Here is a 115343-nt window from a genome sequence, read left to right as displayed (position 1 = left end):
GCCGTCAACTGGAAGTGTCCCAGATGATTGGTAGCGAATTGGGTATCGTAACCACGCGCGTCGTGTACCTGCGGCGGTCCCATAATGCCGGCATTATTGATCAGAATGTCCAGCGGCCGTCCAGAATCCTGAAACCGCTGCGCGAAGGCGTCGATGGAAGCGGGATCGATCAGATCCAGCTCCTCCAGCTCCACTCTCGGAATACCCGATAATGAAGCACGGGCTTTCTCTGGCGTGCGGGCGGGGACAATGACCGTCGCGCCTGCTTCTGCCAAAGCGCGGGTTGTCTCAAGACCGATGCCGGAATATCCGCCGGTTACGATGGCGGTTTTGCCCGTCAAATCACGTCCGCCAAGCGCCTCGCGTGCTGTTGTTTGCGGCCCAAAGCCCGAAGGAATCGGTGCCTGAGGTGTTATTGTATCTATGTTGTCCGTTTGCATATTCAATCTCCTCCTCATTTCAATGATGCTTAATCTTGTCCAAAAAAAGTGGTTTAGCTGCGTTCATTATTCCCGAAACAGTGTATATTTCAGTCATTGGCGACTCGATTTTTATTTTTTTCTCCTACAATAGGCTGCAGCACAGAAACGATCGAGACTGGTCATGCCGTATTCCCATCCCTTGTCCTCCTCTCTGCCCATTGCCTATTCGGCTAAGCAACTGAAGCTTATTCCTTGGAGTATACTCCATGTCAAGCGATTTTCTTTTTCTTTTAAATAATGCTGCCGCCTTAAAATGCTCCCTTCCGGGAGCGGGAATAGGCTCCGGACGAAAAAAATACCCGGATCCTGTCAATCCGGGCCATTCTCCGATTTAACTATTTTTAAGAAGCAGCTGCCGGCAAGCTGTGAAGTATTCAGAACTTCAGTCATGCCTCTGTCCGCCGCTAATGTAAAATCACCTTGTCGCAAGTCCGCATCGTGGTCAATCGATTGTGATAACTTCCCGTTAAGGCAAAGGGGATGCTTCGCCTGTCAATGCTGCAGATGAAGTGCTTGAGCCACCTGCACCCTTCCGGAGAAAAATGTCGCGCCATTGCCCATATCGGCAACGCGGTCCGGCGTCAGCGCGTTGACGAGCGCCTTGCCGCCTGCGGCATCGGACCAGAGTCCCTGACTGACAACGACTCCAGGCAGAACATCGCTGCCAACCGCCGCCGCAAGCTCACAGCTTCCCCGTCCATTCCATACCCGTATCGTGTCTCCATCCCGGATACCGCGTGCTTCGGCATCCAGGATATTCATATAAAGCCGCGGCGCTTTTTCCATCCGTATATGCTTGTCGTTCCCGGCGAATGTCGAGTTGAGAAAATTGTGATTGGCCGTCGGTATGAACAGCAGTGGATGCGGACCGTCGTCAACCAGCGGCACGTAGGTCGGCAGAGCCGGATACCCGCTGCGCTGCATCGCTTTGGAATACAGCTCGATACGGCCGCTTGGTGTATGCAGTTTGTCCTGGAGGACCGGCTTCACGTCGGCCTTGGCGAACTGGCTCGCCGTCAGGCCTTCCAGCGTAATTCCCCGCAGGCGGGGATTGCCCGGAGCGTCCAGCGCCTGTTCGATCATATCCTTCTCGGTATCGCGCAGCGGCTGCTCGTCGAAGCCCATCGCCTGCGCCAGCAGCCTGAATACCTCGACATTGGACTTGCTTTCCCCGCATGGCTCTATGACCGGCTGCTGCAGCTGCACATAATGATGCCAATACGATGTATAAAGATCGGTATTTTCGAATGACGAGGTCGCAGGCAGCACGATATCGGCGAACTTCGCCGTCTCGGTCAGAAACAGATCGTGAACCACAGTAAACAAATCCTCGCGCGCCAGCCCTTCCCTTACTTTATTCGCTTCGGGGGCGACAATCGCCGGATTGGAGTTATACACGTAGAGCGAGCGGATCGGCCGGTCCGGCTCCAGCAGGGCGCTGCCCAGCAGATTCATATTGATTCGCCGGGTGTTCTTGCGGCTCAGACCGGGACGCTCCAGGGCGGATTTGTTCAGGCTCAGATAACCGCCGTTGCCTTTTATCGCGCCGCCGCCTTTGACCAGCCACTGCCCCGTGAGCGCAGGCAGACAGGCGATCGCGCGGGTGGTCATGCCCCCGTTATCGTGATGCTGTGGTCCGTTTCCGATCCGGATAAACGACGGTGTCGTGCTGCCGTACAGCCGCGCAAGCTTATAGATGTCATCCACAGGCACGCCCGTAATGGCGGATACGACGTCCGGCGGATACTGACGGACATGCTCGCGCAGCTCCTCATGTCCGACCGTATACTGTTGAAGAAAATTCTCGTCCGTCAGCCCCTCCGCAAACAAAATAAACATAATTCCCAGCGCCAGCGCCGCATCCGTGCCGGGTATAACGGGAATGAACCAGTCAGCCCACTTCGCCGTCCGGTTCCGGTGAACATCGATAACGATGATTTGCGCCCCCTGCTTGCGCGCCTTCTCGGCGATCGTAACCTGGTGCATATTCGTGCTGACCGCGTTGATGCCCCACATGATATGAAGCTTGGCATGAACCGTTTCCTCCGGATCCGTGCCGTAGCTGCCGCCCATCGTGTAGCGGTAGCCCTCTGAGCCAGCCGCTTCGCATATGGAATAAATGAGCCGGCTGGCTCCCAGGCGGTTGAAGAACCTCCGCCCCATTCCTTCGGTGCCTATTCTGCCCATATTGCCGTAGAAGCTGTAAGGCAGAATCGACTCTGCTCCCTCACCGGAAGCAGCAAGTGTCTTCCACCGGGAGGCGATGGTCTCCAGAGCCTCCTCCCAGCTGATGCGCCGGAACTGCCCGGAGCCCTTGGTCCCCGTCCGCAGCAGCGGATGCTGCAGGCGGTTAGGATCGTAGATCCGCTCTGTCATATTGCGCACTTTGTTGCAAATGGCCCCTTGTGTGACAGGATGGGACGGGTCACCGTCTATTTTTACGATTTTCCCAGACTCCTTGCGGACCAGCAGGCCGCATTGATCCGGGCAATCAAGCGGACATACGGAAGGGAAAACCCCGTTCGGTTGATCAATAAACGAAGACTTCATAGCGATGACTGCTCCTTTCGGCGAGGCGGGAGATTGATGTTTTATCGTTTAATGATAGCACAAACGGGAAGAAATGCCTGCTGCATAATGATTAGCGGGATCAATTCACGCATTCTCATTGGCAGTCGCCGTTCAAAGCAAGCCGCTCCTCGCAGGTTTAAAAGGGTTTGAACACCATCAGCATAATCGAGATGAAAACGGCCAGATTCGCAATTCCTTCCAACCAGGCGGAGCGCCTGCGGCTCCGCCGGTACTCGTCCGGCAGCGCATCTCCTTGCGACAGCTGCAGCAGCGCAAGCTGCTCTTTGATGCCGGATGGAAGCAGGACTGCCAGAATGACCAGAATGACGAAGAAGATGGCTATCGAGACCACATACCACATCTGGTGGAACAGATAGGTTTGCAGGAAGCCGAGTGCCAGACCGGTCAGAAGCAGCAGCGTCCCGCCGGCTTTCGGGAGGATCGCCATCTTCTCCAGCAGCGCCAATCCGAACCTGGCCTGCCCTGCCGTGCGGACGCTGCTCATGATTAATGGATAACCGATAACGGCGCAGATAGCTGTCACGGCTGAGATAATATGGATGAACAACAGATAAGTATACATGGGAATGCCTCCTAATATGATGGTGTGTCCTGTCAATCCTTACGAAAGGGGCTGCCCGGTACGCCGGTCATACCTCCCAGCAAGACCGGCTGCCTGCTGAAGCATGGCTTCCCGCAAGGACGCTGCGCACCGCGGCGTTGAAGCTGAATGGATTTGGATGAGCGCTTACGATTAATGTGTTCTTGGATTAACCACATTAATAATTTTTTATTATCATCGTTCAATTATCTAACTGTGTTATTTTTTGCGAAAAGAAAAGGGGAGCTACCCCCATGCCTTGATATATAATTCCACCATTCGTTCGACCAGCACCTCGGCGCGTTCCTTCCCGCCTTTCATGCGGCCCTGAATCGTCAGTGAAATCATGCCATGCAAATTGCTCCAAAATAAATCGACTTCACCGTCAAGATCATTCGTCTCGATGTTCAGACAGTCAGTAATGGCGTCGCGCAGCAGGAAAAATACCCGAACGGGTTCCTCGGGAGTTTCCCGCGTCCCAAACGAAACGCCTCCAAGGCCGTGCATGATTTCGTATAATTCGCGTTCCCGGAAAGCAAAAGCCCAGTACGCCTTGGCAATGGCGTACAGTGTTTGCTGCGGCGTTTCCTTGTTCTCCTCTTTAGCCTTCGCCAGATCGAGATAGAGCAAGTGAAATCCATCCTTCAGCAGCTGAAAAAGCAGCGCATCCTTGTTCTCGAAATACTCATAAATAGTCGGCGGACTGTATTCGATCCGCTCTGCTACCTTGCGTATCGTTATGCCCTGCCATCCCTCTTCGGAAGCGATCTCCCTCGTCGCAAAAATAATTCGCTGCCGAAGCTCCTGCTTATGCCGCTCACGGCGACTCAAATGGGTCAGCCTCCTTAAAATATTATTCTCATTCAGAAATATAACATCGTTAGATTTTCATGTCAATGAGTTGTATTTGATTTCTGTTTTCCCAGGCCTGGAATTGAAATTTTAATCACGGATATCCGTACTGCAGCCGCGGCCATGGCGATAGACAACAGGCATACCCCAAGAAAATGAAACAGGCTGTTCGCAATGAACAAATCCTCAAGGTTATCGGCTTGTATCGCTGCATGTACAAACACGATCGCATAAGGATGCAAAATATAAACCCACACCCGCCATTCCCGGAAGGCTTTGCTTGATCTCCCCTTCCATTTCCGCGCCCATTGAAATAAAAAATAAGCGGCTGGCAGAGCAAAAATATACATACCGTCCTGCCTGGGAATTCCCGCTGAATTCAGGAGGATTCCCTCGGCAAGCATGAATCCGAGCGATACCATAAACAAGCCGGCATTCTTCATTGCGCTCCCAGCCGGCTGTGGCCGCTTGGCTGCCCAAGCACCCAATACAAGATAAACAGGAGCGTAAAACAGCCCGTTGCGCGTATTGTCAAACAAAGCGAACATTCCATCATAGACTTGTGTAATTCCTTTATTGTCCACAATAAGTCCATAATAGCTCCCGCCAAGCAGCCCGAGGACATACAACAAGCCAGCCGCTGCAAGCAGCGCATTCATCGACATTCTCTTATACATGAAAAAGGTCATATATAACCCGACAAGCAAAGCCGGCAAATACCACAAATGATAAAAGGTGCCGTCAAATATAAGGTCCCTGATAAAGGAATACACGGTAAAATGAACGGTGAAATAACCAGTATATATGTTTAACGGAATATACAACAATATGGCAATCGCATATAGTATTCCAATTTTTTTCGAATAGCGAAACAGCTTTTTTTTATCCGCTGCGGGGTCGCCGGTCAGCTTGCGGAAGAAAAAGAATCCTGAGGTTATGAAAAACACAGGAACGGCTATACGCGTAAGGACACCGCTTATCAGAAAATCGGCATAGGGACTGTAGGTTTGCAGCGGGCCGGTATGATTGGCAACAACCAATATAGCAGCCAGAAATTTCAACCAATCCAGTCCGCTGAAATCCGGTTTGGAATTCATGGGTTCGTCCTCCTTATCCCTTATTCATCTATTGTTAGGATGTGGAATTGCATAGAGCGCTATTCAGCTTCCCTTGCCATGGACTGCAGTTTTTTCTTTGCACGATGCAGCTGCGACTTCACTGCGCTAACGGAAGTGTTCTGATAGGAAGCAAGCTGTTCATAGGTCATTCCATATTCATAGATAAGCAGTAGCGCATTCTGATGCTTTGGCTGCAAGGAGCAAAGCAATTGGCGGTCAATCTTCATCTCAATGGAGCGCTCCATCTCGTCTTCGGTAGCCCCGGCTAATAATTCAATATGTTCGTTGAAAATTTCCTGCCTTCTAAGTCTCTTTCGGTATAAGTCGATCGCTGTATTTCTGGAAATAACCTTGAGCCAGGCATCCTTCTTTGCTTTATCTTTGAAGGTATTGAAACGGCGGAAAACCTTGACGAAGGTTTCCTGAACCACATCCTGTGCCAGAAAATGGTCTCTTATTACCGAAAAAGCTGAATAATAGACTTGTTTATAGTACGTTTCATATAAAGTATTGAAAGTCTCGTCCACTGTCCTGTCTTTCATTATGACATCCTCCTATCCCTTCTTCCCCTTTAGAATAAGGAAAACTGTTTAAATCGAAATGGGGTTTAAAATTAAATTTTTATAAAACTTTTCATCAAGAAACGGCTTCTATGAATTGTCCGTCATCATGCTGAATGGAAAAAAGCAGCGCACGGGGTGGCTGCTTCTTGCTTCAATAATTGCTATTCGTTCAGATAGGTTGTTATCCGGTTCTGGATCAGCTTCGCCACTTCCTCCGCGGACTTCTGCCCGCCGAAGAAGGTCAGGCCCTCCTCGGAGACAATGGAAACCACTTTACCGTCAAGTACCGCGAAGTTATCCGCTGTATCTATGAGCTGCTTGAACTGGGTAAATTCTTCGTCCGATACCTGGACTGCTTTCCCGTCTGCCAGCTTGTATGTTCCGCTTTTGACTTGCTGCTGAATATCGTTTAATGTCTTCTCGTTAACCGATTTAAGAAGTGAAAATCCTTCCCGATCCTGCAGGGATTGCCCTTCTGCGGATAGCAGGAAGGCAATGAGCTTCCAAGCCTCCTCCTGGACCTGAGATTTGGCTTGTATCGCGAACTGGGACATGGGGATAATTCTCATTCCGCCTGATTGACCTTGGGCATGGGGCTTTTGCAGCAGCTTCGGACTTGAGAATAAGGCATGCGGACCATTGATCAAATCTGCGGGCGACTGCACGACAGTCGAGAAGAACATTTGCTTGCCGACTTCCGCCGGGCCCGCAGTCATGATTTTGTCATCGTACATTTTTTTTATTTGCTGCATCGTGTCCAGGAACACAGGAGAATCGAACATGGCCTTTTTCGCCGCGCTGTCAACGAATTCCGGGTAATGATCCACAACCATTTCCTGAAGGAGGACATCCGGCGGATAATCCGCGATCGCATAGCGGTTCGCGTTGCCGTTCTCCTGCTCCTTTTGAATAATCTGCTTCGCAATCTCTGTAAATTCATCCCAGGTCCAGTTCTTGTCGTCGACATTCGCGTTCTCCAGAACGCTCCCGTCGCCTACGAACGCCCGGAGGGAAAAACCCGAAGGGATGGCATATGTACCGCCATTCATCTTGATTGCATTCAAGATATTCATCTCCAAATCGCTCTTGTCAAGCGTCTTGTCTTGTTCCATGAGATCATCCATGTTCAGGAAAAGCTGTTTGCTCACGTATTCCTCGAAAGGCAGCCTGCTTATTTCGTAAATATCCGCGCCTTTTCCCGAAAGCAGCTCTGTATTCATCGTTTTTTGATATTTTTCATAATTGGCCGAGTCCACTTGCTCGCCTGCCTGCAGATAAGCCTTAATTTGCAAATCGATGTCCGGGTACTTCTCCTCAAACTTTTTCTCTAACGTCTCATAAAAGGGACTCGCTTGCTGGATAGACAACGTGACGACGGTTTTATCTTCTGTAGTCGCCGTCTTCTCATTGCCCGCTGTTTCGCCGCTGTCTCCGGAACTGCACGCGGTCGTTGTTATCGTCAATAGAATAAGTATGATGCACATCCACTTTCTCATTGTATGAATACCTCCTGTAATATGGTGCTTCATGCTTGACTACTGCAGACGGACACGGTTTCCGTCCTGCAGGGGCTCGCTGCTTTCCAGAATAATCCGGTCATCCTCATAGAGATTATCCGACTGAATCATCGTTTCCTTGCCATTCGTTTCACTGGACTGAATCTGGACCTTGCGGGCAACGAATACATTGCCCAGTGCGCCCCGCTGCTCTTCAATCTTATAAACAAAACTGCCGTCGCCTTCCCGGTGAACAGCTTCATTGGAAACGACAAGTCCTTGTTGACGGGAGGGCTTCCCGATTTTGATCTGCGCCTGTTCACCCCCTTTCAGCTTGGCATCAACGATCTTCACATGAAGAAGCTTCTGGTGGATCGTTAAGCTCTTGTCCGCTTCGGCACCGGACGAGTCCGCGGCCAGCGGCTCTGCATTCTTTATTTCCTCAATGATGCCATCGATCATGCGGCTCTGCTGCTCCTGTACGGAATGGACCTCGACCTTTAACTTCTCTCCGGCCGTAATTCCCAGACTGGTCAATAACGATGAATCCGCAGAAATATCCAATTGGTAGCCCTTGCTGTTGTTCGAGACAAGAATATCCGGTCCTGCCGTTGATGTTAATCCTTCTATGGCATTCACTTGCGTTATAATTCCGTCGAATGGAGCGGTGAGTTCCTGTTGACTTTCCAGATTCTCTCTAAGTGCGTTAATTTTGCGCTCCTGTGCCGCCAAATCCAGCTTAAGTGTTTCGATCTCGCGTCCGGCACTCCGGATCTTCACCGGGTCCCCGTCCTTGGCTGTTAAGATGAACTGATCCTGAACATTTTGCAGCCCGATTTTCTGCTTGTTTAAATTGGTTATTTCATCTTCCAATTCCCGTTCGGCAGATTTGCTGTCATAGGTAATCAGCTGCTGGCCTTTCTTCACATGATCCCCTGGTTTGACGAGAATCTCCTGGACTTTCCAGCCTGCGGGATTCAAGAGCCCGGCTTCAGCGAGCGGCCGCAGAATACCGCTGCCTTCGAGCGTAAATGCAATACTGCCATTGACCGGCTTCTCCGTTCTCACTTTCGGCAGAGTCAGCGATTGCAGCGTATTGCTGAAAAATGTAAAAAACATCAGCAGACCCAATAGAGCAATGGACATGACTTGAATCATCCGTTTGCGTCTGCGATCAGCCGCTTCTTTCTCCAGCTCCATTTCCCGTCTCCTTCCTGAAAGTTTTGCGCGAGACAAAACTATCATTTGATGCCGGACAATTGAATGCCCTCGATAAAATAGGTTTCCGCATACAGAAACAACAGCACCATCGGAGCCATATAGAGCACGGATGCGGCAAAAGCAATTCCCGGCTCGCCATTGAGTCTGGATAAATAGACGGAAAGCGGCTGCTTGAACGGATCGTCCAGAAATATAAGCGGCTGCTCCACCATATTCCAATAATCGACGAACAAGAGAACCACGAGCGCGGCAAGACCCGGTTTGACCATAGGGACGATGACCGTCCGGAATATCCGCAACTGGCCGGCACCGTCCATCTTGGCCGCTTCGATATAGGCATACGGAATATGCAGCATGAACTGGCGAAGCATAAACACGCCGAAGGCGGCGAAAATGCCGGGCAGGATTATGGCGTTTGAGCTGCCCAGCAATCCCAGCTTGTCAGCCATAATGTAATTCGGCACAAGTGTCACCTGGAACGGCATGAGCATCGTCAACAGATAGATCAGAAACAGCGTATCGCGGCCGCGAAATTTCAGCTTGGAGAGCGCATAGGCGGCAAGGGCCGCCACAAGGGTCTGCCCCGCAATGATCGGTACCACCAGCCACACCGAATTCCAGAACATCGCCAGATATCTGGGGCTGCTTATGAGTACCTTGCCGTACTGCTCCAGAGACACTTGATCCGGCAGCAATTTCAAATTTACAAAAGGAATAGCTTTTCCGGCAGCCGTCTCATTCATCTGCCCGATTGATCCATAGTCAATGTCAATTTCCTGTCCGGTCATGAGCGAATTGGTGAACGTAATCACAATGGGAAACAATAACAGGAGCGCTATGGAACCCATGACGAGCGTTAACGCACTTTTCTGCAATACTTTTGCAGCTGGCAATCGGACTTTCCTCCCTTCTATTCCATGAACTGCCGGTACCGGCGCTCGATTGCGAACAGGACCATGACGATCAGCAGGATGCAGCCGACCATCAAAGTCGCCGCCGCAGTCAGCTTCTGAATGTCCAGTGACATGAACATGTTGTTCATATAGTGCTGAAGCATGTATATACTGTCCTGCGGGTAATCCCCGGCGATCAAATACGTTTCACGGAATACTTTGAACGAGTTCATGATTGACATGATAATCACAAAGAACATCGTGGATGTCAGATAGACAAGCGTGATACTGCCAAACTGCCTTATACGGCCTGCCCCTTCAATTTGGGCGGTTTCGTAATAATCCTTCGGAATCTGCTGCAGTCCCGCCAGGAATAAAATCACGTTATAGCCAATGTTTTTCCATAAATAAACGGCTATGACGACATTTCGGGCCGCATCGGTCTTCATCCAATCCACGCGCTCAATTCCAAAATAGCTCAGCCAGGCGTTCAGGGAGCCGTTCCAGTCCAGCAGCATCTGCCAGACCAGAATGATCGAGGCGACCGGAACGACAAGCGGCAGCACATAGGCTGTCCGCAGCCATTTTCGCAGATATATATTTTGGTTGAGCAGCATCGCCAGCCCCAGCGACAGCGCAAGAATAAGCGGAACGCTGACCGCGCTAAAATAAAACGTATTGGATGCCGCCTTCCGGAAGGAATTGCTCGCCAGCAGCTCACGGTAATTATTCAATCCCGCATAATGACCGTCTACCGTACTGTCCATGAAAGAATAGAACACGCCCATAGCAAACGGAATCAGATAGAACAGCGCAAAGCCGACACCGCTCGGTGCGAGAAACAGCCATGCCGACATCGCATCCCTGCGAAGCCATCTCGCCATTTTGTTCATATTGAAATCATGCCAAAAACCCCACTTCATCATTTTCTTGTCCTCCTGCCCTTCATACGTTTAAGAATAGGGCAGACTGTTAAAGAAAGAAGTGGGGTAAAGGTTAAATTTTCATAAAATGGTTGGCATAGTAACTAATCGGTGATTTTAGTTGTATTGTGCTGCGGCAAACGGACTTCGAAGCAGGTACGGATTAAGCTGCTTTGAGCCGAAATGATGCCTTGATGCTGCGTGACGATATTCTTTGCAATGAACAAGCCAAGGCCTGTGCTTCCCTCATGGTGAGTCCGCGCTTCATCGCCGGTAAAAAACATATCGAAGATATGAGGCAGCTCTTGTGGAGGAATGGAATCACCATAATTAGCCACTTGAACCACTACATCCTCTGCCATAAGATTGCAATGAATATCGATAAATTGGCCATCCTTTCCATAACGGATGGCATTGGTCAGAAGATTCTCAAATACGCGCGCGAGCAGCTCCCCATCTCCCGAAACAGTCAAATGCGGAGTCACATTCAGTCGGGTGGTGAGATTATTTTTCTCAAAAACAGGGTATAATTCCTCATTTAATTGAATGATAAGCTCGCTCAGATCGATTGGCTTTTTATCAATGACCAGCTTGCCGTAATTCATTCGGGTGATTTCAAATAATTCGTCGATCAGTTTTTCCAAACGCTGGGACTTGTTAAAAGCAATGCTTGTGTAGTGTTTCATTTGCTCGGAAGTCAATTGATCATCCTGAAGAATGAAATCCAGATAACCTAGAACGGATGTCAGCGGCGTACGCAAATCATGAGCCAAATTCAAGACGAGCTGCTCCTTGCTATTTTCTGCAAAATCGCCTCTCTCCAGGGCCTGCTGCAATTTTTCGCTTGCCAGATTGATGTCCCGGGCTATATCCCCGAATTCATCTTTCGACGGAATATGGATACGATTGTTGAAATCTCCGCTAGCAAGCAGATTAATTCCGCTTGATATTTCGTGAAAATAGGCCGCATAGCGTTTGGTGAGTAGAAAGAAAAAATATATGGAGAGCGGAATAAATACGATCAGAAAAAAGTTTATATCTCCCATCTCTCTCATGAAGTACCGGACTTTAGTCAAGGGATTCTCGATTTTGGTCGTATAATAATAGAGCTGGAGCGCTTTATAGAGCGCATAAGTAATCGCAGCGGAAAGGATCATGCTTAACCCGAACAACTGGATCATTTTAAACCGGAAGCTTCGGATCATGTTAGCCATTGAATGTATATCCCACCCCCCAAACGGTTTTGATCAGTTTGTTTTTGTGCGTGTCCTCGCCAAGCTTTTTGCGCAGGGTACGAATATGTACCATGACTGTATTGCTGCCTTCATAGTAGGTTTCGCCCCACACCTGTTCAAAGATATTTTCCGAGCTGTAAACCTTCTTGGGGTAGCTGGCCAGCAGATACAAAATATCAAACTCTTTGGGAGTCAGTTCGACAGGCTTGCCATAGAGGGATACAGTGCGTTCCTCGGGATGGATGGTCAGCCCGCCCAGCTCCAAGACAACTTTATTCGATTGTGCTGCGTGATTGAACTGCGTGAACCGCCGGATCTGGGCATTCACACGGGCAACCAGTTCCATCGGATTGAACGGCTTGGTCACATAATCATCTGCTCCTCTTACCAGCCCCGCAATCTTATCGAGATCGCTCGCTTTGGCGCTTAAAAAAATAATGGGCAGATTGTGCTGCTCCCTAATTTGTCTCGTTACTTCATAACCATCCAGCTTAGGCATCATGATATCTAAAATAGCCAAGTCAATGGAATGCGATTGAATCGCGGTAATCGCTTCCTGTCCGTCAAATACTTTAATGCAGCGGTAACCTTCTTTTTCCAAATGCAGCTCAATCAGATCGGCGATCTCCGGCTCATCATCAGCTATCAGTATTGTGATCGACTTCATTCTTTCCACCTCTGTAAACATTAGTATGGCTATTATTGTAGCAGATTTATTCCTGGCGCGGCTTGCTTCCTATATGAATAGAGTCCTTTTGTGAAAACGCCTCAAGGGACTTCTGCTTGAAAAAAGCAAAAGTCCCCTTAAAGAATACAATGTTAGAGCCTTGAATTTCCGCGCGAGCTAAATGGGTCTATCTCCAGGCCGGATGACACTGGACGCAGCTGTTACAAGCTTAGCGCATAATTTGAAGGCCATGCAGCCAAGCAAGCCTCCGCTGGAATTGAGGATGAGATCATCGACGTCAAAGCTTCCAATAGCGAATAGGACCTGCGCGCTTTCCAGGCAAAGGCTTAAGCCTAGAGCAAGCAGGAACGCGCCTGTAAGCGAAAGCTTTTTGTTTGATAGTATGCCAAGAAAAACACCGAACGGCATGAATATGACGATATTCCCGACCAGGTTGATCAGATCGTGATCGGATAACACATAAATCGTCCGGGATATTTCATGAAATGGAATCAGATTGCCTTCATGCAATCTCCTGCTGATCAGATCAGGATTTTTCAGACTCATCTTGAGCTGCTGCCAGAGAAATGTCATGTCAACCACGCGAAACTTGAACAAGATGATTTTGAGTAATGCATACATATACACGGCAAGCAGTCCCAGTGTGAAAACATCGTTCAGCGTTCTCTTTTGTTTCATTTCCCATCCTCCCCTTCTCCCGGAATTTTGACCCCGTCAGGAATACAAGGTCACAATGACACCATCTATATTGTCGCCTGAAATCTCATAGCGCTCATTCGCCGGAATAGGAATGGTTGTGCTGCCGGAGACAGGATAGTAAGAAATTTGATAGCTTTGATGATCGATTGTCGTCGTGATAGTCTTCTGTTCTTTCAAGAAGTCCAAATATTCTTCCAGGACAAAATTTTTTTCCTTCATGATGGCGCTGTGCGGCAATCCAACATAGCGAAAATGCCAGGGCTCGTACAGAATGCCCGTGATTGCCGTTTTATCCTGCGGATAACGCAGGACAAAACCGTATTTCCATGCGTTTGCTTTCAACCACAATCCTTCAGGGGCCGAATTCATCTCCGCCTGCGTAGATCCGATATCAAGCGATAAACCCAGGTTATGTTCGCTGTAGCCTGCCGGAAGGGCATAGTCGGCACCCATTTGTTGATAGAGCTCTTCTTGTCTTTTTTCGTCCCGATAACCGCTGCTGATTAAAAAATGGTTAACCCCATCATTTTCGGCGAACTCCACCATGGTTGTAAATTTTTGCGCCAGGCTTGGCGACAGCTTAATGGTATTATCCAGCAAACCGAATCCGTTCAACAGTTCCTCATGCTGTGACAGATTGACCGCTTCGGCTGCTTCATCCCCGGACGGGACAGGATGGTCCTTATTGACAAGCAGCAAATTGCCTTTGTGAATCTGATCCTTTGCAACTTGAATGGTAAGCACATTCTTGACAGGAGTCGCCTCCGGAGCTTGATGGTCCTCTTCCGTTGACTTCTTGTCAATAACCTTCAGTTTGTGCTGGGCAAATCCAAAGTCCAGCAGCAAAAGTATAATAAGCCCAAAAATCCATTTCTTCATCATCCGTTTCCTCCTAACCCATCATCCACTTCAGGATAAAGAAAACTATTAAAAAAGAAATGGGGTTAAACTTAAAATTTTCATTAAACTTCTCGGCCGGCGGGGGTTCGGTCCCTGCATCACTTTCAATTTTTGCTATCTTATTACGGCTGTATTATCATAGGTTTGATGATTGCTTATAACTTACAGGAGGATGCAATAATCATGGGCAGAACCGCAACCGAAGTATACTGGGGAACTCTTGTACATCCTATTTTTCAAGACCGTCCGCTCTATCTGGCGGCGACGAGCCAGGGCTTATGCCTGATCACCCTGCCGAACGAATCATTCGATACACTAAGAGCATGGGTGGATAAAAAAATACCGGATGCTGTGCTGGTCGAAGATTCCGAACGGGTATCCGGGTACGTCCGCCAGCTGCAGGAATATCTCGAAGGGAGCCGGCAACAATTTACGCTCCCCTTCGACCTGCGCGGTACTGCATTCCAGGTCTCCGTCTGGCGGGCGTTAACCCAAATCCCTTACGGCCAAATCCGGAGCTATTCCGATATCGCCGAGACTGTCAGCAGTCCTAAAGCGGTTCGTGCGGTAGGTGCGGCGAATGGTGCCAATCCCATTCCCATCGTCATTCCATGCCATCGTGTCATCGGCAAAAATGCCGCGCTTACGGGTTTCAGGGGCGGCCTGCAGGTGAAAGAGGAATTGCTTCGGCTGGAGGGCTTTTATGACTATATCCACAAAGGACATGCACGCTTTCTCTTTTGACGGACAGGTTCGGGTGGGATGGCCGATGCAGGTCATGGTATGGAGAAGTCTTTTGGCTGCTGAATGGCTTGAGAGATTGCGGGCGTGTTACAATAAGTGGACGGATATTCAGATTTATTTCGAAGGTGGCTGCCGCTTTGCTCTATATGATTAAATTTCTGTACAGTTTTGTCCTTCCGCCCGGTTTATTTATTGTGGTCCTGCTGCTTCTCTGCTTCCGGATTTGGAAGCGGGACCGAAAGTCCGCAATCGTGCTGCTTTCCACTACACTTATATTGTATCTGCTTTCGACCGGCCTTGTTGGTGACGCCTTAATCCGTTCGCTGGAGAATCGTTATTCGCCTCCCGACCGGCTGCAAGGCGACGTTATTGTCGTACTCGGCGGAGGAGCGACAAGGGACACGCCGGATATCGACGGCCATGGGAACTTGTCCGGTTCGGCTGCCAACCGATTGCTGGCCGCGGCAAGACTGCATAATGAAACCGGACTTCCTATCATTTTCTCCGGTGGCCAGGTATTCAAGGACAGCGGCAATGAAGCGGATATCGCCAAACGCCAGCTCATCGGGCTAAACATACCTGCCAATCAAATCTCCATCGATAACCTTTCGTTAAATACCGAACAAAATGCCGCAAATGTCAAACTGATCCTGGATGAGCAGCATTTTGAGAATCCGGTTCTCGTTACCTCCGCTTTTCATATGGAAAGATCTGTCTTGAATTTCAAAAAATCCTCCATTGACGTCATCGCTTATCCTGTTGATTACTGGACCGCGCAGGAAGCGGCCATCTATGCGAATAAGCTGACGCCATCATCGGGAGGTCTCTCCAATACCGGCGTCGCATTAAAGGAATACCTGGGAATCGCTGCTTTAAGGTTCTGATCGTTGAGGCAAAATGAAAGAGAAATCCCCTTAAGCGATGCATGCCGTTGCTGTCAGCATGTCCTGCTCAAGGGGATTTTTTAGATTCATCGGGGCATTTAGAAAGCCATAGCCACAGCTCTGACGGGAGCTCCGCCGAAGCCCTGCAGCTTCAGAGGAAACGCGCATAAATACCAGCGTTCCTCGGTAAGAAGCTCCTCAGTCAGGTACAGCTCCTCAAGCGGCCAAATTTCATTTGACAACAATACCTCATGCGCAGGCCGCCCCTTACCTTCTCCCCAGCCTCCGATGCTGAGACCGTCAATACCGACTCCCTTGACGCCGCGAGATACGAGCCATTCGGCTCCCTCACCGCTAAGATAAGGCCACCGATGGTAATAATCTTCGTTATATCCACGCTTTAACCCCCAACCCGTGCAGAGAAGAACAATATCGCCTTCGCGGATGCGGTCGCTATAGAGCTCAAGATGACTGCTGCCGATTGGCGAATCGGCTTCAATGCCGAACAGGTTAATCGGTACCGCTTCACCCTGAAACTGTTCGACCGGAAACTGTTCAATCGTTTTTCCTTGCGGGTAGAAATGAAACGGTACATCAAGATGCGTGGCGGTATGTACATTCATATCCAGCCTTTCGGCTGTAAAGCCATCATTGGGACAAAGCGCTTCGTAATGGACCTCCACCATTCGGTAAGTCGGCCAGCCTGGACAGTTGTGATAGACTGGTTGGGATAAATCAACAACTTTCCTCGGGGTCGGCATTGGCATCTTTCAACCTCCTATTTGTACTTGAATATGATCAATATAAGCGCTTACAATACACAATAACAAGCTCAAAAAAATTATATCATACTACGAGAAATCCAACCGGAAAAAGAGAGCAATTGATAAAAAATGATCAATAGGTATTTTTGCTATGATATAAGAAACAGCCAATGGATATTCTGGCTTGGAATAATTCACAGCCATTGATCCTTGATGAAAGCTTTGTTCACGAAATTGAAAAGCTCAAAAACAGTTAACGGCAAGAACATATCCGTTGAGAGCGGAGTGAAAACCTGGCAGTTATTTTTACATCACGATCTTTTTGATGAACTGTGGTTATTCGTACATCCCGTAGTCGCTGCTCAAGGCGAAAGGCTGTTCGCGGATGCTGGAACAAGGTTCTCCCTGCACCTGAGCAGCACTAAAATATATAAGAATGGCGTTGTTGGGTTGCAGTACCAGAAGATATAAGGCTTTAAGAGCGGGGTCTGGCTGCCGCTCTTGACCGGTGAGGCACTTATAAACCGGCTATCCAATCGCATGCAGCGGAATGTTCACCATCGACATCGCCTGTTTCTTTTGTTCATCATTCACATGCGTGTAGATCATTGTCGTTTCAATGGATGAGTGTCCCAATAACTCTTTGACAACCCTGATATCGACCCCATTTCTAAGGAGCATCGTGGCAAAACTATGCCTTAATTTGTGGCATGAGAGTTTCATATCCGTCACTTTGGGATTCTTCTCTTTAAAGGCCGAGAAGGTTTGCCCCACAATTTTCTGGATCTGCCGTATGGAAAGCCTCTTCCCCTTTTGCGAAACAAAAAAAGCATCCTCCTTCGCGCTGTAAGGCGTGATTCTTTCCGCTTCTACCTCGATCAGATACGACAGCAAAACAGCAGGCACAGGGATTTCGTTCCATTTACGCCCTTTTCCGAATACTTCGATGGACTCCTTTCCTTTCTTGAAATCCTTGAGATTCAGCCGATGTACCTCGCCAACTCGAAGCCCGCAATAGCCCATCAGCAAAAAAATCGCAATATTCCTGCTTCGGTAACGCCCCCCAATATATTGGAGAGTCTCGACAAGCTCGTCTTCTTCGAGATACACGGGTTTCTTGTTTTTCTCCGTTTTTGATTTTTTCACCTCAAGAGCCGGATTGCGGTTAGCCATTTCGAAATCGATCAATGCCACATAAAAGGAGCGGATAGCCGATAATGTCCTGTTCCGTGTCCGGTCCCCGGTCGAATGCTGTTTGGCCACTAAAAATCCCACAACGTTCATTTTCCCCGCATCTTCTGCCGGAAGTCCTTCTAATGATTGAAGATAAGAATAGGCTTCTCTCAAATACTCTTTTTGCGTGGTATCCGTATAACCCGCCTGCTTCATCCATATAGAAAAACAATGAATCTGTTTCCCGTACATTTCTTCAAGCTCATAATCCCGCGGCAAATTTAATCCCCCTCTTAATCCCCCATGTAACCTCCGGTCCACAACATAAAGAATGTCCGCGGCGGCTTGTATATGTCTGTTTATTGGCTTCGATACATTCAAACACAGCATACTGTGTCCCCTCTTACGATTATAAAATCGTTTTAAACCGAAAGTGCGCCAAACATGTATTTTGCGCACTTATTATAGCATATATTTGTTCCCAAATGCGGTACAAAAAACATGGATTTGCCCTGAATCGTATGACCTCCGGATTATCACCGGCGTAAAACTTGACTAATAATTGTTTATAGTTATAATATAATGAACGGTCTGTCTTTTATGTGGCAACCAGCTTCAAACAGGAGGTGTTTACGATTAAAAAAGGTGAAAAATCAAAAAAACATATTATAGAACAATCCGCCATGTTGATGAACCAGCATGGATTTCTGGCTACTCCGCTTTCTGAAATTGTGGAAGCAACGGGAATGCAGAAAGGCGGAATCTATAACCACTTTAAAGACAAAGAGGAATTGGCTTTGCTTGCTTTTGATCAATGCTGCAGCGTGATTCAACAATATATAGAAGATGCGCTCCATTTGAAGACATCAGGGACGGACCGCATCATCGCCTTTATTGAAGCTTATAGTACATTTGGAGAGAACCCTACGATACCAGGGGGTTGTCCCATTATGAATGCAAGCATTGAAGCCGATGACGGACAATCCGTAAAACTGCTGGAAAGAGCGCAAGGCGCCATGCAGCATTTAATTCATTTCCTTAAGGATGAAATCACCGGCGGAATTGCGAACAAGGAATTCCGGGCTGATATAGACCCGCAAAAAACGGCAACTCTTATTATGAGTACTATTGAAGGCGGCATTCTTTTGAACAAATTATTTAACGACCGGTTTCATATTACAACGGTCCAAAATCATTTGAAGGATTATATAAAAAACGAGCTCAGCATAAATTGAAAATGGAGTTGCTGCAAATGATATATTACGATTCTACCCATGGACAGGTTTCCTGGAATGAAGAGCTTCAAGCAGTCGTCATGGAATGGAAAGGCTTTGCTCACGGCGAAGAGTTCCAAACGATTCTTATAAAGGGAATTGAATTATTGGAGCAGAAGAAAAGCGGCAAATTATTGATGGATTCCCGTAAAGGCTCCGCCATTAAAGCGGAGGATCAGGAGTGGGTCGCGCAGCAATTCGTGGCACGGGCTTATGGGGCTGGACTTCGATATCTCGCAATGCTTTTGCCTAAAAGCATGATTGCCAAGCTGAGTCTGGATCGAACAATAGATGGTCTGGGAGAGCTTCCGTATGAGCTTGTGAATTTCAGCGAGATGGAAGAAGCGGTTCAATGGCTGACCCAGCCGCATGCCAAATTTGTTTAGCATATCTATTCACCATTTCCCACTGCCCCATCGATATCCAATCGCCAGTTGTTACACTGCATGAAATTCCCTGGCGGGTATTCAAATTCGCACTGATGCATCAACGAAAAGCCGAGCTTCCGGCATACCGCGTTCGATGCCGGATTATTAACAGACGGGAACGCATGAATATACCTATGCTTATGTTCCTTGGCGGCACTGATAATGGCTTCTCTGACACCTGCCGTCGCTATACCTCTGCCTTGATAGGGCGGCAGAATGCTCCAGCCGATGTCATAGACGCTCTCTTCCTTCCACTTGCTGTCCCAGTACCCGACACTGCCGACAGCTTCAAGTTCTGGAAGCAAAACAATGCTGAACATCCGGCCTGTCCCTCGTCCGCCAATTTCAAGATACCGCTTGTGGCGAGAAAGGATCTGTTCGTCGGTTTCCGGACCTCCAAGATGTTCCATCATCTCCGGAGCATTAATAAGACGCAGCAAATCCAGATTGGAATCGGCCCAAGACTCTATCCGGACGAGTGATGGATTCATTTTCTCCGACATTTCTCTCACTCCTCTTATTTTGACTTCTGTTCCGGTCACATTCATGTCGCTCACCTATGTATTCAAGTTGTTACTTTTGCCTAATGATATCAAGAACATATGTTCCATGTCAATCAAGCCCCCTGATTTGGAGACTAATTATTTTGATTTCTTATTGCTTCAATTAAAAAAGGCACCGCATCGCTGCAAGCGCCCTTTCCTATTGCCACTTGTTTGAGTTTGTCATTCTTTATTAACCGCCAACGGCGTAGCGCAGCTGAACGACGCCATTGCCAAGCGGCTTGAAGTCCAGCAGCTCCACATCCTTGTACTGATAATGGTGTTGGTCTATCAAGAGGTTGAGCCCCTTTCCCTCAAGCACAGGCGCAAAATTGAATATGATCTCCCCAATAAGCCCTTGACCTAAAAATGCATTGTGCAGATCCGCGCCGCCCGCAAGGAGCGCAGTTTGGTAGCCCTTCTCCTGCAGGTAATCGAGTGCTTCCTGCGGGGACCCTACAACCTTGACACCGGGCAATTCATTCATGCTTGTTGAAACCACCACGATATCGATATCGGCAAAAGGACCGCCCCCTCCACCGCCGTTTCCACGCATGGCCTCGAACGTTCGGCGTCCGACGATGAAGTTGCCGGCAGCTATGGCTTGGGCCGCAAAATCGTCGAACGCTTCCTTTTTTGGCGGATGCTCGGCACTGGACTGGGCGTAGTTTCCATTGGCAGTCAATGCTGCCCAAAGAATTGTTTTCATAGTTAATTCCTCCCATTTTCATTCATAACATTGATAGTTTACAAAATTACACATTTATCAATTCCGGGGACGTTCTCTCAAGGACACTTCGAATCGAAGCCGCAACCCGATCCGGCCGGTCCTCCTGCACATAGTGCGAGGCATCAGTCAGGGATTCAGATATGTTCAATTTAAGAAATTTTTGCCATTTTGCCATTTCTTCAAGCGGAAAGCCGGCGCTGTCTTTCGTACCCCAGAGAATTTGTGCCGGTAAATCAGACAGCATTGACAGTCCCGATTCGATTTCCGCAAGCCACGACCGCGCTTTTCGTATCTGCCTTGGGAAAACCCATGTCGGCTTCCTTGATTCCGGAGTCGGAAACGGATCGGTATAGGCCTTTCTCAAGCTTTCCGTGATTTTTTCCGAATGGAAAATTCCGTGCGGAACAATCCTTTTGGCGAAGAAGTTCCGCCTTGTCTGCAGCCAGTATCCAATGGGCCATCCTCCCATCGCCAACGAGAAAATCTTCATCGCAGGCAGCGCCGCAGGCCAGGCCCAGGTATTCATGACAACGATGCCCCGCAGATTGTCCCGGTTCCGAACGGCATAATTCAATCCGATCGGTCCTCCCCAGTCCTGGACCACCAGAATCATATTTTTGAGATCCAAGAACCGGATTAATTCCATGACCGCATCGGAATGCTCCTGCGGCGTGAAGCCGTACCGCGAAGGCGCTTTGGACATACCCATTCCGGGGTAATCCGGAGCGATCAGGCGGCATTCTCTGCTGAGCTCCTTAATGACATTGCGATAGAGATAAGACCATGTAGGATTTCCGTGCAGGAGAAGAACTACCGGCCCTTGTCCTTCGTCAATATAATGAATGTGTCCGTCACGGTAAGGCAGCCAATGGTCCTTGAATGGGTATTCCGACGAATCCACTTCAAAAGGTCTTTTCATATGTATCGCCTCCAATCCCTGCTTGCTTCATTTTATTGAGGCTTCAATTTAATGTATCCCCCTGCAACAAGAGTAGTGGATTACGGAACATTTGAAAAGTAGTTACATTAAGGTGCAATAGTTTCACAAAATGAACGATAGAGAAACATTGACCAAGATGAACCAGCTGTCGCCGTTCTTAGGCGGTGCAGCAAGTTTCTTCCCTCAGACCTTATAGAAATGGATAAATGTGAAACTTATATATTCTATAAGGTTAAAAAAACCGCCAAATTGAATTGGCGGTTCCTCTATGTCTTACTATAATAAGACTTGCACAGACATTCATGTTTTCACTTCTTTCTTTTCTCTCCCCCATGGTATCTGAAAAAAATGCTGGAAGGCGTTTGAACGATAACTTTTTGCTCATCGGTCAGCAAATCCAGCAGCTCCTGCGGTCTTTCGAAAGCTCTCCACGAAATCATGGCAGGGGCATATTTATATAATACGGATCGGCGTTCATGCGAGCCCTGCCAAGGGAAGGTTCCATGAGTCAGCGCCTCCGTGAATATCAGTACATCCCCCGCTTTCTGCTCAATATGTACGGTGGCTCCGATATCCGAATAGTCCCTGTACGAGTCTGGCACGCGATAATTGGCTTTATGACTTCCGGGGATACAGCAGAATCCGCCGTCATCCGGTCCGATATCTGTCAAGGCGTAAGATACTACAGTCAGGCCGTTGAACATTTCTCCGTCTTTAAAAACATAAAACTGCCCCGGATCGTACGGGGCTCCTCCTCCGTGAAGTCCCAGAGGGGGATGGCCTTTCCGCTGGATAAGGGTATATTCGTGATCCAGCCGGTATTCCTGCTTCAGCAGCTCCGTTAGATATGGCATTATTTTGGGATCATCTATCAGATCGCGAAAATCGCTCTCTTCCCAGAGCATAAAGTTTTTCAGCCGCTCCTTACCCTGTTCCATATTCGCATCGATGGCGCTGTTTAACGAAGCAAGCTGCTCCTTGGTCAAAACATTCTTGACCACGATGTATCCCTGTACGTCAAATAAATATTTTTCTTTTTCATTCATCCTGATTCCCTCCGAATTCTTCTGATTTTTGGACATGCGCCTGGCTGCGTCCAATCAAAGAAAGGTATGAGCAGACGCAAGCAGCGTCTTACCCATACCAGATTTTATGCGTTTTCAATCGAAATAGACGGGCTTCCCGGTTTCTGCGGAAATATATACGGCTTCCAGGATGGCCGATACCACCATCGCCTCTTCCGGCTTAACAAGAGGCTCCGTATCATTTACGATACTGCTGATCCACTGCCTGGCTTCATACTCGAAATCAGTCAGTTTCTCTCCTCTGAAATGCTCCCTTACGTTCGGATCAACGTCTATGACATTTAAATATAAGCTGCCGTCCCTCTCGCCGTTAATACGCAGGCCGTCATTAAAATCAGCGCCGCCCTTGGTGCCGCATAAATACGAGCCGTCTGACTTGGCAATGTTCAGTGCCCAGCTGGTCTCAATCGCAACCACCGCGCCATTTTTGAATTTGACATAACCAAAGGCCGAATCCTCCACTTCAAACTGCTGCGGATCCCAGGAGCCCCATTCGTTGGCTGCGTTTTCTGTATCCTTTAATTTATGGAACACGCTTCCGACCACGCTCTGCGGTTCATAGTTGTTCATCAGCCAGAGGATAAGATCGAGCGAATGGGTTCCGATGTCGATCATTGGACCCCCGCCCTGTTTCTCCTTATCCAGAAAGACACCCCAGGTGGGAACGCCTCTGCGTCTGGTGGCAACCGCTTTGGCGTAATAGATTTCGCCCAGCTCATCGTTTTCAATCATTTTCTTGAGCAGCTGAGACCGCGCCTTGCTGCGGTTCTGATAGCCGACCGTCAGCTTTTTCCCGGTACGCAAATGAGCCTCGTACATCGCTTTCGCTTCGGCGCCGGTCTTCGCCATCGGTTTCTCGCACATGACATGCTTCCCCGCCTCCAGCGCATCGATTGAAATGACGGCATGCGAAATATTAGGCGTCAGCACATGGATCACTTCAATCTCTTTCATCGCGAGCAGCTCTTTGTAATCGGTAAACACCTTCGCTCCTGGAACGCCATACTTCTCCGCGCCTGCGCGGGCTCTTTCCTCGATCAGATCGCAGAACGCGACCATCTCCACATTGTCTACCTTGGCCAGGCTTGGCATATGCTTGCCATTAGCGATCATTCCGACTCCTATTATTCCTACTTTAACAGTCCGCATCCGATCAGATCCCTCCCGGCTGCTTGAATTCCACCGTTCTTTTCTCACTGTGCGCAATATAAGCCGTTTCCAGCAGTTCTGTCAGCTTCGTTCCATCCTCCAGCCCGAACGGCATCGGTTTATCGTGGAGAATCCCGTCCACCCACTGAATCAGCGGAAGCGGCTGCTCCGCTGGAAGCTTGCGGGGGGAAACCCACCCCTGCAGCGGAGAATCCGTATGCTTGGAGGCAAATCTGACATGATCACCGGAGATGATCAAGGTCCCTTCGGTACCGTACAGCTCGAATGCTGCCGGCGTCAGGTAGGTGACAAGACTTGTCTCCAGCAGCGCAACCGCATTATTCATAAATTCAACCGAGCATTGGGCATTATCTTCAACGGCGCGTCCTGTGAAATAATTAAACATGGAGGTGATGCGTTTCGGTCTGCCCAGAAGCCAGCTTGCCAGATACATCGGGTGGCAGCCGAGATCCATCATCGCTCCCCCGCCCGCCTGTTTCTCGTCGTACCAGTACTCGGGCAGCCAATTATTTAACGCGCCGTCGTGACCGTTGCGGATGCGCAGGAGTGTGACAGCGCCAAGCAGGCCATCGTCCACGAGCTGCTTGGCGAACAAATGATGCGGCCTTGTACGGGCGGGAAACGAGATACAGAACTTGACGCCCGCCCGCTGTACCGCGGCAGATATTTTATCGCACTCCGCAACGGTCAATGCCATCGATTTCTCCGTGAAGATATGCTTTCCCGCATGGGCGGCGGCAATCATCACTTCGGCATGCATGCTGGTAGGGGCATCGATGACGACGGCATCCACATCATCCCTCCGCAGCAGCGTATCCAGATCCGGCTCGAAATCAGCCCCCAGCTCCCCTGCCCAGGCACGTCCCCTGTCCTTGTTCTCATCCCATACCGACGTAATGGTGACGCTTCCATGAGACTGCAGATGTTTGGCGTAACCTTCGGCATGAACATGCCACTTGCTAATCATTGCGACATTAAGCATTTGTCATCCCTCCTTATCCGGACTATGAAACGGCAGTGCGGCGTATCCTCCGCCGAATGGCGCGTCAGGCCTTGTGTAATCCCCCATTAAGGCGCGGCGCATTGGCGTTGTTCTTGCCATGAATTCGCTGTTGTTCTCCATGCGGTCGGACGGCTTCACCCATGGCGGCGAATAGATGTAGTGCATGGTATAGCGGTCATAGTCCTCATTGTGCTCGTAGGTCCGGTGCCAGACAGCGTTATGAAACACAAGCACGGAACCGGCCGTCGCACAAATGACATGGCCGATCGGCGTATCCCCCTTCTGCTCGCGGATCGATGCGGGAAGCGGCACGGCGCTCCGGTGGCTGCCCGGAACCAGCTCCATATTTCCCATTCCCGGTTTGGTCTGATCGGTCAGCAGGTAAGAGGCTCTCAGCTGCAGCAGCGGAATCGGATGGCTTAACTGATTAAAGTTGTAGGCGCCCGATCCGTCCTGATGCCAGCCGCCCATGACGCCTCTCGCCGGCTGCCTCGTGTTCCAGCCGGATTGGACGATAAACTTGTCGCCGTATATGCCTCTGATCTTAGGCAGCACCGCCGCATGATCCATCAGTCCTTCGAGCGCCGGTTCCGTTTCATACCCGCGGCCGACCTGACCGAAGGCAGGCGTCCCGGCTGCTTTATGAACTCTCTCCGACGCCTCCAGGCATTGCCGGACCTCCTCCCTTGACAGCACATCGGGAATAATAAAATAGCCCCATGATTCAAATATAAATTTGTCATGATCCGTATAAGCCCCTGCGGACACAACCGGATTTAACATACCTCAGCCTCCTTTTCTCATTAGACGAAACGCGTAAGTTCTCAAGCAGCAAGCCGTTGTTCTACCTTTATTTTCTTCCTTTCTCCGCATCCTGGAAAGTGTAAATCCTTTAAACGGAGTACCACTCTTTTGCTAAGTCTATGCGTTGAATGGAATGTCATTACAGCTTCCATACCTTGGAGCGGTACTGGCTTGGCGTCATCCCATATTGATCTTTGAACACTCTCGTAAAATAACGGTAGTTATTGTATCCGATTTGTTCCCCGATCTGGATAATCGTAAGCTTGGTCCGCTCGAGAAGTCCCTGCGCTTTCTCCATACGGAGGCGGACCATGTAGTCGATAAAATTTTCCCCCACTTCCTGTTTGAACCTCGTACTGAAATAGGAAGAGCTGATTCCGGCATAATTCGCTACCTGCTGCAGGGATATATCCCGGTTCATATTGACTTGAATGTATTCAATTCCTTTGAAAACGGGACCGCGCTCCGTCTTGTCCATCTGGATCTCGTCCATTACATAGTGAATCATGTCAGACATCTTTGTTTTCAAATCCTCCAGCGTCTCCGTTTCTTCGAACTGCTGCGGCAGACCGCTGAGCCATTCACTGCTTGCATTCATGGATTTCAGTTCCGTCAGCTGCTTCGTCACATTCACCAGCAGCTCGCCCGTCGCCCATATAACGCCTTCCGCCGCCCCTCTTTGCTTGTGCAAAGCAAACCAATCCTCAAGCACCGCAGCAGCGACTCCGATTTCATTCTGCTTCAAGGCAAGAGCAAGACGCTTCTCGTATTCGAAGGGATAATTGCACTCTTCATTCCAACCAGCTAGTTCTCCTAAGCCGGTAATCGATGATTTCCCTTTGAAAAACTTATGATTCAGCGCTTTTTCCGCCTCGCGGAAAGAACGGGGCAGCGCATCCGGATTATCCGCTTGCGCACTGCCCCCTACCGAAATCGTCAGCTCGAATACGTTCAGGTACTGCCGCAGCGCCTCCTGGAAACGCTGCCCGATAAGCAGAGTCCATTCATCTGCGGTTATGCCCATAGAGCTTAACGGGATGATAAAGATAAATCGGTTATCGAACAAGGCAGATGAGAACAGGCAGTGATATTCCCGGGCAATCTCATTCAGAATGTTCATCACCATAAATTTGCACAGCTTCTGGTCCCGTACGGGGTGGTCTAGCAGAAACCGGGCATATTCATCGATTTCGGCAAGGATCGTAATACATGGGAAGGAAGAAGAAGCGAGATCCAATAGACGAACGCATTCCCTGTCCGAATCCGGATCAAATTGCAGCAAGGTTTGCTGCAGGCAGTGCTGAATGACCGCGCGTTCATTCTCTTTCTTCATGCTGTCTGCCTGCATCAGCTGGCTGCGTCGCATATGCTTTTCATCCAGACTCACCTTCAAGCTTTCAAATTCCAGGCATAGCTGCTCTTTGGTAATCGGTTTCAATAAATAGACCGCAACGCCCAGCTTGATGGCTTGCTGCGCGTATTCGAATTCGCCATACCCGCTTGAGATGACTACTTCGGTATCGAATCCGGCGTCGCGGATCCGGCTGACAAGCTCCATGCCGTCCATCCGCGGCATCCGAATATCTGTCATGATGGCGTCAATACGGCCGTCGGACTGCAATTTTTCCCATGCAGCCAATCCGTCCTCCACAACATCGACACAATGGAATCCGAAGCTTTCCCAATCCACTACTTTCGATAACCACTTACGAGTCGACCATTCGTCTTCAACCAGAAGCAGCCTGTACATCTGAATCCTCCTTTAACAAGGGAAGATAGAGCCTTACTTCCGTACCTTTCCCCACTGTGGATGTAAGGCTAAGTCCATAGGCCTGACCGAAATACATTTGAATCCGATTGTTGATATTTTTCAAGCCGATGCCCGAATCGGCACCATGATAGGAAATCCCTGCGCGAATACGCAATAATTGCGCCTCCGGTATCCCCGACCCATTATCCGTTATGGTAATTTCAACATTCCTGTCAATGACGTTCCCTTTTACACGTATAACACCTCCTTTGCCTCTGCTGCCAAGTCCATGCCGGATAGCGTTTTCCAGAATCGGCTGCAAAATGATTTTCAAGGTGTACATCCCATACAGGCGGGGATCAATCTCCCAGACAACCTCGAAGCATTGTCCAAAACGTATGCGATGAATTTCCAAATAACATTCGGCATGATGGATTTCATCCCGCCAGGCGATCACCCGGTTTCCTTTGGAAACCGAAATGCGAAATAAATCCGATAAAATGATGACCATGCGCACGGCAGTATCGCCTTCATCCAGCTCAATCTCATTTTTAATGGAGTCTAAAGTGTTATACAGAAAGTGGGGATTAATTTGCGTTTGCAAAAAATTCAATTCCAGTTCTTTAATTTTCAGCTTCTTCACGAAGTTTTCCTGGATTTGCTGGTCCAGCTGGCTGAGCATCATGTCAAAGCTTGTACTGATTACCCCGATTTCATCATTGCGCCGTTCCACGCTTTGCCTGTAGGTCACGCCTTTTCCTACGAGCAGCACCCTTTGATGTAACAGCCGCAGCCTCAGGGTGAGTCTTTGCGTAAAGAGGAAAGATAGCACAGTGAAGACAACCATGCTTATCCCGCCAACCATGAGCAGTATATTCCGCAGCTGAATGGCACTCCCGTTCAGCGAGCTTTGCGGCACGAGCAGAAAGCTGGTCAGCTGGTTCTCACCGACGCTCTTGTACCATAAGGAATAGTTCTTCTTATCGAGCGTCACCGCCAGCTCATTCCCTGCGTCCCCTCCGCTTCGGGTCAGACGGACGATCTCCTGCGGAGCCGGTTGGCCCATATAGGCCTCCGACGAGGAATGGTACATATATGTTCCTTGATTGCCTAGAATAAATACCTGATCCGGCGCATTTCCCGACCTTGCGTCCGCAGGTGTGGGAATGATGGAGGATAATTCAATAACCATCCGCAAATAACCAAGCTTTTGAAAGGATTTCAATGAGTAAATAGGCTTGATTAAAGCATAATTGTATTTCCCGTTCTTCTCGTCGTATTGCAGCATCCACACGTCGGAATCCTGCAAATAGCCGGCATCGACGGAGTCGAACAAGGATTGAATGGGCAGCCAGTATAAGCCGTCCGAGAGCTTTCCCGATTTAAGCGAGAAGAATTGGATCGACGAAATGTCGGAGGCGCGATAGGCGAAAATATATCGGATCGTTGTCTTGATTTCCTTGTTCATCATAAAAATGCCCTTTTGGACATAGGCATCTGGGTCCTCGAAAGCATTCTGCACGACCTCGGACAAGGTTAATTGATCCGCAATGCTCTCATAAAACTTCAGATTAAAGCTTACGGTCGTATTCAGCTGCTCCAATACCTTTCGGTAGGAATCCCCCACCTGTTTGTCCACCAGCTGATTGGCCTGGTTAAAGAAGACATAGCTGACTACCGTAATCGGGATCACGATGGTAACCAGACAAACGACCATCAGCTTATGATGAAATTTCATGTACATTCACCTGCACAATTCTTAGTAGGAGCATAACCTATCAATTCGATTCTCTGCCCGGTTCCCCTTCCAATAACGGATAAAAAAGAAGGAACAGCGGGAGCCGGATCATCCCGCCCCGCCATTCCGTCAACTGTCAGCCTGCTGTGTTATAGGCCCTGAATTTAATGGTCCCTGCTGCCACAGCATCATTCATCGCTTTCTCTATCTCATGAATGCCGGCTGCCTCCAATTGTTTTCTAGCCGCGTCGACAATACTGCGCGCTTCTTCTTCTGTCTTCGCATAGAAGGCTTGCTTGTTGACGTCCGCCAATTTATCGGCGATCGGCTTGATCTGTTCCCACTGCTGCTGCGATTGGGCAAATACCCCCGGGTCGTAGCCTTCTGCCAGCTCAACCCCGTTGGGACGCAAGGTCTTGGTGATTTCCTCCACCAGTTTCGTTCTTGGATCCACCTGATAGCCAAACTCTCCGCCAAGCTGGGAAAACATTCTTTTCGCTCCGGAGACATTGGCATACCCTGCATTGATCCCTTCATTGACAAGGGCATTGACCGGGTCCTCCTGCATCTTCGTGACCCATTCCGGCTTCGCGACAGGCTTGCCGTCCACCAAATCATAATGCACGCCTTCAACGCCGTAGTGTGTCAGCAGATAACCTTCGTCGGACATCAGGAAATCGAGAACCCGGGCAGCGGCATCGGGGTTTTTCGACTTCTTCGTAATCGCCACTACATCCGAGCCCTGCGATATCAATTGAGCTTTATACGGATCGCCGTTAATATCATTCAACGGTCCAAGCGTTTCCAGCTCCGCTTCCGGATGTGCATTGACAAAGCTGCGGGTTGCATCGTAAATGGCATAATAATGGGCGGACAGCACCCCATAGCGGCCCTGCGCCACCTTCTCCTGGGCAAGCGCATCGGACTGCACGAAGGCTTCCGGATCGATCAGACCGTCTTGAAGCAGCTTCTGCATATACAGAATATAATCCATTTGGCCCTGCGTCATGAAGGTGTACTGCGCTTTGCCCTCACTGTCGAAGGAGAAGCCGCCGGAGCTGCTGTAGAACATTTTATTAATGATATCAAGCGCCCATCCGCCGTGAAATGCGCCCATCGGGATGACAGATTGACCGTTCGACGTCAAGTTGGCATCCTTGATCGCTTTAAGATAGTTGTAGAGGTCGTCAGGCGTGTGAACAGACTGGGGATCAATATCGATTTGAGCGGCAATATCCTTGCGGACGTATTGGCCATACAGCCAGTCTCTCAGGTCCTCGGGCTTTGCAGCCATTTGGGAGTACAGCATATATGATTTTCCGTCGAAATTAGCAGGATCGAAATATCGGGCCCACATATGCGGAGGAACATTCTTTTCTTCGACTGTCGCGGCCAGGTTCGGGTACTTCTGCAGATACGGCGTCAGATCGACCAGTTGATTTTCCTTCGCAGCCTTGAGGATGGCTTCCATTTCCCCTCCGCCCGCCCAGGCAGGTCCCGTATAAATATCAGGCAAGTCCTGTGTTGCGAAGATCGTATTTACCTTCTCTATTTCGTTTTGCGTGACCTCGATGATTTTCAGCGTTACACCGGTCTTTTCTTTAATCACCTTCGCAACCGGATTGTTCTCCTCATCCTCGGGGGCTGTGTTCCCGCCGTTCCAATTGGTCAGCAGCGTCAGCGTGACATCTTCGAATTGATTTCCGTCATCCGGTGCGTTTTGATTCTCGCTTGCGGTAGAATTCGGCGGTGAATTTGTTGTGTTGTTCGTTGATGAATTGTTTGTACAGGCCGTCGAAGCAGCCAATAGCAGAGCAATCGCGAGCAGAGAGAAGCTTTTTCCGCGCTTCTTTTGTCCCTTCATCTTCTTTCCTCCTTCATCAACTGGAAATCTATGATAAAGCTCCCGGGTTAGGAGCGGTTACCCCTTGATCGATCCGAGCATCGCTCCCTTGACGAAATGCTTCTGGAAAAAGGGATAAATACATAAGATCGGCAGCGTTGCGGTTACGAGAATCGCCATCCGCAGCGATTCGGGAGTCGTTCTCAGCAGCTGCATGCTCATTTCTGTCGTACCGCCGCCAGAGTTGGTATTATTGCGGGTCGCATTGAGGAACGCCTCCGATTGCGTCAATAGATTCTGAAGCAGCGTCTGTACGGGAATCAGGTCTTTATTCGAGACAAAATAGGAGCCGGTGAACCAGTCATTCCAATGGAAAACACCGATAAATATCGAAACGACGGCAAGCACCGGTCCAGATAAGGGGACGATAATGCGCAGAAAAATCCGCAAATCCCCATAGCCGTCAATTTTGGCCGATTCTATCATTTCCTCGGGCAGCTGCTCCAGAAAAGTCCGCATAATGATAATGTGAAAAAAGTTGAACAGAAAAGGCAGGATGTACACCCAGAATGTATTGAACAGCCCCAATTTCTGCAGAACGATGAACAATGGGATAAAACCGGCGTTGAAGATGGTCGGAATAAAGATGAAAAAGGTGAAAAAGTTTCTTCCCGGGAGCTTCCCCCTGGACAGGGCGTATGCAGCCAGCATACATAAGCTGACATGCAGCAGGGTGCCAATGACTGTTCGAAGCAGCGTGATTTTATAGGCGTTCAGAAGCGCCGTATCCTTGAAAATTTCCCGGTAGTTCTCCAGGGTGAACTTCCTCGGCCAGAAATGAATGCCCCCCTGCATGGCGTCAATCCCTTCATTCAGCGAATAGGCCGCTATATATATGAACGGGTAGAGCGTACAGAAAGCAAACAAGCCAAGGAAGAAATAATTGAGCAGCGTAAACCATGACCATCTGATAACCATAAACAGCCCCCTCTAGAACAACGATGTTTCACTTACTTTTTTGCCGATCCGGTTTACCGTCAGAATGAGAATGAAGGCGATGATGCTTTGGAACAACCCGACTGCCGTCGCATAGCTGAGCCGTCCCTCGCGGAGCCCCGCCTGGATCACATACGTATCGAGCACGGTGCCGACCGCGGCAGTCGCGGGATTGCTCATCAGAAGCAGCTGCTCGTAGCCAGCCGTCATGAGCGTTCCGCATTCGAGGATAAACAAAATAATCGTAATGCTGCGAATCCCCGGCAGCGTTACATGCCACATCTGCCTGAACCGGCTTGCGCCGTCAATTTTGGCTGCTTCATACTGCTGCTGATCGATTCCCGCAATCGCCGCCAGATAAATAATCGAATTCCATCCGATCGATTTCCAGATATAAGAGGAAATGATCAGCGGGTAGAACCAATCCACGTTTCCCATAAAGAAGACAGGCTGGCTCCCGATCGAAGTGATCCATTCATTAACAGGACCACCGCTTGGCGTAAGCAGACGCTGCATCAGCGTAACGACAACAACCCATGAAATAAAATGAGGCAAATAGAAGATCGTCTGCACATAACGCTTGAACCACTGCTTGCGGACCTCATTGATCAGAACCGCAAGAATAATGGGAGCCGGAAATCCGATGATCACCTTCAATAAACTGATCACAACCGTGTTGCGGATAATATCCGCTGCCTGGTAATAATCGAAAAACTGTTCGAAGTATTTCAAACCGGCCCATGGGCTCCCAAGAATGCCGTCCGCGTAGTTGAACTCCTTGAACGCAAGCACCAGTCCAAATAACGGCGTATAGGAAAAAATAATGAACCAAACCAAAACGGGCAATAAAAACAAGTAAAATATGCGATGCTCCCAGATCCTCTTCCGTAAATAGGGCCAGTTTATCGAGTTAGCCGTGTGCGGCTGAGCTTCTCCCGGGACAGGCTTCATCTTATCGGCTCCCCTCCATTTGAGTATTCATTTTAGAATGTAAAGGCTTACATAAGATGATACGCCTCCTAAGACCCTTAGGAGAAGTCTAATTATTTTCAGTCAGGTACCATTATTTTCCGTTTATCAGATTATAATTGCTGGCTTCATTTGCCAAACCTCGAACCGGGGCACCGTTAGTCCGCTGCTTGCAGAGACCGTCAACCCGTCGCTGTCAGCCAAGGACGGATAAACGCGCGAGGTAAGACAAGCTTCATCCCCCGCAAATACTTCAATGACGGAATGGTCGACAAATAATCTCACGTCCAGGCGCCCGTTTTCCAGCTCGGGAAGCTTGCCTGTGATGCAGGATCTATGCGTTCCGGGAAACAGGCTTGATCGCGTCCGGTCGATCATGATAGACATTGCCGAAGGATCAATCACGATCCGGGTCTCTTCTTCTCCGCCGCTTGAACGCAAAACTGAAATCACGACAGGCTCCGTCACATTCGCCAAATCAAGCTCGGCATATGCCTCATAGGCTCGGGAACGAATCCCGGTGTCATAGGGCTCTGCATGTAAAGCCAACTCATGAAAGACCGAATGATCTCCACGCAGCGCGCTTAGCTCCGGAACGGGGGACATCGCAATTTTCCCATTGTCCTTCAGACGTACCACCCGCGGCAAGGCAAGCGCTCCTGCCCAATCCAGCTGCAAGGGGAAGTCTTCTCCTCTTGAGCCTTCGGGCATCCACCCAAGCAGGATTCTTCTTCCGGCAAGATCGGTGAAGCCGGTTGAGGCATAGAACCCTTCCCATCCGCCATGGTCTGCGTAACCGGTCGCATTTGGCTGCAGCTGCAGCTGCTCATTCACCGTGCCGGTAACATAGCGCACTTCGCCGGACGGGGAGTAGAAAAGAACATACCGGTTATCGAATTTGAATACATGCGGGCATTCCCAAATGGACTCGTCCCCTCTATGAAAGAAACCCGTAAATTCCCAGTCGTGCAGGTCGCTTGAGCGGTACAAGGCAGCACAGCCCTTCCCTTCATGAACACCGCCAAGCACCATCCGCCATCCGTCTGAGTCCCGCCACACATAGGGGTCACGCCACTCTTCGATCTTTACGTCCCCATGAATTATTCCCGCGAGCACGGGATTATTCCGGGATTTCTCCCAGGTTATCAAATCGCCGCTGCCGTGTGCCGTCCATTGTTCGGCTCCGGTTGTGGCATTACGCTCTCCGGTGCCGATGCTGGTGTAGAACAGCGTGACTTTCCCTTCTTCAACAACCGAGCACCCCGAATAGCAATGATATTCGCCGCGATCTATGGAGGGGGAAAGCGCCACGGGGAGGTATTCCCAGTTCACCAGATCCCTGCTCTTGGCATGCCCCCAATGGATGTTTCCCCACTCGGGCTTATCCGGATTATGCTGGTAGAACAGATGGTATTCCCCGTTGTGATGAAAAGGCCCGTTAGGGTCGTTCATCCAGTTCAATTTCGATGTAAAATGAAAGACCGGCCTATAAATATCCATGATATTGCCTCCTTTAAATGTGGCGGAACAATAAAATGATCATAGTATCATTTGCCAAGTATCCCTTTTCATTATGACTATTTTCTGAGCAAAATCACAGCATCAATTCCCAGGCAGGTCTGCATCAAGAAAAAACTGTTGCTGAAAGAATCTCTTTCATAAAAACCAAGCCACAAAAACAAGCACAAATCAAAAACTGCTGACAATAAAAGATGTAAGCCGGGAGACAAGCGTTCCAGCCACAACAATTCGGTATTGGGTTACTACACTAATTAAGGGCATTAAATAATTAATTAATGGCATTAAACAACAATTGAATTTTTGCATTAGAGCCCAGATAAGCAGTATTCTGCGCTTTATCAAAGCTGCATCCAGGTGGAAAACGGGCTGCTTTGATAATCAGATCCAGTAGTCCAACGTGATAAATATCCAGTGACACTTGAACAGATGACGAATTAAAAACACCACGAACATAAGAGTCCGTGGTGTGTGGGTTACTTCCGGGCCGCCATTATTGTTGCTGCATTTCTTCCAGCATGCGTTTCCGGGCAATTCGGGGATCGAGCTCAGGGATCAGGCAGTACGTTTCGTACAACTCATGCAACGTTATTTGATCGGGATTCTGACCTAATTCCGCCACGTCTGTTAACGCGTGACTGCTGCAGATTCGGATGTGCTACAATAACCATTGTTTTCAAACATTTACTGCTCTTATCCCAAGGACAAGTCAGTATAAGATCGGAAATCATATAAGTTTAGCTGGTCGGCGATCCATCCTTAATCTCAGCCTCTATGGTCTGCTTCATTACCTCAGCTCCGCGGTCTATACGCGCCCGGACTTCTGTAGCCCGCTCATCCGGCAAATAGTCGGTAATCCAGACAAGCCGGGTATGGCTGCTGCTTTCTGCAAAAGCCTGGAACGAAGCGTGATGATGCTTAAGCGGCATAGGTCCCTCGATTACTGCGTACGCCAGCCGACATGCTTCATCATCCACGGAAACGATGAGCTCGCGCACGACAGCCCCATTCGCAAAAGTAAGAATTCTGTTATCGCCATCCAGTTGTGTATCGACGGTGTAGCCAGGCACGAATCGCCGATGCACCGCGCCGACATCGCGTACCGCATCCCACACTTGCTCGAGTTTGGCCTCAATCATGATATCCTTCCGAATTGTCCCCATTTGCTTCACTCTCCTTATAATCATCTTATTTTTTGATTGATATCCAAGTCAATATAAAACCAAAAAAAAATTATTGGGGCTTAAATAACGAAACGGCCGAAACCACCACTTGATCCAAAACCTTCTCTAACTGCTCTCTCCGGGCCGCTGCCGCAGTCCCTTGCGCGGTAAGCTCCTGCTGCACCTGATCCAAATAACTCATCCCTTGAGATACAGACCCCCAAAACTGCACAGCCATCAGACTGGCGTCACCCTGCTGAATCGTGCCCTGCTCGATACCCTTATCAATGGCAAGAGTCATTGGATGCATGAAGTTTTTTATCCACTCGAATGGAGAAACTTCTCCTGGCGTGTACAAATGATGCACATCCAGACTGATACGCATGTAAAACCGTTGAGATACTGGATTCTCCAAAACCCGTTCGCAAACAATCTGCGCATAGTTCCTGAACAGCTCAAATGTAGAGCCCTCTTGCTCAAAGTAGGTCTTCGTAAACTGCCTGGACTCCTCCATCATGTATTCATACAGCTCGCGGAACAAAGCCTTTTTATTCATGAAATAATAGTAAACCAGACCATGCGCAAGTCCTGCTTGATCCGCTATATCCCCCATCTCTGACGCCAAGTAGCCTTTATCGACATAAACGCGGATAGCCGCCTGCAAAATTTCTTGTTTACGCTGCTTGCGGATGGCTTCATTCTGCTCTCTGGTACGTGGAGACATGTTATTATCCACCTTTTTCTTTGACTCTGATAGTAGTCAAAATTATAGAGAGCAGAATCTGTATTGTCAACCGATACCTGGACACTGCTCTATATTGCAACAACGTATCGGGACTTTCCCTCAACCGTAATACTTTTGGGGCACCCTTCTTCGCGACTTTAAACGAGTCTATAATATGTGACTAATCATTATGTCTAGCTGTTGAATATATGCCCTGCATTCTGCAGCACCAGTTTCGCCTTTACCAGGAAATGATCTTTGATCAATATGTAATCCGTGTTATAGGTTGAAATCGCAAAAATGCTTATCTCATTTTCCGCCAAGGGACGGGCCAACGAAGATAAGATACCCGTTAATCCGAAATCCAGCACTCCTTCTACCATGATGCATTTCCAATTATGCTCGATATCTGTCGGAGCGTCATGGGGGATATTGGAGGCAGGACATACAATAGAAAGCTCGTCATTTGTGCGTGTTATAGATAACAGTTCGCCGCTGCTTGCCCATGACGGAACCTCTTCTGTCGGAGGCAGTTTCACAATAGAAAAAAGAGTGTCCAGTATGGTCAGATTCATATTCCTTCTCCTCCTCCTTGCGTAAATTCAAGCTTATTCTATTTCGGATTATACTAGGCCCGACTCCCGGTCCGCAACTCACAATTAAAAAAGAGACTGACCTTACGGTACATGGCCCGGGTCAGTCTCCAGTCACACTGGTCTTATTGGGTTAAGGTGGCGCGAAGCTCCGTCGTCTTCTTGTTCCATGCTTCCGTTTCCGGAATAATATCGTTGATGTCGCGTTCGCCAAAAATAATTTCGTTCAAAATATTGTTCCAGTTGTATTCGCTCCATCCCGGAACGGTAGCGCCTGGCTGGATGACGGCGTTTTTCTGGGCGATTTTCACGGCTTCGATATTCTTATCCTGCCAGATAGGCGCTTGATCGTAATAAGCGGTCAGCTCGGGGTCGGCCACGGATGCGTTTGCTCCCTGATCGATCTTCCACTTCTGCGCTTCCATCGTGAATTGAAAGCTCAGCCATAGGAACGCTTCTTCCTTATGCTTCGAACCGGCCAGCAGCGAGAGCGGCCCGTAAATCGAATAACCAGGTTGACTGACTTCGCCGCGCGGGAACGGCAGTACATCCCAGTTGAACTTGGCGTTCTTTTTCAAATCCGGCAGCACCCAGTCTCCACCGATCGCGAAGCCGGTTTTGCCGTTAATAAATTCCCTCGTTACGTTGCCCGATGCGGTTGCGGCCGCGTCGCTTTGCATTGATCCATCCTTCGTAACGAACTCCTGGAGCCACTTCACATCATTCATCACGTCAGGCGTAGCCATCACGCTTTGCGTGAAATCCTCGTTCATATATTGCAGATTGGCCGCGTGGCCGTCCGCGATCGCTTTCGTGCTGAGCAGGCGCATCTGGATCTCGGGCTGCGTCGTGACGCCGTATTCGCCTGCGTCGGGATCTGTCAGCTTCTTGGCAATCTCGCGGAAGTCGTCATACGTCCAATCGTTCGGCGGCATATCCACCCCATGCTTGGCGAGCAGATCCTTATTTACCAGAACCCACATCGGCACATCGACCATCGGCACGGCCAGCTTCTTGTTGTTGAACGTCATGGTATCGAAAAAGCCCTGGGGCAGCGAAGCTTCCTGGAAAATCGGACTGCTGTCAATATACGGGGTCAAATCCTCAACCAGGCCATTCTGCTCGAATGTAATCAAATCCGCATCGATCTCCGTCACGTCCGCAGGCGTGCCCGCAGCTTCTTGCGCAGCGATGATTTCCATAATCGACTGTCCGTTGACCGGAACCTGCTCGATCGTGATCCACGGATATTTTTTATGGAACAGCTCGTACAATTCATTGTAAGTGCCGTCCTTCCAGGAAATGAACTTAATGGTGACGGGATCATGTTCCTCCGCCACGGCCGGCTCGTTATCCGCCCCGGTTGCGCTGTTTGTGCCGCTTGCGTTGTCAGGAGCCGCAGCATTGCCGTTCCCGCCGCTATTTCCCCCGGAGCAAGCCGTTATAATGATGGATAATATCAGGACGATACTGAGTATCCCTGCCGATTTGCGTTTGTTCTTCATTTCTTACATCCTCCCCAAAATGGTTTCGCTTGCATTCATCTTCAAACGAAAAGCCCAAGCCGGTTGACGGCCCTCATCATTTCATGTTGTTCGGGCATCACTCCCCTCGTTTGGATTCTCCTTGTATGCCTTCTATTCCACGATCCCGGTTCGTTCAATACCGGTAACGAACCAGCGCTGCAGGAACATGAAGATAATTATAGGCGGCAAAATGATCAGGAACGCCGCGGCCATTTTGGTTCCTTCCGTGACCGGATTATTGGTGCCGTTGGTGTTGCCCAGCAGCGAAGGATTCAGTACGTCCTCCAGATTGTCCAGGCGGATCGACAAAGGCGTGAATCCCTTCGCAAGAAACATCGACGGCTCGTAGTACATGTTCCAGTACCAGATGAATGAGAACAGAAACACGACGAGACAAGCGGACCCGGCCAGCGGCAGCATAATGCGGAAGAACAGGCGGAACGTCGACGCCCCGTCCAGCTTCGCGGCTTCCTCAAGACTCAGCGGCTGTGCCCGGAAGAACTGCCGGAAGATCAGGATGAATAGCGCACCCTTGAGGCCCTGCCCGAAGATCGCCGGAACAAGAAATACGAAGATCGAGTTGAGCAGACCGAGCTTGCTGAAAATGACGTACAGCGGAATGATGATAACCTGCGGCGGAATAAGAAAGGTCAGGATGACGAGCGCCGTAAAAAGTCCCTTGAACGGCACAGCCAGCCGCGCGAGTGCATAGCCGGTCATAGCGCAGATCAATACCTGCGCCAGCGAGCAGGACAGAGCGATCAAGGCTGTGTTTCTCAGCGCTTCTGGATACTGCAGGCCCTCCAGAGCCTTGGTAAGATTCTCCCAGGTCACCTGGCGCGGAATCCATTTGACGGTTGGATCGAGCAAGTCGCTGGTGTTTTTGAACATGGTGCTCACCATATAGAGAAGCGGCTGCAGATACAGATAAGCGACGATGGAGAGCAGGAAGAAGATGATCAGCTTGGCAAGCAGGCCGTCCGACAGATTTCGTCCCATGACCAGCATTTTGACCTTCTGGGTTTTGCGGTTCCAGACCAGCAGGCGCGTTTGTTTTCTCGCTTTCTCGATCCACAGTCCGGTATTATTCATAAGTTAGCCCTCCTCGTTTTCATGCTCCGGGCGAACAGCCACAGGACGATCGCGATCAGGACGAAGATGAACCCGAAATAGATCCAGGCCAGCGCGCTGGCATAACCGTAGCCGGTATCGATCTTGAACATGTTGTCCTTGATATGCTTGAGGACCGGATTCAGCGGAAATGTGAACAGGTCGATGATCGTGTACAGGACGTTCAGGCTGATGAACGGTACGCAGGCCGGCAGTGTAATCTTCCAGAAGCTGTCCCAGGGGGATGCTCCGTCAATCCGGACCGCCTCATAAATAGATGGCGAAATGGTCTGAAAGCCTGCGATAAAGATAAGAATTTGCACGCCTGAATACCAGAGGATCAGAAACACCCGGCTCAGAACGTCCATGACGGTCTTGGCAAACTCGGCGCCGATGTACTGCTGAACGAGCGGCTCCAGGTTGTATTGGTCGAGGAACGGGATTTCTCCCGCCCCTTGCGCGAACAGCTCGGACAGCACCTGGCCGGTCGCGAAGATAACGGGCAGGAAGAACAGCGCGCGGTACAGGAACCGCCCGGGAAATTTCTGGTTCAGCAGCACGGAGATCAGCAGCGCGAATATGACGATGATCGGAACCATCAGCAGCGTCTGCTGGAAGTAGGTAATCAGTTCAATCGGGAAGACATTATCCTTCAGGAAGGCGTCCCGGTAATTTTGCATGCCAAGCCAGTCATATTTGAACCCGCCGGGAACGACGGCGACTTTGTGAAAAGACATGAACAGCGACCAGCCGATCGGAATGGCGACAAACAGGCAGAAGCCGATGATCCACGGAAGCATGAACAGCAATCCCGTACCGTAAAGCTTCAAGTGATAGAGACGCGCATCCCTCTTGTTCGCTTTTACCTCGCTCATGCGCCTCCTCCCTTCTCGACCTCGAACGTTTTGGTTCCGTAATCGACGATTACTTGGGTTCCGTCTTCGTATGTTGTTGCGAACCGGCTCGCGGACAGCTTCTCATGACGGACGATCTTCTGCGCGAACACGCTGGCGAGCGAATCGAATTTGACGTACTCTTCGACGATCCGGCTCTCCCATTTGGCGAAGCTGCTGCTGTAGAGAAAATCCGCATCCGTGTTCTTCAGCTTGCGGGAATCGTCATGCGTGATGAAGAACGAGGGAACGGCCCCGTATTCGATCGCCTTCAGAAACTCCGTCTCCGCATCGTCCCGCAGATTGCCCTCCTCGAACGAGTACGGCACATAGCCGTGCAGCACGATCGGGTAGAACGGGACGGTTTCGTCGATCATGAAATCATAGCTGGAATCGTAGGGAAAATAATCGATGTAATCCGTTTGTCCGATCGTATACGCATTGCCCCGTGTGACGCCGGCCGAGCCGAGCGTCTTCCTGGTATAAGCCAGAAGACCGTCGTATACGTTCTTCGTGAACTCTCGCGTCAAGATCCCCGAAGGCTCATAATCGTTGAACACGATCTCGCCAAGCCCGTTGTAATGAATGCCGGATACACCGATTTTCTTCAGCTTGTCGATCGTGCTCACGGCATTTGCGACGGTCAGAACCGGCTTGCCCAAGTACCAGCCTTCATCGATGAATGCGGTACCGTCGATGGCCCGAACGGCGTAGTTCTTGCCAGATGTCGATGAGTGCTCATCGTACCAGACGAAGTCGTCCTGGAAGAAGACGTCGGTTCCCTCCCCCTTCATCTTCGACACGAATGCCTGAGCGGCGGACTCTCCGCCAAGCGCCGGTTCGACCGGAAAGCGCTTCTCCATGTTATAGTCGCCCTGGTTCTGCCAGCCGTAGAAAATGACTTTGGAATTCGCTACTCCCTTGCTGCGTAATCTGTCGACGATGTCCGACGCCTGGGGGAAAGTAGTCGCAGCCACATACTGCACCTGGCTGAAGGCGATCTGATAATTGCCGCCCATGATCTTCAAATACAGCGGAATGTGATCGACCGGCTTCAGCGTTTCCTTCAATCGGCCGGTTTCTGTCAGATAGTCGCGGTATGCGTTGGCCATGCCGGTGTAATCGGCGTCTTCCCCGCCCAGAAACCGGTATTCCAATTCGCGGTCCCGGTTGAGCAGCTGCTTCTGGACCGCTTTGGCGGGAGCGGCGAGCCGGCTCATCTGATACAGATATTCCTCGCGGTAGATCTGGCTGGAATAGATGTTGAAGAAGGACGATTTCAATCCGGGCGCCATGGCGGCTATATTGGCCGAATCGTCTCCTTCGGTCAGGACGGCGAGGAACGCGTGATCGCCCTTTTTCAGACCGAATACCGGATAAGCAATATCTTCCCGCCGTTCCCCGGCCCGGGTCCAATTGGCCGTATTCGTAATTTCCGATCCGTAAACCTCATGAATATAGCCTCTGGAGATATCTGCATGGTCGGTATCGAAACGGATGAGCCCTCCGGGGCCGTCGGGTACGAACAGATAGCCATCCTCATTCACCTCCGCCGCGCCAAAATATGGGAGCAGGTCGAGGGAGAAGACGGCGTACTCCCCGTCCTCCCGAATGCCGTCCGCCGGTACGCGCACTTTTAGCCCTTTGTCCGTCAATTCGTATTGAATGGCGAATCCAAGCTGCTTCTCCGGAAATGAGTAGGCGATTTGAAGTCCGGCACCGGTTCTGGTCATCACGGCTTGCTTGCCGGGGCTTTCTCCATTGAGCACTTCCCTGATCGTCTGATCCACCCCGCTTGTCTTGACATAGGTCAGGATGAATGTCGATTTGAGATTGGAGAGCAGCTGGCCCTTGACGGTTTCCTTGGTCAACTGCTGTCCGGTGGGATTGCTGGTCCATCGATAGCCGGTCCGGTTGTCGACCACGGCGATTTGCGTATTGTCCGGACGGACGTACAGCTCGTACTTGTCATTCTCCATTGCCAGTGCGAATCCGTCTGCCCCGACTGCCGGCTTCCACGCTTCTCCGTCGTACAGCGGTGCATGAACCGGCTCCGGCACGTCGATACCCGCGTCTGCAAATGTCTCCTCCGGGGACGGCCCTCCGCCGCGGGCCGGAATGACGATCAGCAGCAGCACAGCGGCAGCAAGCACGATCACGGATATCAGCTTTACCCGAAGGGATTGCCGCTTGATAACGTTATTGATAGAAACTCACCTCTTTGTAGAGCTGATAGAAGAAATCGTACAGGTTGAAGGACAGACCGAACACGATGAAGCCGAACAGCCAGATCGTGCCGATTGTAAATACGGTGACAGCCGTATTTTTGAGCGTTTCCAGGAAATCGAAATTATGAATGACCTGGGTCATGACGATGAACATCACCCCAAGCCACAGCACCATCGCCGAGTTCAGGGAGCCGATAATTACTTTCTCATCCAGCGTAACGATATTGGACAGAATCACGATTGGAATGGAGAAGAACAAGTAAGGCGCGAGCGCATAAGTGCTGCCTTGAATGACCTCCCTGAACCTCCCTTCTCCGTCCTTGACGCTGCATACGAGATAATTGGCGATAATCCAGGTCAGCCATGGAAGCACGAACAGGCCCAGCTCATTGCGCAGGTTGATCTCCATCAGATCGACGGGGTGGAACAGGAAGCCGGTCCCATAGATCGTCGCCAGCTTGACCCCGAATACCGCGACCAGAAGGAGGATGATAATCCACGGCGCGACACGCGCCTCCTTCAGCCGGTAGAAGCCCTGATAGGGATGAATCATGACATAACCGAAGTTCCGCAGATCGGCAAGCGGTCTGCTCCAGGCAGGAGGAAGCGGATGGCTGCGCATGAGCCTGCGGATTCCTTTCATGCCAAAATGGATCAACAGTCCCAGCCCGACCAGGCATAGGAACAGGACGACGAAGTGTTCCTGAAGCCATTCCAGCCGGATTTGCCAGAACGCTTTGGAATAACCGTCCGTATCGAATGCCGTCTTCATGAACTTCAGCGCTTCGCCGTCATTATTCTCATGCAGGTAAACCTTGCCGAGCCCCTGGAACGTGCCGTTGTACATATCATTACGGGCGTAGACCCGGTCCCAGTAAGGCTTGCTCTCTTCATATTTGCCATCCGTGTAGAGCACGAGCGCCTGGAGGACGTCGCTGCCGAATTCGGTGCGGACGTATTTGTGCACGGTCTTGGTCAGGCTGTCGGATATCCAAATTCCATTATGCGAATCGACGCCGATGCCTGTCGGATAACCGAGGACGCCGTACTGCTGCGTCTCCTTGTCGACGAGCCCGAACGCAAACAGCGCATTGCCGCTGCGGTCGTACAGATTGATGCGCTCCGAATCCAGATCGACATTGTACAGAAACCCGTCCTTGTCGACCGCCATATCCACAATGCCGTGGCCGTTCTCCAGTGTTTTGTTCTTGAAGGCGTCCACGCCCCCGGCATTCAGCTTGCGGATCGCTCCCTGGCCGAAGCCGGCCGCTGTTGACGTATAGATGAAGCCGTCGTCATCCAGCGAAATATTCGTAATCGGTCGGGGCAGGCTGGCCGTCTCCTTCGCCAGCTGCTCCTTGTTGAGAATCAGCTTCTTCAGCCAGTTAAGCAGCGTCTGCTGCGCCTTGTTGGCGCCGAAATAGCCCATGAACTCTCCATCGCTGTTCAGACGGACGAGACCTTGATAGGAGGAATTCAGCGCGATGTACATCACGCCGCGGCGGTCGACGACGAGCTTGTTCGGCACGAAGTGCTCGGAGCCCAGCAGAGCCGAATCCGGCTTCTTGTATTCGCGTTCGAACGCGCCGTTCGAATTGAACACCGCAATTCGCTGATTGCCGGCATCCGCCACATAAACAAGGCCCTCCGGGGTGACGAATACACCCTCGGGCGAGCTGAGCTGCCCGATCCCTTCCTCATCTCCAATCGTCCTCTCCAGCGAACCGTCATTGTTCAGCACGATGACCTGGCCCAGCTCCTTGTCGGCCACATACACCTTATCGTCCGCTGCCACATGCAGATCGACTGGCTCACCGAAGCGGGCGGAATAGGCATCGGCCGGCGTATAAATCGGCTGGATCCGGAACCACGAGGACTGGTTGCTGTCGAAGTAGCTGGTTATATAGGGAAGCCGGGCATACATGGTATCAGGCACGGCGAGCAAGGCCGTCGCTGCCACAAGCAGGCAAGCAATCCATTTCTTCATCGCTTCAGACTTCCTTTGCTGATGAAATTACTTGATTCCGGAATGAACCATCGTCTCCAGCACTCTCCGCTGGAAGAGCAGGAATATGAGCAGGTTCGGAATAAACATAAGCAGACCGGCAGCGGCGGCCATATTTTGACCGGCCACATTATTCTGGAGTCCGCTGAGCAGGCTGTTGACATAGAAAGCCAGCGTCCTCATCGCCTCTTTTTGCATGAACAAGGTCGATGTCTCCACATCTCCCCACACGCCCTGGAACGTGAAGATCGAGATGGTGGCGATGGCGGGCACGCAGAGCGGCAGCACGATCCGGATGAAAATGCCGAAGTGGCTGGCCCCGTCAATCTTGGCTGCCTCCACCAGATCGTTCGGAATCTGCGAGACGAAGCCGACCAGCATGAACACCGCGACCGGCGAAGCCAGAGCAGGCAGAACATGACCGAAATACGTATTGTTCAGCCCGATTCCATTGATGATGAGATATCGCGGAATTGCTACCGTCTCCGGCGCGAACATCAGCGACAGCGTAATGAGAGCCATGATCAGATGTTTGAAATGAAACTGGTATTTGGCGAGCACATACGCCGCCATTGTGCTGACGACGATGACGCTGATCAGCGTCAATGCCGCCACGACCATACTGTTGAACAGATAACGGGTAAACGGAACCGTCGCATTCGATGCGTGAAGAAACAGCGATTCGAAATTGCGAAACGTCGGATTCTGCACGAAAAACCGCGGCGGAAACAGAAAGAGCTCATTCTGCGGCTTGAAGGCATGGTTCAGGATAAAAATGATCGGCAGCGACATAAAGGCCGCAAGCGCGGTAAAGACGGTGACAAGAGTGATCTGAAACGGCGTCGTTCTGCGAAGTCTTCGAATCATCGTTTTATAGTTCCTCCTTCGATCCGAACAGCCGGTAAGCGAATCTCATGGCAAAATAGCTGACGATCAGCAGCATGACCGAAATAGACGAAGCATAGCCGAGCTGGAATCGAATGAATGCGTAATCGTCGATATGGTTGATGATGAGATGTCCCGCGTACTGGGGGGTGATCGCCATTCCCGTCAGCTGCGTGGAGATGCTGCCCGCTTTGAGCGTCGAGACGATCGTCATGACGGCGCTGAACAGCAGCTGCGGCTTCATGGAAGGAATGGTGATATAGAACACTTCCTGAAGCCGGTTCGAGATGCCATCGATGCGGCCCGCTTCGTACAGCTCCCGGTTTACCGTCTGCAGCCCGGCCAGCATCGCGAGAAAGCCGACGCTGAAGCTTACCCATAAGGAAACGACGATCATGATGATCATCAGGTACTTGGGATCCTGAAGCCAGACGATCGGCGCCTCGATCCACCCCATTTCAAGCAGAAACTGGTTGACGTAGCCGACGCGGTCGCCGCTGAAGGCGGCGATCCACACGACAGACAATGCCACGGCTCCGGCCATCGAAGGCGCGTAGAAGGCCAGCGTGTAGTAGTCCCTGATTTTGATCGGCAGCTGATGGATCAGCCAGGCGAACAGAAAGGCCAGCACATAACCGCCAGGACCGACGATCAGGGCAAACAAGAAGGTGTTCGGAAGCGCTTTGGTCAGGAAGATAATGTCCTGCGTAACTAGCCCGATGTAATTGTCGAAGCCGATGAAATGCAGCGATCCGAAGCCGTCATAGGAAGTGAAGCCGAGCGTCGCGGCCATCGCCACCGGAATAACGATGAACACGATGAAGCAGATCAGGAACGGAGCAAGGAACAGGTAGCAAAAGGCGTCGCGCCGGATGTCCATCCAGAAACGGTTCAAATTCAGCTTAATCGCCGAGGACCGCTGTGCCTTCATGCCGGGAGAAAGCTCTGTCTTCATGAGTCCGGTTCCTCCCATTCGTAAGGTTCGTGGATTTGCGGGACCTGCAGGTCCCTTCCGTTTATGCCGAAATCCTTCTGCCTGCTGTCCATTTCGCGCTGCAGCGACAGCTGCGCCTGCTCCAGGGACTCCACGGCGGGCATGCCGTCAAATACCGTGCGGTTCCAGGCGAATTCCATTTCCCTGCCAAGGAAGTAGTACCCCGGAACGTTAGGCATATTCTTAGCCCAGCGGGCTTGCTCCCGCAGCGCTTTCAAATCCTCGCCTGGCCAGTTCAGCGATTGCATCGCTTCGACATTCGCCGTGTTCCAGCGGAATTCGAGGCCGTAGAACGATTCAATGTCATTCGCGTACCGGGCCTGCACCTCGCCCGATGTCCACCATTTCAGAAATTCCCAGGCTGCGTCCTTCTGCGTGCTCTTCTTCATAATCATGGCGGCAGACACCCCTTGCGGCGACCATCTGGCAACCTCGCCATCCGCTTGTCTGATGCCCGGAAGGGGAGCGATTTTCCAATGGCCTGTAATCTCCGGAGCGGCTACGAGCAGCTGCACATACGTATTAAAATCCGAGACTCCGATCGGAATATCTCCATCGCGGAAATGCTGGAAGAAGGCCGGAATGTCGATCGGTAAATTGTATTTCGTGAACAGTTCCGTCCACATTTTGAATGCCTTCTGGCCGGCATCGCTCATCAAATCGGTCCTAAGCCCATTCGCAGCGTAGGGCTCGGCGCCGTTCTCGAAGAAGAGCGTCGAGAAATCGCCTTTCGGAAAATTCATCGTCATCCCGTTCTCCTGCAGCGTCGGCAGGATATCGAAGACATCATCCCACGTATCGGGAACCTTCAGGTGCAGATTCTCCAGAATGTCCGAGCGGTAGAACAGGATCTGGAAGTTCTGAACCTCGGGAACCCCGTACGTTCCGCCGTTATACGTGAGCGCGCGGCTGACTCCGGGGATGAACCGCTTGTTCACCTCTTCAAACCCCGGATACTTCGACAAGTCCTCCACCGCATCCCGCATCGCATAGTCGGCCGGTGTCGCTTCGCCGATTCCCAAGGCGACGTCAGGCACGTCCCCGGCAGCATTTCCCAGAATAAGCATGTTCGGATTCGGCATCAGGTTAATATTGACCTGGATGCCCGTCTTCGGCGTGAAATCCTGGTTGACCATCTCCTGCAGCAGATCGACGTAATCGCGTCCCCGCTGCACCCATACTGTCAATGCCCCGTCTTCATTGCTGCTGCTCAGATCGTAATCCATGTAGAAGGAACGGGCGAAGTCCGTTAGCGTGTAAGGAATTCTCGACAGTGTAGTCGGCACCTTCAGTCCGGTTCTGGTATCCGGCGTGCGCAGAACAAGATAATCAAGCAGCAGCGGCTGCTGGGTCAGCGTGGACATCCAATTGCCGATATTGCTCTGGATGGTCGCGAAATCGTTGATCTTGTTCGGGATTTCATTCACGTCCGCCAGCATCTTGTCCAGAAGGTCAACCGAGCCTTTGATCGCTTCCGACAAGTCGGAATTTCTGCCGTTCAAGCCGTTGATATATTCGCGGATATCGGATAACCGCTGGATGAACGCTTGTATTTTCGCGGCTGCATCAGGGTCGAATTTGACCATATCCCAGGTCCGTGTGGAATCCATATTGGCATCAAATGCCGATTTGCTGTAGTTACCGGTAATGAGCCGGATATGCTGATCGAAAGCCGCAATTTGCGACAGTGTGTCCTTCAGAGCCAATGTAATCGGCTGCAGCTCCGACGAATCCGCGATCATCCGGATCGTATGGGTTCCTTGTTCGAGATAAAACCGGAAAGGCTTGCCCTGCGAGTCTGCCAGCGTTGTAATTGCGAATTCCTTGTTGAAATCGAGGCCGAAGTGAAGCATTTCCTTGAATGGCGTCCTGCCGTCGATCTCGATCGTGCGATAAGCCTTGAAGCCGGGACGATAATTCTGAACATTTTTCAAATCAATCTCATAATAGCCGTCAGCCGGCACTGTCATCTCCCATTCGACCCACTCGCCAGGCACACGCCATCTCTGCCCGCCGAGCACATTGTAGGTGATCCGGCCTTTCGGATCCGGCGAAATATAAGGCTCTGACCAATGGTCCGTCTGGATCGTCAAGCCGGATTTCCGTTCGAACTGCTCAGCTTCGCTCAAGCCGTACCAGTTCTCCTGTGCGGCGGGGACCGGATGCGCCATTTCGTATTCCGCATAGGACGGGAGCGGCGTCTGAGCCTGGAACGTGATTGCGCGCAGCGCAATCGGTTCCCTCTCGCCAACCAGCCTCAGGGTGTGTTCCCCCTGCTCGAGCCGGTACAGGAGCGGTCTTGAGGATGCGGTATAATCCGACACGGCTTTGTTTGTCCATCCGATCAATTCAGTCTGCTGCGGGCGGATCTGCATGCCGGCCTCATTGCGGTCGTAAGGATACTTGGCGTCCTTCCAGTTTCGCTCCAGCTCGATGTGCTCCGATTCGAGAAAAGGAAAACGTCCGTCGATCTGTACCCCGCGGACTGCGGATGTATTGCCTCCGGCAAGCGGTTTGTAATCCAGATGAAGCTCGTACCATCCTGCCGTTGGGGCGTTGAACCTCCACTCCACCCAGCCTTCCGCACCGTTCCAATTCAGTATGGCGCCATCCGGCCCGTTCTCCGCTGCGAGCTTCGTTTCTGCAGCTGCAAGGGTATAAGCTGCCGGGTCAATCGCAATCGGCTGCAAGTCCAATGCTTCGGCGGGATGATTCATCATCTCCTTGACATAGGGCAGCTCCGCGCCGGCATCCTTGAACGCCATCAATTGGGAAGCGCTTACATTCGAAGCGTAGCTAACCGATTTCTTGCCCGAGAACCAGTGATACCCGCCGAATGCGATTGCCGCAACCAACAGCAGCCGGATGGCGATCCGGGTAAATCCCGGGATGCGGAAGATGCGTAAACCTCCGGATTGCCTCATCCCTCATCTCCTCCGGCCGCGAGGGAAATACCCGTATTTTCGTCGAAGAAGTGAACCTTGTTCATGTTAAAGCCGACAAGGAGCTTATCGCCCGGCCTGTATATGATCTCGGGGTCCGTGCGTGCAATGATCCTGGTTTCCCCGATCAAAGCATACACATAGGAATCCGCGCCTGTTGCTTCCATCATCTGCACGGTGGCAGGTACGAAGTCCCTGTCCTCTTCCCCATTCCCGTCACCGGAAAGCTCCGCCTTCAGGAAGGCGTTCTCCGGACGCACCCCGAGCACGACATTCTGTCCGGACCTCAGCCTGCCCCCGAAATCGGCATTGAACGTATCGGGGAGCAGCAGCTTCATCCGCTTGTTGGAGAAATAGAGCCGTCCCTCTTCGCGCAGCATCGTGCCGTCAATGAAGTTCATTTGCGGCGATCCGATGAAGCCGGCGACGAACAAGTTGGCCGGTTCGCTGTAAAGCTGCCTGGGCGGCGCAACCTGCTGGATAATCCCATCCTTCATGACGACGATCCGTGTACCCATCGTCATCGCCTCCACCTGGTCGTGGGTGACATAGACCATCGTCCGCTTGAGGTCGTTCTGCAGCTTGATGATTTCAGCGCGCGTCTGGGCTCTAAGCTTGGCATCCAGATTGGAGAGCGGCTCGTCCATCAGGAATACCTGCGGCTCCCGGGCGATCGCGCGGCCCAGCGCAACCCGCTGCTTTTGGCCGCCGGACAGCTGGCTTGGCTTGCGCTCCAGCAGATGCGATATCTCCAATATTTTGGCCACCCGGTTTACCCGCAGCTCAATTTCGTATTTCGCCGTTTTGCGCAGCTTCAGTCCAAGCGCGATATTCTCGAATACCGTCAGATTGGGGTACAAAGCGTAATTCTGAAACACCATCGCGATATCCCTGTCCTTGGGGGAAACATAATTAACGTATTTCCCGTCGATGTACAGCTCCCCGCTGCTGATTTCCTCGAGGCCTGCCAGCATGCGGAGCGTCGTCGATTTGCCGCAGCCTGAAGGCCCGACCAGCACGAGGAACTCCCCTTCCTCGATGGACAGGTGAAAATCGTTGACAGCCGGGCGTGATTCGCCTTTGTATCGCTTGAATACATGATGAAATGCAATACTGCCCACTTAAATTCACCTCTCTCCTATACTATTCTGCGGCTTGCCTGCATTCATGTTACCGTAACGGCGCACAGACAAGAATGAGTGAAACTTGGCTTTTGCAGTCTGAAATTGTCCTCTTCTTTAGAAGATCTGTTTGCAGGAAGAAACTTGCTGCACCTTCTTCTGGCGCTCAGGCATGTTTCTTCCTGAGAGTATAAGAAAGGTTTGGACTGAATTTAACTTAATACGGCAAAAAACCGTCCGGATCGGACGGTATGGATGCAAGGACAAGGCCGAGCATGAAAAAAGAAGGTTCTCGCATTTAAGCAACAGGTTCCGTTTGAAGGTATAATTGCTTAAATGAAAAAGACAAACCCGTATTGAATGGGTTTGTCCTTATTATTTCCGTTTTTCCATACAGAACCCTTTACGATAAGCTGCAGCTTTTGAAATTCCCCCCCTCGCTCATGTCAGGTTAATAGAGTGATCTATTAAAGCAGAAACTCTAATTGATAATCTCTTGGATCGTTTTCATAAAATTTCTTATTTATTTCTGCCGACTCTTTACAGCCAAGCGCAAAATAAAACGCAACGGTTTCCTCGGCAGAACCAGCACAAATAAATAGTTTATCTGCCTGCCACTCTCTCGCTATTTCTGCCACTATCAAGAATAACTTCTTACCAATTCCTTTATTTCTATGCTCTAATGAAATAAATAATTGGTCCAATAAAACGTATTTAAAATTTTCACCAAAGAACTCACGATTTATTGCTGCGAAACCTATTAATTTGCCGTTTTCATCAAAAGCACCAACGGCAACGCCTTCACTTAAAATAGTTGCTCTCAAGCGATTATAATGGTCATCGTAACCATTAGCCCAATCAGAATCTTGATAATTAATTTCGACTAACTGGCGTTTTCCATTCACTTCTCTCCATGCTTTTTTTATATATTGTGATGGATTCATATCATTGATTCGTTCACACTCTTCAATCACTATTTTTCTATACGTTACATTCAACCTATTGTTCCTCCAAAATGTTATTTCCCTATTACTTGATTAGTAGCGTTCTTAATCTCTATCCTGACACTCCCATTCGTAAATTCCGTTCATCCCTTGTTATCCAGATAAAATCCCTTCACGAGCTCGTCCATCACCCGATTCGTACGGGCCGCCGACTCCCCGGTGCTGGCGCAAACGCCCAATCCGAGCAAATCGTTAACCACCGTTTGAATAAGCGGCTGCTGGATGTGCTGCGGGGAATCGAACGGAAACTCCTCCGTTCCGCTTGCCGTGTCGAGCCGAATCGGCTCATGGCCGAATGTGGAGAAGCTCAGTCTGCCCTTCGAGCCGACAATCTCATTGCGATCCTCCCGTGCAAAAGCGGAAAAACACCAGATGCCCGTCCCGTGCACACCGTTCTCAAACCGGTATGTACCTGTGACGATATCCTCGATACCGGCAAACTTCCCCTGCTGATTGGATGCAATCCCCCTCGCTTCAGCGATGGGACCCAGCAAAAAATCAAGGATATCAAGCGTATGACTGGCCAAATCGAAAAAAAGCCCGCCGCCCGAAAGCTCCGGCTGCAGCCGCCATGGAAGCTCGCCGCCTTCCGTTTGCGGGGCGGGCTGGTATTGCACCGTTGCCGCATAACGAACGTCGCCGATCGCGCCTGCTTCCAGCAGCTCCTTGACTTTAAGAAAGCGCGGCAGCGACCGCCGGTAAAAAGCCACATACAGCGGCACCTGCGCTTCTCGGCAAGCCGCAATCATCGCGCTGCACTCGCTGGCGTTCAGCGCCATCGGCTTCTCCACATAAACCGGCTTGCCCGCCTTTGCCGCCGCGAGCGTGTACTCCAGATGCGAGCCGGGAGGCGTCGCGATATACACCGCATCGACCTCCGGATCGTCAATTAATTCCTGCGTATTCGTATACCAGCGAGGCACGCCATGCCTTCGGGCGTAGTCTTCCGCGAGCCCGGCATTTCGCCGCATGACAGCGACGAGCTCCGATCTTCCGGCTTTCTGGAAGCCAGGACCGCTCTTGATTTCTGTGACATTGCCGCATCCAATAATGCCAAAGCGTATCGTTTTCATGATAGCTGACACTCCCCGTTTCAAATTAAAATCGCTGCTCTATATTGTACCACGGTTAAAAGATTAAGCGCATACATATTCGGTTTCCTCCCATACTGTTAATAGGGCCAGAAACAGACCTCTTTTTCCATAATGTTATAAAGGTAATAGCAATCTTTTTTTGCTATGCTTGTAACTTGGAGGAGATGAATGTGAAGAGATTGGCCGTTACTATTCTGGCACTTATTATTGCCTTTTCTTGGAATGTGCGGGCTGAAGCCGCCCAAGCAGTCTTTACTGATATAAATAAGAGTTTCGCAAAAAACGATATCCTTTCCCTTTACAATAAACAAGTTATTAACGGAACAGGCGCCGGATTATTTGAGCCCTCCAAAACGGTCACCCGGGCAGAGTTCGTAAAGATGCTCGCAGGCGTGTTAGGCTTGGAGCAAGTACATAATTCGATCCCCGGCTTTGATGACGTCAAGAAATCGGCCTGGTTCTACGGATGGGTGTATGCTGCGAATAATCTAGGCCTCATTATTGGAAAGAGTGAAAAAAAGTTTGCTCCAAATGAAACGATAACAAGAGAAGAAGCGGCAGTTATTCTTGCAAGGGCAACCAGGCAGGCTCCCGTTTCACAAACAAATCCGTTCCTGGATGAAGCGTACGTATCGCCTTGGGCAGCCGATTCAGTGAACGAAATCATCCATGCAGGCATTATGGGGGGCGACGGCCAATACTTCCACCCCGGGCAAAGCTTGACCCGTGAAGAGGCTGCGGCCATTTTGAACCGGATTTTGGGCAAGCTCCGAACGGTCCCGCAAACATTTGCGCCTATTCAGATTGGATGGCAGTATATGGACAGTACGGCGGAATTTAAACAGCATGTTTTGGAAAGTACAATCAACGTTATTTCTCCAAGATGGTTTTTTATGGGAAAAGATGGCGCTCTGACCGTTTCCGTTGAACCGGAGCTTGTGGAATGGGCGCATGCGAAGCAGAAAAAGGTGTGGGCTCTTGTAGGGAACCGTTCGAATGCCGAGGTCCTCCATTTATTTTTAACCGTCTATAAAAGTTCAGTTATTACGCAGCTTGTCAATTACGCATCACAGTATAAATTGGACGGATTCAACCTTGATTTCGAAAACGTGGACCCGGACGACCGGGATTTGTTGAGCGCATTCGTCAAAGACCTGGGAACCCGCCTCCATTCGGCCGGGAAAGTGATATCCATCGACGTGCCGCCGGATTCAAATACGGACTGGAGCCAGCCCTTTGATAATGCGGCATTAAGCGCAAGCGCTGATTACCTGGTTCTTATGGATTATGAAGAGCATTGGGCAGGTTCGAGCGTGATGGGCTCGGTTGCCTCTCTCCCCTGGTTTATTCAAGGTGTGAAACAGATCAACAAAGAAATTTCAACTCCTTCCAAATTGATTGTCGGCATGCCATTATTCACGAGAGATTGGCGTATCGAGGCAGGAAAGGTTCTATCGGAGGATATCGAGCTTCCTGATCAGGAGCAGCTGCTCCCCATCTTCTCATCGCTGAAATGGGATCCATCAGTAGGACAATATACAGCGGTATACACGAATAATCATGTCATCCATAATATATGGCTCGAAGACAGCCGTTCTTTAACCTTGAAATATGTCCAGTCCTTGAATGAAAAAGCCGCCGGTTTCGCCTATTGGTATACCGGAGGTGCGACTGCGGACATTTGGGCAGCACTTCGGAACGCAATTCGCTTGAGCAAACTACGCTTCGTATCATAACGAGACGAAGAAAAAAGCCTCCCGGTCAAATGGGAGGCCCGCACCCTGAGTTGTCATCTCTTGATGACGAGAACGGAAGAATAGGAATTCGAAACGGACTTTTCTTCGCCATTATCTGCAAGGCAGCTGCCAGGGCTGCATATTCCATGATAGGTTCTTACCCTGCTTGCATCCACCGTATCAATCAGCCTCCCGCAATATTGACAAACAATACTTCCCAAGTTGATTTGACCAGGCTTTGACAGCATAACCGAAACCCTCCTTAAGTTTTGTTTGAACAACTTCCCTGCGCTTTGCACGCGGATTATGACGATTCCATTTCCGTTTCCTTTTTTTAACCTCCCAATAAGTTATATATAATACATATCATATAATTATATAATACACAATAAAAGATTTTTCAACTAAATATTTGTCTTATTTATAAATGTAGAACATCATATATTTTATTGTGTTCATGAGCATAATAGAACTGCAGGCTGGGCGCGTCGATTAATTTTTAATTTCTCAACAGCGCATAAGGGATTGTCTCCATGCCAAGAGACCGGTTTCGCATAACGCTCACAGAGGTAATACATCAGCAGATGCCGCTTTTAAAGAAAGTGTCTGTTTTATGATCAATATTTGAACATTTTTTGAACGCAAACGCTTTATTGGTGTTATAATAAGAAGAAAGCATACTTGCAAACTAACTAAATTGGGGAAGTGAATTAATATGTCGACAAAAACGGCAGTTGCTGAACGGCAGACAGCACGGGAAGGAAAATCTTTGTTCTTCGCGATGCATGTCGCCTCTTGGGTAGCCCTTTGCGTAGGTGTTGTCTTATGTCTGATTGATATCGGTCATTTCAGCGACAATAACATGCTGCTGATGATGGGTATCGGGTTTCTAGTGGGCAGCGTGTTCACGTACACGATCGGTACGGCCATGAACCTTGTTCACAAACGGAAATCCGAGGCGGAGAATGATTTGTAGACAGAACGCCCACGCCCCCTTACAGGCTGCTTCCATCAATGGAAGCAGCCTTTTTCCATTTCTTTTGGGTCCTGTGAGGATAAGATGACTATTATGCAGCCGTGTGCAGCGGTCCTTTTCGTACAGTTGGATTGAGGGTAAATTTTACATAAGTCTGAATTGCGTCGAAATGTTGAACGATTTATTACGGAAATTCGACGGTCTGATGACGCCTTTGTTAACAAGCGATACGCAGGAAAGAGAACATGTTATTATTTTCACAAGGGTTCAATTTTGTGATAATTATCCTGCCTGGGGGGAATCCTCGCTGATAGGATGGGTAAGATGGGAATGTAGGGAGATGAGAAAAGATGAATGTAGCGAAAGGTATTCGGCATCTTGCCGTGGTCGGCCTGTTAACCGTGAGCACAGTCATGGCTTCCGGCTGTACCAACATGGTCGTATTCGACCCGAAAGGCCCGATTGGCGAACAGCAGCGGGATTTGATCTACTTCGCAATGCTGCTCTGCCTCGTCATCGCGGTTCCGGTAATCGCAATTACAGCGTGGATCGTATGGCGTTACAGGGATAGGCCCGAGAGCAAAGCGTCCTATCAGCCAAAATGGGAGCACAGTACGAAGCTGGAGATTATCTGGTGGGGAATTCCCATTCTCGCAATCGCCCTGCTGGCGGTAGTGACCAGCATCTATACGCACAGGCTGGATCCCGCCAAGCCGCTGAAGTCGGATGCTGCGCCCATTACGGTGCAGGTTACCTCGCTGGACTGGAAATGGTTGTTCCAGTATCCGGAGCAGGGCATCGCGACTGTTAATACATTGGTTATTCCCGAAGATACGCCCGTCAAGTTCGAGCTGACGTCCGATGGACCGATGAACTCATTCTGGGTGCCTCAGCTTGGCGGGATGATTTATACCATGTCAGGCATGCAGACGACGCTGCATTTGCAGGCGGATGAGCCAGGCGAATATCTTGGGACGGGCGCTAATTTCACCGGACGCGAGTTTGCCAAGATGGCCTTCACGACCAAGGCCGTCAAACGCAGCGATTTCGATGTCTGGGTGACGGACGTCAAGGCAAAAGGCGGCGCGCTGACGGACGATTCCTACCAGCAGCTGGTTAAGCCGGGGACCTCCCCTGTTCTTACTTATGCCTCCGTATCCGACGGTCTGTTCCAGCGCATCGTACATAACTACTCGATGTCGCGCGGCGCAGAGGGAGGCCTTGGCCGCAAGGCGACGACGCTCAGCGAGCTGCATGCGGAAGAGGACGAAGGCGGACAGCTGGCGCCCGATCTGAACCCGCAGCCTGGAGCGAACGAAGGCATGGAGGACATGGATATGGATATGGGTATGAATATGGAGCACGAAGACGCCGATGCCGCAGGTACGGGTCATAACCACTAGAAAAGGGAGGCATCCACGCATATGTTCGAACAAATCAAAGACTTTCTGTCCTGGTTTTTCGTGACGGGCGATCCGCTTATATACGGAGCGGACGTCGCGATCGCCATGACGACCATCGCCATCGTGTTCGCATTAACGGTCTTTAAGAAATGGGGCTGGCTGTGGAGTGAATGGCTCACTACCGTCGACCATAAGAAGGTCGGCATCATGTATATCATCGCCTCCCTGCTGATGCTGTTCCGCGGCGGCGTCGACGCGCTGATGATGCGGACGCAGCTCGCCTTTCCGGACATGAAATTCCTGACGCCGGAGCATTATAATCAAGTGTTTACAACACATGGCGTCATCATGATTCTTTTCATGGCAATGCCCCTTATGTTCGGTTTGTTCAACATTGCAGTGCCGCTGCAGATCGGAGCGCGCGACGTTGCCTTTCCGTTCCTGAACTCGCTCAGCTTCTGGCTGTTCTTCATCGGCGCCATGCTGTTCAATATGTCGTTTATCATCGGAGGCTCGCCGGACGCAGGCTGGCTGTCGTATCCGCCGCTGTCGGAGATGACGGGAAGCCCCGGCGTCGGCCAGGACTTCTATATCTGGGGTATCCAGATTTCCGGTATCGGCTCGCTGATGACAGGCATCAACTTTGTCGTCACGATTATCAAAATGCGCGCTCCCGGCATGACCTGGTCGAAGGTGCCGATGTTTACGTGGTCCGTGCTCACGAGCAGCATCACGATCATCTTCGCCTTCCCGATTCTGACGATTACGCTGGCGCTGCTGTTTCTTGACCGCTTCCTCGGTGCCCACTTCTTCACCATGGACGGCGGCGGCAACGCCATGATGTATGTCAATCTGATCTGGATGTGGGGACATCCGGAGGTTTATATCGTTGTACTGCCGGCCTTCGGCATATTCTCGGAGATTGTCTCGACATTCTCCAAAAAGCGGCTGTTCGGCTATAAATCCATGGTATTCGCCATGATGAGCATCAGCCTGCTGTCATTCTTCACATGGCTTCATCATTTCTTCACGATGGGCTCCGGCGCGAACGTCAATACGTTCTTCGCCATCTCGACTATGATTATCGCGATTCCTACCGGTGTAAAAATCTTCAACTGGCTGTTTACGATGTACCGCGGCCGTCTCAGCTTCTCGACGCCGATGCTCTGGACTATCGCCTTCATACCGTGCTTCGTCATCGGCGGAATGACCGGGGTGCTCTTATCAGTCGCGCCGGCGGACTTTCAATTCCATAACAGCTACTTCCTGATCGCCCATTTCCATCAGGTGCTGATCGGCGGCGTCGCCTTCGGCTACTTCGCGGGCCTATATTACTGGTGGCCAAAAATGTTCGGCTTCAAGCTGAACGAGAAGCTTGGCAAATGGGCCTTCTGGATCTGGAATATCGGCTTCTACGTCTGCTTCATCCCGCAGTACTTCGTCGGTCTGGACGGCATGACGCGGCGCGTCAGCTCCTATGGCTGGGATACCGGCTGGTGGGGACTCAACTTCACATCGACAATCGGAGGCTTCCTGATGGGACTTGGCTTCCTGTTCCAGGTGTGGCAGATTGCCCACAGCATCAAGTTCATGGAGAAGGATACGACGGGCGATCCGTGGAACGGCCGCACACTGGAATGGTCGATTCCTTCACCAGCGCCGCTGTACAACTTCGCGGTGATCCCGGTCGTCACGGACCGCGAGCCCTGGTGGGAAGAGAAGGAGCGTCTGGCTGCCGGTCATGCGCCTCTTCCCAAGCCGCCGCTTGAGCCGATCCATTATCCCAAAAACTCGGCGATTCCGTTCATCCAGGCCGTCTGTTGGTTTCTTGTCGGCTTCGGCCTCGTGTTTCATTGGCTGTGGATCGCTATCCCGGGCTTCATCGGCGTCGTAGCTACGATGCTGGCACACTCGTTCAACTACAACACCGAGTATAATATTCCGGTGGACGAAATCAAACGCACAGAAGCTGCGGCTAGGAGGTCTTCCTGATGGCACACGCCGGCAATCATACTCAAGCACAGGTCCACTCGCATGCGGACGGCCATGACGGACACGTCAATCAGGAGGAGCTTCGCCAGTTCGGCTTCTGGATCTTCCTGATCACCGACTGCGTTCTGTTCGCTACGCTGTTTGCAACATATGTGGTGCTGCACGGCAATCACGCGGGTGGTCCCGGTCCGAAGGAAATATTCGAAATGCCAGGCATTATCGCCGAAACGTTTATCCTGCTGACCAGCAGCTTCACCAGCGGTCTGGCGGTGCTCGCAATGAACGCCGGCAGCCGCAAAGGTCTGATCGGCTGGCTGATCGTCACCGTGCTGCTGGGCGCAACTTTTATCGGACTTGAAGTGACCGAGTTTCTGAAGCTCATTCATGAAGGCCATACGATCAGCTCCAGCGCATTCTTCTCCAGCTTCTTCGTACTGGTCGGCACGCACGGCATTCACGTTACAGTCGGCATCGTCTGGATTACAGGCATCATGATTCAGCTCGCCCGCTACGGCATCACGCCCGTGACGCGGCGCAAGGTGAACATTACGAGCCTGTACTGGCATTTTCTCGATGTCGTCTGGATATTCGTCTTCACGATCGTTTATCTGATGGGGGTGATGTGACATGGCACAGCACAGCGGAGGCGCACACGACGCGCACGGCAGTCATGGACACGAAGGCGGTCATGGCTCGCTGAAGTCCTATACGATCGGCTTCCTCCTCTCCATCGTTCTGACGATCATCCCGCTTATGGTCGTGCTGAACGGATGGCTTGAAGGCACATCGGCACGGGTTCTGCTGATCGGAACAGCCATCCTGCAGTTTGCGGTCCAGCTCCTCTTCTTCATGCATCTGCGCGATGAGAAAGGGCCGCGCTACAACCTGATGACCCTGATCTTCGGCCTCGTCATTGTCATTACGATCGTTGCCGGTTCAGTCTGGATCATGACTAACAATAAAATGTATTAATCTGTGGCATGCAAATCCTCCCTGGACACGTTCCGCTTCGCGGCGTGTGTCCGGGGCTTTTTTTTGGCGGAACTTAAATAGGTTGTCCCAATTTGCCCCTCCCGAATCCTCCAAAACACTCCGGTCAAAGGGCACGGCATCTCCCCTTTCGTTTATTAAATGTGAGTTCAAATCTGCAGCGAACTATGGTACATTTGAAAAACAGCTTCAAAAAATGAACCGGGAGGAATTACTTATGATTAATCCGGCATGCTCCGGCTCCATAGAGCCCATCCTGAAGATTCTGGAAGGCAAATGGACGCTTCTCATTCTGCGCGATTTATTTAACGGCATTAAACGATTCGGGGAATTGCGGCGTTCGCTGCAGCCGATTAGTCCGAAAACGCTGACCGATCGATTGCGTCTGCTGGAGGAACAAGGAATCGTTACGCGTACCCTCTACCCTGGTGTGCCTTTGCATGTCGAATATGAGCTTACTGAACGCGGGCGGCGTCTCCAGCCTATTTTCGCTGCCATGTGGGAGTGGTCGCAGTTGGAAAATTCGTGCCCCGCAGAAGAGTTAAGCGGCAGCAGCATAACATAATCCCCGTCTGCGGTCAGACGGGAAGGACTCTTCTACTTGCCTGATATGGTGCTTATCATGCCCATGCATATCAGCAAGAAACGGATTCAAAATAAAAAGAGCTCCCTAGACATCCGTAACTTGCAAATTCAATATCCGCATACTTCCATCTTAATAAAAAAAAGCCGCGATGTAGTACGCGACTTTTAATCAGCTTCTGATTTTTCGGCAGCTTCTTACTTATAACTTTGCGCGATGGTCTCCAGGTATTCCTCGATCGGCACTGTGTTTCGAAGCGCCATCAGCCCGTTGCCTGCGTCACCGATCAGGGTGCGGAATTTCTTGCTCTCCCCCGTTGCCTGGGCAGCAATGGCGTCAACGATAACCTGAGGGTTGTCCAGCTGGCTGCTGTCCGCATTCTCCATTAAATTCTCGACCTTGGTCATCAAATCATCGTAAGCCGTAATGCTGGCATCTTTATTCCAGGTTATATTTTCTTTGAAATTATTTCCTTCCGAGCCGCCCTGCTCAATCAGTCTAAGCTCGATATTCAGAGGCTTCAGCTCGTAATACAGACCTTCCGTTAAGCCTTCCAGGGCAAACTTGGACATATTGTAAAGCGATCCGAGCGGTACGGCTGTCGTCACTCCCATGAAGGAGCTGATGTTGATAAACATGCCGCCGCCATTAGCTCTGAAATGAGGTAAAAATTTACGGATTACATTAATCGTTCCGCGCGTATTAACGGCAAATTGCCAGTCGATAGCATCCTCTTTGGCTAATTCCAGCGGGCCGTAAGTACCCATGCCGGCGTTATTTACAACGACATCGATTTTACCGAAGGCGGCAACCGCCTGTTCGACGGAAGCTGCAACCTGTTCAAGGTTTGTAACATCAAGCTTGAAGATTTTTATATTGCCATATTGGGTAAGTTCCGTTTCTTTCTCCGGTGTTCTCATTGTAGCTGCGACGTTCCAGCCCAGCTTGGCAAAATGAATGGCTGTTAATTTACCCAGGCCTGAACTTGTTCCCGTAATAAAGATTGTTTTATTCATTGTTATTCCTCCAAATTGTTTTTTTGATCCGACCTTAAATCGAACATTCATTCTAATCATGCTTCAAAATGTCCCTTAATGCATAACCAGCTGCCCGCCAACAACTGAACGTTCGTTCTAATCATATAGCATCACAAATAAAACGTCAATCCATTACGCTCCACTCACAATGGTTACCAATGGAGTAGTGGAATTACCTTGTAAAAAAAGCCAAACCCCGGTTGATTCCAAGGTTTGGCTGTAAGCATGACATTTAAACAAGAAGTGCGTCATGGCCGATGATGGCCTTCGGCTCCAAATATTCTTCGATGCCGAAAGTGCCATGCTCCCTGCCGATTCCGGATTGCTTGAACCCGCCGAAGGGCGCTTTGGGCTCGTCATGCAGGCCATTGACGGATATTCGTCCCGCGACGATCTGCTCGGCCACACGGTTTGCCCGCTCCAGACTGCCCGAGCTGACAAAGGCTTGCAGGCCGTAAGAGGTGTCATTCGCGATCTCAACCGCCTCCTCTTCGGTCTTGTAGGTCAGGATGACCAGAACCGGCCCGAACACTTCTTCCCGGGCAATGGCCATGTCGTTCGTTACATTGGCGAACACCGTCGGCTTGACGAAATATCCCCCTTCAAGCCCTTCCGGGCTTCCTTCCCCACCGGCTACCAATTCGGCTCCGGCTTCGATGGCCTGCCGGATATAACGCTGCACAGTGTCATACTGCTTCTGGTTTACCATTGGACCAATCAGAGACGTCTTGTCCGACAGATTGCCTACTTTTACGGCGTCGATCGCTGTTTTGATCAGCCGCTTCACTTCTTCCAGACGGGATTCCGGAACGATCAGGCGAGTGCCGGCCAGACAGGCCTGGCCGCTGTTGATGAATCCGGCGCTTACCGCGAGCGGAATCGCTTTGGTAAAATCGGCATCGTCCAAAATGACGTTAGGCGATTTGCCGCCCAGCTCCAGGGTCACTCTTTTCAATTGTTCCGCCGCACCTTTGGCGATCATTTTCCCGACCCGTGTAGAGCCTGTAAAGGCCATGACCGCTATATCCGGATTATGCGTCATTTCTTCGCCCACGACTTCTCCCCTGCCGTTCACAATGTTGATGACACCGGCCGGAATGCCGGCTTCATGAATGCATTCTGCGAATAACTGCGTCTGAATGGCGCTGAGCTCGCTTGGCTTCAAAACCACTGTACAGCCTGCCGCAAGGGCAGGGGCGAGCTTATTGGCAATATGAGTCGAATTCGCATTCCAGGGCGTAATCGCACCTACGACTCCAAGCGGCTCCATGTGTACCTTGGCTTTGCCCGCGAATCTTGTAAATTCATATTCCTCGGCAACCTCTTTCGTATGCAGAAAGGCATCAGCCGCGAGCTTGGTCAACATCGTGGCAACGGAAACCGGAGCGCCGTATTCCTCGATTGTTGCCTGCGTCAGCTGGTCGAATTTGTTCATCAATGCATCATGCAGCCGCTGCAGCATGTCGGTACGCTCTTTTACGGGTGTTTTGGAATAGGTTTTAAACGCCGCTTTGGCTGCCGCAATCGCGAGCCGGGTATCCTGGGCATTTCCCAAAACGACCTTGCCTATCACCTGCTTGTTAGCGGGATTAATGAGCTCCTGCTCCTCCGTACCCAGCGGTTTCACGAACTGGCCGTTGATATAGATCTGATCGATGATTTTCACGTCAAGTTTCCTCCCGGGAATATTATTTTGAAATATGCCGCCGATAACTTATCTATTATCTTCGGCACAAGCACAGCATAAACCTTAAAGTTAACTTTAAGTCAAGCAGTTAATTATTACCCTGTGCTTTCAGTCGGGTAGGAGGATCTTGACAAACCGCCGGATAATGCAGCAAATCAATCTATTTAGTTTGCTCGTTCATGATTCATCTCATGCGGAAGCAGCCCCGCCTGCCGCCTGCAAAAGGCGCGCTTTTTTCCAGCCCCCGTATCTGTAGTACAGGGCGGTCAACACCGTGGCGATGGCGAAGCTGATCGGGAAGCTCCACCACATCGCATCGAATCCATAGTGGCTGCCGAGGAAGGAAGCAAGCGGTATACGGACGATCAAGAGGGCGATGAAGGACACGATCAACGGCACGACTACCGAACCAGATGACCGGATAACCCCGGCCATGACGTTGAATACGCCGAATATTATAAAGGACCATAGTGTAATATTGTTGATATGCACACCGATATCGATGGCCTTGCCCTCCTGCGGCAAGAACAGGCCGAGCGCTTCACGGTTGAACAGATGCAGGCCAAGGACGAGCACTCCTGTCAGCAGCACGTTGAAGCCGACGCCTGACCACGTAATGCGTGAAACGCGGTCCCACCGTCCGGCCCCGATATTTTGCGAAGCCATCGAGGTGACCGCGCCTCCCACAGCCAGTGCAGGCATCTGGACATAGCTTGAGATCTGGTTGGCGATGCCGAAGGCCGCCGTCGCCTCGGAGCCGTAAGCGTTGACATAATGAATAAGAATCAGGTTGCTGAGCGACACCACCACCATGTTCAGTCCCATCGGCAGCCCCTTCTGGATAAGGGTCTTGATGACCAGCCAGTCCATGCGGAGCAGATGCAGATCATTCCGGGTCAGCCGCAGGAAGTATTTCTTCCCGTACAGATAGAGGACAAGCAGGACGAAGCTGATCGATTGGGCGATCAGCGTAGCCAGAGCCGAGCCCGCAATTCCGAGCTTGGGAAACGGGCCGAAGCCCTGGATCAGCAGCGGGTTAAGCGCGACATCAAGCACGGCGGACAGCAGCAGGAAATAAAAAGGCGTCTTGGAGTCGCCCGAGCCCCGCAGCACGGCCATGATGAGATTGAATCCGAACATGAACGGGACGCCGGCAAAAATAATGCGCGTATAGGATACCGCAAGCGTTTTGGCGTCCGCCGGAGTATTGAGCAGATCAAGAATGGCTGGCGAGAAAATCACGCCGATGGCTCCGATAATAATGGATAAGATCACGAAAAATACCGTGCTGGTGCCGACTACCTTCTTGGCGTCCTGAACCCGCTGGGCCCCCAGATTTTGTCCAACCAGAATGACTGCCGCCATGGAAATTCCGAATATGGCGCTGATCAGAAAAAACATGATGAGGTTGGCGTTGGACGTCGCGGCCAGTGCGGTTTCACCGAGAAACTTGCCGACCCAAACCGAATTAATGGAGCCGTTCAGCGCCTGAAGCACGTTGCCAAGTAAAATCGGCAGCGAAAAGACAAATAATGTTTTGGCGATTGGCCCTTCCGTAAGGCTGGGCCGGGCTGCTTTTTGCTGAGAGGATGTCATTGTGCGTTCGTCTCCTTATCCGTTCTTCTTGCGGCGCCAGGCGCCCTATTGGTTTATTGTACAACATTGGGCTGGACAAGTGGACATTAAGGTAAACAAAAAAAGCCGCAAATCTGCGACTTCTTAAGGATTCATGCCCCAGGACTTAGGAGAATTGGAGCGGGATATCTAAACTCCCGCAAGCTTTTTCCGGTCTGGAGCGTGCGGCGGCTCCTCCATCCATCCCCGCTCGATCAGCAAATCCATGCCATCCTTGCCAAATTTCAAAACCTCCAACAGAAGCTTGGAATACTCTACGGTCAAATCCGTTCTCGTTGCGGTCGACAGCGAACGCCCCAGGAAGGAAACGGCCGCTGAATTGGTCAATGTGATGATCCCCAATATCAACCGCTCGGAAAATGGCGAAACGGTCGATGTTGTGACATCCGTATTAACCATATTGTTTCCCAGTAGATCATCCTGGATCAAGATTTCATTTAAAAATTCAATATGCTTGTTGGCCAGCTTTTTCCCGCGCAATAAGTATTGCTTGATCTGGTCGTCTCGAATGATTTGCGAAAATCCCGTCAGCAGTATTACGGCATAATTATTTCGCTCGAGATTGAAGAAGATGTCGGAAATCTCCAACACATTTAACGGCCGTTTCGGCTTGAACCATTCTGTGAGCATACCTGGTTTATCATTCATGAAGCTCACATGTTCGGGATACGGAATGAAGGCTGGGCGATCGTAAATGCCTTTGGAGAGCATCAGATCCGTCGCTTTATTGAACATCTCCAATGAAAATTGCATCCAGTCCGAGAATAATGCGCGGACATCTTCGCGTGCAGCGCTGGTCGTATAGGCAGAATACGAAATTAAATCCATCCGGCTGACCGAATAAACATAACTAAGCGGGAAAAGGCCGAAGAACAAGGAAGGCGCGGACAAGTCCACATCATCATCGTTGTACCCTCTGGGGACCGGGAATTTTTCTTCTGTGAATATATGCGTGATGTTCTTCAGATGGGCCTGGTATCTTTTTAACGATTCTTCAAGTAATGAGCGAGCCTCTTTATCCTCCAGATATTTCGAAAAATATTGGGACAGGCAGATCGCCATGCTGCAGCTGATATAAGCAGACCACAGGGCGGCAATTTCCGAAGCAGTTAATCCGACCTTCTGTTTCGTGCGCATAGAACACGCTCCTCGGCAAGTTTTTCTTAATATGTGTCTCCTGCCGCTGCAATATGTGATCATCCTGTCTATAAGCTAATCCATATTTAATAACTTCTGTCAAAATACGAAGCTGATTGTGCGATGAATGAAACTTAAAAGATGTTCATCGTTTATATCCGTTTTCTTGCAGGATGCTCCCCCATTACTCTTAACCTTCTCGCCTTCATAACGTCAACTCTTCCCCGTTCTTTCCATATACATTTTTGGAGCGTACGAACTTGCGTTTCTCCACGAAATTTCCGAGCCTTGCCATCAGCATCGTTACGATGACGGTGAAGATGACCATTCCGTAGAAGCCGGCACCGATTCCGATTCCGACACCGCCGACGAACAATATCATGGCCGCAGAGGTCAGCCCCTTCACCTGCAGGCCATTTTTGAGAATGACGCCCGCGCCCAGGAATCCGAGACCGGACACAATCTGCGCGGCCAGACGCATGGGATCCATCATGGTCCGCAGATTGCCGGTGCTGTATTTCTCCACGCTGTATATGGATGTGAGCGTAATGAGCGTACTGGCGACGCAGACGTACATATAGGTTTTCAAGCCTGCCGGCTTGCTCTTCGACTCGCGGTCCCAGCCGATCAGAAATCCGAGCAGCGCGCTGAGCGACACCCGCACATACATCTCATAATGCTGAAACAGATGCATTTTGACGCTCACGAGCAAACTGTCCAACTAAAGCCCACTCCCTTCGTTTGCCGCATTATGTCGGAGCAGCCCTGCGCCGGCGTGTTCACCCCGAATTGCGGACGATATTCAGCGCAGGCACCGGATTGTTGCAGGTCATCAGCGTCGCGCCGCATTCCAGTGCATAACGGACCTGCTCCTCATCATCCGGGCAATAGCACCAGGCCAGCAGCCCCATTCCGCGGAATTGGCGCACAATATCCGGCGTCAACTGTTTCATGCTGATCCCTACCGCCCACATCTTGGAATAGGTTCCGCCGGGTCCGGCAACGAAATTGCTCATATTCTCACCCGGGAATCCCTGCGTTCTCAGTCCGTGACGATCATGGATATGAGCAATGACGTCCGCATCGAAGCTGGTGAATACACAGCGTTCCAGGTATCCGTGCTTCCCGAGCTCAACAATCGCAGCATCGGCAACCTCCCGGCTGTCTGCGGCAGGCTTGATCTCCACGTTCAGCAAAACATCCGGGTATCGCTTCAATAGCTCGCACAACGCGGTTAAAGTCGGAATCCGCAGTCCCGCGAATTCACCGCCGAACCACCCTCCCGCATCCAGCCGGCCCAGCTCCGCCATCGTAAAGTCACGCACACTTCCGGAGCCGTCGGTCGTGCGGTCTACGGTCTCATCGTGGACGATGACGACTTCCCTGTCCCGGGAGAACCGCAAATCGAACTCCAGCATATCGGCGCCAAGCTCCAGCGCCTTCGTGAAGGCCAGAAGCGTATTCTCCGGATAAGCGGACTTATAGCCGCGGTGTCCGGCAACGATAACCCTGGAATCATCCTGCAGACGTTCTATCATCCTGCATTCCTCCCTTATCTGCCAATTTTAAAAGTGATGCGGCGCGGCAAGCGTTATGCCTACGCCGCATCGGTTCCATCCATCCGTTACTGGGCGAGAATTCGCTCTGTTTCTTTCTTGAAGGTATCAAGCGTTGACGGAATATCTTTGCTGTCGTACATAATGGCTTCGATTGCAGAGAAAAATTCATGCATGATTTCCGGCCAGGCGACATCCTTGTTCGTATCGACGGCATATTGAAGCTGATCGTATGCCACCTTGCGGTTCGGCTCCTTGGACCATAGATCCTGGATCTCCTGGGATTCCGCCATCTTCTTCGTGAAAGGCAGATATCCGGAATCGAGAATAAACTGCAGACCGCCGTCCGGGTCATCCATCAGGTAACGGATAAATTCCCATGCCGCATCCTTATGCTTGGAGCCGGACAGCATGGAGACGTTGGCGCCTCCCGTCGGGCTGGCATACTTTTGATCCTGGGGCAGGAAAGCGGTCACATAATCAAAGTCGACTGTTTCCTTGAGGCTTCCAATCGTCCCTGTGGACTGGAACATCATGCCGACCTTGCCCTCCAGAAACATCTGGTTGACGATATTTCCGGAATCCTGCGCAGGCGGATAATACAGGGCGCCGGTAGTCTGGAGATCCTTCAAATATTGGAACACCTTGACGCCCACGCCATTGTCCATGAAACCAAGGGATGTGTTGTCATCATTGAAAAATTGGCCTTCCGCCTGAGAAATAAGAGCGATCGGGTACCAGGTGTCGTAGGGCATCGTCAGACCGTAGCGCTTATACTCGCCGTTCTCTTTGACGACCAGCGCATTGGCCGTCTTCTTCATTTCCTCCCATGTCGTGGGAATGGGCAGCCCCAGCTCGTCGAGCAGCGTTTTGTTGACATGCAGAATGGGGGTCGAACGGTTAAAGGGCAGCGACACAAGCTTTTCGTTGAACACGGAATGTCCCATTAAGCCCGGCGTGAAGTCGTCGGCGCTCATATTCGACTTATCCAGGTAAGGAGTCAGATCCTCCAGCACGTCCGAATCCGCAAACAGCTCCACATAGGCACGCTCAAGCATGCTTACGTCCGGGGCGGTATCGGCAGAAACCGCCTGCTGCAGTTTGGTAACGGTTTCATCATAACCCCCCTGAAAGGTGCCGACCACTTCGATATCGTCATGGCTTGCGTTGAAGCGCTGGATCAATGCATCCAAATACTCGCCGTTCTTGCCGCCTACCGAATGCCAGAACTGCACGGTGGTCTTTTCCCCTGAAGCGGAATCCGGAACAGTCGCGTTTGCCGCTGGCGCATTTGAATTCTCTGTGTCCGAGCCTGCTGCTTGATTCTCCGGATTCCCGCCGCTGCAAGCTGCCAGCAGGCTGGCAAATAAGGTAATGATGAGTGCAAGGCTTGCTGCTCTATTGCGCATTTCTAATCTCCTCCGTCATTTATGTTTTGGAAAAAAGGATAGCGAAGCCGGCTATTTGATCCCCGAATAAACAAACGCTTTCACAATCTGTCTCGAGCAGACCAGATAAACAAGCAGGATGGGGACAACCAGCACGACGTTGCCGGCCATAATGATATGCCAGTTGCTGATGCCTTCGGTTTCCCGGAGCATTGAAATGCCGATCGTCAGCGGCCTGACAGCGGACGAATCCGTCATGACCAGCGGCCAGAAGTAATCGTTCCAATGGCTGACGAAGCTGAACAGCGCAACCGTCGCAAGCGCCGGCAATGACATCGGTGTCATAATGTTCCACATGATTCTATACTCACTGGCATTATCCAGTCTTGCCGCTTCGATGATTTCCTCGGGAATCTGCATGAAGTATTGGCGCAGCAGGAAAATGCCAAAGGCGTTGGACATGAACGGTATGATTTGCGGCAGCAATGTCTTGATGATCCCCCAATCCGCCAGCATCAGATAGACGGGAATGAAGGTCACCTGGCCCGGGATCATGAAGGCCAGCAGTACCATGCCGAACAGCACATTTTTTCCTCTGAATCTGTATTTGGCGAAAGCGTATGCAGCCGGAATCATCACAAGCAGCTGGAGCACGATGACCGACGCCGTAATCACGAGCGAATTCCGCGCATAGGTCAGGAACGGCCCGGCTTGCATCGCCTCGACGAAATTGCCCCACTGCGGCGACGACGGAATCCAGGTAGGCGGAAACGACAGCGTCTCCCGGAATGTCTGGAGCGAGGTCGAAATCATCCACAGGAACGGGAAAATAAATACCGCCAGCACGGCCGCCTTCAGCAGCGCGTTCAATGACATCCGCAAATGTCTGAATTCAAGCCTCAAGGCTTTGGACCCCCTTTCTCGAACTTGTCGGCCGTTTCATTGGTAATGGATCTTCCTGGACAACAGCCGGAAATACAGCAGCGTCAGCAGGGCAATTATAGCCATCAGCACGACTCCCGTGGCGGACGCATAGCCGATATTCGTGGTCCTGAAGCCGTAAATATAGTAGACCAGCGTATTGGTGGCATCATTGGGGCCCCCGCCGGTCATGATCTTGACGGTGTCGAATACTTTGAAGGAACCGATCGTCATAATAATCAGTACGAAAAAGAGCTGAGGCGAAATAAGCGGCAATGTAATTCTGAAGAATACCTGGAGCTTACTGGCGTTATCCAGCCTGGCCGCTTCGAAGAGCGGGGTTGGAATGCTTTGCAGCGCCGCCACCATAATCAGCGTGTAGTAGCCGATACCCTGCCATACCGACACGATGATGACGGACAGCATCGCGGTCCGGGAGCTCTGCAGCCACGGGGAGGCCGGCAGCCCGACCCCCTTCAGCACGTAATTGAGAAAGCCCAGATTCGGCTCCATCAGCCAGAGCCACACGAGCGATACCGATACAATGGAAATAATATGCGGAGTGAAGATGCCGGCCTGCACGACGGCATTCAGCCGGCCTTTCTTGCCGATCCATACGGCGATGAGCAGCGAAATCGCCATCGTCAGAACAACGACTCCTGCCGTGTACACCGCCGTATTGCCCAGCGCTTTGTAGAAATCTCCACGTGTGAAAATCTGGTCATAATTGTCGAAGCCGATAAATTTGCTCTTCGCTTTGTTCATCAGATTGTATTTGAAAAAGCTCAAATATATCAGATAAATGACGGGGTACATGACGAACAGACAGATGCCCGCCATGGCCGGACCGATCATGACATAGGGACGCAGCCCTTCCCATAGCCGTCTTCGACTCTTTCCGATACCCTCTCCTCTTTCCTGCCGTTGTTTCATTCTATCGGCAATCCCGATAGGCGCCATTCACTTACCTCCTTCAATTAATAGCTGCCTGCCGTATCCCATAATGTGCCTGCTATTAAACAGAATACACCGTCATGCCGAAATCCCGAAAAGGCTTAAGCTCCTCCTCCGAGGCTTCCGTCCCGGTAATGAGCGTATGAATGGCGCTGTTCGGAGCTACGGTATGAAGGGACAGCTTGCCGATTTTGCTGTCGTCCGTGACGACGATAATTTCCCGGGCCGCCTTGATCATCCCCTGCTTGGCGGGCACAAGCTGCGCTTCCGGATGCATAAGCCCATGAACGGGATGAATGGCGGGAATTCCAATGAAAGCCTTCTCGACATGAAGCGATTCAAGCACATGATCGGTAAACATGCCGTTGAGCATGTAGCTTGACGGATACAGCTCTCCTCCGGTCAATATTACCTTGACACCGGAGGCATCACGCAGCTCGGCGGCGATATTGATATCGTTCGTCACGACAATAATATTGGAGCGGTGAATCAGATTGCGGGCAATATGAAGCGTTGTCGTACCCGAATCGATAATAATATGTTCTCCATCCTCGACAAGCCCTGCCGCCATCTGGCCAATCCGCATCTTCTGCTCCAGCTGCTTGGACGAGCGTTCGCTGAACGGCGGCTCGTCATGCGTCCACTGCTCGGCGATCACGCCGCCATGCGTCCGTTTCAGCAGACCTTCCTGTTCGATCTCCATCAGGTCGCGCCTGATTGTCGCCTCATGGACATTGAACTGCTGCGCCAGCCCGGCAACCGTAGCAATCCGGCATTGTCTCACATGTTCCACAATTCGCATTTTTCGCTCTGCTGCTAACATATACATCCTCCACACCTGTTCATATTTACTCATATCTATTGTATGATTTTTGTATTTGTTTGCAAGTGTGCGCGTTTTGCTGATGCAAGCCGGGAACGATCCTGCAGCGTGGAGATACATAGTAAGGCGGATATCGTTAAGGAAAATGCGGTCGTATCATACAGAAGACCTTCCTTGTGGGCAAACTGACCGGCTCGCACCGAGAAAGGACGGGCGGTTATCACCACCAGACTCATGCTCGAAAATGTTCATTTACCAGCGGAAGTCGAGCAGAACCTTTGTCCAGCTCCGATGAGCCTCCGCCTCTTTCATGGCACTATCGAAATCGCCGGCGGAAGCAATAACAGTGCGCTTCTCCGGCAGCAATCTGCCGAGCGTGCGTTGACAATCCTGATCCTTCATCGCCGCCAGCACAGGATTGAAATCAGCTCTCGAGCTTCTGCTGCTTCCTCTCATCGTAATTCCTTTCTCCAGCACATCCCTTGTGTTGATCGGCACCCGGTCTTCCGTCACGCCCATCAGGATCAGCTGCCCGCCCGGCCTCAAAATATCGATGGCCTGATTGATTGCGCTTTCGGAAAACCGGCCGCCGGTGCATTCGACTGCGATATCGAAGGAGGGACCGGAAGAGAAATCATAATCCTGAACCAGACTTACCGTTGCAAAATCGAACTGGGCGAGCTTCTCGGGAATAGCCCCGAATACGAGCAGGCGGTCGCGGCCGACGCCATATACATGCCGCAGCACGGCTGCAGCCAGATAGCCGACCGGCCCGTCTCCGAAGACGGCGATCCTTGCGTTTGCCAGCCTATCCGCCACAGGAGAAAGCGCCTGATAGGAAACCGAGCACAGCTCGGCGAGGACGGCGATCTCGTCCGGCACCTCGTCCGGTACGGGAATCACGCATGGGGCGGGCATCACCAGCCGGTTTTGGGCCATTCCGTCCATGCCGCTTCCCAGAAACCGGCCGCGGTGGCAATAGTTCTCGCCGCTGCCAGTGCGGCATGCCGGGCAGCATTGCTCCGGCGGAATGCCGTCCGACAGATAGCCGGGAATATTCGGAACTACCACCACTCTCTGACCGGGCTTCAGCTCGGGCGCCCCGCTGGCAACGATCGTGCCAATACCTTCATGAATGAGCGCCATCGGCAGCTTACGCTCCAAAGCCTCCGGTCTTCTGTTCCCGCTGTAATAGCGCAAATCGGCGTGGCAAATGCTGCCCATCGACGGCTCGACCACGACCTGCCGGTCCGAAACCTCGTGCTCAATCGTCGCTTCGATGATTTGATGCGGCTTGATCAGCCTGTAAGCCTTGGATTTAACCTTCGTTATGCTGTCACTTGGTTGAATCAATCTCTAACCCTCCGCTCGTTATTGCGTTTTTATGATCATAAATGTTCATTTGTGCACATGGAGATAATACCGCCAAAATGAACTATCGTCAATACTTTTTTGAGTGAATATGTTTATTAATATTTATATTTGCTCATATAAGGCGGAAATTAATTTTATAATGTTCATACATGCTCGTTTGTGTCAATCGATTAAGCCATAGGAGTACTTATAAATGCTGTAAGGGTCAAAAAAAACCGGACCGGCACCAGGACTCTCCGGGGCGGTCCATTCCGCCTACGGTCCAGTCCTACTGCCTATCCGGCTCTGCCTCCCTCCCCATTCAGAGGCGGGCGAATATTTCATGCCCCGATCTCTACAGCGCTTCCTCGTTCTTCTCCTCTGCCGTATTTTTGGCGCGGTTAAATACTCGTATCTCCAGATAACTTCCGAATTTTGCGATCAGCGCCGAAATAAAGACCGTAAAAATAACCATGCCGTAAAATCCGGCGCCGATCCCGATTCCCACACCCCCGACAAACAGTATCATCGACGCCGAGGTCAGCCCGCTAATCTTGAGGCCATTCTTCAGTATGACGCCTGCGCCCAGAAAACCGAGTCCCGATACGATCTGCGCAGTCAGACGCATCGGGTCCATCATTGTTCCGTCGCTGCCGGTGCTGAATTTTTCGACGCTGTATATGGAAATCAAGGTAATGAGCGTACTCGCCACGCAGACGTACATATAGGTTTTCAATCCGGCGGGCTTGCTCTTCGATTCGCGGTCCCAACCGATCAGGAATCCGAGAATAGCGCTCAGAGATACCCGCACATACATTTCATAATAGTCTTTCATATGCATCTTGGCGTCCATCAAAAGGCCATCCAGCATATGACCACCTCCTTTTTTAGTATTTGGACAAAAAAGGCCATCCGCCAAACAGCGGAACGGCCCATATATCCAAAAACCAGAAAGTATAAAAATTTGGCCTTGCCTTTTCTGATATTCCTGAGGGAAGAAACTTGCTGCGCAACCAAAGGACGGCGACAGCCGTTTCTTCTTGGCCGCGGGGTTCTACGGCCGGAGCAGGTGAAATAATCCTGAAGGCATTTCATGGATGAGTGCCGCACATCAAATGCTTGCCGGAACTGAAATCAAAAAATTCGTTTTATTATTTCTTCAATCGGCCCAGTTCCAATAATGAGCTCCAGTACGGCCAACAGCGCCAAATGGGCGGGATAGAAGCTTCTCCACAACCATTTTGGCATGCGCCGCCGCTCCACCTGCTTGAATATCTCGGGCCAGTAGGCGATAAACACCGTCGAGAAGATGCTGAAGAGCTCCAGCACCCAGCTCTTGAGAATAATAAACAGGATGTTCAGGCCAAAATGTCCGAGCACCATAAAATGGCTTGTCGTATAGGTGTAAATGAGCACCAGCAGCAGCCCGTAAGCGCCATAATCGAAGTCGAGCACCTCCATGACGACGGCCGCTGCGATTGCGGCGGGAATCCAGATGCTTTTCCTCCAGTTCTCGATTCCGTACAGCACGACGAGGCAGACAAGCAGCGTTCCTGCCGCATTCACCCCAACGGTACCGAGAGCAAATGTGAAGGGCAGCTGGGAAATTAACGCAATCCAGAACAGACGCCGCATGTACAGCTTCATATTGCTCGTCCGCTTGTATCCCAGTACAATGCAGTAGGCGTAAATAGGGAACGCGATCCGGCCAATCACCCGCAGAATTGTCAGATCCTTGAAGAAGGTTACGCCAAGATGGTCGATGAGCATCGTCACCATGGCAATCAGCTGCATATGCTTTCCTCTTTTCCTTGTAATTGTGCCGATCGGCTCCATTCCTCTATATAATGCCGCATATGTCCGCTACTTTCAAGGATACGCTGGGCTGGCCCGCTTCCTGCACCTCTGCCTCGTCCCGCCGGCGAGAGTAACATAAAAAATCCCGCCATCGCTTATTGTTTACAAGCGAAAGACGGGATTGCCGTGCGGCCGGCTGTCAGGATTGCTGCGATTTCGCTTCCATCCTGCCGGATAGCAGGACGCTGCCCTCGTAAAGTACGATCAGCGGCACGTAAACGAGCAGTATCGATACGGCATCAGGCGGTGTGATAACGCCTGCGACGATAACAAGCACGAAATACGCGTAACGGCGAAACTTGCGGAGCATGCGCGGCTTTAACAGCCGCAGCTTCGTCAGAAACAGCACAACGATGGGCAGCTCGAACATGAGCGCTATCGGAATCGTAATGTTGAACAGGAAGGAGAAATACTGCATAATGCCATAAGTTTCGGTCAACTCGAGCCGATGCGCGACACTCGAAGTGAACATAATCGCCATTCTGAAGACGATAAAGTAACCGAAGGCGAGACCCGCCAGAAACAGCAGCAGCGCGGCGGGAATAAACATGAACGAGACCTTCCGCTCCTCCTCCATGAGCCCCGGCTTCAGAAACAGCCACAGCTGGTACATGGAGAACGGAAGCGATACGACGGCTCCGCTGATGAATCCGACATTCAAGTACAAGCGCAGCGCATCACCCGGCGAAAAAATATTCCAGGCCAGCCGGTCTGCAGGCGGCATGCTCTTCATCCATTCGATCAGCGTCTGCGCCGCAATCAGCCCAGCCGCCACGCTGACAAGAAGCGCGGCCAGCGCGAATACGATTCTTCTGCGCAAGTCGGTCAAATGCCCGACAAGCGTCATCTCACCTTTACGCTCCCGGGTTCCCTGCCTGCCCGGAGAAATTCCGATCATGAATTGCGCGGCTCAGCCGCCTTGCTCCCCGCCTCATCCAAAGGCAGCTCCTTATCCGGTTCTCTGGAAGCCGACAGCGCTCCTGTTGTAGCGTCTTTGAATTCGCGGAACATTTTTCCGAAGCCCCGTCCAAGCTCAGGCAGTTTATTCGGCCCGAACAACAGAAGAGCCACCAAAGCGATTAAAATAATATGCCACGGCGACAGCATACCCATGATTTATCCCTCCCGCTATGTTTTTGCGAAGTCATTATCATAGAGAATCATAGAAACGAATTCTTGTAGAAAATAGTCGCTTTCCGGCTGCCGGCCGCTCCCGACGCGAAACCGAAGCTTAGACGGCCTGTGCTCTCGTCGTTCGGATTCGTCAAGCGAATGGCCATGCCTTCCGGCTCCCGATAGGCCAGCGACACCCCGGCCTGGGTATGGAAGCGGTCCACCTGTGTGCCCGTATTGAGATCGACGGTGGTCAAATACGTATTGCCCGGCGACGGGTTCGAGGTGCTATAGGCGGTTCCATCCAGGAGGTACAAATATTTGCCGTATACGCAATAGCCTTGAAATACACCCAATGTCGCGGGCTGATAAACGCTCGCGATTGCGGTACGGCCGCCGGCTTTGAAAGCCTGCAAATTGTATACGTCAAAGCGGGGGTTGGTCGTCGCGTCCCGGTAGCGGACAATCAGATTGCCATGGTAATTATCGATATTGCAGGTGTAGCTGTAGTTGCCCGTGCCCGGCACTGTATATTTGGTCAGAGACGGATCCGTATTGTACAGCGTCGTGCCATTGGCAAACGGGAACCGGCATATTTTCGAGCCCCAGCTGTCCGCTCCATCGATGACGCCATCCGTCTCTGTCCACAGATAGGCCGAAGTGCCGGACGGCTCCACGCCGATCGATACGCCGTGGCCGAATCCCTTCAGTGCCATCTGGCCGAGAATCGTGCCTGTCATGCTCAGCTTCGTCACGGTCAGATCGCCCGAGGACGAGGGCGAGCCGTACGTAATCTGCACCGTATAAATGGCATTGTTGACGCTGTCGAACCCGAAGGACTGCATAACTGTTGCGCTGCCGAGCGACACGTCGCGGAACATTTCGCCGCCCGAGCCGCTGAGCGAGAAGCGCGGACTGTTCGGAAGAGCCGCGGCAGCCGCTCTGCTTCTGCCGCCGCCAAGCGCGATGCCCGGGAACATCGCCGCTGCGGCGATCCCTCCGCTCAGCATCAGAAATTTCCGCCGGCTGAAGCTTTTGTCCGATAGTGAAGCCGACTCCTGCTCCGCCGAAATGTTTGCGTTTGCATCACTGGCTCTTTCTTCCTTCTCCTTGCCGGTCTCCATCATGATTACACCTCCGGTATGAATGTATGTTCGCCTTACATCGTCAGTTTATTGAAAATCACGGCAGCGGAATAGAGTAAAAAAACCGATATCGGCGGTAAAATATCAACTTTTTCGCTTTACTGCCAAATTATGATAGAGCCTTGCGAATGAGCGTTTGCCGGGACAGACGCAAGCAGCGCGCCGCGAAAACCAGGGTATTATCTTGACAATACCAGCCAATCGTCAACTTGTTGCAATATATCCGTTGCGCCTGCCGGCAGGCCATTTATAATGGACGGATAACGGGAAGCCGGAGCACGCGACGCGGAGCTTGCAGGAATTGCCTGGCCTGCAGCTAAATCCTGCCCGTATTGGGGCGACGCTGCCTCATCATCGAGAAAATCAAACGGAGAAAGGAACGGTACAATGTACAGTCTGTTGATAGTCGACGACGAGCCGAGAATCGTAAGCGGCCTCTACGAACAATTTCTGGATTGGAAACCGGAAGAGCTGAACGTATACCGCGCGTATTCGCCCCTCGAAGCGCTGGCGATCCTGACAGGCTCCAAGATGGATATTGTCCTGACCGACATTCATATGCCCGGGATGAGCGGGATCGAGCTCCAGCAGAAAATTCATGAGCGCTGGCCGCGCTGCAAAGTCATTTTTCTGACGGGCTACAGCGATTTCGATTATATCCAGTCGGCCATGCGAAACGGCGGAATGGACTATATTCTGAAGGTTGAGGGCGACGAACCGATACTTGCCGCCGTCGGCAGGGCAATCGAACGGCTGAGGGATGAGCGGGTGTCCGACAATCTGCTGCAGAGGGCAAGAGAGCAAATGCAGGCGGCAGGACCGATGCTGCGCAAGGAATATATATCCGGGCTGCTGCAGGGGGAGCTGAGTGCCAAGGCCGTCGACCGCGACCGCTTCGAGGAGCTGCAGATTCCGCTGTCGGCAGCGGAAAATGTATTGCTGGCGGTAGGCCGGGTCGACCAATGGCCGGACGATCTGCGTCCTTCGGACAAATCGCTGCTCATGTATGCCATACAAAATGTTTCCGGAGAATACATGAATACGCTTCGGGTGCTTTCGATCCCGACCAATCCCTCTCGCCTCGTATGGCTCATTCAGCCTGCAGCGGGAGACGCTGGATCAGGGAGTGTTGCGGAAACCACGGGATGGGAGGCTTGCGCCGCCTTTGTTCACGGTACGATGTCCGATATTCAGGATGCGTGCCGGACGACGCTGAAGCTGCCGCTATCGATTGCCATCAGCTCGGTCTGCTGCCCGTGGCCCACCGCGGCTGCCCAATATATGCGGCTGGAGCAGCTGCTTCAGCGGGGGTTCGGTCAGGATATGGAGATGCTGCTGTCCGACGCGGTGCCGGCTCCCTCATCCCTGTCCCCCGAGCCGGCCTGTCTCACGAAGCAGGATATCGCCCTTCGGCTGAAGGCGGTCAAACAGCTGGAAGCCCTGCTGCTGGGCGGCCAGAAGGATGAATTTTTCGTTTTGTACGAGGACATTGCGGAAACCGCCCGGACTCTGCAGATATTCCCCGCGTTCCAGCCGTTCCTGGTTGAGCTTGAGTACGCCTTCGCCTCCCTTTTTCTGTCTTACATGAACCAGTGGGGGCTGCTGGAGGCGGTAACGGTGTCCAGGGAGGCGGGAACGCTGCTTCACAGGGGAGCATTCGTATCGTGGGCGGAGACCGAGGAATATTACCGGGAACTCTCCTGCCGGTTGTTTGCGCTGAGGACGGGCGAGCAGCAGGACCGGACGCAGAAGATTTTGACGATGGTGAATCAATATATCGAGCAGCATCTCGCCGAGGACCTGTCGCTCGACAAGCTGGCCAACCATGTCTACCTGCATCCGACCTACCTGTCGCGCCTGTACAGGCAAATGACGGGTACCCGGCTGTCCGACCGGATTAAAGAGCTGAGACTGAAAAAAGCCAAGGAGCTGCTGGCCGCTCCCCGGCTAAAAATTCATGAAGTATCGGCCAGCGTCGGATTCGAGTCAGCCCATTATTTCACCAAGGTGTTCAAGAAGGAGCTGCATATGACACCGCAGGAATACAGGGACCGCTGCTGCACGGAACAGAGTTAGCTGTGCCGTGTACGAACCATTTTCTCAAGTGTGAAAGGACTTCCAGAACTCCCCTTCCGTGTCGATGATATCCTTGATCTGCGCAAAAGGAATTGTAAAGGTCGGGAACCCCGCGACGTATGGAGCGATCTCATAGGGCTCGAAATATAAATGGAGTGCATCATCAGTCACATAAAACGGCTGGTCCGGCCGTATGCCGGTATAGCTGCCCGGGAATACGTACGAATATTGCGGGTCCTCCCTGATTTGTTTGCCGACTATATCGCTTAGTACCTTCACATAGTCGCTGCCTGGCTTAAACAGGTCCTTTAGCGCATACATGCGGCCATTGGTCAGATTCAGGATCGCATATGTTTTCGTTGGCATGCCGTGGGCGGCGCCAAATGGGAAATTATAGCCATTCAGTACTAGCTCCAGCAGCTTCTGTTTGTAAAACGCGACGTCGAAATCGCCGGAATATGAATAATCGAGTTTTTTGCTGGCGGGAACCGGCTTGACCTGGGACATTTCCTTCAGCTTGGCGTTAACGGTCCGCTGCGCGGCTTGATTCGCCATCCCTTCAACTTGCGGGTAATAGACGAGATAATCGGCATTTGGCTTATATTTCTCCTCTTTCACAAGATAAGGAGGCTGGAGCGGGATAACCTTATTTTGCTGCCAGACGACGCGTCCGGCACGGGTCAAATAAGACAGCCGCTGATCGACGAATGCCTTGATCAGGCCGTTCTCTTCCAGTGTAAGCGTACCGCTGCCCTCCACGCGCGGATAACCCGGCGCAGGCTTGCCGCTGCGATCGATAAAATACGTTTGCTTCGCGTCGTAGACCGAGGCCAGACCGTCCTTGAAATTGGAAACGTCATTATACAGGAAGTCCGACAGCCGTTGGCCGTTCCAGTCGGCGATGGCGAAGACCGAGCCGACGAAGGGCTGCTCGGGGTCGACCGCCCGGCCGAGCGCCAGCCGCTCATCTCCCAGATCCCGGATGTCGTTGTACTCAGGCTTGACAATGAAGGCTCCCTGCTTGTCGATGACACCGTAGCTCGATTTGTAATCCTCAGCCGTATTGACAATGGCCCGGCCGTCATGGAATGCAAATGCCGACGAATAGGATGGCTGGATCACGACAGTCCCGCGCTCGTCGATATAGCCGTATTTGCCGGCGGATTCCTGTTGGAAGGCGAGCAGTCCGTCGCCGAGCGGTCCCACATAAGCATACGGATAGGTGGCGAGTCTGCGTCCGTCCGGCCCAATGAGCGCATATTCATTGTCCTTGATTTTTACAACTGCCTTACCAGCTGCAAAATCATTCGCTTCCTCGAACTGTGCCGGAATCGCTTCGTTCCCCCGGGAATCCAGATAGCCGAAAAGACTGATGCTGCCATCGGCATCGCCGCTGCCGCCGCCTTCTGTGACATAGAAGACCGCTCTCCCGTCCTGCATGTCCGCGATAAACGGGTACGCCCGCTTTGTCAGCACCGTTCCTGTCTCGTCGATCAGCCTGAACCCCTGGCTGTCGATTACCGCCGCCCGGTCTTCCGAGAACGGGCTGATCGAATCATAGACAGGCTTCGCAACGTAATTCGATGATGTGTCGATAACGCCGTAGCTCCCATTCTCGCTGACGATTGCGAGGCCATTCTGCTGGAAATCCCGCGCATCGTCGTATAGGGGGAGAATCGCCATCCTGCCGCTGCTGTCAATATAGCCCCATTTCATCCCGCCCACCGTTTTGAGCGATGCCGGGAACAATCCTGCCGCCCGCGGCATGTTCATCAGCTCCAGCATCTGCCTGATGTTACGCTCAAGCGCAAGCAGCGCCTCGCGGGAAGGATAGGGCTGGGTGAAGCCGAGCGCCCTTCGGACAGACACCAGCGCATCCTGCGGCATGCCGGCGCGGTACTGCGCATCGGCAAGGTAATACCAGTAAAACGGGTAATCCGGATACTGCCGAGTCATTCGCTCGTAGTAGCGGACGACCCCCGGGAAATAATAAAAATATACATCCGGCGCGGGCACGAACCTCCCGTTGTCCCACCTCAACACCTCGACGCGGTATGCCTCCCCCGTGTCGTGGATCCAGAGCGCGATTTCCGCTTTGCCGTCACGCCCGTCAAGGCCCGGCATATCCATCACTTCCAGATAGCTGAAGTTCATATCGGCGGGAGCCGCATCCTTCAGCCCTTCCCGCGTCCACTCGTAGACCGACAGCTTTGACCAGATCGAGCCGATCTGCCAGCCGACGATCAGATTGTTCAGGCCTGGTCTCATGACGGGCGCCGCCGTCAGCAGCGTTACGCCGTATCCCTGCCCTTTCACATTCGCGGCAATCTCCCACATGCGGTCCCGGGATTTCAGCACAAGCAGGTAAAGCTCCCCATTCAGACGGTAAACAGCTGCGATTTCCGGTACCCGATCCCCGGTTAAATCGGCAGCGTATGCCGCCGCATGCGCAGCAGGCCCATTGATCATCATCAGTTCCGCACCCGCCGGCAAATGGGCCATGGCGATCTGCGTCAGCTGCGGTTCGTTAACGGCCATGTCAGCATCCTCCCCTATTCCCGCATTCTTCGCCTAATGGTATGCAGTCTGCCGGCAGATATGCTTGCTTGCGGAGGAAACATGGTCAAATCCTTTTCGTTTCTGCGGCTGCTTGTATCCCCCCTCTTCTAATGAAGCTGAAAAAAACGTATCCCCGCACCGGATTCCAATCCGGTGCGGGGATACGTAAAATCTCTTTCTACATTATAAAATGGAATCGTTTGTCACTGCTTCTGAAACAAACGATTGATGATCACGGCTGCCTGCGCTCTTGTGGAAGGCTCCTTCGGAGCGAATCTGCCGCCGCCCATCCCTTCAATAATCCCGGATTGCTGCATGGCGTCTACAGCTTCTGCCGCATAAGCCGATATCTTGGACCGGTCGTCAAATGCAGCGGCCGCCGCTGAGGCTTGTAATTCGATTTGCTGCAATTCGGCTATTTTATAAACCATTACCGCCATATCCTGCCGCGAAACAGGGTCATGCACGCCAAAGCTGCCGTCTGTCCTGCCCTTGACGATCCCGAGTTTCTGCGCCGACGTGACTGAATCGGAGTACCAGTGCTTCTCCTTCACGTCCCGGAATGTGGACGCCTCGCCTGGCGCAGCAAGATCGAATGCGCTCATCAGCATGGTGATGAATTCCGCTCTTGTAACTGCCGCCCCCGGGTTGAAGTTTCCATTCCCGTCTCCGTGAATGATTCCTCTTGCCGCCAAAGTCTCAATAGCGTCGATTGCCCATTCGCTTTTCTTGAGGTCTCCGAATGAGATATCCGCATATCCGAGGGCGTATTTACTGAAATGCTCCGCTTTAAATTCAACACTGCCGGCTGCCGGATTATATTTGCCGTTTTTGATGATGGTCAAATCACCCTCATCATTGATGTAATACACGATGATTTTGTTGGGATTTTCCCCGGTCATCAGCTTGTAGGCAATTGCAATCTGCATCTCATTCCCGTTAAATCCGGTTATAGGCTGCCCGTCCAGGGTCAAGCTGAAATCGTAGACCGCATGGTCGCCAATCCGCTCTTGTACCGCTGCAGGAAGACTGTCTTTGCCGACCTTGGCAACCGTGAGCTGCAGGCTCGAATCCGCCGTCCCTTCTTTGCCGGCAAACAGGCTGGTCAAGAAGGATAGAGTGGTGAACCCCATATCGACTTTGATCGTATCGATGGCATCATCTCCAGCCGCCAGTATGGGCTGATACGGGATATCCACCTTCACTTCCCTGGCATTATCCAAATCGGCGATCTCGATGGTGAGCGTCTGGGCAGAGGAGTCCAGCATTGCAGCCTCCATGTCCGCTGCTCTCAATTGTATGACCGCATCACCGTTCGCATCAATGACAGGCTGTACCTTGATCATTCCTTTACCGACCGAATAGGCCGGCGCTGCCCATGGTGAGGGGAAACCAGATGGCTCCTGTCCCCCGCTGCCATCGTCGTCATTACCATTATTGTCACTGTCACCGTCATCGTCATCGTCATCATTGCCGTTGTTATCGTCATTGGCCTTTGCCGGTGTGCCGGTTATTGGAATACCGGCAGACCTGTTTCCAGTCAGATCGACCGTACTGAGTTTAAATGTGTAGCTGGTGCCGTTCGTCAGACCGGAAATAACGGCGTGTTCCGCTTCTTTGGCGGCATACACGGCATCGGCGACGGTCCCGTCCATCTGTTCAATGATAATCTTCTCCAAATCGCTGTCGCCCGGATCCGTCCAGGATAGCGCGAGCTGCCCGTCGCCTTCGGCGACAGCGGTACCCGTTACCTCTCCCGGAGGCGTCGTATCCGGCAGATCTCCGGTTTTGACAAGGGTAATGTTATCCAGATAACCCCAATAATCCGCGCTGGCCGATGCCGTAAAAGCAACGGTCACCGTCCCGTCCGTCACGCGGATTCCCGGAATGCTGAAGCCGCCCCAGATATTATGCCAATCGGCTCCGGTCTGGCCCTGATTGATAATGTTCGCTGAAGCCCCGCCCGATGGCGTTTCGGCCCTGAGCTTCAATTCGGCAACGCCGGGATCGTTCGCCGCTCTGCCGGCGTCGTCGATCACCATATTGCTTTTTCCTGCAGAACGCGCCGTCAAGGTATAAAACCCGTTCGGCAGTCCATTTACCTTCTGCGACAGCGTAAAAGCATACGCGTCCTTCGACCAGTAATCGAAGTAGCCGGTTCCGGCATAAACCTTGCCGTCCCCTATCTCGCGGATCGCGTCAAAAACGCTGGAGTCTTGGATGGAGCCTGCAGCAGCTCCCGTTAACGTCCACGCGCCGAGCTGGCCTTCCCGTTCAAATCCGCCATCCGGTATCAAGCCTTCCGCGCTGCCGTCCGTCTTCAAACTGAACGTGCTTGCCGGACTGTTCGTATAACCTGGCTTGGATGCCATCGCTTTCAATACCGTGTTGGCGGCAATCGCAACCGGCCCCGTATAAACAAGCGTCGTGCTGGTGTTGCTGGCATAACCCGGTTCGCTTCCGTCCGTCGTATAGTAGATCACGGCACCTTCCGTCCCGCTGGACAGCGTAACCTTCGAAGGAACAGGCAATGCTGCCTCCGCCGGGAGAGCCGCATCCCCGATAGAAGCTGTTACCGGCTGTGCCTGTGTCTGTGCATCTGTACTGGTCGGCAGGCCGAAATAAAAATCGTCGACATCTCCCCATGCTCCCGCAGCTCCATTGAGATTCACGCCGACCGTGACATGTCCGGAGGTAACCGGAACCTGCAGACTGTATGGTTTGAAATTGTTCCAGCCAGCCGGCACAGCGTCGATCTTCATCATCGCCGAAGGATCGCTTGCATCATACCCCACAGCGTACAGATAGGGAACCGCCGCGTCGCTCAGAGCATCCCCGTCCACCCATGCGGAGAAGGTATAGGTAGCATTAGCGACATTAAGGGTTTGCGACACCGTGGCGTCGTTAAAAGCCGAATCGCTCCAGTAATGGATCGCACTCGTGCCGGAACGCGGCGTCGAGCCTGCTCCTTGAGGCGCTCCGATGGAAGGACTAGATACCGTCCAACCGGCGGAGCCGCTCTCAAGTCCCGGATTCGTCAGCAGATTCGGCGGCTGCGCAGAATGCACCGTAATCACGGCCGAGGCTGCCCGCGTCTCGGAGCCGACCGTTCCATAAGCCGTGTAGACACCAGGTTCCGCCGTATTGACTGCTGATGTGTCCCATGCCGATACCGCAGCGGGTTTGTAATGACCATCGCTGTACTGCCCCTGTACGGAAGAAGGCAAACTCAGAACCCCGCCTGCCTCCATGCTTCCGTAATACGGGTCCGCAGCGACAAATACCGGCGCGGGAGCGGCAGCTGTCCCCCGAACGAGATTGAATACATCGATGGATGGCAGCGCTTTCCCCGTGTAATCGAACAATGCCTGATTTTCCCATCCGCTGCCCTGTCCGGCAATCCAGCCCGTGTCATTGCCTGGAAGCCAGTCTGCTCCCCAGTAGAACAGACCCAGCCCCTGATTGCCTGGCACATTTGCCAAATTGTTGATGACATCGCGGATGGCTGCCGCCTGGCCCTGCGGCGTAGGGGTGTAGCCTGCCGTATAAGCGCTGCTTTGATCAAAGTTATTGATCGTCTCGTCTCCCGGCTCAAGCGTCCAGGCATAAGCGGTCTCCGCCACGATGACCGGTTTGCCGTACCGGCTTGCCAACGTATTCATAATAACAGCATTCTGCTCCGTCGTTCCGTGCCAGAATGGATAATCGGAGATGCCGATCAGGTCAAAATCGACCGCTGTACCGCCGGTCGTCCAGGTGTCCAGATTCCACGTAAACGTGCCTGTGCTGCCGCTGGAATTCCCCGCGATGTGGATCATGATTTGAATGTCCGGATCAACCGCTCTCACCGCTGCGGATGCTTTCTGGAGAAAAGGCGCCGCTTTCTCTGCGGAATCGCCATCCGGCCAGAGCAGCCCTCCGTTGATCTCGTTGCCGATCTGCACCATTTCCGGGAGAACGCCTTCCGCTTCCATCGCGGTCAGTACATCGTATGTGTAGCGGTATACATCCTCCTGCAGCACGGTCCCGCTGTGATTGGCCCAGGCCTTCGGCTTATTTTGCTTGCCGGGATCAACCCAGAAGTCGCTGTAATGAAAATCCAGCAAAAGCTTGATCCCGAGCGCCTTTGCCTGTTTGGCCATGGCGATATCCCGGGCCAGATCATTGTTCCCGCCGCCGATCGGCTGACCGAACGCATCAGTCGGATCGTTCCAGATCCGCAGTCGGATATAGTTGACGCCGTGCTTCTTCAGCACCTGCATGGCGCTCATTTCCGTACCATCGGTATCGTAAAACTTCCGGCCTGCTTTTTCGAGCTCATAGAGCTCGGAGACATCCGCTCCCATGATAAAATCGCTTCGCTGTCCGTTCTGCAGTCCCGGGACCGGGTCCACCGAGACGGTGCCTGAAGCCGGCTGTGCCGCGAAGCCCGTCATCGTTCCCACTGGATAACAAGAAAGAATAATGAAGAAAACGAGCCATTTTGCTGCCAGGGAACGATAAGATATTCTGCTTTTCATATACATTTTTCAGCTCCCGTCAGATTATTATTTAGTCACTTTTCACTCATTCGCTAAGTGCGTTCATGGAGGAGAGCTTCCGCCCCTCGTAATCGAACAACGTCAGATTGGACCAATTATTCGCATGTCCCACCGACCATTCTTCCTTCGACGGAATCCATGCCGGTTCCCACCAATAAAAACCGGCTCCCCGGCGGTTTGGCGTTTCTTTGATGAGGGCGATGATGTCCTTCAGATATTGGGCTTGACCCTCCACCGCCGCTGGATAACCATCGTGAAGCTGGTCTTCCTTGTCAACGATAAACGCCCGCCCTTCGGACGTATCGATCGTCCACGGATAGGCCGTTTCCACCACGTTAATATCCTTGCCGAAGCGGACCGCCAGTTCAGCCAGATTGCGCCGCAGCGATTCCAGCGTGCCGTGCCACCAGGGGTAGAAAGATAATCCGATCGTATCGAATGTCACTTCATACTGCTCGAATTTCTCGAAGAATCTGAGACTCGCGTCCACATCGCCTCCCCGGTCGATATGAATCATGACGTTGATTGACGGGCTGACTGATTTGGCAGCCGCAATCCCGGATTTGACCAGCTCCGTAAATTTCCTCCACTGTTCATCCGTGTTGAAGTCCCCGTCAACCTTCCCGACTGGCCAGAGCATGCCGGGTGTAATTTCATTGCCGATTTGCACCATATCCGGAAGCGTGTTCTGATTGTCCAGTTCAGTCAATACATGTTTCGTATACGCATAAATCGCTTCAGTCAGCTCCTCAAAGCTTGCATTCTCCCATGCCTGCGGCTTCCACTGCTGTGCCGGATCCGCCCACTTGTCCGAGTAGTGAAAGTCGAGCAGAAAATGCATATCCAGCGCTTTAATGCGCCTGGCCATAACAAGCGTACGCTCCAGATTGCAGAAGCCGCCTGCGGGATCGTTCCATATGCGCAGACGGACCGCGTTAACGCCGCTATTTTTCATAATGACCAGCACATCCTCTTGCATCCCGTTTACTTCGTAAGTTCCGCCCGCGCATTCGATTTCGTCTACAAAAGAGATGTCCATACCTTGAATAAATGGCATAGTCTTGCTGCTCCCTTCCTGATCAATCATGCTATTGCAAAGTCATACAGCAGACACCGTGATTCCGCCTACCTGCCGCTGCTTCGTTTCAATACCCGGGAAGCATACACAGGAAGCGTAAGCTTCATTAAGACGGGCTCTCCCGTCTCGGCATCGGTGTAGGCCTGATCCAATTCCAGCGTCCGCTCCTCTCCCGAAAAATTAAGAAGAAACACAAAATCATGCTCCCCGTCGGAACGAAGCTGTGCCGATACGCCTCCAGGCAGCTCGATATCCATCGCGCGTCTTACGCCCGCATCCGATACCAGCTTTCCATATAAAATGTCATAGAACGCCGGATCATTAACCCGCGCAGCCAGATAGTAAGCCTTGCCTTTGCCCAGCGTATTAACCGTTAATGCTGGCCGTCCGGCATAGAAATCTTCCTTATACTGGCCAAGAATATCTGCGCCTTCGGAATGGATCAGCTCGCAGATTTCATGAACTTCGAAGGAACCGGCCAATCCGAGTGCGTTCCCGTGCGTCATGACGATGCCATTGCGGTCGTGATCATGCAGTCCTTCAACCTCCTCCGCCCAGATGCCGAGCGTCTTGCGCAGCGGACCGGGAAAACCGTTCAGGTGGCACAGATCGTTCTCGTTCACAATGCCGGACCAGTAGGTGACGAGCAGCGTGCCGCCATCCTGAACGAAACGCTCCAGCAGCTCCCCCGTCTCCTCGCGGAGCAGATAGGCCATAGGCAGGACAAGCAGTTTATAAGCGGAGAAATTATCACCAGAGCCGATAATGTCCACCGGAATGCCTTGTCTCCACAACGCCCGATACTGCTGCATCACCGTCTCTTCATAATGGATGCCCTGATTTCGCGGCCCCTGGGCATCGTTGACCGCCCAGCGGTTATCCCAGTCGAACAGGATGGCCGCTTCCGCCGGAACATCAGTGCCGATCAATTCCGATAAATGCGACAGCGATTCTCCCAGCGAGGCAACGTCCTTGAACACGCGGGTATGCTCATGCCCGACATGATCCACGACCGCGCCGTGAAATTTTTCACTGGACCCCCGGCTTTTGCGCCATTGAAAGTATTGAACCGTGTCCGCGCCGTGCGCAACAGCCTGCAGCGAAGACAGCCTGTGCATCCCGGGCCGCTTCAGCTTGCTGACAGGCTGCCAGTTCGTCTGGCTCGGCGTGCTTTCCATCAGCATGAATGGTTTTTGCTTCAAGGAACGGAATAAATCGTGATTGAAGGCAAACCATGAAGCAACATTGTCCTCTGCGGGCGACTCATGCCATGTCGGATATGCATCCCACGATATGACGTCCACCGCTTTCGCAAACTCGCGGTAATCCAGCCCGTCGAACAAATCCATCATGTTTGCCGTACAGGGCAGATCGGGATTGACCGCTTTCAGCGGATTGATTTCATGCAGGTAGAAATCGATCGTCTGATCGCTGACGAACCTTCGCCAATCGAGATTCTGCCCGTGCACCATGGTCTCGCCATGCGGTGCGGACGATTCGATCTGCTGCCAGGATGTATACGTATGGCTCCAGAAGGTCGTCCACCACGCCTGGTTCAGCGCTTCGAGAGAGCCATATTTCCGCTTCAGCCATTTCCGGAAAGCATCCTGGCAATAATCGCAATGGCATTCGCCGCCGTACTCATTGGAAATATGCCAGCCAATAACCGCCGGATGAGCCGAATACCGCTCCGCCAGTCTCGCATTCATGATGCTCACCTTCTCGCGGAAGACCGGTGACGTGTAACAATGATTGTGCCTGCGCCCATGCAGATTTCTCCGGCGGTCCGCTCCGACGCGAAGCACCTCCGGATACTTCTCCGACATCCAGGCCGGCCGGGCGCCGCTTGGCGTCGCCAGCCAGGCGAATATGCCGTTATCGGCGAAAGCATCCAGCACGTTATCCAGCCAATCGAACCGGAATGTCCCCTCCTCCGGCTCCAGCATAGACCAGGAGAAAATGCCTACCGCCATGACATTGCATTGGGCCAGCTTCATTAGACGAATATCCTGCTCCAAAACATTCGGATCGTGCAGCCATTGGTCCGGGTTATAATCCGCACCGTGCATGAAGACCGGCAGCTTGCTGCTGATCGGTGGAAATTTCTTGTTCATCCTGTTTCATCTCCCAAGTCCTGTAGTCGTCAAAAAGAAGGAGAGGTCGGTTCCCACCTGCCTCTCCGTCTGCTTGCAAATATGATTACTGCTGCCCGGCAAGTAACGCATCAATTTGACTTTGCAGCTCCTGCCGGATCTTGTCGATACCGGCTGCTTGCAGCTGCTTGATCAGGTCGGCCTGGCCTTTATCCAGATCCTTGATCAATCCGTATTCCAGCGGAATCGAGTAACGGAGCATAACGTTGCCTACGTTGGCCACTTCATTCTTCACCTTGGCATTATCGAATACGAAGGTCTCCAGCGGAAAGTGATAGACCTTATCCTTCCAGCCGTTGGCGATATCCGTTGCTTCCTGAGGAAAGGTTGCACTCGTGCGGTTTAACGGCGAATTCCAGCCCCAGTTGGAGAAATTAGTATAATTGGCCGCATTCGGACCGGGCTGGAACTTGTCGTCGCCTACCGGATCGTAATGCTTGCCGGTAATGCCGTACATCGTCAGATCGTGAATCTCCTTATCGTTCTGAAGGAGGTCGATCAGCATCAGTGCGCGCTCCGCATTCTTGGATGTGGCATGGACAGCCATCCCGTTCTGAGTCGAGATCGAGCCGATTTTCTTCTTATCCGGCGTCAGATCGGCAATAGCTACCTTAACTCCCTGCTCGTCCTGGCTCGCTTCCTCCACGTTGGCAGCCACTGTGCCCAGATTCTGCGCATAGGACGCCGTCTTGCCTGCTTTCATATCCTGCCATACGTCATTCTTGTTGCTGACCACATTCTTGGACCAGGCCTGATTATCGGCCAAATCTTTATAGTACGTCAGAAGCTGCTTGAATTCCGGCGTATCGTATACATTGAATACCTGACCTTTGGCATCGTCCAGTTTATAAGCCAGCGGGATGTCGTAGTTGACCAGGTTCCAATCATTCTGCTGCTCCAGCAAAATTTGGTCGAGCTCATGCCATTTCCAGCCGTCAGCCGGTTTGGCGCCGTAAGCGTTGATGCCCTTCTCGTTAGCTGCAATCGCTTTCAAATAAGTGGCAAATGTCTCCGGGCTGTTCACCGGTTCGAGGTTATATTTCTGGCGAAGATCGTCGCGTATGAGAACGACCTTGTCGGTCACTTCCTCGTTATTGTTTGGCACCATGTAAAGCTTGCCGTTTACTTTCGCCTGATCCCAGGAAACCTTGGGCATCGCCTCCCACGTCTTCGGCGCATACTTGGAAAGCATGTCATCCGTCAATTCCAGGAAACCGCCTTTTAAGGCCTGATCGTTGTAGAACGCCCAGTTTGCGGTAAAGGCAATGTCGAAATCCTCGCGTGCCGCAAATTTCAGCGGGTACTTCTGCTGCCAGTCTGCCCAGTCCAGAAACTCGGCTTCGACCGTTGCGTTGATCCTGGTCTTCAGCAGCGTATTGAGCTGGCCAAATACCTCGTCATAATCCGCCGGCTTGGCCCCGATGAGAAGCAGCTTCAGCTTGACCTCGGAAGTTGTATCCGGCTGCCCGTCAGCTGCATTGGCTTGACCCGCTGCATCCCCGGCCGCGCTGTTTTCCGTAGCGTTTTCCTTATTGTTTTCCGCACCGCTTTGTTCCGTATTGCCTGTATTCGCTGTTTTCTGGTTGTCGCCTCCGCATGCGCTTAACACCACCGCCATTACAAGCATAACGGCGAGCAGAAGCATGACATGTTGTCCCTTTCGTTTCACGATTGAAGTCCCCCTTATTCATTATTCGTATATTGATAACCAGGTTTCCCTGAGGTCATCCTTTAACGGAGCCGACCGTAAGCCCTTGCACAAAATAACGCTGGATAAACGGATAGGCGAGTATAATTGGCCCTGTTGCGACGATGGTCATCGCCATCTTCAGGCTCTCCGTCGGCAGATTGATATTGATGGCCGCGCCGGATTCAAGCATGGCTCTGCGCATTCCGTCCATGTTCCCGAGCATCCGGTATAAATAGTACTGGAGCGGCATCAGGTCGGAGTTGGAGATAAACAGAAGCGCGTTATACCAATCGTTCCAGTAACCAAGCGCGATGAAAAGACCGATGGTGGCCAAAGCCGGCTTGGAGAGCGGAACGATGAGGCGCATGAAAATGAGGAAATCTCCCGCTCCATCGATTTTCGCGGATTCCGTGATGGCCTCCGGTATGCTGCTCATGAAGCTTTTCATGACAATGATATAAAAAACGTTAAGCAGCATTGGCAGAATGAGAACGATCAGCGTATCCTTCAACTGCAGGTAATTCACAATCATCAGATACCACGGAACGAGACCGCCGCTGAACAACGTTGTAAAGAAGAAGAAGAACGAGAATTGGGAACGCCACTTGAAATCCTTGCGGGAGAGCACATAGGACGTCATGGCGGTCAGGAACAAGCCGAGCAGCGTTCCAACCGCAGTAACAACGAGAGTTACACCATACGCCTTGAGCATTTCTGCCGGATACCGGAATAATATGCCGTATGCCTCAGTAGAAAAATCGCTGGGGAAAAACGAGTATCCGTTTTCAATAATTTTGCTTTCTTCGGTAAGTGACGAAGCAATGACCATGATAAATGGCAAAATGCAGAGCACTGCCAGCACAGCGAGCACAGAATAGCCGATGATCGAAAGAAGCATGCGGTCCGTACGCATGCCGCGCCTGACTCCTGCCGCAGGCTTCGGCTTCATGTTGTTCAGTAGGGTAGAACTCATCGCCTGACCTCCTTTATTTAGAATAGCGCGCGGTCTCCATCGTATTTGCGGACCGCATAGTTGGCCAGCATAATGGTCCCGAACCCGAGAACGGACTGATAAAACCCGGCGGCAGCCGACATGCCGATTTCATTCGAGGTTGTGAGCGACCGGAACACGAAGGTATCGATCACATCCGTCGAGGAGAACAGCAATCCGTTATTGCCGACCATGTTGTAGAACATTCCGAAGTCTCCGCGGAAAATATTTCCGATGGCCAGAAGCACGAGAATAATCAGAGTCGGATACAGGTTGGGAACGGTTATTTTCACGATTCGTTGAAAGATATTGGCGCCATCGATTTCCGCAGCTTCATACATTTCGGTATCGATGCTGGTGATGGCGGCCAAATACATCACGGATCCATATCCAAGCGTTTTCCAGGCGGATACGGCGACCAGAATAACCGGCCAGTAGGCGGAAGTGTTGTAAATGTCGACCGGCTCCATTCCGAGCCCCTTCAGCAGAACATTCACCGTGCCGACATCAAAGTTGAACAGGTTGTAGGCAATTGCTCCAACGACCACCCAGGAGATGAAGTAAGGCAGGAACAAGGCAGTTTGCATCAGCTTCCGAAACCACTTGCCAACAGCCTCGAATAGCAGGATGGCGGCGCATATTTGCAGGACATTGTTCACGAGAATGAATGCGATGTTGTAAAGCGCCGTATTTCTCGTGACCCGCCATGCATCGCCGGAATCGAAGAAGAATTTGAAATTATCGAGTCCATTCCACGGGCTTCCGAAGATACCGCCGTCGTAGTTGAATTGTTTGAAGGCAAGGACGATTCCCGCCATTGGCACGTAGGCGAACAGTATAAAGAACAATACAGCCGGCAACAGCATCAACAGCAGCGTCCTGTACTTGATGACATCGCCCCAGAAGGTCTGTCGGTTCATTCTTAATTCTCCTCTCGTTGTCTCTACTCTATTCATTATAACGGGACTGCCCCCGATGCAGGATTCAGCGGAGCAACTAAAGCTAATACAAAATCCACGATTGCTTTGAAACTTATAATTCGACGTATAGTCAGAAAAATAGCCCGGAATCCGCCAAAGACCCGAGCCTCATCAATCCAGTTCGTTATATCTTGTGTTTTTTTCGGTATTCTCCGGGAGTCATGCCCATGGATTGCTTGAACTGCCTGTTGAAGTAAATGATGTTCTTGTACCCTACCCGTTCCGCAATCTCGTAAATCTTGAGCGTCGGATCGGATAACAGCTCGCACACGCGGTTCGTCCGGCGTTCATTCAGATAATCGCTGAAATGGACGCCTGCCTCCAGCTTAAACAGATGTCCCAGGTAATTTGGCGTAAAATCAAAGTGAGCCGCCACCTCTTTCAGCGTAACCTTCTGCTCCAGCTTATCCTCGGCATACCGCATAATCTCGTCGATCAGTTTCCGTTTTTGTCTTTGCTTCTTCACATACAGCAGCTCGGACAATTCGAAGAAGCGTCGTCGCAGCCAGGACAGAATATCATGGACCGTTTCGGATTGAAACAGGATATCCGGCTGATGCGATTCCCATTTGAGCAGCTCGTACAGATTTTCGTTCATTTGCTGCATTTCGGCATGGAGCTTGGAGGTAATACGGATGATCAGATCATACACGTCGTTCTTGTCGGCGAATTGTTTCCCTCTGCTGAACAGGTTGAGCAGGCAGTCATCGATGGCAACCAAATCGTAAATCATAATAGCCTGAAGCATCCGCTCGATCGTCTCATCCATACGCGAAGCCGGCTTGCCGTTGAATTCGGAAACCGTCACATCCCGGATCAGCCTGTTTTTGCCCAGAAGCCATTTGGCGCTCAGCGCAGCCTGCGCCTGCCTGTAGGATTCGTGCAGCTGCTCCTCGTCGTACGCATACGCGCCAACACCGATGGTTATCGTTAAATCCGCAGCCTGACGGATGGTTTGCAGCAGCTCTCCGAGGTATGTGAGAAATCGGTCTTCCTGACCGACAGCGAGCAGGACGAAACGGGTATTATGGGAAACAATAAATAGGCCGAGTGCCTGCTCGCGGACCATATCCCGGATCAGACTGATCACCTGACCTGTCAGAAGACGCCTGTTCTCTTCCCCCATATCGCGCGTCTTCCTCTCCAGATCGTCGATTTCGATCAAGGCGACGGCAGATCCGGCCTTCAGCAGCGGACTTAAGACGCCCCGGATATGCGTCTGTGCCTGACCCGGGGCGAGATCGTTGAACCAGCGCAGCAGCAGCTCTTCATTGACGAGTGAAAGCGTCTCCGTAAAAGAGCGGTTCCAATTCTGTTCCTGCTCCACCTTCTCGCAGAGAGAAAGGAGCATCTCGTAAAGCTCTTTATCCTTCACGGGCTTTAGCAAATAACCCGAAACATTCATCGCTATCGCTTCCTTGGCATAGCCGAAATCCTCATGACCGCTGATGAACACAATCTTGACCTGCGGATTGATCGCCTTGGCCTGCCTGGCAAATTCGATGCCCGACATAATCGGCATCCGGATATCCGAAAGAATGATATCCACCTGCTCCTGCTTCATCAATTTCAAGGCGCTGAAGCCATTATTGGCCGTACCTGCCACGTTCAGGTCCAATCCGCTGCCGAGCACTCTGCGCCGCAGCCACTCCAGATCAACCGATTCGTCGTCTACCAACAAGATGTTTAGACCCATAAGCCAGATTCCTCCTGCTGCTCTCGCAAAGATTTAACAGAAACGGATATACGATATTCCATTTATCATATCTTACCGCGCCGCAGTGCGAACACTGCGTTTTGCAATGATATACCATACAAAATCACGGCTGGGATGCCATTGCCGCCTCCTGCTCCGCTTCTTCGTCCATCACGATATGGGCCGGAATCAAAATGCGGACCGTCGTACCGGCCCCGTAGATGCTGGCCATCTGGATGCCATAGCCGCTGCCGTACCGCAGTTTGATCCGCTCGTTCACATTCTTGATGCCATAGCCGCCGGCCTGGCTTGGACCCATCAGCAGCCGCCGGAGCTCGGCCGGCTTGATGCCGATCCCGTTATCGATTATCTTCAATTCGATTTGCTCGCCCAGCCTTCTGCCCGTGATCCGGATCGCTATCGTATCCCCGAACCATGCGTGCTTGAATATATTTTCCACGAATGGCTGTAAAATCAATTTGACAACCAGCACATCCCCTATCGCCGGTTCTATATCAAAGTATACATTAAAGGCGTTGGCATATTTGACTCTCTGAATATCCAGATAGGTGCTCACCTGCTCGATTTCATCGCCAAGCGGAATATAGACTTTCCCTTGATTCAGCGTAAGCCGGTAGAATCGGGAGAGGCCCTGGACCATATCCGTGACTTTCCCGACCTCTCCCAAATTAGCCAGGCTGCTGATGGTCGACAAGGTGTTATACAGAAAATGGGGATTGATCTGGGCCTGCAGCGCCTCAAGCTCCGCCTGCTTCTTCTGAATCCCTTGTTCATACACGCTGTGTATGAGTGTCTGGATATTGGTTCCCATAATATTAAAGGCATCGGCGATTTGAACGAATTCATCATTTCCGGAGAAGCGGATCCGCTTCTGAAAGTTCCCTTCCTGAAAGGAGCGTACGAGTGTAACGATCCGCGACATCTTGCGTCCTGACAGCAGGGCGACAAGCAGACCGATACAAGCCATTGCCAGGAAGCTAATCGCGCATACCGCAAAAATAATTTTCTGCATCCTGCCCGCATCTTTGGTCAAATAAGAGGATGGAACCAGCGTTTCGATGACGTAATCCGATTCCGGAATGCTCTCATGCAGCGTAAGAAACGTTCCGTCGTTCTCGTGCTCGCCGGCGCTTCCCTGCTGGTAAATATTGCCGCTCGATGGCTCGTCTATAAGCCGCAGCGTAATCCCTTGATTAACGGGGAAGGCTGTGAAATTGCCAAGCAGATCATCCAGCGAAACCGTAATCCGGACATAGCCGATCACCGTATTATAATCGTTGTAGGACACCAGCCGGCGGATATGGGAGATATTGCCCAGCTGCCTGTCCGTATCGATTTGAAGCCAGATATTGTCCCTTCCGGAATCCTTGAAGGTGTGATACCATTCACTGTCTTTGATATCGTCGAACGAGAGGATATAATAATCGCTGTCCTTGATGGGATCAGCCAGATTGTCTCCTGAAACGATATTCAGATCGCTGTTCAGCGTGTACAGCATCAGGCGGATATGATTGCCGAATAATTGCAAAGGGGCTGTTATCTGGGGAACGATTTCATCCAGCATCGTGAGATAGATCTCAAGCGGCTCGCCCTTCTTCTGGAGCGCGCGCTGGAACGACAGGCTTCCGAAGAGGGTATCCGACATCCGCTGGATTTCGTCCATCTGATATCTGATGTTGTTCCTCGCCTGCTCCATGCCGGTCCGGATATTGGATTCCGCCATTTCCGTCCGTGACTGAATCAGCATGGAATACGAGATGTAACCGACAAGCACATCCGTCAACAGAACGAGCAGAAGATAGGGAATCATAGTCTTGTAGGTGAACGGCATGTATCTTTTCATCAGGCATCCCCAAATTCCCATACAAGTAAAAAGGGGCAACCCGGAGTTGTCCCTTTCGTATGATTTAATCAACCAAATACAATTTTAATTTAACATAGAGAAAATGACCTGTAAATCGTTTTCATTTCACCCTCATAATCCTGGACATCCTGATAATTCGTCCTACTGCATGTATAACGCCAAACATAGATGCAAGCATCAGCAAAATGAAAAAACTTGGCATAACCAGGAAAATCCGCTCCCCGTTCAGCACCCGTCCCCCAGCGATGAAAAACAGTATTTTCGGCAAGCAGATGAACAATGCAAGCGGAACCAGGCGCAATAGGATATAGAGCCAAGTTATCCATTTGGCGCGTTTTGTATATCTCTCCTCCCATTTTTTCATTCGAAAGAAGCTGTGAATTCCCAAACCAAGGGTCACGACCGTGAGCAGGCCAATCAGAATCTCAAGGGTCTGCCCGGAGAAGAAGGTTTCCTTGGGCTGCTGCCCGCCCAGAATATCGGATAACCCCGCTGTGAAGGAAGAATAATTAACAAGCATGTTGAGACCGCTATTGAATAAGACAACGATTCCATATCCGCTTTCGGGCATAAGCACTTGATCCGCATAGTAAGTCCATAATAACCCATTGTGATCGATTTTAGAGCCATCCTCGCTCCATCCCATTCCATACGTACTGTCCATTCCTGCCGGGGCGGAATGCATGGTTTTGATCCCTTCACTGCTGAGAAGCCGGACCCCTTCATACTTGCCCCCGTTAAGCTGCAGGATGAGCCAATGCGCCATATCTTCCACCGTAGAAATATTTCCCGCCGCCCCTTCTACAAACCAATCGGGTTCTTTCTTCACAACCGGTTTGCCATATAAGAAAATATGCCCGCTTGAGAACTGCCCGTCGGCTTCAGAGAACTGTCTGGTGTTGGCGGCGTCTGCCGTATGATCCATTTGAAGAGGTTGAAAGATATGCTTCTGCAAATATCCGGAAAAGCTCTCGTGACTCGCCACCTCGACGATGCGGGCTAATATCTGGTAGTTGGGATTATGATAATGAAACTGCTGTCCGGGATTGCTCGCGAGTTTGACGTTTTTGAACCGGGCGACCGATTCTTCCAGAGTGCCCGGCTGCTTGCGAAATGCCATTTCAGGAAAAACGGAGTCGGCCAGTCCGCTTGTTTGATTCAACAGCTGGCGCACGGTAATTTCCGGTCCGCGATGATCATCCACCTTGAATGCAGGGATATAGTCCGTAATAGGTGCATCCAGGCTGACTTTCCCTGCTTCCACCAGCTGCATCACGGCTAATGCGGTTATCGACTTGCTTAAAGAAGCAATGGCGAAGGGGGTGTTTACTGTGACCGGCTCCCCATTCCCTGATTGTCCAAATCCCTTGGCATAGACGATCTGCTCATCGTGGACGATTGCCACAGCCAGTCCGGGAATATTGTTTTTATCCATCCGGGACTGAATAAAGCGATCGATCCGTGCTGTCTCGATGTTCGTTTCGGCATATGCCGAACCAGGATGGAAGCCAATTAATCCTCCCAGAATGGCGATCATGGCGATTACTTTCATAAAAGCCGCAAGTCCCAGTTTGTTTATCATTGTCTCTTCGTACCTCCTCTATGTAATATCTTCATTATCAGAGGCAATCCATAAGAAATGATAAAGCGAAACTTAAGAAAGGCTTAAGCTGTTATTTAGCCGTTCTTCTACAGGTATATATCAAGAAAAAAACCTCCCGTTGGGAGGCTCAATGATCACGATTTGTTTGTTAATGTCTTCTTCACGACCCCGGTCAAACGATCCAGGTTTTCTTCATTCGCTTGGCCGACAATATGTTTTAACTTGTTCAGCTCCTCCGCCGTCTCAAACCGCTGACTGAAGGTTATTCTTGTTTTACCGTTCAGGTTCTCGAAATCTGCGATTATCTGAAACCTGGGAGCGACATGTCGTAAAATAATGCGTTCGGGGCAGCTGATCTCTAAAAAGATGCATTCATTGGGATAGTTTTTTCCATCCGGGCCATGCATCATAAATTTCCAATGCCCACCCGGGCGGAGATCGAATTCCTGAAATGTATTCGTAAAGCCTTTAGGGCCCCACCACTCAGCCAGAAGCTCTGGCGTGGTCCAGGCGCTGAACACATTTTCGCGCGGTGCATCGATGATGCGCGTATGCACCGATTCGCTTCTGCCTGCGTCTTTATCTGCGCTTGCGCTGAATATCTGACATTTGAACTCCTCCGCATCTATCTTTATACTCGTTTCCGAAATCCCCTACTCGCTTCGAAGCATGTCGCCAAGCTTGTCCAGTAAGTCATGCGTGCCCTGCTCCCGCTGGGCCGGTGAATCATGGCCGTCCAGATAGACGCCTTGCTCGGTGTAAATCAGCCGTGTACCGGAATCGGCAGGTTCCACTTCGACGGTTACCACGGAGACTGATATTCGGGTCTCGTCCTGATCCAGAGAATAGGTATAGACAATTCGCTGCCCCGTTACGATTTCCTGATAACAGGCATCGTAGCTATAAACCGGACCACCGGGCGGCCCTCCACGAGTGCTTTCCCGTCCTCCTACCCGAAAATCAAACTCGGCGGCGCCTTGAAACCACTGCGCTTTCGCCTCGGCATCTGCCCATGCGGCAAATACCCGCTCCGGCACAGCATCGTAAGTACGTTCAATAACGAAAGTCTCATGCTTGGCAGATCGTTCGTTCATCCGTTTATCCTCCTTTATTCACGCTGACTATTGAGCGGTACCCTTACTATTAAACATGACGCTGCGTAAGGTGCAAGTGTTATTTGAAAGATATAAGCCACATAGTCTTTGATGTCTCCGTATCCACGATTATAAAGGATAATTATATCATGGACAATTTTGTCCACAGCGCCGCATACCACCAATTGCAGCGATCCGCTATTGGTCGGCATTTGGCCGTGCAGGAGAATTTAGGGCGGAATATCTCAATTAACGGCAAAAAACCGGGACATCCGCCCCGGGTGTGTTCCTTCATCAGATCTGCCATCAGAGATGGCTGGACTCCCCTCCGTCCACGACCAGAGATGCCCCTGTTATGAACGAAGCTTTGTCACTGGCCAAAAAAGCGACCGCTTCTCCAATTTCTGTCGCTTCGGCTATCCGTCCGAGCGGTATATTCCGGCTCATTTCCTTTTCCTTATCCGCCTTCTGCTCCGCCGTTAAACCGGCCAACCAACGGTGTGTGTGGGCATTGCGCGTCAAGCCAGGCAGTACAGTATTGACCCGGATGCCGTAACCCGCGCATTCCAGCGCGATGGATCTCGCCAACGCCACAACTCCGCCCTTGGCGGCGGCATAGGCAGCATGAATCGGTCCTGTTTGCATAGCATGCACGGAGGAAATATTGACAATCGCTCCTCTGGTCGCCTGCTGCTTCATAATCGGCAGCACCTTCTGCACCACGAGGAAATGGCTCCGAAGGTCCGCTGCCATCACGCGGTCCCATGCTTCAAGTGTTGTATCCCCAATGGATTTATAGAAATGGGTACCGACATTGTTTACCAGAATATCGACGGCGCCCCAGCGCTCCAGCGTCCGATCCACAACATTCTGAATATCGGCTTCCGCGCACACGTCGGTGCGGATAAACTGGACACGAGCGCTGTCATCTGCCAGTTCGGATACCGCTTGTTCTCCATGCTCCTGATCAATATCCGCAATCGTGACGCAGCAGCCTTCCCGGAGCAGCACCTCGACAATGCCTCTGCCGATGCCGGCCGCACCTCCGGTGACAAGTGCCGCCTTTCCTCTCATATTCTTACCTCCCCTTCCTGTCCTTACCAGTCGGCTACGGAGCCGTCGTCCGCGTGAAACCAGCGCGGAGTATCCCAATCGCCGGTATAAAGTTTGTCCTGGATGGCCTCTTCATCAATCTCGATTCCAAGCCCGGGAGCGGTCGGAGTCTCCAGATAACCGTCCTTGACGACAAACGGCTTCTTCAGATAACCTTCGCCGAGCTCGGCATGCTCTTGAGCCAGGAAATTTGGCACATTCGCCGACAATTGCAGGCTGGCTGCAAGATTGACCGGGCCAAGCGGATTGTGCGGGGCAAATCCCGCGTAATACGTTTCGGCCATCGCCGCAATTTTCTTGCCCTCCATAATGCCTCCGCAGTGAGCCAGATCCGGCTGCAGAATCGCAGCAGCCTGCTTCTCAAGCACCTCGCGGAACGCCCATTTGGTGAACAGCCGCTCACCCGTTGCAATCGGGATCGTCGTTGAACGGGCAATCGTCACAAGCGTATCCACATTCTCAGGCAAGCAGGGCTCCTCAATGAAAACAGGCTGGAATTTCTCCAATTCCTTGATCAGCCTGATCGCCAGTGCCGGACCGAGCCGTCCGTGGAAATCAATGCCAAGGTCGCAATCATTTCCAATAGCATCGCGGATAGCCTCGATCCGTTCCACTTCACGGTTGATCCAGCTGGGGTTCTCCATTACATGGGCTCTGCCGTCGATTCCGGTCTTGACCATCGTGAAGCCCTGCGCGCGCCACTTCTTCGCATTTTCGTAAGCCTCCAAAGAGGTCGATCCCCCAATTCCCTTGTACACGCGAATACGGTCGCGCACCGCTCCGCCGAGCAATTGATGCACGGGCACGCCGAGCGACTTTCCGAGAATATCCCACAACGCCTGTTCGATGCCGCTAATCGCGCTGGTCAGAATCGGACCTCCCCGGTAGAACGTTCCCCGATACATGGCCTGCCATAAGTGCTCGATCCTGCGGGGGTCCTGACCGATCAGATGCGGTTCCAGCTCCTTTACCGCCATCTCAACTGTCCGCGATCTGCCCTCGACAATTGCTTCTCCCCAGCCATCAATGCCCTCGTCAGTCGATATTTTCAGGAATGTAAATCTCGGGCGCAGATGAAACATCTTGATTCCGCTGATTTTCATCACATAATCCTCCTTGGTATCTTCCTGTTCGCTTCAACCAGAGTGGGAGAGATATCGCATACTGCAGCGATTTCAAACCGGTCCGTCATCGATTGGAGCACAGGCAAATGAATGACCTGGGCAACTTCGCAAAAGTCCGTTAATACCAAGCTCGACTTTTGTGCTCATGCCGTGCCTTCTTAACCTTTGACGCCAGAGAAGCTGACGCCTTTCTCGATATATTTCTGCGATGTCATGAACACGATCAGCAGCGGGATCATGGAGACGAACGAGCTGGCCATGATCATGTTCTGCTGTACGCCGCTCCTGTTCTGCAGATCGTTGAGCGCAACGGTAAAGGTCCAGTTGACCGGCAAATTATTGACGACAAGCGGCCATACGAATTCATTCCAGACGGGGATGAAGGTCATCACCGCCACGACGGTAAAGACGGGAATTGACATCGGAACGACAATTTGGGTGAAGGTCCGGAATTCTGAAGCGCCATCTACCCGCGCCGCCTGAATAAGCTCTTTGGATACTTGGTCGAAAAAGCCTTTGAACAGGAAGATGACGATCCCCCATGCCGTATGCGGCAAAATAACGGCAAGCAGGCTGTTTACCAGACCCAGGTCCTTCATCAGCAAATAAAGCGGGAGGAGGAGCGAGATATCCGGGATCATGATCGTCGCCAGGAAGAACATGATCCAGAAAAACTGCCACCGCTTGCTTCTAAGCAATTGCGAGAGCGTGTAGCCTGCCAGTCCTCCCAGCAGGAGCTGGAGGGCTACGCTCGACACCGTAATAATGGCGCTGTTCAGAAAATATCGGAAAAAGCCAAGCGGGCCGGCCACATCCTGAGCCAGCTTATTCAAGGACAGATAGCTGTCGAACATCCGCAGCCAGTTGGAGTTTTCCTGAATCGACGCTACTTTGCCGGTAACGAATTTGGTGGATTGATAAAATTGCTGAAATTCGGATGCTATCGGTTTATTCTCGAATCCCGGCTCGGTCTCAGCACTCTCACCTTCTGTTCCATACCAGTGGAACCGGGAAAACCCACGCTCCTGAATAATCGGCAGCTTCAGGTTCATCATCGCATCGTTGAACAGTGTGGAAGGCACAATAAGCGGCTGTCCAATATGGAATGACGACGATATTGTCCGGGCCTTATACAAAAGATGTCCGTCCCGAATGCCAGTCACGGTGACTTCCCCGATATCTTCCCTGAGGTTCTTCATCCAGGGATACCATGTTGCCTTCATCGCTTCCTTCTCATAGAACAGAGCATCCTTCTCTTCAAGACCGGTATAGTCGACAGTGACCTGAACAGATTGCGGGATGCTCGGCAGCCATTTAGGCGGATAAGCCTGAATATCCGTCTCGGTCTTCAGCGAGGACACAATCATCCAGAGAATGGGGATAATAGCGGATACGACGAAGAACAGAGTAACGATATAAGCCGTAATATTCATAGATCTCTGCCCTTTTTCCGCTATTCGCATCGTTTTCATACGCTTCAATCCTTTTCTGCGGAAATTTTATTTTGCAGGACCGTGAGCAGGGCGATAATCAGAAACATACACAGGGACATTGCCCCGGAAATGCCGAATTTGGATTGCTGAAAAGCCGTATTGACGATCAGCATGGACACCACCGTCGTGCTTCCGGCAGGTCCGCCCTGCGTCATGACATAAATATTGTCGTAGGCGAGCAGAACGCCTGACATAAAAGAGACAAAATTGATGATGACGATAAATCTGATATTGGGCAGAAGCATCGTCCACATTCTTCTCCACGGCCCGGCCCCGTCCATCTTGGCGGCCTCCAGAATATCGGCGGGAATCGATCGGATCGCCGAATAATACAACAAAAGCGATATGCCTGAGCCGGCAAAGAAGCTGGGCAGTACGATGGCAAGCTTCGTGATATGCAGATCGTTCAGCCACAGGTAGGGGCCCAGACCGATCTTCGACAACCAGTAATTGAGCAGGCCAAAATCGGGATTGTACATCCATTTCCAGACCAGTATGCCTGCAACCAGAGGGACAATGGTCGGAAGCTGGTACAGAAACCGGAACAGGGCGTTTGCCCTGCGGATTTCCGTGAGCAGCAGCGCCTGGACAATGGGAAGCCAGAACGTCAGGCCCAGATACAGCGCAAAGAAAATAAACGTATTCCGAACGGCCTGCCAGAAGGTTGCAGAATGCAGAATTTGCATATAATTGGCCAGCCCGATGAACGGTCCCGGCGGGTTCACGAGACTGTAATCGAAAAAGCTGATATAAATCATATTCAGCAGTGGATAATACTTGAACAGCAGGTAGCATGCGACGGATGGAAACAGAAAGAGAATCGGCATCCAGCGAATGTTAAGTTTTATTCTCATAGGCTTTTCCGCTCCATGACAGCTTCCGGGATTTCCCTGGAGGGGAATTCCGAAAGCTGTCTTTTCTTTATTTTTTAAGATCGGCGTTGTACTTGTCTACGATTTCCTTCTGAGCCAAGTTCTGGGCTCTCTGAAGCTCCGTCTTCGGATCGGCTTTCTCATCGAGCAGGATAGTCTGGATCGGTTTGACAATATAGGGGCTGAGACTGGCCTTCAGGAAATATTCCAGATGTGTCTCTTTGGCGGCATTCTGGACTCCGGCTACAAGGTCTTCCGAGAGTCCTTCCACATATTTCGTCACTTCCACATCGGAGCGGACAGTCAGGAGATTCGGGAACAGTCCGTTGTCCTGGGCAAATTGGAGCTGCTGCTCAAGCACTTCCTTGGATGAGAAGAACGTCGCATACGTGAAGGCAGCCTGCTGCTTCTCCTTGGACGCTTTGGGGTTGATGATAAAGTAGTTGCCTCCGACCTGTGACGGCGACTTGCCAGACGGTCCGGCAGGCAGCGAGGCAAACCCGATATCGTTAATATCCATTCCTTTGGAAATCATGTTGCCGAACCAGTCGGAGGCCGCCACCGTGGAAGCCGCATGTCCCGTATAGAAATCCTTTTGGTTGTCGTCGAGGCTCTGGACCACATTTTTCTGAGTTGCTTTATACTTCCATTTCAAATCCTTGTAATACTGCAGCGCCTGGACCGCCGCATCGGAAGTAAAGGTAAGCTTGGCGGTGCCGTCTGCCTGCTGCTCCGTCAGATCGCCGCCAGCCTGCCAGACATAATACTCGAAGAACCAGTCCGCCCAGTCCATGCCAAGAATGGCATTCCCGTATGTACTTTTAGCCGGATCGGTCAGCTTCTGGGCTGCTTCGGCGAACGATGTCCAGTCCTTAAGGGCGGCGGCCGGATCGATGCCCGCGTCCACGAACATTTTTTTGTTGTACATGAGTGCGGTTACATACATCGTGCTCGGAACGCCGTAGATTTTGCCGTCTTTCATTGCGGCATCGAGCGAGGAGGGCAGGTATTTATCCTTCTCCGGAAATGCGTTCCACATGTCGGTAATATCCGCCGTGATGCCCTGGGCGATGTAGGGGGCCATATCCGGGTAGGCGTTCAGATAGGCGTCAGGCTGCTGACCGCCGGCGACGGCCGTCATGAACTGCTCCCGCTCCTTGCCTTTCGTTTGCTCCACATGAGTAACCTTGATGTTCGGATATTTGGTTTCAAAATCGGCGAACTGCTGCTCCTTGAGCGTTTTGTCCGCATCGTCCGCATGCGGTTTGTCCCATACCGTTATCTCGACCGGCGCCGCATCGGCTGCAGGCGCTGTCGATTCCTCCGTCGTTCCCGCCGCCTCATTGTCCGGCTGTGCGGATGGATCGGCCGCATTTCCTGCGTTGTTTCCGCCCCCGCAGGCTGCAGAGAAGATGGCGAGCGCCAGCAATACAATGGATACGGATGACCATTTTAAAGCGATTTTCATTCTTGTGTCCCCCTCGATATTAATCCTTGCCTACTCCATTGTAGGCAATCTTCATTCGGCTTTTAAGCGAATTTCTTAACCCATCCCTATGAATATGTTAAGATATCTCCTGCTCTCTGTACTGCTTGGGAGTCATCCCGTAATACTTGCGGAACACGCTGCCGAAATAGGCCGCATCCTCAAAGCCAACCCGCTCGGCAACTTGATGAACCAATAACTCGGTTCCGCGAAGCAGCGACTCCGCTTCCTTCATCCGGTAGGCGGTCAGGAGCTCGATAAAGCTGGTGCCGTTTTTCTCCTTGAACCGTCTTGAAAAGTAGTTGGGATGGATAAAAAACTTCTCCGAGATGGATTGAAGCGATAACGGCTCCTCGAAATGGGTTTCAATATATTGGCGGATGGCCTCCATCATATCTATTTCCTGCATCTGGCCGCTCTTCGACAGAAATCCGGCGATGTTGGCGGTATAACGCTTCATCTGCTCCAGAACGTCCTCCCAGTGCCTGACTTGACTTAGCCATTGAAGGAGATCCTCCGTCTCGCCGATCGTCCATTCCGAATCCAGTGAACGCGCCAGCAAATATTTATGGAACAGCAAATGAAGGTCCATACAGAACCACTCCAGATGGACGTAGGTCGAATCGGGGTCCTGAGCAATCGCCCCCATGCGGCGCTCCGTCCACCGGTGGATTTTATCCGTCTCCCCCTGTTTCAGCATTTCAATAATGGTCGACTCGTCTTCACCACTGATGATGGATTTGCGGTTGGGTCCCTTCTGCTTGGCCGCGTTAAATGAATAAATGCGGTTGCTGCCATGGATGACCGCATCGCGGAGCAGCAGCTTGGCCTCGCGGTAAGAATCCTGGACCCTGCCGAACTGATCGACGTATGGACCGATCGCTTCGGTCAGCTCCAGCTTCAGATACCTCCCGACGCTCTGAAGGATGTCCTGCAGCGCGATCTTGACGGAGGACTGCTGCGAAGCCGAACCGATTCCGAGAACATACACCAGCTCATACCGATGCAGGGTGTGCTGAATCAGCATCCCCCGGACTCCGCTCCGTTCGAATTGTTCCGTTATAATATTTTTGACCGCGTACCAGAGCAGGCTCTCCTCGTCCGCCGCAAAGGAAAGATGCGGAAGCTGAAACGGCTCGAAGGAAAAGACCGCAGCGGCGAAATGAGCGCACACCATTCCCAATTCCTTAAGCGCTTCATCGCCCGGCGCTTCATCGCCTTGCTGGATGAACTGCGTCATCGCCTGCTGCCTGACGGTTTCCCTGCTGGTCTCCTCCAGCAGCTTCAGCTCCATGTACGATTTCTCCCTCAGATGATCGGCTTCGAGCTTCTCCATGAGCCCGTTAATGGCTTCATACAGCTCCTCGTTCTCGACCGGCTTGAGCAAGTAACGGCTGACTCCGTAACGGATAGCCTGCTTGGCGTAATCGAAATCGTCATAGCCGCTGAGAATAATAAATTCCAGCTTCGGATCGATCTCCTTCGCCAGCCGAATGAACTCCAATCCGTTCATCTCCGGCATCTGGATGTCCGTCAGGATGGCATCCGGTCGAGCTTCTCTCGTCATCTCCAGGCCCGCTACCCCGTTGCCGGCTTCGCCAACGATCGTCAACGGCAAGCCCGATGTCTGGATTTTATGTATAATTCCCTGCCGAATAATCGGCTCGTCGTCAAGGACGATGATCTTCATGTTCGCTACCTCCCACAGGCAAAGTTGGCCGGATTGTCAGGAAAAAGGAGGTGCCCCGCATCCTGCTGCTCTCGAAAAGAATACCGTACGTATCGCCGTAGACCAGCCGGAGCCGATTCTGAACGTTCAATAAACCAATCGACGACCGCTCCAAGTAGGGGTCGTTCCCGCTGCCCCCATGAGCAAGCAGCTGCCTGAGCCATTCCTGCCGCTCAGGCTCGATCGGCTCGCCTGTATTCCACACTTTGATCTGGATATCCTCCATGTCGTCTCTGGCAACCTCCACTCTGATCGTACCGCCTTCGATCGTTCGGCTGATGCCATGCAGTACGCCATTCTCCACCAGCGGCTGGAACAACAGCTTGGGGATAGAAATATCTTCGAGTCCCGGCTCCAGATAGATGGAATAATCGAGACGGCTGTCGAAGCGGATTTTCTGAATCGACAGATACAGCCGGATCTGCTGAATCTCTGCCCCCAGATTCGATATGTCATTGCCGCTTATATTATAGCGGAACATCTTGGCGAGCGACCTGCTGATTATGGATACGCGCTCGTTCCCGCCCATTGAGGACAAGCTGTCGATCACACCCAGCGTATTGTAGAGAAAATGCGGATTGATTTGCGATTGCAGCGATTTGATCTCCGCATTTTTCTTGACCAGCTCGGTCTCGTAGACCTTCATGATCAAGCGGTTGATCTCCCGGGCCATCCGGTTGAACGAAGAGCTGAGATAGCCTACCTCGTCAATGCTTCGAATGGGAAGGCTGACGGAGTAGTTGCCTACTTCGATCGCTTTCATTCCTTTGCTGAGCTCTTTGAGCGGCGTGATCGTCCGCGAAGAGAAGATGCTGGCAAGCAGCATGGAGACAAGCAGGCTCAAAGCTCCGATGACGATGGTCCGTTTGGTAAAATCGCTGACGGGCGCGAGCAGCACCTTGGTCGGTGACAGCGATACCAGAATCCAGTCACTGTTGGCCAGCTTCTGATAGACGACAAGCAGGTTGCCCGATTTGCTCGCGGTATAGAAATGACCGCCCGTATGTCCCCGGATCTCTGCCAGTTCTTTCTTACTCAGCAGAATATGGTCATTCACATTCGCACTCAATCCGTTGATGACGCTTCCATCCTCCAATCGAATCACATAGGACCGGTTGGCACCGTTGCCCTCCACATTTCGCAGCCACTTCTGAAGCTCAGTGTAGGACATTCCGTACATCATGACTCCAATGATCGGACCCGGTGAAGTGGCGGTGATATTTTTGATCGCCTGAACGAATGTAATGGTCTTGACGCTGGACCGCGAAGGCCGGTCATAGGTCTGCGAGGATACCCATACGCCCTTGCCGTCATTCTCTTCGCCTATATCAATCAGTCTGGCCCTCTCTTCGGCGGACACGTCATTGGCAGAAGAGCCCGACTGGATGCTGAAGCCGTTCAATTGGGTGATAAATACGGAATCGATAATGGGGTTGTCATTCACAAATTGGGAAAACTTGCTGCTGTAATAGCTGATGGAATCCGGATCCTTCCCCATTTCCTTGACAAAATGCTGGAAATTCGTATCTCCGAAGTAATTCCAGGAAAAGTTTTGGATATTGCTCATATAGGAGTTTAATGCCGCCGAGGATTGCTGAGTGAGGCGCTCGGTCGTCTCGATAGATTGACGCTTCAAATCTCCCGCGGTGCGAACGTAGAAGTCGATCACGAGAATCGACACGGTGAGCACGATAATGAAAAAGTAAGAAACCAGCATTTTACGGTACATGGATCGTTGAAAATATCGTATTACGGCCGCATATCTTGATGTATTCGCTTTCATATTTCTTCCTCCATACTCTGCAAAATCGTCTTGAACTAGATACATCATACAATAGAATTGTCGCATCAATGCAAAAGTATTTTCATTATACGGCGGATATCCGCTTGGATTGCTAGGATACATATTCATTTTACGCCCGGAGGAGGGCTAATCATTTAACTGCTTTCTATGAAAATCTTAACGGATAGGTTAATAATTTCCACAGATCACGTTAATATATTCCGTTACCCTCTTCGAACAGGTCGTTTATGATACTTGCGAAGCGCTTTCACAAAACATTGTCGGGAGGAATTCACATGTACTCAAAGAAATGGGCTCTAGGTCTGCTTGCGGCATCTCTGTTGATGCCGTCCACATCATTTGCTGCGCCATCCGGTGGCAGCCGGCAGCCGGGCCACTCCGTCTCCATCACGGATTACGACGCTGTACCGAATGACGGGACTGATGATCTGGCGGCAATCAACCTGGCAGTCGCAGCCGCCAAGGCGAGCGGGAAATCCGTGTACATCCCGGAGGGAACGTTCATTTACAGCGACCTGCTCGTACTCGATGGCGTCAAGATGACCGGCTCAGGTGAAAAATCCGTGCTGAAAAGCACCAATCTCACTCATCAGGCTGTGGTTCTGGAAGGAACGGGAGCGGCCGTGAGCAAAGTTAAATTAACGACGGTTCAGCCCACTGTCAGGCTGTCGAACGACGAATCCGGCAGAATACTGGTGATGCCGGGAACCTCGGGCTTCTCTATCGACAGCATGGAGATCGACGGCGCCTCGTCCGTGGGAGTCTTCTGCTTGGGGAGCAATGGCGTGATCAGCAACAACATGGTACGCAATACGCTGGCGGATGGCATCCATCTGACGGGCGCGACGGCCAATATCGAAGTGAGGAACAATGTGGTCCGGGATACGGGAGACGACCATATCGCCGTCGTATCCTACGAGAAATTCGGCACTTGGGTCCGTAATATCAGCATCCGCGACAATGACGTAGCGGGGGGCCATGCCCGCGGCATCACGGTGTCAGGCGGCGAAAATATCACGATCCAGAACAACCGGATCGCCCGGACCGGCGGCTCCGGCATCTATATTGCCTCCGAAGGCAACTACAAGACCTATGGGGTCAAGAATCTGACCGTAAGCAAAAATACCATCGAAGGCGACAGCAGCAACCGGGCTGTTGCCGAGAGAGGCGGCATCCGCTTGCAGGCGACCAACAAGGAGCCCAGCATCCAGAACGCGGTATTTGAGAAAAACACGATCAAGAATTCCGGAGACAGCGGCATTCTTATCCTGGGCTCCGATACGATCGACGCCACCTTCCTGAAAAACGACATCGATAACCCGGCGTTATACGGGATCCGAATATTGAGTACGGTTAGCGGCAAGCTGAATTTCCTGAAGAATACGGTAAAGTCGGCCGGGAATGCCCCCTTCTCCAATGCTTCCACCATCGCCCGGGTGATCAGCGACATGCCGAATGATCCGAATGCCGGCGACGGCGGATCCGGGGAGGATTATGTCGCTGTCCAAGGCTCGCCTGCCATCGACGGTGTGGTTGACAGCCTGTGGCAGAACTCCTCGCTGCTTCAGCTGAATACGGATGAGAACGGCACGACGGGGACAAGCCGAATCGCCTGGGATGACAGCGCGCTGTACTACCTGTTCCAGATACAGGACGCAACACCGAATGCTGTCAGTACCAATGAAAACAACGACTCGGTCGAAGTCTGGGTCGACGAAACCAATGCCAGGAACGGCGCCCCAACCGTAGGCGACTACCAGCTGCGGGTTGATCTGAACAACGCGTTATCGACAGTGGTGAACGGCCTGGATCTCTCTGGTGTGCGAAGCGCGGTTGCTCGGGGCGATGGAACCTATACAGTAGAGCTGGCTGTGCCTTATACGGCGCTTACTCCGAAAGCCGGGGATATTATCGGCTTCAACGCCAGCGCCAACGACGACGCGAACGGCGATGGCCGCCGCGATACGTACCTGAGCTGGGTCGACAAGAACCTTCCATATTGGGCGGATACAACGGCTTATGGAGAAGTAACACTGATTGCCGCACCATAATCATCCGCAAAATACAGACCTCCAGTTTCACTACGCTGTGAAAAACTGGAGGTCTGTTTGTGATTGCAAGACAGAACCGGACATCTCGTTATTTCTCTGCTGCCTTGGGATACGCTCTTTGAGGGGATCTTCTCAAGGAAATCGCTTCGTGATGAGAACAAATTCAACGGCTTGGCTTCAGTAAAACGATTGATACAAGGTATAATAAATCCCCACCCGGGGCTGCAGATCCAAGGGTGGGGATTTCTTTGTGGTTCGTCCTTCAGCGTTCTTTATTCCGGACTGTTGTCTATACCAACGTTGCCCTTCAGGACGGGAACTATAATCGTGCTCGCATTCTGATAATTGTCCAGTGCATTATTCTCCAGCGTGTTGAAATTGAACTGTGTCCGGCCTTCGCTGTCGCCGAAAGCTGTATTATCAATATGAATGCCCTGCGTTTCGCCATTTTCGATCGTATTCAGCTCAATCCGGACATCTTTCATCGGGTTCACGTACAGCCAATAATGGAGTCCGGCATGATTATGCCCCGCATGGCCCGCTTTTTTAATCGTGTTGCGCTGAAACTTCAAGCCGTTGATCGGATAAGAAATTTCATTTTTGGCCGGATCGGCAACCGGCTCCGTCGTAATGATCATGCCGGCGTTGAAGGAGCTGTCAAGTATATTGTCGCGGTATATCAGGCTGTCGCCGCCGACGTCAGACATCCCCCGACCCCAATAGTTGGCGGATATGGTGTTGAACTCGGCCACATTATGGTTCGCGACGGCGTTGAAGTTTTGCAGGTTCACCTGCGCTACTCCGTCGTCTCCCAGCCCGCGCATGAAATTGTTGCGAGCCAGGTTGCCGTTGTTGCCCCCGTCCCCCCAATGAATGCCGTCAAAATACGTGTTCCGGATACGCACGTTCTGGATGGTCGAATCAGACCAGTCGGTCCAGCCTTCCAAGCATCCGACATGCTCAACCCACAAATTTTGCAGCACATTCCGCTGTCCCGCGCCAGGATTCGTCAGTACGACGATTGCGTACTGATTATTCCGCTGCGTCTGCACCCCGCTGATCCGCAGATCGGAAATCGTCGTGTCGTTGTTGAGCGTAAATCCTACCGTTCCACCCCAAACATTGTTGGTCACGGTCGAATGCAGATGCGAATACCACATTCCGGCCCCGCGGATATCGACACCCGACGGAACCGCGATCTTCCCGCTTTGATTGTATGTGCCGGCCGGGAGCCACACGTTCTTGCCCTTCGAGGCCGCATCATTGACCGCTGCTTGTATTGCCGCCGTGTCGTCCGCAGCGCCGTCACCTGCTGCATTGTAAGGCGCAGCCTTCACGGAGAGATAGCCTGCAGGCATTGCCAGCGGAGCAGGGGCCGTCTCCAGCTCGATGAGATCGATGCCGTACCACGGCAGTACGTCTCCTTCATCCCTTTGCAGCCGGATCGTGTCGCCGGCGTTGAGCTGGACGGCAGCATCCTGATCGTCATACCGTCTTTTGTAGCTGCTGTCGTCCGTGTCGTAGTTATAGGTCGAGGCAAGCTCGAGACTCTGCCGTTTGACACCGTTTACATACAAACTCAGCGTACCGTTCGTATTCTGCGGTATGCTGTATCGAAGCATCAGTCTGTCGGCGTCTCGCACGTTGGTCCACTCGACATAATCCCCCGTACGGTCGAGCTGCACGTAGCTTTTTCCTGACGATGCCACCTTAACATCGGCGTTCTCGTCTTTGACCGCGCCGCCTCCGGAAGTGCCCTCCTCCGCTTCATACGTCCTGAACGGCATCGTAGCCCCGCGGGTTTCGCTATTGGTGAATCGGAACCAGTTAAGCTTGGCCATTCCCGTACCCGACAAAACTTTGACATACAGATCATGGACACCGGTCGCGCCGGGGTCCACGCCCCAGACTTGCGTCTCGTATGCATAGTTCTTGTCGCTGCCGTCCTGCCAGGTTTCGGTGTTGGCTACGGTAAAGGTGCTGATGACCGGACCCGTCGGACCGTCCAGCCTGACCTCGAACGCATTGCCTGTAACGGGAGCCGATAAGCGGGCCTCCAATGTCTTGTACCCTCCGCCCAGATCGATGCGCTTGTAAACCATATAATCGCCGGCGTCCAATTCGGTAACGACCTTGCCTCCTCCGGCGTCGCCGCCAGTGCTTGTTTGGACACCAGAATTTGAAGAATATTTTTCCGCCTGAATCGTTATTGCCGTGGTCAGTGTTATTTCGGGCGCCCACTTCGTTTCACCACGGCCATCGTTTCCCTCAGCCTCCGAGACGAAATAAAGGGCATCGCCGGCTTCGACGTGAATATCCGATACACCGCTCGGCTTGACGGCAGATTTGGACGTTAACGTTTGATGCCATAGGGAAGCTTTGTTTTTCAAAACTTCCACTGTGACGTCGTCACCCTTCGAGTCCGTTTTATGAACAGTTCCCGAAATCTCGACGGTGCCAGCCAGCGGCGCGATCCATTTCTTCACAGCAGCGCTGCCGTCAATCGATTGAAACGTATCATCACCTACGGACGTCTGGCCGGAAGCATCTTCCCACTTGGCAGGCTTCTTCTTCCCATAGCTGCTTAAATAGGCATAGGATCCGGCCGTCTTTTCCATGTAATACCAGCCATCTGTTCCCTGGACACTGCCGAAGGATGACTTTGCGCGAAAAGCGCTTTGCTCAATCGGCTTGTCCTTCGCCCCTTCCGCATTCGCGCTTGGCACCCATGGCGCCAGTCCGGTCAAGAGCAGTGCCGCAGCCATCGCTCCAGACTTCAGCTTACGTTTGTTACTTAGTTTTATCAAAATAAGCAGCCTCCTTTGAAGTTGTTCTCCGGGCAACGGTCTTGTTGCTGGATCGGTTCGTCATTTGCCGTCCATTATCCTTTCAATCACCTCCTGATGTATGTGGTCATATCTGTGGCTGTTAGCCGCATCATAAGCATAGTCCTCCCTTTGCGGGAACGTAATAGAATATCTTAACGGTGTAACCATAAAAATTTAACCATGCTGCTGCCAAAATTGCCGCTTCATCCCCGGAAGCTTTCTAAATGTATAATAACGAATCATTTTCTTGAAAGCAGGCCATTTTCCCTCCGGATACCGCAGACTACAATAATAGTGAGAACATACAATTGCGTTTGGAGGAAAATGTCATGCAGTTGACCTACCGGCAAAAATTGCAGTTGATGGAGAGCGGCTACACTGTCATTCCCGGCGTTGTACCGAAAATAATGATTACGGAAGCTATGAAATCGATTAATCACTCCATTGGCAAGGGAATACCGGCCAGTCACACCGGAGCGAATTACTGCAGGGAGCTCGAGAAGCATCCCGCCATCACGGATTTGTATAATAAAAGTCCAGCCAGAACCTTGATTCACTCCCTTGTGGGACAAACCAATTATCCCCCGCTTCAAAGCGCGCAAATCGCTCTTCGCTTCCCCGATTATCAGGATCCGCCAAATCCGTACGCTGGTGCCCACCTTGACGGCATGCTGAAGCTGCGTGAAGGTATAGTAGAAAACTTCACCGCACTCGTCGGAATTATGCTGAGCGACCAACCGGAAATCAATATGGGTAATTTTGTTGTATATCCTGGCACTCACCGTGACTATGAGCAATATTTCCGGGAAAAAGGACCGGAGGTCCTGCTGACAGAGGAGTCCTTCAGCAAGACAGCCCGTTCCCAGAATTTGAAGCTGCCGGATCCCGTTCAAATAACGGGAAAGGCCGGCGATCTTGTCATTTCTCACTATCAATTGGTTCATGCCGGAGGAATCAATACCTCTCACCTGATCCGGTATTCGTGCTATTACCGGATCCTGCATACCGGTATCCGGGAAGACTGGCGCACGCCGCTCACGAACATGTGGATGCATTGGCCCGGACTGCAGGATGTACTGGTGAACAATCAGGAATCTAACTGATGGAATCGCACGCAAAAGCGTAAATATATGATGATAATATCCATATTAGCTGCCTAAAAGTGAACGGACTCCAAGGAAACCTGGAATATAGAGGCCAAAAAGAGGCTCCCCGTTAGTCACAGTTGGTGACTTATGGAGAGCCTTCTTTTATGCTCAAAGCAGCCTGATCGGCCGCTACTCTTTTACAGAGCCAAGGGTCATCCCCTTCACAAAGTACTTCTGCAGGAAA

At 51.6% G+C, this 115343-nt stretch carries 96 protein-coding genes (2 of these 96 cut by a window edge); 16 read left to right on the top strand and 80 right to left on the bottom strand.

The genetic code is table 11. The features are described 5' to 3' along the window. The 14 genes from AC0YNV_RS07455 to AC0YNV_RS07390 all read right to left on the bottom strand — a co-directional run. Nucleotides 1-440, bottom strand: partial view of an oxidoreductase gene (locus AC0YNV_RS07455; protein WP_475767092.1) — the start only. It extends 556 nt beyond the left edge of the window; only the first 440 of its 996 coding nucleotides appear in the window; it begins with the start codon at nt 438-440; the stop codon falls past the left edge of the window. 534 nt (nt 441-974) lie between these two features. Next, a complete protein-coding gene (locus AC0YNV_RS07450) occupies nt 975-3032 on the bottom strand; it encodes a molybdopterin oxidoreductase family protein (RefSeq protein WP_475767090.1) in 2058 nt (685 codons plus the stop codon). Between the two features lie 157 nt (nt 3033-3189). Beyond that, nucleotides 3190-3636, bottom strand: coding sequence for a DUF2269 family protein (locus AC0YNV_RS07445; protein WP_475767088.1), 447 nt, complete (start codon nt 3634-3636; stop codon nt 3190-3192). A gap of 264 nt (nt 3637-3900) precedes the next feature. After that, nucleotides 3901-4485 carry a TetR/AcrR family transcriptional regulator gene (locus tag AC0YNV_RS07440; RefSeq protein ID WP_475767087.1) on the bottom strand — a complete coding sequence of 195 codons (585 nt, stop codon included), beginning with the start codon at nt 4483-4485 and terminating at the stop codon, nt 3901-3903. Nucleotides 4486-4547: 62 nt separating this feature from the next. Next, a complete protein-coding gene (locus tag AC0YNV_RS07435; RefSeq protein ID WP_475767085.1) occupies nt 4548-5603 on the bottom strand; it encodes an acyltransferase family protein in 1056 nt (351 codons plus the stop codon). 59 nt (nt 5604-5662) lie between these two features. Beyond that, the gene (locus AC0YNV_RS07430) at nt 5663-6166 is read right to left on the bottom strand and encodes an RNA polymerase sigma factor (RefSeq protein ID WP_475767083.1); all 504 of its coding nucleotides are present in this window, start codon (nt 6164-6166) and stop codon (nt 5663-5665) included. Nucleotides 6167-6348: 182 nt separating this feature from the next. Then, nucleotides 6349-7683, bottom strand: a complete 1335-nt coding sequence (locus tag AC0YNV_RS07425; protein WP_475767081.1) for an ABC transporter substrate-binding protein — start codon at nt 7681-7683, stop codon at nt 6349-6351. A 39-nt stretch (nt 7684-7722) separates the two neighbouring features. Next, the gene (locus tag AC0YNV_RS07420; protein WP_475767080.1) at nt 7723-8883 is read right to left on the bottom strand and encodes an efflux RND transporter periplasmic adaptor subunit; all 1161 of its coding nucleotides are present in this window, start codon (nt 8881-8883) and stop codon (nt 7723-7725) included. Between the two features lie 41 nt (nt 8884-8924). Continuing rightward, nucleotides 8925-9752 (bottom strand): carbohydrate ABC transporter permease, encoded by an 828-nt coding sequence (locus AC0YNV_RS07415; protein WP_475767337.1) that lies wholly within the window; start codon nt 9750-9752, stop codon nt 8925-8927. Nucleotides 9753-9814: 62 nt separating this feature from the next. Next, entirely contained in the window at nt 9815-10681 is an 867-nt protein-coding gene (locus tag AC0YNV_RS07410; RefSeq protein WP_475767335.1) for a carbohydrate ABC transporter permease, read from the bottom strand. Between the two features lie 143 nt (nt 10682-10824). Beyond that, complete coding sequence (locus AC0YNV_RS07405; RefSeq protein WP_475767078.1) at nt 10825-11934, bottom strand: sensor histidine kinase; 1110 nt, start codon at nt 11932-11934, stop codon at nt 10825-10827. After that, complete coding sequence (locus tag AC0YNV_RS07400) at nt 11927-12622, bottom strand: response regulator transcription factor (protein ID WP_210040130.1); 696 nt, start codon at nt 12620-12622, stop codon at nt 11927-11929. The genes AC0YNV_RS07405 and AC0YNV_RS07400 overlap by 8 nt, the downstream gene beginning before the upstream one ends. A 177-nt stretch (nt 12623-12799) precedes the next feature. Further along, nucleotides 12800-13321, bottom strand: coding sequence for a VanZ family protein (locus AC0YNV_RS07395; protein ID WP_475767076.1), 522 nt, complete (start codon nt 13319-13321; stop codon nt 12800-12802). Between the two features lie 36 nt (nt 13322-13357). After that, nucleotides 13358-14221, bottom strand: a complete 864-nt coding sequence (locus tag AC0YNV_RS07390; protein ID WP_475767333.1) for a M15 family metallopeptidase — start codon at nt 14219-14221, stop codon at nt 13358-13360. A 204-nt stretch (nt 14222-14425) separates the two neighbouring features. Here AC0YNV_RS07390 and AC0YNV_RS07385 point away from each other — a divergent pair, with 204 nt between their 5' ends. Both AC0YNV_RS07385 and AC0YNV_RS07380 read left to right on the top strand, forming a co-directional pair. Continuing rightward, nucleotides 14426-14986 (top strand): methylated-DNA--[protein]-cysteine S-methyltransferase, encoded by a 561-nt coding sequence (locus tag AC0YNV_RS07385; RefSeq protein ID WP_475767074.1) that lies wholly within the window; start codon nt 14426-14428, stop codon nt 14984-14986. A gap of 137 nt (nt 14987-15123) precedes the next feature. Next, the gene (locus tag AC0YNV_RS07380; RefSeq protein ID WP_475767073.1) at nt 15124-15870 is read left to right on the top strand and encodes a YdcF family protein; all 747 of its coding nucleotides are present in this window, start codon (nt 15124-15126) and stop codon (nt 15868-15870) included. Between the two features lie 98 nt (nt 15871-15968). Here AC0YNV_RS07380 and AC0YNV_RS07375 read toward each other — a convergent pair whose 3' ends face one another. After that, nucleotides 15969-16637 carry a cyclase family protein gene (locus tag AC0YNV_RS07375; protein WP_475767071.1) on the bottom strand — a complete coding sequence of 223 codons (669 nt, stop codon included), beginning with the start codon at nt 16635-16637 and terminating at the stop codon, nt 15969-15971. Nucleotides 16638-16847: 210 nt separating this feature from the next. Here AC0YNV_RS07375 and AC0YNV_RS07370 point away from each other — a divergent pair, with 210 nt between their 5' ends. After that, nucleotides 16848-17105 (top strand): dihydrofolate reductase family protein, encoded by a 258-nt coding sequence (locus AC0YNV_RS07370; RefSeq protein ID WP_475767331.1) that lies wholly within the window; start codon nt 16848-16850, stop codon nt 17103-17105. 57 nt (nt 17106-17162) lie between these two features. Here the strand turns inward: AC0YNV_RS07370 and AC0YNV_RS07365 are convergent, their stop codons facing one another. After that, nucleotides 17163-18086: a tyrosine-type recombinase/integrase gene (locus AC0YNV_RS07365; RefSeq protein ID WP_475767069.1), complete on the bottom strand. Its 924-nt coding sequence runs from the start codon at nt 18084-18086 to the stop codon at nt 17163-17165. A gap of 323 nt (nt 18087-18409) precedes the next feature. Here AC0YNV_RS07365 and AC0YNV_RS07360 point away from each other — a divergent pair, with 323 nt between their 5' ends. Next, nucleotides 18410-19042 (top strand): TetR/AcrR family transcriptional regulator, encoded by a 633-nt coding sequence (locus tag AC0YNV_RS07360; protein WP_475767067.1) that lies wholly within the window; start codon nt 18410-18412, stop codon nt 19040-19042. Nucleotides 19043-19059: 17 nt separating this feature from the next. Continuing rightward, entirely contained in the window at nt 19060-19467 is a 408-nt protein-coding gene (locus AC0YNV_RS07355) for a hypothetical protein (RefSeq protein WP_475767065.1), read from the top strand. Nucleotides 19468-19472: 5 nt separating this feature from the next. Here the strand turns inward: AC0YNV_RS07355 and AC0YNV_RS07350 are convergent, their stop codons facing one another. The 13 genes from AC0YNV_RS07350 to AC0YNV_RS07290 all read right to left on the bottom strand — a co-directional run bounded on the left by AC0YNV_RS07350 (nt 19473) and on the right by AC0YNV_RS07290 (nt 34579). After that, the gene (locus tag AC0YNV_RS07350; RefSeq protein WP_475767063.1) at nt 19473-20012 is read right to left on the bottom strand and encodes a GNAT family N-acetyltransferase; all 540 of its coding nucleotides are present in this window, start codon (nt 20010-20012) and stop codon (nt 19473-19475) included. A gap of 232 nt (nt 20013-20244) precedes the next feature. Continuing rightward, nucleotides 20245-20760: a dihydrofolate reductase family protein gene (locus tag AC0YNV_RS07345; RefSeq protein ID WP_475767061.1), complete on the bottom strand. Its 516-nt coding sequence runs from the start codon at nt 20758-20760 to the stop codon at nt 20245-20247. A gap of 46 nt (nt 20761-20806) precedes the next feature. After that, on the bottom strand, nt 20807-21700 hold the full coding sequence (locus AC0YNV_RS07340) for an alpha/beta fold hydrolase (RefSeq protein ID WP_475767060.1): 894 nt from the start codon (nt 21698-21700) through the stop codon (nt 20807-20809). Nucleotides 21701-22029: 329 nt separating this feature from the next. Further along, complete coding sequence (locus AC0YNV_RS07335; RefSeq protein WP_475767058.1) at nt 22030-22767, bottom strand: phytanoyl-CoA dioxygenase family protein; 738 nt, start codon at nt 22765-22767, stop codon at nt 22030-22032. Nucleotides 22768-22881: 114 nt separating this feature from the next. Next, nucleotides 22882-23955, bottom strand: coding sequence for a Gfo/Idh/MocA family protein (locus tag AC0YNV_RS07330; protein ID WP_475767057.1), 1074 nt, complete (start codon nt 23953-23955; stop codon nt 22882-22884). A gap of 4 nt (nt 23956-23959) precedes the next feature. Next, complete coding sequence (locus tag AC0YNV_RS07325; protein WP_475767055.1) at nt 23960-24958, bottom strand: Gfo/Idh/MocA family protein; 999 nt, start codon at nt 24956-24958, stop codon at nt 23960-23962. 3 nt (nt 24959-24961) lie between these two features. After that, nucleotides 24962-25762 carry a phytanoyl-CoA dioxygenase family protein gene (locus AC0YNV_RS07320; protein ID WP_475767053.1) on the bottom strand — a complete coding sequence of 267 codons (801 nt, stop codon included), beginning with the start codon at nt 25760-25762 and terminating at the stop codon, nt 24962-24964. Between the two features lie 160 nt (nt 25763-25922). Further along, on the bottom strand, nt 25923-27533 hold the full coding sequence (locus AC0YNV_RS07315; protein ID WP_475767051.1) for a helix-turn-helix domain-containing protein: 1611 nt from the start codon (nt 27531-27533) through the stop codon (nt 25923-25925). Further along, nucleotides 27511-29271: a sensor histidine kinase gene (locus AC0YNV_RS07310; RefSeq protein ID WP_475767050.1), complete on the bottom strand. Its 1761-nt coding sequence runs from the start codon at nt 29269-29271 to the stop codon at nt 27511-27513. The genes AC0YNV_RS07315 and AC0YNV_RS07310 overlap by 23 nt, the downstream gene beginning before the upstream one ends. Before the next feature lie 136 nt (nt 29272-29407). Then, nucleotides 29408-31135, bottom strand: a complete 1728-nt coding sequence (locus AC0YNV_RS07305) for an extracellular solute-binding protein (protein WP_475767048.1) — start codon at nt 31133-31135, stop codon at nt 29408-29410. Between the two features lie 57 nt (nt 31136-31192). Beyond that, complete coding sequence (locus tag AC0YNV_RS07300) at nt 31193-32092, bottom strand: carbohydrate ABC transporter permease (protein ID WP_475767047.1); 900 nt, start codon at nt 32090-32092, stop codon at nt 31193-31195. Between the two features lie 12 nt (nt 32093-32104). Then, nucleotides 32105-33061: an ABC transporter permease gene (locus AC0YNV_RS07295; RefSeq protein WP_210040149.1), complete on the bottom strand. Its 957-nt coding sequence runs from the start codon at nt 33059-33061 to the stop codon at nt 32105-32107. A 126-nt stretch (nt 33062-33187) separates the two neighbouring features. Next, the gene (locus tag AC0YNV_RS07290; protein WP_475767045.1) at nt 33188-34579 is read right to left on the bottom strand and encodes a glycoside hydrolase family 32 protein; all 1392 of its coding nucleotides are present in this window, start codon (nt 34577-34579) and stop codon (nt 33188-33190) included. Between the two features lie 196 nt (nt 34580-34775). On the opposite strand from AC0YNV_RS07290, the gene AC0YNV_RS07285 reads away from it, so the two are divergent. After that, nucleotides 34776-34868, top strand: a complete 93-nt coding sequence (locus AC0YNV_RS07285) for a MerR family transcriptional regulator (RefSeq protein ID WP_475767329.1) — start codon at nt 34776-34778, stop codon at nt 34866-34868. A 466-nt stretch (nt 34869-35334) separates the two neighbouring features. On the opposite strand, the gene AC0YNV_RS07280 is transcribed toward AC0YNV_RS07285, so the two are convergent. The 14 genes from AC0YNV_RS07280 to AC0YNV_RS07215 all read right to left on the bottom strand — a co-directional run bounded on the left by AC0YNV_RS07280 (nt 35335) and on the right by AC0YNV_RS07215 (nt 52858). After that, nucleotides 35335-35760, bottom strand: coding sequence for an SRPBCC family protein (locus AC0YNV_RS07280; protein WP_475767044.1), 426 nt, complete (start codon nt 35758-35760; stop codon nt 35335-35337). Nucleotides 35761-35830: 70 nt separating this feature from the next. Then, nucleotides 35831-36484, bottom strand: coding sequence for a TetR/AcrR family transcriptional regulator (locus AC0YNV_RS07275; protein WP_475767042.1), 654 nt, complete (start codon nt 36482-36484; stop codon nt 35831-35833). Nucleotides 36485-36678: 194 nt separating this feature from the next. Further along, entirely contained in the window at nt 36679-37059 is a 381-nt protein-coding gene (locus tag AC0YNV_RS07270; RefSeq protein ID WP_475767040.1) for an ACT domain-containing protein, read from the bottom strand. Nucleotides 37060-37202: 143 nt separating this feature from the next. Next, nucleotides 37203-38582 carry an ABC transporter substrate-binding protein gene (locus AC0YNV_RS07265; RefSeq protein ID WP_475767039.1) on the bottom strand — a complete coding sequence of 460 codons (1380 nt, stop codon included), beginning with the start codon at nt 38580-38582 and terminating at the stop codon, nt 37203-37205. 132 nt (nt 38583-38714) lie between these two features. Further along, the gene (locus tag AC0YNV_RS07260; protein ID WP_475767037.1) at nt 38715-39695 is read right to left on the bottom strand and encodes a carbohydrate ABC transporter permease; all 981 of its coding nucleotides are present in this window, start codon (nt 39693-39695) and stop codon (nt 38715-38717) included. Then, nucleotides 39692-40588: a carbohydrate ABC transporter permease gene (locus AC0YNV_RS07255; RefSeq protein ID WP_475767036.1), complete on the bottom strand. Its 897-nt coding sequence runs from the start codon at nt 40586-40588 to the stop codon at nt 39692-39694. The genes AC0YNV_RS07260 and AC0YNV_RS07255 overlap by 4 nt, the downstream gene beginning before the upstream one ends. Next, nucleotides 40585-42765 (bottom strand): DUF5696 domain-containing protein, encoded by a 2181-nt coding sequence (locus AC0YNV_RS07250; protein ID WP_475767034.1) that lies wholly within the window; start codon nt 42763-42765, stop codon nt 40585-40587. Before AC0YNV_RS07250 ends, AC0YNV_RS07255 begins: the two co-directional genes overlap by 4 nt. 40 nt (nt 42766-42805) lie before the next feature. Beyond that, complete coding sequence (locus AC0YNV_RS07245; protein WP_475767032.1) at nt 42806-44821, bottom strand: YIP1 family protein; 2016 nt, start codon at nt 44819-44821, stop codon at nt 42806-42808. Nucleotides 44822-44848: 27 nt separating this feature from the next. Further along, nucleotides 44849-45706 carry a carbohydrate ABC transporter permease gene (locus AC0YNV_RS07240; protein WP_475767030.1) on the bottom strand — a complete coding sequence of 286 codons (858 nt, stop codon included), beginning with the start codon at nt 45704-45706 and terminating at the stop codon, nt 44849-44851. 4 nt (nt 45707-45710) lie between these two features. Continuing rightward, nucleotides 45711-46679, bottom strand: coding sequence for a carbohydrate ABC transporter permease (locus AC0YNV_RS07235; protein WP_379113185.1), 969 nt, complete (start codon nt 46677-46679; stop codon nt 45711-45713). Beyond that, the gene (locus AC0YNV_RS07230; RefSeq protein ID WP_475767028.1) at nt 46676-49642 is read right to left on the bottom strand and encodes an extracellular solute-binding protein; all 2967 of its coding nucleotides are present in this window, start codon (nt 49640-49642) and stop codon (nt 46676-46678) included. Before AC0YNV_RS07230 ends, AC0YNV_RS07235 begins: the two co-directional genes overlap by 4 nt. Next, a complete protein-coding gene (locus tag AC0YNV_RS07225; protein ID WP_475767026.1) occupies nt 49639-50781 on the bottom strand; it encodes an ABC transporter ATP-binding protein in 1143 nt (380 codons plus the stop codon). The genes AC0YNV_RS07230 and AC0YNV_RS07225 overlap by 4 nt, the downstream gene beginning before the upstream one ends. Nucleotides 50782-51248: 467 nt before the next feature. Next, the gene (locus AC0YNV_RS07220; protein WP_475767024.1) at nt 51249-51779 is read right to left on the bottom strand and encodes a GNAT family N-acetyltransferase; all 531 of its coding nucleotides are present in this window, start codon (nt 51777-51779) and stop codon (nt 51249-51251) included. A gap of 89 nt (nt 51780-51868) precedes the next feature. Further along, the gene (locus AC0YNV_RS07215) at nt 51869-52858 is read right to left on the bottom strand and encodes a Gfo/Idh/MocA family protein (protein ID WP_475767022.1); all 990 of its coding nucleotides are present in this window, start codon (nt 52856-52858) and stop codon (nt 51869-51871) included. A gap of 191 nt (nt 52859-53049) precedes the next feature. Between AC0YNV_RS07215 and AC0YNV_RS07210 the strand changes: the two genes are divergently transcribed. From AC0YNV_RS07210 to AC0YNV_RS07180, 7 genes are all read left to right on the top strand, one after another. Next, nucleotides 53050-54615, top strand: coding sequence for an S-layer homology domain-containing protein (locus AC0YNV_RS07210; RefSeq protein ID WP_475767021.1), 1566 nt, complete (start codon nt 53050-53052; stop codon nt 54613-54615). Between the two features lie 715 nt (nt 54616-55330). After that, complete coding sequence (locus AC0YNV_RS07205; RefSeq protein WP_210040174.1) at nt 55331-55591, top strand: hypothetical protein; 261 nt, start codon at nt 55331-55333, stop codon at nt 55589-55591. Between the two features lie 350 nt (nt 55592-55941). Further along, entirely contained in the window at nt 55942-56994 is a 1053-nt protein-coding gene (cyoA, locus tag AC0YNV_RS07200; RefSeq protein WP_475767018.1) for a ubiquinol oxidase subunit II, read from the top strand. A 21-nt stretch (nt 56995-57015) separates the two neighbouring features. Continuing rightward, nucleotides 57016-58986, top strand: a complete 1971-nt coding sequence (locus tag AC0YNV_RS07195; RefSeq protein ID WP_475767016.1) for a cbb3-type cytochrome c oxidase subunit I — start codon at nt 57016-57018, stop codon at nt 58984-58986. After that, entirely contained in the window at nt 58986-59612 is a 627-nt protein-coding gene (gene cyoC, locus AC0YNV_RS07190) for a cytochrome o ubiquinol oxidase subunit III (RefSeq protein ID WP_210040177.1), read from the top strand. Before AC0YNV_RS07195 ends, cyoC begins: the two co-directional genes overlap by 1 nt. A gap of 1 nt (nt 59613) precedes the next feature. Next, nucleotides 59614-59958, top strand: a complete 345-nt coding sequence (gene cyoD / locus AC0YNV_RS07185) for a cytochrome o ubiquinol oxidase subunit IV (protein ID WP_210040178.1) — start codon at nt 59614-59616, stop codon at nt 59956-59958. Nucleotides 59959-60193: 235 nt separating this feature from the next. Continuing rightward, on the top strand, nt 60194-60541 hold the full coding sequence (locus AC0YNV_RS07180) for a winged helix-turn-helix transcriptional regulator (RefSeq protein ID WP_475767015.1): 348 nt from the start codon (nt 60194-60196) through the stop codon (nt 60539-60541). Between the two features lie 215 nt (nt 60542-60756). On the opposite strand, the gene AC0YNV_RS07175 is transcribed toward AC0YNV_RS07180, so the two are convergent. The 16 genes from AC0YNV_RS07175 to AC0YNV_RS07100 form a co-directional block, all read right to left on the bottom strand. Continuing rightward, entirely contained in the window at nt 60757-61575 is an 819-nt protein-coding gene (locus tag AC0YNV_RS07175; RefSeq protein WP_475767013.1) for an SDR family oxidoreductase, read from the bottom strand. 253 nt (nt 61576-61828) lie between these two features. Next, nucleotides 61829-63262, bottom strand: coding sequence for an aldehyde dehydrogenase family protein (locus AC0YNV_RS07170; protein WP_475767011.1), 1434 nt, complete (start codon nt 63260-63262; stop codon nt 61829-61831). 210 nt (nt 63263-63472) lie between these two features. Next, nucleotides 63473-64879 (bottom strand): MATE family efflux transporter, encoded by a 1407-nt coding sequence (locus tag AC0YNV_RS07165; RefSeq protein ID WP_475767009.1) that lies wholly within the window; start codon nt 64877-64879, stop codon nt 63473-63475. Nucleotides 64880-65047: 168 nt separating this feature from the next. Next, a complete protein-coding gene (locus tag AC0YNV_RS07160; RefSeq protein WP_475767007.1) occupies nt 65048-66055 on the bottom strand; it encodes a DUF3231 family protein in 1008 nt (335 codons plus the stop codon). A 205-nt stretch (nt 66056-66260) separates the two neighbouring features. After that, the gene (locus AC0YNV_RS07155) at nt 66261-66749 is read right to left on the bottom strand and encodes an MgtC/SapB family protein (protein WP_475767327.1); all 489 of its coding nucleotides are present in this window, start codon (nt 66747-66749) and stop codon (nt 66261-66263) included. A gap of 85 nt (nt 66750-66834) precedes the next feature. Continuing rightward, entirely contained in the window at nt 66835-67593 is a 759-nt protein-coding gene (locus AC0YNV_RS07150) for a glycerophosphodiester phosphodiesterase family protein (RefSeq protein ID WP_475767006.1), read from the bottom strand. An 86-nt stretch (nt 67594-67679) separates the two neighbouring features. Next, the gene (locus AC0YNV_RS07145) at nt 67680-69020 is read right to left on the bottom strand and encodes an ABC transporter substrate-binding protein (RefSeq protein WP_475767004.1); all 1341 of its coding nucleotides are present in this window, start codon (nt 69018-69020) and stop codon (nt 67680-67682) included. Between the two features lie 51 nt (nt 69021-69071). Beyond that, entirely contained in the window at nt 69072-69875 is an 804-nt protein-coding gene (locus tag AC0YNV_RS07140; RefSeq protein ID WP_210040328.1) for a carbohydrate ABC transporter permease, read from the bottom strand. 63 nt (nt 69876-69938) lie between these two features. Continuing rightward, nucleotides 69939-70775: a carbohydrate ABC transporter permease gene (locus tag AC0YNV_RS07135; protein ID WP_475767324.1), complete on the bottom strand. Its 837-nt coding sequence runs from the start codon at nt 70773-70775 to the stop codon at nt 69939-69941. A gap of 160 nt (nt 70776-70935) precedes the next feature. After that, on the bottom strand, nt 70936-71697 hold the full coding sequence (locus AC0YNV_RS07130; protein WP_475767003.1) for a DeoR/GlpR family DNA-binding transcription regulator: 762 nt from the start codon (nt 71695-71697) through the stop codon (nt 70936-70938). 252 nt (nt 71698-71949) lie between these two features. Further along, on the bottom strand, nt 71950-73050 hold the full coding sequence (locus AC0YNV_RS07125) for an alcohol dehydrogenase catalytic domain-containing protein (protein ID WP_475767001.1): 1101 nt from the start codon (nt 73048-73050) through the stop codon (nt 71950-71952). Between the two features lie 355 nt (nt 73051-73405). Next, the gene (locus tag AC0YNV_RS07120; RefSeq protein WP_379113192.1) at nt 73406-73921 is read right to left on the bottom strand and encodes an MgtC/SapB family protein; all 516 of its coding nucleotides are present in this window, start codon (nt 73919-73921) and stop codon (nt 73406-73408) included. A 263-nt stretch (nt 73922-74184) separates the two neighbouring features. Next, the gene (locus AC0YNV_RS07115; RefSeq protein ID WP_475766999.1) at nt 74185-74844 is read right to left on the bottom strand and encodes a TraX family protein; all 660 of its coding nucleotides are present in this window, start codon (nt 74842-74844) and stop codon (nt 74185-74187) included. 202 nt (nt 74845-75046) lie between these two features. Beyond that, entirely contained in the window at nt 75047-75805 is a 759-nt protein-coding gene (tatC, locus tag AC0YNV_RS07110; protein WP_475766998.1) for a twin-arginine translocase subunit TatC, read from the bottom strand. Then, a complete protein-coding gene (gene tatA, locus AC0YNV_RS07105) occupies nt 75802-76020 on the bottom strand; it encodes a twin-arginine translocase TatA/TatE family subunit (protein ID WP_379113194.1) in 219 nt (72 codons plus the stop codon). The genes tatC and tatA overlap by 4 nt, the downstream gene beginning before the upstream one ends. Nucleotides 76021-76067: 47 nt before the next feature. Continuing rightward, on the bottom strand, nt 76068-77147 hold the full coding sequence (locus AC0YNV_RS07100; protein ID WP_475766996.1) for a phage baseplate protein: 1080 nt from the start codon (nt 77145-77147) through the stop codon (nt 76068-76070). Between the two features lie 405 nt (nt 77148-77552). On the opposite strand from AC0YNV_RS07100, the gene AC0YNV_RS07095 reads away from it, so the two are divergent. Beyond that, nucleotides 77553-79241 carry a response regulator gene (locus AC0YNV_RS07095; protein ID WP_475766995.1) on the top strand — a complete coding sequence of 563 codons (1689 nt, stop codon included), beginning with the start codon at nt 77553-77555 and terminating at the stop codon, nt 79239-79241. A 24-nt stretch (nt 79242-79265) separates the two neighbouring features. On the opposite strand, the gene AC0YNV_RS07090 is transcribed toward AC0YNV_RS07095, so the two are convergent. The 19 genes from AC0YNV_RS07090 to AC0YNV_RS07000 form a co-directional block, all read right to left on the bottom strand. Then, a complete protein-coding gene (locus tag AC0YNV_RS07090; protein WP_475766993.1) occupies nt 79266-81779 on the bottom strand; it encodes a WG repeat-containing protein in 2514 nt (837 codons plus the stop codon). A gap of 224 nt (nt 81780-82003) precedes the next feature. Then, nucleotides 82004-86320, bottom strand: coding sequence for a glycosyl hydrolase 53 family protein (locus AC0YNV_RS07085; protein ID WP_475766992.1), 4317 nt, complete (start codon nt 86318-86320; stop codon nt 82004-82006). Nucleotides 86321-86366: 46 nt separating this feature from the next. Continuing rightward, nucleotides 86367-87398 carry a glycoside hydrolase family 53 protein gene (locus tag AC0YNV_RS07080; protein WP_475766990.1) on the bottom strand — a complete coding sequence of 344 codons (1032 nt, stop codon included), beginning with the start codon at nt 87396-87398 and terminating at the stop codon, nt 86367-86369. A gap of 68 nt (nt 87399-87466) precedes the next feature. After that, nucleotides 87467-89533, bottom strand: a complete 2067-nt coding sequence (locus tag AC0YNV_RS07075; protein WP_475766988.1) for a beta-galactosidase — start codon at nt 89531-89533, stop codon at nt 87467-87469. Between the two features lie 85 nt (nt 89534-89618). Continuing rightward, complete coding sequence (locus tag AC0YNV_RS07070; protein ID WP_475766986.1) at nt 89619-91241, bottom strand: ABC transporter substrate-binding protein; 1623 nt, start codon at nt 91239-91241, stop codon at nt 89619-89621. 55 nt (nt 91242-91296) lie between these two features. Next, nucleotides 91297-92211, bottom strand: a complete 915-nt coding sequence (locus AC0YNV_RS07065; RefSeq protein WP_475767323.1) for a carbohydrate ABC transporter permease — start codon at nt 92209-92211, stop codon at nt 91297-91299. A 41-nt stretch (nt 92212-92252) separates the two neighbouring features. Next, nucleotides 92253-93173 carry an ABC transporter permease gene (locus AC0YNV_RS07060; protein WP_210040202.1) on the bottom strand — a complete coding sequence of 307 codons (921 nt, stop codon included), beginning with the start codon at nt 93171-93173 and terminating at the stop codon, nt 92253-92255. Nucleotides 93174-93357: 184 nt separating this feature from the next. Continuing rightward, nucleotides 93358-94929, bottom strand: coding sequence for a response regulator (locus tag AC0YNV_RS07055; RefSeq protein WP_210040203.1), 1572 nt, complete (start codon nt 94927-94929; stop codon nt 93358-93360). A 124-nt stretch (nt 94930-95053) separates the two neighbouring features. Then, on the bottom strand, nt 95054-96793 hold the full coding sequence (locus AC0YNV_RS07050; protein ID WP_475766984.1) for a sensor histidine kinase: 1740 nt from the start codon (nt 96791-96793) through the stop codon (nt 95054-95056). Between the two features lie 121 nt (nt 96794-96914). Then, nucleotides 96915-98396 (bottom strand): serine hydrolase domain-containing protein, encoded by a 1482-nt coding sequence (locus AC0YNV_RS07045; RefSeq protein ID WP_475766983.1) that lies wholly within the window; start codon nt 98394-98396, stop codon nt 96915-96917. Nucleotides 98397-98551: 155 nt separating this feature from the next. Continuing rightward, nucleotides 98552-98974: an SRPBCC family protein gene (locus AC0YNV_RS07040; RefSeq protein WP_475766981.1), complete on the bottom strand. Its 423-nt coding sequence runs from the start codon at nt 98972-98974 to the stop codon at nt 98552-98554. A gap of 96 nt (nt 98975-99070) precedes the next feature. Next, nucleotides 99071-99511: an SRPBCC domain-containing protein gene (locus AC0YNV_RS07035; RefSeq protein ID WP_475766980.1), complete on the bottom strand. Its 441-nt coding sequence runs from the start codon at nt 99509-99511 to the stop codon at nt 99071-99073. A gap of 306 nt (nt 99512-99817) precedes the next feature. Beyond that, nucleotides 99818-100585 (bottom strand): SDR family NAD(P)-dependent oxidoreductase, encoded by a 768-nt coding sequence (locus AC0YNV_RS07030; protein WP_475766979.1) that lies wholly within the window; start codon nt 100583-100585, stop codon nt 99818-99820. A gap of 23 nt (nt 100586-100608) precedes the next feature. Next, nucleotides 100609-101727 (bottom strand): galactonate dehydratase, encoded by a 1119-nt coding sequence (gene dgoD / locus AC0YNV_RS07025; RefSeq protein ID WP_475766977.1) that lies wholly within the window; start codon nt 101725-101727, stop codon nt 100609-100611. A gap of 179 nt (nt 101728-101906) precedes the next feature. Further along, the gene (locus tag AC0YNV_RS07020; protein WP_475766976.1) at nt 101907-103220 is read right to left on the bottom strand and encodes a carbohydrate ABC transporter permease; all 1314 of its coding nucleotides are present in this window, start codon (nt 103218-103220) and stop codon (nt 101907-101909) included. Between the two features lie 5 nt (nt 103221-103225). Next, nucleotides 103226-104095, bottom strand: a complete 870-nt coding sequence (locus tag AC0YNV_RS07015) for a carbohydrate ABC transporter permease (protein ID WP_210040211.1) — start codon at nt 104093-104095, stop codon at nt 103226-103228. Nucleotides 104096-104162: 67 nt separating this feature from the next. Further along, entirely contained in the window at nt 104163-105581 is a 1419-nt protein-coding gene (locus tag AC0YNV_RS07010) for an extracellular solute-binding protein (protein ID WP_475766974.1), read from the bottom strand. Nucleotides 105582-105678: 97 nt separating this feature from the next. Then, nucleotides 105679-107289, bottom strand: a complete 1611-nt coding sequence (locus tag AC0YNV_RS07005) for a response regulator (RefSeq protein ID WP_475766973.1) — start codon at nt 107287-107289, stop codon at nt 105679-105681. Next, on the bottom strand, nt 107270-109111 hold the full coding sequence (locus AC0YNV_RS07000; protein WP_475766972.1) for a cache domain-containing sensor histidine kinase: 1842 nt from the start codon (nt 109109-109111) through the stop codon (nt 107270-107272). Before AC0YNV_RS07000 ends, AC0YNV_RS07005 begins: the two co-directional genes overlap by 20 nt. Before the next feature lie 296 nt (nt 109112-109407). Between AC0YNV_RS07000 and AC0YNV_RS06995 the strand changes: the two genes are divergently transcribed. Continuing rightward, complete coding sequence (locus AC0YNV_RS06995; protein WP_475766970.1) at nt 109408-111183, top strand: sugar-binding protein; 1776 nt, start codon at nt 109408-109410, stop codon at nt 111181-111183. Between the two features lie 272 nt (nt 111184-111455). Here AC0YNV_RS06995 and AC0YNV_RS06990 read toward each other — a convergent pair whose 3' ends face one another. Continuing rightward, nucleotides 111456-113990, bottom strand: coding sequence for a carbohydrate-binding protein (locus AC0YNV_RS06990; protein ID WP_475766969.1), 2535 nt, complete (start codon nt 113988-113990; stop codon nt 111456-111458). Nucleotides 113991-114340: 350 nt separating this feature from the next. Here AC0YNV_RS06990 and AC0YNV_RS06985 point away from each other — a divergent pair, with 350 nt between their 5' ends. Continuing rightward, nucleotides 114341-115114, top strand: a complete 774-nt coding sequence (locus AC0YNV_RS06985) for a phytanoyl-CoA dioxygenase family protein (RefSeq protein WP_475766968.1) — start codon at nt 114341-114343, stop codon at nt 115112-115114. Nucleotides 115115-115288: 174 nt separating this feature from the next. Here the strand turns inward: AC0YNV_RS06985 and AC0YNV_RS06980 are convergent, their stop codons facing one another. After that, on the bottom strand, nt 115289-115343 hold the 3' portion of the coding sequence (locus tag AC0YNV_RS06980; RefSeq protein ID WP_210040218.1) for a carbohydrate ABC transporter permease. Its footprint extends 821 nt past the window's final position; the window shows 55 of its 876 coding nt (coding positions 822-876); its start codon lies beyond the right edge, outside the window — the gene reads right to left on this strand; its stop codon occupies nt 115289-115291.

The organism is Paenibacillus sp. JT31N11 (assembly GCF_056269285.1).
The sequence above is the reverse complement of the archived record's forward strand: the minus strand, read 5'-3'. Positions and strand labels throughout refer to the sequence as shown.

What these genes read in the sequence shown, in the direction of transcription:
- AC0YNV_RS07450 (WP_475767090.1), bottom strand. Translation starts at nt 3,032, where the DNA reads ATGAAGTCTTCGTTTATTGATCAACCGAACGGGGTTTTCCCTTCCGTA.
- AC0YNV_RS07445 (WP_475767088.1), bottom strand. Translation starts at nt 3,636, where the DNA reads ATGTATACTTATCTGTTGTTCATCCATATTATCTCAGCCGTGACAGCT.
- AC0YNV_RS07435 (WP_475767085.1), bottom strand. Translation starts at nt 5,603, where the DNA reads ATGAATTCCAAACCGGATTTCAGCGGACTGGATTGGTTGAAATTTCTG.
- AC0YNV_RS07430 (WP_475767083.1), bottom strand. Translation starts at nt 6,166, where the DNA reads ATGAAAGACAGGACAGTGGACGAGACTTTCAATACTTTATATGAAACG.
- AC0YNV_RS07425 (WP_475767081.1), bottom strand. Translation starts at nt 7,683, where the DNA reads ATGAGAAAGTGGATGTGCATCATACTTATTCTATTGACGATAACAACG.
- AC0YNV_RS07420 (WP_475767080.1), bottom strand. Translation starts at nt 8,883, where the DNA reads ATGGAGCTGGAGAAAGAAGCGGCTGATCGCAGACGCAAACGGATGATT.
- AC0YNV_RS07415 (WP_475767337.1), bottom strand. Translation starts at nt 9,752, where the DNA reads ATGGGTTCCATAGCGCTCCTGTTATTGTTTCCCATTGTGATTACGTTC.
- AC0YNV_RS07410 (WP_475767335.1), bottom strand. Translation starts at nt 10,681, where the DNA reads ATGGCGAGATGGCTTCGCAGGGATGCGATGTCGGCATGGCTGTTTCTC.
- AC0YNV_RS07405 (WP_475767078.1), bottom strand. Translation starts at nt 11,934, where the DNA reads ATGGCTAACATGATCCGAAGCTTCCGGTTTAAAATGATCCAGTTGTTC.
- AC0YNV_RS07400 (WP_210040130.1), bottom strand. Translation starts at nt 12,622, where the DNA reads ATGAAGTCGATCACAATACTGATAGCTGATGATGAGCCGGAGATCGCC.
- AC0YNV_RS07395 (WP_475767076.1), bottom strand. Translation starts at nt 13,321, where the DNA reads ATGAAACAAAAGAGAACGCTGAACGATGTTTTCACACTGGGACTGCTT.
- AC0YNV_RS07390 (WP_475767333.1), bottom strand. Translation starts at nt 14,221, where the DNA reads ATGAAGAAATGGATTTTTGGGCTTATTATACTTTTGCTGCTGGACTTT.
- AC0YNV_RS07385 (WP_475767074.1), top strand. Translation starts at nt 14,426, where the DNA reads ATGGGCAGAACCGCAACCGAAGTATACTGGGGAACTCTTGTACATCCT.
- AC0YNV_RS07375 (WP_475767071.1), bottom strand. Translation starts at nt 16,637, where the DNA reads ATGCCAATGCCGACCCCGAGGAAAGTTGTTGATTTATCCCAACCAGTC.
- AC0YNV_RS07370 (WP_475767331.1), top strand. Translation starts at nt 16,848, where the DNA reads ATGAAAGCTTTGTTCACGAAATTGAAAAGCTCAAAAACAGTTAACGGC.
- AC0YNV_RS07355 (WP_475767065.1), top strand. Translation starts at nt 19,060, where the DNA reads ATGATATATTACGATTCTACCCATGGACAGGTTTCCTGGAATGAAGAG.
- AC0YNV_RS07350 (WP_475767063.1), bottom strand. Translation starts at nt 20,012, where the DNA reads ATGTCGGAGAAAATGAATCCATCACTCGTCCGGATAGAGTCTTGGGCC.
- AC0YNV_RS07345 (WP_475767061.1), bottom strand. Translation starts at nt 20,760, where the DNA reads ATGAAAACAATTCTTTGGGCAGCATTGACTGCCAATGGAAACTACGCC.
- AC0YNV_RS07340 (WP_475767060.1), bottom strand. Translation starts at nt 21,700, where the DNA reads ATGAAAAGACCTTTTGAAGTGGATTCGTCGGAATACCCATTCAAGGAC.
- AC0YNV_RS07335 (WP_475767058.1), bottom strand. Translation starts at nt 22,767, where the DNA reads ATGAATGAAAAAGAAAAATATTTATTTGACGTACAGGGATACATCGTG.
- AC0YNV_RS07330 (WP_475767057.1), bottom strand. Translation starts at nt 23,955, where the DNA reads ATGCGGACTGTTAAAGTAGGAATAATAGGAGTCGGAATGATCGCTAAT.
- AC0YNV_RS07325 (WP_475767055.1), bottom strand. Translation starts at nt 24,958, where the DNA reads ATGCTTAATGTCGCAATGATTAGCAAGTGGCATGTTCATGCCGAAGGT.
- AC0YNV_RS07320 (WP_475767053.1), bottom strand. Translation starts at nt 25,762, where the DNA reads ATGTTAAATCCGGTTGTGTCCGCAGGGGCTTATACGGATCATGACAAA.
- AC0YNV_RS07315 (WP_475767051.1), bottom strand. Translation starts at nt 27,533, where the DNA reads ATGTACAGGCTGCTTCTGGTTGAAGACGAATGGTCGACTCGTAAGTGG.
- AC0YNV_RS07310 (WP_475767050.1), bottom strand. Translation starts at nt 29,271, where the DNA reads ATGAAATTTCATCATAAGCTGATGGTCGTTTGTCTGGTTACCATCGTG.
- AC0YNV_RS07305 (WP_475767048.1), bottom strand. Translation starts at nt 31,135, where the DNA reads ATGAAGGGACAAAAGAAGCGCGGAAAAAGCTTCTCTCTGCTCGCGATT.
- AC0YNV_RS07300 (WP_475767047.1), bottom strand. Translation starts at nt 32,092, where the DNA reads ATGGTTATCAGATGGTCATGGTTTACGCTGCTCAATTATTTCTTCCTT.
- AC0YNV_RS07295 (WP_210040149.1), bottom strand. Translation starts at nt 33,061, where the DNA reads ATGAAGCCTGTCCCGGGAGAAGCTCAGCCGCACACGGCTAACTCGATA.
- AC0YNV_RS07290 (WP_475767045.1), bottom strand. Translation starts at nt 34,579, where the DNA reads ATGGATATTTATAGGCCGGTCTTTCATTTTACATCGAAATTGAACTGG.
- AC0YNV_RS07280 (WP_475767044.1), bottom strand. Translation starts at nt 35,760, where the DNA reads ATGGGGACAATTCGGAAGGATATCATGATTGAGGCCAAACTCGAGCAA.
- AC0YNV_RS07275 (WP_475767042.1), bottom strand. Translation starts at nt 36,484, where the DNA reads ATGTCTCCACGTACCAGAGAGCAGAATGAAGCCATCCGCAAGCAGCGT.
- AC0YNV_RS07270 (WP_475767040.1), bottom strand. Translation starts at nt 37,059, where the DNA reads ATGAATCTGACCATACTGGACACTCTTTTTTCTATTGTGAAACTGCCT.
- AC0YNV_RS07265 (WP_475767039.1), bottom strand. Translation starts at nt 38,582, where the DNA reads ATGAAGAACAAACGCAAATCGGCAGGGATACTCAGTATCGTCCTGATA.
- AC0YNV_RS07260 (WP_475767037.1), bottom strand. Translation starts at nt 39,695, where the DNA reads ATGAATAATACCGGACTGTGGATCGAGAAAGCGAGAAAACAAACGCGC.
- AC0YNV_RS07255 (WP_475767036.1), bottom strand. Translation starts at nt 40,588, where the DNA reads ATGAGCGAGGTAAAAGCGAACAAGAGGGATGCGCGTCTCTATCACTTG.
- AC0YNV_RS07245 (WP_475767032.1), bottom strand. Translation starts at nt 44,821, where the DNA reads ATGAAGAAATGGATTGCTTGCCTGCTTGTGGCAGCGACGGCCTTGCTC.
- AC0YNV_RS07240 (WP_475767030.1), bottom strand. Translation starts at nt 45,706, where the DNA reads ATGATTCGAAGACTTCGCAGAACGACGCCGTTTCAGATCACTCTTGTC.
- AC0YNV_RS07235 (WP_379113185.1), bottom strand. Translation starts at nt 46,679, where the DNA reads ATGAAGACAGAGCTTTCTCCCGGCATGAAGGCACAGCGGTCCTCGGCG.
- AC0YNV_RS07230 (WP_475767028.1), bottom strand. Translation starts at nt 49,642, where the DNA reads ATGAGGCAATCCGGAGGTTTACGCATCTTCCGCATCCCGGGATTTACC.
- AC0YNV_RS07215 (WP_475767022.1), bottom strand. Translation starts at nt 52,858, where the DNA reads ATGAAAACGATACGCTTTGGCATTATTGGATGCGGCAATGTCACAGAA.
- AC0YNV_RS07205 (WP_210040174.1), top strand. Translation starts at nt 55,331, where the DNA reads ATGTCGACAAAAACGGCAGTTGCTGAACGGCAGACAGCACGGGAAGGA.
- cyoA (WP_475767018.1), top strand. Translation starts at nt 55,942, where the DNA reads ATGAATGTAGCGAAAGGTATTCGGCATCTTGCCGTGGTCGGCCTGTTA.
- AC0YNV_RS07195 (WP_475767016.1), top strand. Translation starts at nt 57,016, where the DNA reads ATGTTCGAACAAATCAAAGACTTTCTGTCCTGGTTTTTCGTGACGGGC.
- cyoC (WP_210040177.1), top strand. Translation starts at nt 58,986, where the DNA reads ATGGCACACGCCGGCAATCATACTCAAGCACAGGTCCACTCGCATGCG.
- cyoD (WP_210040178.1), top strand. Translation starts at nt 59,614, where the DNA reads ATGGCACAGCACAGCGGAGGCGCACACGACGCGCACGGCAGTCATGGA.
- AC0YNV_RS07180 (WP_475767015.1), top strand. Translation starts at nt 60,194, where the DNA reads ATGATTAATCCGGCATGCTCCGGCTCCATAGAGCCCATCCTGAAGATT.
- AC0YNV_RS07175 (WP_475767013.1), bottom strand. Translation starts at nt 61,575, where the DNA reads ATGAATAAAACAATCTTTATTACGGGAACAAGTTCAGGCCTGGGTAAA.
- AC0YNV_RS07165 (WP_475767009.1), bottom strand. Translation starts at nt 64,879, where the DNA reads ATGACATCCTCTCAGCAAAAAGCAGCCCGGCCCAGCCTTACGGAAGGG.
- AC0YNV_RS07160 (WP_475767007.1), bottom strand. Translation starts at nt 66,055, where the DNA reads ATGCGCACGAAACAGAAGGTCGGATTAACTGCTTCGGAAATTGCCGCC.
- AC0YNV_RS07155 (WP_475767327.1), bottom strand. Translation starts at nt 66,749, where the DNA reads ATGCATCTGTTTCAGCATTATGAGATGTATGTGCGGGTGTCGCTCAGC.
- AC0YNV_RS07150 (WP_475767006.1), bottom strand. Translation starts at nt 67,593, where the DNA reads ATGATAGAACGTCTGCAGGATGATTCCAGGGTTATCGTTGCCGGACAC.
- AC0YNV_RS07145 (WP_475767004.1), bottom strand. Translation starts at nt 69,020, where the DNA reads ATGCGCAATAGAGCAGCAAGCCTTGCACTCATCATTACCTTATTTGCC.
- AC0YNV_RS07140 (WP_210040328.1), bottom strand. Translation starts at nt 69,875, where the DNA reads ATGTCATTGAACGCGCTGCTGAAGGCGGCCGTGCTGGCGGTATTTATT.
- AC0YNV_RS07135 (WP_475767324.1), bottom strand. Translation starts at nt 70,775, where the DNA reads ATGATCGGTCCGGCCATGGCGGGCATCTGTCTGTTCGTCATGTACCCC.
- AC0YNV_RS07130 (WP_475767003.1), bottom strand. Translation starts at nt 71,697, where the DNA reads ATGTTAGCAGCAGAGCGAAAAATGCGAATTGTGGAACATGTGAGACAA.
- AC0YNV_RS07120 (WP_379113192.1), bottom strand. Translation starts at nt 73,921, where the DNA reads ATGCTGGATGGCCTTTTGATGGACGCCAAGATGCATATGAAAGACTAT.
- AC0YNV_RS07115 (WP_475766999.1), bottom strand. Translation starts at nt 74,844, where the DNA reads ATGCAGCTGATTGCCATGGTGACGATGCTCATCGACCATCTTGGCGTA.
- tatC (WP_475766998.1), bottom strand. Translation starts at nt 75,805, where the DNA reads ATGATCGGAATTTCTCCGGGCAGGCAGGGAACCCGGGAGCGTAAAGGT.
- tatA (WP_379113194.1), bottom strand. Translation starts at nt 76,020, where the DNA reads ATGGGTATGCTGTCGCCGTGGCATATTATTTTAATCGCTTTGGTGGCT.
- AC0YNV_RS07100 (WP_475766996.1), bottom strand. Translation starts at nt 77,147, where the DNA reads ATGATGGAGACCGGCAAGGAGAAGGAAGAAAGAGCCAGTGATGCAAAC.
- AC0YNV_RS07095 (WP_475766995.1), top strand. Translation starts at nt 77,553, where the DNA reads ATGTACAGTCTGTTGATAGTCGACGACGAGCCGAGAATCGTAAGCGGC.
- AC0YNV_RS07090 (WP_475766993.1), bottom strand. Translation starts at nt 81,779, where the DNA reads ATGGCCGTTAACGAACCGCAGCTGACGCAGATCGCCATGGCCCATTTG.
- AC0YNV_RS07085 (WP_475766992.1), bottom strand. Translation starts at nt 86,320, where the DNA reads ATGAAAAGCAGAATATCTTATCGTTCCCTGGCAGCAAAATGGCTCGTT.
- AC0YNV_RS07080 (WP_475766990.1), bottom strand. Translation starts at nt 87,398, where the DNA reads ATGCCATTTATTCAAGGTATGGACATCTCTTTTGTAGACGAAATCGAA.
- AC0YNV_RS07075 (WP_475766988.1), bottom strand. Translation starts at nt 89,533, where the DNA reads ATGAACAAGAAATTTCCACCGATCAGCAGCAAGCTGCCGGTCTTCATG.
- AC0YNV_RS07065 (WP_475767323.1), bottom strand. Translation starts at nt 92,211, where the DNA reads ATGAAGCCGAAGCCTGCGGCAGGAGTCAGGCGCGGCATGCGTACGGAC.
- AC0YNV_RS07060 (WP_210040202.1), bottom strand. Translation starts at nt 93,173, where the DNA reads ATGAACCGACAGACCTTCTGGGGCGATGTCATCAAGTACAGGACGCTG.
- AC0YNV_RS07055 (WP_210040203.1), bottom strand. Translation starts at nt 94,929, where the DNA reads ATGGGTCTAAACATCTTGTTGGTAGACGACGAATCGGTTGATCTGGAG.
- AC0YNV_RS07050 (WP_475766984.1), bottom strand. Translation starts at nt 96,793, where the DNA reads ATGAAAAGATACATGCCGTTCACCTACAAGACTATGATTCCCTATCTT.
- AC0YNV_RS07045 (WP_475766983.1), bottom strand. Translation starts at nt 98,396, where the DNA reads ATGATAAACAAACTGGGACTTGCGGCTTTTATGAAAGTAATCGCCATG.
- AC0YNV_RS07035 (WP_475766980.1), bottom strand. Translation starts at nt 99,511, where the DNA reads ATGAACGAACGATCTGCCAAGCATGAGACTTTCGTTATTGAACGTACT.
- AC0YNV_RS07030 (WP_475766979.1), bottom strand. Translation starts at nt 100,585, where the DNA reads ATGAGAGGAAAGGCGGCACTTGTCACCGGAGGTGCGGCCGGCATCGGC.
- dgoD (WP_475766977.1), bottom strand. Translation starts at nt 101,727, where the DNA reads ATGAAAATCAGCGGAATCAAGATGTTTCATCTGCGCCCGAGATTTACA.
- AC0YNV_RS07020 (WP_475766976.1), bottom strand. Translation starts at nt 103,220, where the DNA reads ATGAAAACGATGCGAATAGCGGAAAAAGGGCAGAGATCTATGAATATT.
- AC0YNV_RS07015 (WP_210040211.1), bottom strand. Translation starts at nt 104,095, where the DNA reads ATGAGAATAAAACTTAACATTCGCTGGATGCCGATTCTCTTTCTGTTT.
- AC0YNV_RS07010 (WP_475766974.1), bottom strand. Translation starts at nt 105,581, where the DNA reads ATGAAAATCGCTTTAAAATGGTCATCCGTATCCATTGTATTGCTGGCG.
- AC0YNV_RS07005 (WP_475766973.1), bottom strand. Translation starts at nt 107,289, where the DNA reads ATGAAGATCATCGTCCTTGACGACGAGCCGATTATTCGGCAGGGAATT.
- AC0YNV_RS07000 (WP_475766972.1), bottom strand. Translation starts at nt 109,111, where the DNA reads ATGAAAGCGAATACATCAAGATATGCGGCCGTAATACGATATTTTCAA.
- AC0YNV_RS06995 (WP_475766970.1), top strand. Translation starts at nt 109,408, where the DNA reads ATGTACTCAAAGAAATGGGCTCTAGGTCTGCTTGCGGCATCTCTGTTG.
- AC0YNV_RS06985 (WP_475766968.1), top strand. Translation starts at nt 114,341, where the DNA reads ATGCAGTTGACCTACCGGCAAAAATTGCAGTTGATGGAGAGCGGCTAC.